67 protein-coding genes, 24 tRNA genes and 2 pseudogenes (1 of these 93 cut by a window edge) are annotated in these 88,308 nt (G+C 39.5%); 53 read left to right on the forward strand and 40 right to left on the reverse strand.

The window, feature by feature from the left end; translation table 11 throughout:
* The 3 genes from ACFI34_RS13530 to ACFI34_RS13540 all read left to right on the forward strand — a co-directional run.
* A protein-coding gene (locus ACFI34_RS13530; protein WP_006793402.1) for a zinc ribbon-containing protein crosses the window boundary here: on the forward strand, window positions 1–384 show its 3' portion. Its footprint begins 75 nt before the window's first position; only the last 384 of its 459 coding nucleotides appear in the window; its start codon lies beyond the left edge, outside the window; the stop codon is at window positions 382–384.
* A 77-nt stretch (window positions 385–461) separates the two neighbouring features.
* Window positions 462–2,900 (forward strand): Lon protease family protein, encoded by a 2,439-nt coding sequence (locus ACFI34_RS13535; RefSeq protein ID WP_462673869.1) that lies wholly within the window; start codon window positions 462–464, stop codon window positions 2,898–2,900.
* A gap of 2 nt (window positions 2,901–2,902) precedes the next feature.
* Window positions 2,903–3,379, forward strand: a complete 477-nt coding sequence (locus ACFI34_RS13540) for an FKBP-type peptidyl-prolyl cis-trans isomerase (RefSeq protein WP_203984181.1) — start codon at window positions 2,903–2,905, stop codon at window positions 3,377–3,379.
* A 49-nt stretch (window positions 3,380–3,428) separates the two neighbouring features.
* Here the strand turns inward: ACFI34_RS13540 and ACFI34_RS13545 are convergent, their stop codons facing one another.
* Entirely contained in the window at window positions 3,429–3,953 is a 525-nt protein-coding gene (locus ACFI34_RS13545) for a CIA30 family protein (protein WP_462673870.1), read from the reverse strand.
* Between the two features lie 326 nt (window positions 3,954–4,279).
* Between ACFI34_RS13545 and ACFI34_RS13550 the strand changes: the two genes are divergently transcribed.
* Both ACFI34_RS13550 and ACFI34_RS13555 read left to right on the forward strand, forming a co-directional pair.
* Window positions 4,280–5,290, forward strand: coding sequence for an RDD family protein (locus tag ACFI34_RS13550; protein WP_462673871.1), 1,011 nt, complete (start codon window positions 4,280–4,282; stop codon window positions 5,288–5,290).
* 44 nt (window positions 5,291–5,334) lie between these two features.
* On the forward strand, window positions 5,335–6,195 hold the full coding sequence (locus ACFI34_RS13555; RefSeq protein WP_462673915.1) for an alpha/beta hydrolase: 861 nt from the start codon (window positions 5,335–5,337) through the stop codon (window positions 6,193–6,195).
* A 62-nt stretch (window positions 6,196–6,257) separates the two neighbouring features.
* Here the strand turns inward: ACFI34_RS13555 and ACFI34_RS13560 are convergent, their stop codons facing one another.
* The 8 genes from ACFI34_RS13560 to miaB form a co-directional block, all read right to left on the reverse strand.
* Complete coding sequence (locus ACFI34_RS13560) at window positions 6,258–6,932, reverse strand: hypothetical protein (protein ID WP_006793408.1); 675 nt, start codon at window positions 6,930–6,932, stop codon at window positions 6,258–6,260.
* Entirely contained in the window at window positions 6,929–7,672 is a 744-nt protein-coding gene (locus ACFI34_RS13565) for a hypothetical protein (protein WP_462673872.1), read from the reverse strand. Before ACFI34_RS13565 ends, ACFI34_RS13560 begins: the two co-directional genes overlap by 4 nt.
* 15 nt (window positions 7,673–7,687) lie before the next feature.
* On the reverse strand, window positions 7,688–8,272 hold the full coding sequence (locus ACFI34_RS13570) for a MalM family protein (RefSeq protein WP_039036654.1): 585 nt from the start codon (window positions 8,270–8,272) through the stop codon (window positions 7,688–7,690).
* Between the two features lie 157 nt (window positions 8,273–8,429).
* Window positions 8,430–9,980 (reverse strand): apolipoprotein N-acyltransferase, encoded by a 1,551-nt coding sequence (lnt, locus tag ACFI34_RS13575; RefSeq protein ID WP_462673873.1) that lies wholly within the window; start codon window positions 9,978–9,980, stop codon window positions 8,430–8,432.
* Complete coding sequence (gene corC, locus ACFI34_RS13580) at window positions 9,961–10,845, reverse strand: CNNM family magnesium/cobalt transport protein CorC (RefSeq protein ID WP_006793412.1); 885 nt, start codon at window positions 10,843–10,845, stop codon at window positions 9,961–9,963. The genes lnt and corC overlap by 20 nt, the downstream gene beginning before the upstream one ends.
* Before the next feature lie 22 nt (window positions 10,846–10,867).
* Complete coding sequence (gene ybeY / locus ACFI34_RS13585; protein ID WP_006793413.1) at window positions 10,868–11,326, reverse strand: rRNA maturation RNase YbeY; 459 nt, start codon at window positions 11,324–11,326, stop codon at window positions 10,868–10,870.
* A 4-nt stretch (window positions 11,327–11,330) separates the two neighbouring features.
* Window positions 11,331–12,389, reverse strand: a complete 1,059-nt coding sequence (locus ACFI34_RS13590; protein ID WP_462673874.1) for a PhoH family protein — start codon at window positions 12,387–12,389, stop codon at window positions 11,331–11,333.
* 51 nt (window positions 12,390–12,440) lie between these two features.
* The gene (gene miaB / locus ACFI34_RS13595) at window positions 12,441–13,889 is read right to left on the reverse strand and encodes a tRNA (N6-isopentenyl adenosine(37)-C2)-methylthiotransferase MiaB (RefSeq protein WP_010556002.1); all 1,449 of its coding nucleotides are present in this window, start codon (window positions 13,887–13,889) and stop codon (window positions 12,441–12,443) included.
* A 244-nt stretch (window positions 13,890–14,133) separates the two neighbouring features.
* On the opposite strand from miaB, the gene ACFI34_RS13600 reads away from it, so the two are divergent.
* Both ACFI34_RS13600 and ACFI34_RS13605 read left to right on the forward strand, forming a co-directional pair.
* Window positions 14,134–15,315, forward strand: a complete 1,182-nt coding sequence (locus tag ACFI34_RS13600; protein ID WP_462673875.1) for an FAD-dependent oxidoreductase — start codon at window positions 14,134–14,136, stop codon at window positions 15,313–15,315.
* Between the two features lie 426 nt (window positions 15,316–15,741).
* The gene (locus ACFI34_RS13605) at window positions 15,742–17,076 is read left to right on the forward strand and encodes a putative bifunctional diguanylate cyclase/phosphodiesterase (protein ID WP_462673876.1); all 1,335 of its coding nucleotides are present in this window, start codon (window positions 15,742–15,744) and stop codon (window positions 17,074–17,076) included.
* Window positions 17,077–17,372: 296 nt separating this feature from the next.
* Here ACFI34_RS13605 and ACFI34_RS13610 read toward each other — a convergent pair.
* From ACFI34_RS13610 to lolB, 16 genes are all read right to left on the reverse strand, one after another.
* Window positions 17,373–17,447, reverse strand: a tRNA-Gln gene (locus ACFI34_RS13610).
* 39 nt (window positions 17,448–17,486) lie between these two features.
* Window positions 17,487–17,571 (reverse strand) — tRNA-Leu (locus ACFI34_RS13615).
* 38 nt (window positions 17,572–17,609) lie between these two features.
* Window positions 17,610–17,684: transfer RNA gene (locus tag ACFI34_RS13620), tRNA-Gln, on the reverse strand.
* 40 nt (window positions 17,685–17,724) lie between these two features.
* Window positions 17,725–17,809: transfer RNA gene (locus ACFI34_RS13625), tRNA-Leu, on the reverse strand.
* Between the two features lie 65 nt (window positions 17,810–17,874).
* Window positions 17,875–17,949 (reverse strand) — tRNA-Gln (locus tag ACFI34_RS13630).
* A gap of 40 nt (window positions 17,950–17,989) precedes the next feature.
* Window positions 17,990–18,074 (reverse strand) — tRNA-Leu (locus ACFI34_RS13635).
* Between the two features lie 94 nt (window positions 18,075–18,168).
* Window positions 18,169–18,245, reverse strand: a tRNA-Met gene (locus ACFI34_RS13640).
* A gap of 5 nt (window positions 18,246–18,250) precedes the next feature.
* Window positions 18,251–18,325: transfer RNA gene (locus ACFI34_RS13645), tRNA-Gln, on the reverse strand.
* A 40-nt stretch (window positions 18,326–18,365) separates the two neighbouring features.
* A tRNA-Leu gene (locus ACFI34_RS13650) sits at window positions 18,366–18,450 on the reverse strand.
* A 127-nt stretch (window positions 18,451–18,577) separates the two neighbouring features.
* Window positions 18,578–18,654: transfer RNA gene (locus ACFI34_RS13655), tRNA-Met, on the reverse strand.
* 318 nt (window positions 18,655–18,972) lie between these two features.
* A complete protein-coding gene (gene ychF / locus ACFI34_RS13660; protein WP_008133148.1) occupies window positions 18,973–20,064 on the reverse strand; it encodes a redox-regulated ATPase YchF in 1,092 nt (363 codons plus the stop codon).
* Window positions 20,065–20,118: 54 nt separating this feature from the next.
* Window positions 20,119–20,703 (reverse strand): aminoacyl-tRNA hydrolase, encoded by a 585-nt coding sequence (gene pth, locus ACFI34_RS13665; RefSeq protein WP_462673877.1) that lies wholly within the window; start codon window positions 20,701–20,703, stop codon window positions 20,119–20,121.
* A gap of 18 nt (window positions 20,704–20,721) precedes the next feature.
* Entirely contained in the window at window positions 20,722–21,339 is a 618-nt protein-coding gene (locus ACFI34_RS13670) for a 50S ribosomal protein L25/general stress protein Ctc (protein ID WP_008133144.1), read from the reverse strand.
* 150 nt (window positions 21,340–21,489) lie between these two features.
* Window positions 21,490–22,437, reverse strand: coding sequence for a ribose-phosphate pyrophosphokinase (locus tag ACFI34_RS13675; protein WP_008133143.1), 948 nt, complete (start codon window positions 22,435–22,437; stop codon window positions 21,490–21,492).
* An 88-nt stretch (window positions 22,438–22,525) separates the two neighbouring features.
* Complete coding sequence (gene ispE, locus ACFI34_RS13680; protein WP_008133142.1) at window positions 22,526–23,383, reverse strand: 4-(cytidine 5'-diphospho)-2-C-methyl-D-erythritol kinase; 858 nt, start codon at window positions 23,381–23,383, stop codon at window positions 22,526–22,528.
* 2 nt (window positions 23,384–23,385) lie between these two features.
* Window positions 23,386–23,973, reverse strand: coding sequence for a lipoprotein insertase outer membrane protein LolB (gene lolB / locus ACFI34_RS13685; RefSeq protein WP_462673878.1), 588 nt, complete (start codon window positions 23,971–23,973; stop codon window positions 23,386–23,388).
* An 83-nt stretch (window positions 23,974–24,056) separates the two neighbouring features.
* On the opposite strand from lolB, the gene hemA reads away from it, so the two are divergent.
* The 12 genes from hemA to rlmM all read left to right on the forward strand — a co-directional run bounded on the left by hemA (window position 24,057) and on the right by rlmM (window position 35,474).
* Window positions 24,057–25,313 (forward strand): glutamyl-tRNA reductase, encoded by a 1,257-nt coding sequence (gene hemA, locus ACFI34_RS13690; RefSeq protein WP_462673879.1) that lies wholly within the window; start codon window positions 24,057–24,059, stop codon window positions 25,311–25,313.
* A 7-nt stretch (window positions 25,314–25,320) separates the two neighbouring features.
* Window positions 25,321–26,406 carry a peptide chain release factor 1 gene (gene prfA / locus ACFI34_RS13695; RefSeq protein WP_008133139.1) on the forward strand — a complete coding sequence of 362 codons (1,086 nt, stop codon included), beginning with the start codon at window positions 25,321–25,323 and terminating at the stop codon, window positions 26,404–26,406.
* A 2-nt stretch (window positions 26,407–26,408) separates the two neighbouring features.
* Window positions 26,409–27,248: a peptide chain release factor N(5)-glutamine methyltransferase gene (gene prmC / locus ACFI34_RS13700; RefSeq protein ID WP_462673880.1), complete on the forward strand. Its 840-nt coding sequence runs from the start codon at window positions 26,409–26,411 to the stop codon at window positions 27,246–27,248.
* 56 nt (window positions 27,249–27,304) lie between these two features.
* A complete protein-coding gene (locus ACFI34_RS13705) occupies window positions 27,305–28,846 on the forward strand; it encodes a DUF3369 domain-containing protein (RefSeq protein WP_462673881.1) in 1,542 nt (513 codons plus the stop codon).
* A gap of 28 nt (window positions 28,847–28,874) precedes the next feature.
* Window positions 28,875–29,249 carry a SirB2 family protein gene (locus ACFI34_RS13710; protein ID WP_462673882.1) on the forward strand — a complete coding sequence of 125 codons (375 nt, stop codon included), beginning with the start codon at window positions 28,875–28,877 and terminating at the stop codon, window positions 29,247–29,249.
* Window positions 29,250–29,393: 144 nt separating this feature from the next.
* The gene (locus ACFI34_RS13715; RefSeq protein ID WP_462673883.1) at window positions 29,394–30,221 is read left to right on the forward strand and encodes a tetratricopeptide repeat protein; all 828 of its coding nucleotides are present in this window, start codon (window positions 29,394–29,396) and stop codon (window positions 30,219–30,221) included.
* 14 nt (window positions 30,222–30,235) lie between these two features.
* Entirely contained in the window at window positions 30,236–31,489 is a 1,254-nt protein-coding gene (locus ACFI34_RS13720) for a DUF819 family protein (RefSeq protein WP_138741042.1), read from the forward strand.
* A 9-nt stretch (window positions 31,490–31,498) separates the two neighbouring features.
* Window positions 31,499–32,353, forward strand: coding sequence for a 3-deoxy-8-phosphooctulonate synthase (kdsA, locus tag ACFI34_RS13725; protein WP_462673884.1), 855 nt, complete (start codon window positions 31,499–31,501; stop codon window positions 32,351–32,353).
* A 118-nt stretch (window positions 32,354–32,471) separates the two neighbouring features.
* Window positions 32,472–33,368: a transcriptional regulator GcvA gene (locus tag ACFI34_RS13730; RefSeq protein ID WP_006794510.1), complete on the forward strand. Its 897-nt coding sequence runs from the start codon at window positions 32,472–32,474 to the stop codon at window positions 33,366–33,368.
* A gap of 2 nt (window positions 33,369–33,370) precedes the next feature.
* Window positions 33,371–34,003, forward strand: a complete 633-nt coding sequence (locus ACFI34_RS13735; RefSeq protein ID WP_462673885.1) for an alpha/beta family hydrolase — start codon at window positions 33,371–33,373, stop codon at window positions 34,001–34,003.
* Complete coding sequence (locus ACFI34_RS13740) at window positions 34,003–34,371, forward strand: DUF423 domain-containing protein (RefSeq protein ID WP_462673886.1); 369 nt, start codon at window positions 34,003–34,005, stop codon at window positions 34,369–34,371. Before ACFI34_RS13735 ends, ACFI34_RS13740 begins: the two co-directional genes overlap by 1 nt.
* A 17-nt stretch (window positions 34,372–34,388) precedes the next feature.
* Complete coding sequence (rlmM, locus tag ACFI34_RS13745; protein ID WP_462673887.1) at window positions 34,389–35,474, forward strand: 23S rRNA (cytidine(2498)-2'-O)-methyltransferase RlmM; 1,086 nt, start codon at window positions 34,389–34,391, stop codon at window positions 35,472–35,474.
* A gap of 75 nt (window positions 35,475–35,549) precedes the next feature.
* On the opposite strand, the gene cysZ is transcribed toward rlmM, so the two are convergent.
* The gene (cysZ, locus tag ACFI34_RS13750) at window positions 35,550–36,260 is read right to left on the reverse strand and encodes a sulfate transporter CysZ (RefSeq protein WP_462673916.1); all 711 of its coding nucleotides are present in this window, start codon (window positions 36,258–36,260) and stop codon (window positions 35,550–35,552) included.
* 263 nt (window positions 36,261–36,523) lie between these two features.
* Between cysZ and ACFI34_RS13755 the strand changes: the two genes are divergently transcribed.
* The 5 genes from ACFI34_RS13755 (at window position 36,524) to speB (ending at window position 43,841) form a co-directional block, all read left to right on the forward strand.
* Complete coding sequence (locus tag ACFI34_RS13755; RefSeq protein ID WP_462673888.1) at window positions 36,524–36,985, forward strand: GNAT family N-acetyltransferase; 462 nt, start codon at window positions 36,524–36,526, stop codon at window positions 36,983–36,985.
* Between the two features lie 208 nt (window positions 36,986–37,193).
* Window positions 37,194–39,434, forward strand: coding sequence for a sensor domain-containing phosphodiesterase (locus tag ACFI34_RS13760; protein ID WP_462673889.1), 2,241 nt, complete (start codon window positions 37,194–37,196; stop codon window positions 39,432–39,434).
* Between the two features lie 200 nt (window positions 39,435–39,634).
* Window positions 39,635–40,504 carry an MYG1 family protein gene (locus tag ACFI34_RS13765; protein WP_462673890.1) on the forward strand — a complete coding sequence of 290 codons (870 nt, stop codon included), beginning with the start codon at window positions 39,635–39,637 and terminating at the stop codon, window positions 40,502–40,504.
* A gap of 490 nt (window positions 40,505–40,994) precedes the next feature.
* Complete coding sequence (gene speA / locus ACFI34_RS13770) at window positions 40,995–42,908, forward strand: biosynthetic arginine decarboxylase (protein WP_462673891.1); 1,914 nt, start codon at window positions 40,995–40,997, stop codon at window positions 42,906–42,908.
* Window positions 42,909–42,911: 3 nt separating this feature from the next.
* The gene (gene speB, locus ACFI34_RS13775) at window positions 42,912–43,841 is read left to right on the forward strand and encodes an agmatinase (protein ID WP_462673892.1); all 930 of its coding nucleotides are present in this window, start codon (window positions 42,912–42,914) and stop codon (window positions 43,839–43,841) included.
* Between the two features lie 43 nt (window positions 43,842–43,884).
* Here speB and ACFI34_RS13780 read toward each other — a convergent pair whose 3' ends face one another.
* Genes ACFI34_RS13780 through ACFI34_RS13790 form a run of 3 tightly spaced genes read right to left on the reverse strand, consistent with a single transcriptional unit; the run spans window position 43,885 to window position 46,411 of the window.
* Window positions 43,885–44,283 carry a DoxX-like family protein gene (locus ACFI34_RS13780; protein ID WP_243533129.1) on the reverse strand — a complete coding sequence of 133 codons (399 nt, stop codon included), beginning with the start codon at window positions 44,281–44,283 and terminating at the stop codon, window positions 43,885–43,887.
* Complete coding sequence (locus ACFI34_RS13785) at window positions 44,270–45,292, reverse strand: M48 family metallopeptidase (RefSeq protein ID WP_462673893.1); 1,023 nt, start codon at window positions 45,290–45,292, stop codon at window positions 44,270–44,272. The genes ACFI34_RS13780 and ACFI34_RS13785 overlap by 14 nt, the downstream gene beginning before the upstream one ends.
* A gap of 9 nt (window positions 45,293–45,301) precedes the next feature.
* Window positions 45,302–46,411 (reverse strand): YjgN family protein, encoded by a 1,110-nt coding sequence (locus tag ACFI34_RS13790; RefSeq protein WP_462673894.1) that lies wholly within the window; start codon window positions 46,409–46,411, stop codon window positions 45,302–45,304.
* Window positions 46,412–46,625: 214 nt separating this feature from the next.
* Here ACFI34_RS13790 and ACFI34_RS13795 point away from each other — a divergent pair, with 214 nt between their 5' ends.
* The 7 genes from ACFI34_RS13795 (at window position 46,626) to msrB (ending at window position 55,317) form a co-directional block, all read left to right on the forward strand.
* Complete coding sequence (locus ACFI34_RS13795) at window positions 46,626–47,357, forward strand: TrmH family RNA methyltransferase (protein WP_462673895.1); 732 nt, start codon at window positions 46,626–46,628, stop codon at window positions 47,355–47,357.
* Window positions 47,358–47,424: 67 nt separating this feature from the next.
* The gene (locus ACFI34_RS13800) at window positions 47,425–50,829 is read left to right on the forward strand and encodes a chromosome segregation SMC family protein (protein ID WP_462673896.1); all 3,405 of its coding nucleotides are present in this window, start codon (window positions 47,425–47,427) and stop codon (window positions 50,827–50,829) included.
* Window positions 50,830–50,903: 74 nt separating this feature from the next.
* On the forward strand, window positions 50,904–51,671 hold the full coding sequence (gene zipA, locus ACFI34_RS13805) for a cell division protein ZipA (protein WP_462673897.1): 768 nt from the start codon (window positions 50,904–50,906) through the stop codon (window positions 51,669–51,671).
* Between the two features lie 77 nt (window positions 51,672–51,748).
* On the forward strand, window positions 51,749–53,767 hold the full coding sequence (ligA, locus tag ACFI34_RS13810; protein WP_341219383.1) for an NAD-dependent DNA ligase LigA: 2,019 nt from the start codon (window positions 51,749–51,751) through the stop codon (window positions 53,765–53,767).
* Between the two features lie 10 nt (window positions 53,768–53,777).
* Window positions 53,778–54,299, forward strand: coding sequence for a DUF2919 domain-containing protein (locus ACFI34_RS13815; RefSeq protein ID WP_462673898.1), 522 nt, complete (start codon window positions 53,778–53,780; stop codon window positions 54,297–54,299).
* Window positions 54,299–54,745 carry a hypothetical protein gene (locus ACFI34_RS13820; RefSeq protein WP_138741030.1) on the forward strand — a complete coding sequence of 149 codons (447 nt, stop codon included), beginning with the start codon at window positions 54,299–54,301 and terminating at the stop codon, window positions 54,743–54,745. Before ACFI34_RS13815 ends, ACFI34_RS13820 begins: the two co-directional genes overlap by 1 nt.
* 131 nt (window positions 54,746–54,876) lie before the next feature.
* Window positions 54,877–55,317 (forward strand): peptide-methionine (R)-S-oxide reductase MsrB, encoded by a 441-nt coding sequence (gene msrB, locus ACFI34_RS13825; RefSeq protein WP_462673899.1) that lies wholly within the window; start codon window positions 54,877–54,879, stop codon window positions 55,315–55,317.
* On the opposite strand, the gene ACFI34_RS13830 is transcribed toward msrB, so the two are convergent.
* From ACFI34_RS13830 to ACFI34_RS13865, 8 genes are all read right to left on the reverse strand, one after another.
* Window positions 55,314–56,951, reverse strand: a complete 1,638-nt coding sequence (locus tag ACFI34_RS13830) for a response regulator (RefSeq protein WP_006794530.1) — start codon at window positions 56,949–56,951, stop codon at window positions 55,314–55,316. The genes msrB and ACFI34_RS13830 overlap by 4 nt on opposite strands.
* A 529-nt stretch (window positions 56,952–57,480) precedes the next feature.
* Window positions 57,481–57,556: transfer RNA gene (locus ACFI34_RS13835), tRNA-Val, on the reverse strand.
* A 54-nt stretch (window positions 57,557–57,610) separates the two neighbouring features.
* Window positions 57,611–57,686: transfer RNA gene (locus ACFI34_RS13840), tRNA-Val, on the reverse strand.
* Window positions 57,687–57,719: 33 nt separating this feature from the next.
* Window positions 57,720–57,795, reverse strand: a tRNA-Val gene (locus ACFI34_RS13845).
* Window positions 57,796–57,840: 45 nt separating this feature from the next.
* Window positions 57,841–57,916: transfer RNA gene (locus ACFI34_RS13850), tRNA-Val, on the reverse strand.
* A gap of 151 nt (window positions 57,917–58,067) precedes the next feature.
* Window positions 58,068–58,143: transfer RNA gene (locus ACFI34_RS13855), tRNA-Val, on the reverse strand.
* Window positions 58,144–58,186: 43 nt separating this feature from the next.
* Window positions 58,187–58,262: transfer RNA gene (locus ACFI34_RS13860), tRNA-Val, on the reverse strand.
* A gap of 148 nt (window positions 58,263–58,410) precedes the next feature.
* Window positions 58,411–58,486 (reverse strand) — tRNA-Val (locus ACFI34_RS13865).
* A 728-nt stretch (window positions 58,487–59,214) separates the two neighbouring features.
* Here ACFI34_RS13865 and ACFI34_RS13870 point away from each other — a divergent pair.
* The 9 genes from ACFI34_RS13870 to ACFI34_RS13910 all read left to right on the forward strand — a co-directional run bounded on the left by ACFI34_RS13870 (window position 59,215) and on the right by ACFI34_RS13910 (window position 63,724).
* A tRNA-Ala gene (locus ACFI34_RS13870) sits at window positions 59,215–59,290 on the forward strand.
* 36 nt (window positions 59,291–59,326) lie between these two features.
* Window positions 59,327–59,402: transfer RNA gene (locus ACFI34_RS13875), tRNA-Glu, on the forward strand.
* A 140-nt stretch (window positions 59,403–59,542) separates the two neighbouring features.
* Window positions 59,543–59,618: transfer RNA gene (locus ACFI34_RS13880), tRNA-Glu, on the forward strand.
* 85 nt (window positions 59,619–59,703) lie between these two features.
* Window positions 59,704–59,779, forward strand: a tRNA-Glu gene (locus tag ACFI34_RS13885).
* A gap of 85 nt (window positions 59,780–59,864) precedes the next feature.
* A tRNA-Glu gene (locus ACFI34_RS13890) sits at window positions 59,865–59,940 on the forward strand.
* A 90-nt stretch (window positions 59,941–60,030) separates the two neighbouring features.
* Window positions 60,031–60,106 (forward strand) — tRNA-Glu (locus ACFI34_RS13895).
* Between the two features lie 90 nt (window positions 60,107–60,196).
* Window positions 60,197–60,272: transfer RNA gene (locus ACFI34_RS13900), tRNA-Glu, on the forward strand.
* 188 nt (window positions 60,273–60,460) lie between these two features.
* Window positions 60,461–63,328, forward strand: a complete 2,868-nt coding sequence (locus ACFI34_RS13905; protein WP_462673900.1) for a M16 family metallopeptidase — start codon at window positions 60,461–60,463, stop codon at window positions 63,326–63,328.
* A 129-nt stretch (window positions 63,329–63,457) separates the two neighbouring features.
* Window positions 63,458–63,724: a DksA/TraR family C4-type zinc finger protein gene (locus ACFI34_RS13910; protein WP_203984114.1), complete on the forward strand. Its 267-nt coding sequence runs from the start codon at window positions 63,458–63,460 to the stop codon at window positions 63,722–63,724.
* Between the two features lie 49 nt (window positions 63,725–63,773).
* On the opposite strand, the gene gloA is transcribed toward ACFI34_RS13910, so the two are convergent.
* A complete protein-coding gene (gene gloA, locus ACFI34_RS13915) occupies window positions 63,774–64,160 on the reverse strand; it encodes a lactoylglutathione lyase (protein WP_462673901.1) in 387 nt (128 codons plus the stop codon).
* Between the two features lie 721 nt (window positions 64,161–64,881).
* On the opposite strand from gloA, the gene ACFI34_RS13920 reads away from it, so the two are divergent.
* The 13 genes from ACFI34_RS13920 (at window position 64,882) to ACFI34_RS13980 (ending at window position 87,565) form a co-directional block, all read left to right on the forward strand.
* Window positions 64,882–65,760 carry an NAD(P)-dependent oxidoreductase gene (locus ACFI34_RS13920; protein ID WP_462673902.1) on the forward strand — a complete coding sequence of 293 codons (879 nt, stop codon included), beginning with the start codon at window positions 64,882–64,884 and terminating at the stop codon, window positions 65,758–65,760.
* A gap of 140 nt (window positions 65,761–65,900) precedes the next feature.
* Window positions 65,901–68,162, forward strand: coding sequence for a polysaccharide lyase 6 family protein (locus ACFI34_RS13925; RefSeq protein ID WP_462673903.1), 2,262 nt, complete (start codon window positions 65,901–65,903; stop codon window positions 68,160–68,162).
* Window positions 68,163–68,164: 2 nt separating this feature from the next.
* Window positions 68,165–70,375, forward strand: coding sequence for a heparinase II/III domain-containing protein (locus ACFI34_RS13930; protein WP_462673904.1), 2,211 nt, complete (start codon window positions 68,165–68,167; stop codon window positions 70,373–70,375).
* An 11-nt stretch (window positions 70,376–70,386) separates the two neighbouring features.
* Window positions 70,387–70,731: a cupin domain-containing protein gene (locus ACFI34_RS13935; protein ID WP_006794594.1), complete on the forward strand. Its 345-nt coding sequence runs from the start codon at window positions 70,387–70,389 to the stop codon at window positions 70,729–70,731.
* 2 nt (window positions 70,732–70,733) lie between these two features.
* Entirely contained in the window at window positions 70,734–72,041 is a 1,308-nt protein-coding gene (locus tag ACFI34_RS13940) for an MFS transporter (protein WP_462673905.1), read from the forward strand.
* Between the two features lie 71 nt (window positions 72,042–72,112).
* Window positions 72,113–73,045, forward strand: coding sequence for a sugar kinase (locus ACFI34_RS13945; RefSeq protein ID WP_462673906.1), 933 nt, complete (start codon window positions 72,113–72,115; stop codon window positions 73,043–73,045).
* Between the two features lie 56 nt (window positions 73,046–73,101).
* A complete protein-coding gene (eda, locus tag ACFI34_RS13950; protein WP_462673907.1) occupies window positions 73,102–73,719 on the forward strand; it encodes a bifunctional 4-hydroxy-2-oxoglutarate aldolase/2-dehydro-3-deoxy-phosphogluconate aldolase in 618 nt (205 codons plus the stop codon).
* A gap of 14 nt (window positions 73,720–73,733) precedes the next feature.
* On the forward strand, window positions 73,734–74,816 hold the full coding sequence (gene fbaA, locus ACFI34_RS13955; protein WP_462673908.1) for a class II fructose-bisphosphate aldolase: 1,083 nt from the start codon (window positions 73,734–73,736) through the stop codon (window positions 74,814–74,816).
* On the forward strand, window positions 74,813–75,778 hold the full coding sequence (locus tag ACFI34_RS13960; protein ID WP_462673909.1) for a class 1 fructose-bisphosphatase: 966 nt from the start codon (window positions 74,813–74,815) through the stop codon (window positions 75,776–75,778). Before fbaA ends, ACFI34_RS13960 begins: the two co-directional genes overlap by 4 nt.
* A 433-nt stretch (window positions 75,779–76,211) precedes the next feature.
* On the forward strand, window positions 76,212–78,947 hold the full coding sequence (locus ACFI34_RS13965) for a poly(beta-D-mannuronate) lyase (protein ID WP_462673910.1): 2,736 nt from the start codon (window positions 76,212–76,214) through the stop codon (window positions 78,945–78,947).
* A 299-nt stretch (window positions 78,948–79,246) separates the two neighbouring features.
* The gene (locus ACFI34_RS13970; RefSeq protein WP_462673911.1) at window positions 79,247–82,279 is read left to right on the forward strand and encodes a TonB-dependent receptor; all 3,033 of its coding nucleotides are present in this window, start codon (window positions 79,247–79,249) and stop codon (window positions 82,277–82,279) included.
* Between the two features lie 625 nt (window positions 82,280–82,904).
* Complete coding sequence (locus tag ACFI34_RS13975) at window positions 82,905–85,862, forward strand: TonB-dependent receptor (protein WP_462673912.1); 2,958 nt, start codon at window positions 82,905–82,907, stop codon at window positions 85,860–85,862.
* 314 nt (window positions 85,863–86,176) lie between these two features.
* Window positions 86,177–87,565, forward strand: coding sequence for a sensor domain-containing diguanylate cyclase (locus ACFI34_RS13980; RefSeq protein ID WP_462673913.1), 1,389 nt, complete (start codon window positions 86,177–86,179; stop codon window positions 87,563–87,565).
* 107 nt (window positions 87,566–87,672) lie between these two features.
* Here the strand turns inward: ACFI34_RS13980 and ACFI34_RS13985 are convergent.
* Both ACFI34_RS13985 and ACFI34_RS13990 read right to left on the reverse strand, forming a co-directional pair.
* Window positions 87,673–87,792 (reverse strand): annotated as a pseudogene (locus ACFI34_RS13985) (helix-turn-helix domain-containing protein); the annotation flags it as partial.
* 8 nt (window positions 87,793–87,800) lie between these two features.
* Window positions 87,801–88,308: pseudogene (locus tag ACFI34_RS13990) on the reverse strand (IS3 family transposase); the annotation flags it as partial.

Here is an 88,308-nt window from a genome sequence, read left to right on the forward strand (position 1 = left end):
GCGGTAACTCGTTTTGTTGAATCAGAGCAAGCACTTAAAAATTTAGGTGAGGAAAAGTATCAGCTCTACCGCAACTACTTAAAACGTGACATAGCGCACCTTAGCGAGAACGATTCCCACTATAATTCGCTTGCATGGCAAGAGCTTAAAGAGTCTTTATGGTTTGAACTTTCACATATAGAAGACAAAACTCAGCTGGAATGGCAATCCTTAAACCAAGATTTTAAACATAATGGGGTGTATCACGCAGGTGAATGGATAGCCATGGGCACATTAGTATGTAAGAATTGCACTCATAGTTACGATGTTTATCACGCCACACAAATTTTACCGTGTATTGAGTGTGATGGAATCTATTTTAGTCGTAAGGCATTGCACCCTTAAGCATATGTATTAAGTGGCTGCTGGCCACTTAATACGCCCAAAAGCCAGCGATTATGCTGGTATATAAAGAAGTTAGAATGACGAAAAAACTGCTGCCACTACCTTTATCAACGCTTGCACCTAGTATTTCTGCTAATCACGTACTGACGTGCATGAATAATCCCTACCCAGAGCAACTCAATTTTATTGGGCAACAACGTGCACAAAGTGCGCTGGACTTTTCGCTGGGGATGGAATTACCTGGTTATAACGTTTACGTTATGGGCGAAGCCGCACATGGGCGTTACACACTCGTAAAGGACAAACTAAAACAGCATGCCAAAGGCCGAGTAACCCCAAACGAATGGTTGTATGTTAATAACTACGACGACCATCGCGAGCCAATAGCATTGTTTATGCAGGCAGGGCAAAGCAAACAATTGAGTGACGATATAGACTCTTTTTTAGACGAAGTGCTCGACACGTTTCCAGCCGCATTTGATAACCCTGCTTATCAGCGTAAGAAAAAATCAATTGATCGTGAATTCAATGATGCTTACGACAGCGCAATTACCGCCGTTGAAGTGGCTGCGCTTGAGCAAAGCGTTGCACTTGTTGAAGAAAAAAGCTCAGTGGGCTTTGCGCCGCTTATAGATGGCAAGCAATTGAGTGATAGCGAGTTTGCAGAACTTGAAGATGAACTTCGCGAAGCGTTTTTTGAGAAAATAGAAAAACTAGAAGATGCGTTAATTGAAGCTCTGATAGAGTTGCCGCGTTGGAAACGTGAATCTAAAGAAAAACTCCGCAACCTTAAAAAGTCGACCGCTGAGCAAGCAACTAAACCACTGTTAAAAGATTTAGAACATAAATACGCCACACATATTGGCGTGCTTCGCTATTTAAAAGACATACGTGTAGAAATTATAGATGCTGTACTTGAATGGCTAGACGATGAAGACGAAAACGAAGAAAATAAGGAAGACTTTGATCGTAAAGGCATGCTCACTGACTTTTTTGCCCCCAATATTTTAGTCGAGTTTAAAGAAGACGATGCAGCCCCAGTGGTGTACGAGCCTAACCCTACCTTTGGTAATTTATTTGGCAAAATAGAGTATGCCACTTCACAAGGTACACTAATCACCAGCTACCGCTCAATTCAGCCCGGTGCATTACACCGTGCAAATGGCGGTTATTTGATAATGGATGCTGAAAAAGTAATGGCTAACCCACAGGTGTGGGATGGGCTAAAGTTATCGCTGAAAATGCACCAAATTAAAAATGACTTACCATATCAAGATAGTACAGTAGGTACGAGCTTTACGCTTCGCCCGCAATTGATCCCACTTGATGTAAAAATTATTTTATTAGGCTCGCGCGATTTGTATTACACCATAGGTGAATACGATGAAGAATTCGCAGAGCTATTCAGAGTACTAGCTGATTTTGATTACTACTTACCAAGCAGTGATAAGTTACAGTATCAGTTTATTACTAAAGTGACAGAGTACTGCGAAAAAACGCTTAAGTGCACTACAACGCAAGCCGCTATGGTGAGATTGCTTAAATTTAGTTATCGCCAAGCTGAGCATCATAACAAGCTTTCAGCGCGTTTTGCTGATGTGTTAGAGCTGGTGGCTGAGGCAAGTTATTACGCAAAACAAGATAAGCTAACGGTTATTGATGCGCATCATATTGATGAAGCCATTGAGGGTAAGCAATACCGCACCGGTCAAATTAGTGAAAATATGCTTAGTGATATCAAAGAAGGTCATACGTTAATTGCTACAACCGGACAAGCCATTGGTAAAGTAAATGGCTTAACGGTACTGCACATTGGTGATACGTCGTTTGGCACACCGGCGCGAATTACTGCCACGGTATACGCCGGCGCTGATGGCGTAATAGACGTAGAGCGCGAAGCAGAACTGGGTAAAGCTATTCACTCTAAAGGCGTGATGTTACTTACTGGTTATTTAGGTAATAAATATGCTCAGCAATTTAGCCTTACGCTCAGCGCAAACATTGCAATAGAACAAAGCTATGGCTACATAGACGGCGATAGCGCCTCGTTGGCAGAGCTTTGCGCGTTAATTTCGGCTATTACAAGCTTACCAATAAGCCAATCAATTGCGCTTACGGGGTCTATAAACCAACATGGTGATGTACAAGCTATTGGTGGTGTAAACGAGAAGATAGAAGGCTTTTTTAAGTTGTGTAAAATGCGCGGCTTAACGGGTGAGCAAGGCGTCATTATTCCTAAGTCAAACCAAGTTAATTTGGTTTTAGATGACGAAATACTCAATGCAGTAGAGCAAGGCAAATTTAATATTTACGCAGTAGAGACGGTCGATCAGGCGCTAAACTTACTGATGGATATTGAAGCGGGCGAACTCATCGACGATGTATACCCTGAAAGTTCAGTAAACGGCATCGCACTTGCGCGTTTAAAAGAGATTGCTGATATTGTTAATGGCGATAACGAAGACGATGCGGATGACGAGCTAGAAAACGAAAAACTAGAAGACGAGAAAAACTAATTATGATCAATATTATTTTGGCGGTTGTGATCGCTATTTTGTGCGTTTTAATATTTAAAAATAGTAAAAAAGCCAAACAACAGGCGATTGCTAATGCGCAAATTGAAAGCGACTATTTAGTGGCAAACGCTAAAGTAGATGGTGTATTGGAAACTGCATCTGGCCTGCAATATAAAGTATTGCACAAAGGAGAAAACACCAATACACCTAGCCCAACAAGTATGGTCAATGTGCATTACCACGGTACACTCATCGACGGCACTGTGTTTGATAGCTCAGTAGAGCGCAAGTCACCTATTAGCTTTGGTTTACACCAAGTTATTAAAGGGTGGACCGAGGGGTTACAGTTAATGAGCCCGGGAGACAAATTTCAGTTTTATATACCGCACCAATTGGCTTATGGCGAAAAGCGGGTAGGGAGCATTCCACCAGCATCACTGCTTATTTTTGAAGTAGAATTGCTTGCAATAGAGTCGTAAAGTTACAGTGTTTGCTCACTTTTAACCGATTAAAAGTGAGCATGACGTACTAACCTGCAAATTCAATGTGTGCTATTTCAAGCTTAAATTTTCCCGCCTGTTTTCCTGCAATCATAAAACCAAGTTGTCTAATATCACTAAAATCAATCACTGGTTGCTGGGTTAGCGTACGACCACGAAAAGTAAGCGCAAAATCGCTTGGGGTAAAATTAATGTTAGTCCATTCATTTTCTATTGTTTTAAATGAGTGTGTATACGCAGGTCCATCAAGGTAGTTAGATGTACGCAGCCTTAATTGATACGTTTGACCGTCACCTTTAACACGTAAATTAATAGTATTTGCGTTTTGACCCTGTGTGTTGAGCTCAGTGCGGATAGAAGCAAACCCTCCGTTATTTTTAAGCGATACATTACCTTCAAATACCAATGCCTCTTTTGTATGGCTTACTTGGCTATTAGACACGCCCCCCATGACCGAATCGTTTACAACGTACCAACGCTGATTTGCGTTAACCTCTGCGCTTAGCAGCAAAGTATTAAATATAAAAAGAAAGGCTAGTTGTTTAGTGGTCATTGGGTTGCTCCTAAAGGCTTTGATTAACTAATACGATCACATATATAAATTGTTCACTTAACCTAAAACTAATTTATTAATAACGCGCAGGTCTTGCTGGCTTTTAAGGATAAAAAATTGTTAAATCGAGGGTTTTTAGTCACTGCGCAAAGTTTGTAACCTAGTGGACTAAATAAAAATCGAGTAAAGCTTCTGCGTCCCGCTCACCCTTTTACCTTCACCATGAAGGCAACTAATAGTAAATAGCGGTTGTTTGAATTAGCTTGAGCAAAAAATAAAAAGCGCGTAAGTTAAACGCGTTACCTATTTTAATAACAAGTATAATAATGAAAGCACAAGAATTAGAACAATTAGCGCTATCTAAAACCGAAACTCGAGAAGTCATTACCCCTTACGCGTTTAAAATTGATAACGCCCTACTAGGTTTACCCTTAGCAACGCCACTAAAGCGAGCTATAGCAATAGTAATAGATGTTGCCCTAATATTTGTAGCTGCAAAGCTTAGCGCCACCTTAATTGCCTTTGTTGCGGCTATGGCATTCTATAAAGGGACGGCACAACAATATCTTCCTAAAATGTCGAGGGTGTGGCGAAGAGTATTAAAAATAGTAGCCGCCGGTATTTTATTTGTAAGCGCTCTTGCGGTGCTTTCAATTGGCATAGACTATTTAGAAGACGATAACAGTGAAATCAGCTCAGCTATTCAAGGTGTACAAATAGAAGACGAAATACAGCTTACTGAGTCAGAAAAACATCGTGTAAATGCCTATTTAATTGAAGTAGAAGACGAGAGCTGTGACCAGTTTTGCCAACAAAATGCGCTTGATAATTTGATAGGACAAGTACCCAAGTTAGCAGAAATGGACGACCTTCAAAGCCCACAACTTGCTAGAGCACTTTTACAATTATTAGTGCTTAGTGAAAATAACGAAATAAACCCTCCACAGTTAATAGAAGAAAAACCGTCACAAACAACTACACACAGTATTTTGCAGTGGGGCAAAGGTATTATTCAAGACTTGGGTTTGGGTTTTGGTTGGGCTGCAGTTTACTTTACGCTATTTTCATTACTTTGGCGCGGCCAAACTCCCGGAAAAAAGGTGTGCAACATACGTGTTGTTGCCTTAAATGGCGAACCACTTGGTTTGCTTGATTGTTTTGGCCGCTACGGCGGTTACGGCGCAGGTTTTGCCACTGGATTGTTAGGCTTTTTACAAGTGTATTGGGACCCTAATAGGCAAGCTATTCAAGATAAAATATCAGCGACTGTGGTTATTCAAGGCAGTGTTAACCAAGTTGTAAATGTGAAAACGGTAGAAGAAACCGTAAAAAGCTAAATAATTAATAGTTATAGGTAATAGGTACGCTAGTGAAGTTTTTAATGTTGACGATCATCACCTTATTTTTTGCAATCAGTGCAAGTGCTTCCGAGTCGGTTTTATTAGCAAAAAATGATCATATAGAGTCTCGAATTTTAAAAGAAAGGCGATTTTACAGCGTTTACTTACCACCTAGTTATAGTCAAAACGCTAATGAAACATACCCTGTAATTTACTTACTAGATGGTGATAGCACGCATTTAAAAGCAGTTGCAGGGCTGGTGGAAGCGCTAAGTACAGAGCGATTAGAGCAGCAAATACAACAAGCAATTATAGTCGCTATTCCTAACAGCCAAAATGCAATAAGAGAGCGCGACTTTACTCCTACCAATGTTGATTGGACGTTTAAGGGTAAATTATTAGAAAAATTTGAAAATAGTGGTAATGCAGTAAATTACAGTGCATTTTTTGAAAAAGAACTTATTCCACATATTAATAAAAACTACCGAACATCAAATAAGCGGGTATTAATTGGTGAGTCTTTTGGTGGCTTATTTGCAAGTTACGTACTTTTGACTAATCACACATTATTTACAGATTACTTAATAATTGATGCTACATACATTTGGGATAATAATTATTTAAACCGTTACTTTAAAAATAACCAAATTGAAAACAAAGAGATGGCAGGGGATGTGTATTTTACCTTTGCGAATAATGCCACAGCATTTGGTGATATAGGTAAAACAAATTATCAGTGGGGATTAGCGTTTGCAGATAAATTAAGGAATCACCCAAGTAAAAAATTAACAGTAACACAGCGTTACTTTGAAAACGAAACACACGGTACCGTTGCTGCACTTAGCTGGTATTATGGATTGAGAAAATTACTTCAACAATCAGTTGTAATTGAGAATCAATAAAAACTATAAATTAAAGCCCAATAACTAGCTAAAGTTTTAGTTAATTATTGGGCGATCGAAGACTATTTTACTTTTGTATTTAACAAGACAATAGGAGTTAAAATATGCTTAAGTATTTGCTCATATTTATCGTTATCAGTTAAGTCAGGGGCATGTAGATCTAGGCCAACCTCATGAAAATTATTTTTTTCAACGTCATTATAATATTGTAAGGCGATACTAATTGCAGGCCTGAATTCGACTGAGTCTCTTGATCTTGTCAATACGTGCTGCTCAACACCATTCCAAGTTGCAGTGCCATCTACTATTTTAATTGAATTTTCTTTTGGGTGGATAACCAGCAAATTGCCAATATTTGGATACGTTTGCTTAATGCTGTTAAACGTAAATTGTATAGCTGCTTGCACTCGTTCTGATTCGAGTTTGCCTGTTTTTGTGTTAAAAGCACCGCCTTGTTCAATAATAAAGTTATCAAACATGGGTTGAACTTTAGGGTTTAGGTTAGTTAAGTTATATTTTTTTGAAAAGTTAATTACGTTATTATCAAATGCTTCTCTATAGAGTGCTTTGTTACCGGTATTGGCTGTTGGTAACCATATATAGGCTAGGTTACTATGTGTTGCCGGTTTAGCGATTGTAATTCCATTCGCTATCACTTTAGGGTCGCTATTGTATTGAAATAGTTTGCAACCGACTAAATTTAGTAAAACGATGATGACAACCATGTGTTTAATCATTTTTTCGTCTTCCAAGTGTCGATTGTTTTTAATGCGAACTGTAATGCACTATCCAATTTTGCAGGGTCTTTAAATAATTTATCGGCATCTTTCACAATAATTTCTTCATCACTGTTAAATTGTGCCACTAACTCAATACCTCCAGAGCCCATAGTTAAGAGTGTGTCTTTCTCATCTCTAATTCTGATATACACTCTGCTTCCTGGCACATAACCTTGTTCGTTTTGAAATAACGATACGAATATATCACCCCCATCGGCACCACCTTCAAGGTAAGACTCTTCTTGGCCATACCACTTGGCTACGTGGCCTAATAAAATACTGTTTGTAAAATGTGCGCGTACAGTATCAACACCTGCAAACACAAAAGCATTTACACCGAGGTTTGTTTTTGTAGTGGCAAGCGCTTCTTTCCAGAGTTCATTACGTAGGTTTTCATTTGCTTGTCCTGTAAGCGGGTCGTATAAGTTCTCAGCGTTATCTAATAATTGATTAAATACCGTATAAACTTCGCTGGCGTCTACTACTTTAAAACCACGCGCTTCAAGTGCTTTTTTTATTGGCGCTTTATAATGGTTTTTTAATTGTTTTTCAAAATAAGTGAGATCTTCTTTAACATAAAAACCGCCAAATCCAAGTACCTGATAATTTGCTTTTAGTTGTCCCGTATTCATGTAGTTTGGTGAGGATTTACATCCACTTAATATGACAAGGATAATAATGGTAAAAATATATCTCATAAAAACTCCTGAAAATTAAAGTAATTTGATACCAATTTTAGCGAACGATGTAAGGGTAAGTTGCCTATATTCACTTCCACCAACTTGTGAGCGCCAATTGATTGTTGTTTTTTTATTATTCAAACTGCTATCAGTATAAAAAATTAAGTATTTGGCTTCCTCTGGTAGAGTAAATTGAGTTTTGTAATATAGGTTACCAGCTAAATCTAATGTTGTTGGTAAACCATTTTCCCACGCCTCATAAGGTTTAAGGTGTTTTATAACCTGCTTTGATTTATCTAACAGTATTAACTCAGGGTAAACAAGCGTTGCTGTTTGAACAAATGCGCCATTGGCGTAACTAAAAACTTGAGCGAAGCGACTATTATTTGGTTTTTCAATTGCAATGAATGGGCTTTTGGCTTCATTAAAAATTCTAATAGGCTGGTTTTTCAAATCAAAAGAGGTCAGCTTGTTTATTTGCTGTGTTGCAAATGCAATATCGCTTAAGTTGGTACAGCAGGCGGGGTTACTTTTTAGTCTTGATAGGTCACTTTTAGCTGAATTAGCGCAGCCAAACAATAATATGACTAAGGTTGCTATGCTTATTACTTTTTTCATAAATATTTTAATTATTATTAGTATATTGATAGTAACTAATATGAAATAAGACTAAAACACATAAATTTATAATATGTAACTCAATGTAAATAAAATTAAATATGAATTGTTCACACAAGTTTATTCTCTAATTTGCCCCATAAATATTGAGTACCTTTTAGTTTTTAAATCGCATTAGAGTCCCACCAATCCCCAATAACGCCACAATTCCCCATACAAACACATTGCCATATTGGCTATACACGCTATTACCTTGTATAAGTTTTACATCGGCTTTTAATACTGCTGCTTCAAACTGTGGCATGGTTTGTTGTGTATTGCTTAGCGGGTCGTATACGGCGCTTACACCGTTGTTGGTAACACGTACCAGCGGGCGTTGTAACTCAAGGGCACGCATGCGGGCAATTTGCATGTGTTGCAATGGCCCAATTGATTGACCAAACCACGCGTCGTTACTGACAGTAAATAATATATCTGAGTTAGTTTTATAATTGCCGCGTACTAAATCGGCAAATACTATTTCGAAGCAAATAGCAGGGAGCAGATTAAAGCCATTGGCGCGCAAGTTGTTTTGTATTCTGTCGCCTCGTGAAAATGAGGACATAGGTAAATCAAACAAAGGCGCGATTGGGCGCAGAATATCTTGAAAGGGTACAAATTCACCAATCGGTAGTAACTGGTGTTTTTGATAGCGATTTTTACCGAGGTATTCATAATGGCCGTGCTCGTCGTCACGCTCTTTGTTACCCAGCACTATAAGCGTATTAAATATGGTTTTGGTATCGATTTGGTAGTCAACAATGCCCGTAATAAGGGCGGTTTCATTAAATGAGGCTGCGCTATCTAGCCCAGCTAAGTAGCTGTCGGCAAGGGCTTCTATTTCAGGAACTGCGGCTTCAGGCCAAACAATTAAATCAGCATCCCAATGTGGGCGAGTCATGTCTTGGTATTTGCTCATGGTGGTCCAAAACTCGCTAGGCTCAAAGCGAAGGTGCTGCTTTATATTGCCTTGTACTAGTAAAGTCGACATTGATTTACCTGAGTACTCAACAGTGTTTGTTGCACGCGAACCAATGCATAAAAAAGTAAATACAGTTAGCGTAACCAGCGGGGTCTTTATGTCTTTTTGTGTTAACCGGTACAGTGCAAAGCCAATGGCAATACACACTAAGGTCAGTCCAAATTCACCAATGTAAGGGGCAAGTATATTTAATGGTCCATCGGTTTGGGTATACCCAAAACTTAACCACGGAAACCCGGTAAGGACCACCCCCCGTAAATATTCACTAAGAGCAAAAAAGCTAATAAGCAGCAAACCAAAGCTATTTGGGCTGGTGGCAAAGCGAGTTGTTAAGTAAAACGCTAAAGCGGGATAAAGCGCTAAGTAGCCGCACAATAGTGCCATTAACGAAAAAGAGGCTACAAGCGGCATACCGCCAAAGGTAGCTATAGACACATGTACCCAACTAATACCTGCACCAAACCAGCCTAAACCAAATATAAAACCATATTTAGCGGCACTCTTCGCATGGTTTTTTCCGGTATTGTTTGGATTAATACAAAAAATGACAGCTGCAATACTAATAAATGCAATTGGCCAAATTTCAAAAGGGGAGTAGCTAAAAGTTAAAATAAGGCCCGCAATAAATGCGAGCCATGATTTTATATCTTTTGCTAATAGGGTCAGTCTAGTTAGCAGTTTCTTCACTGTCGGTGTCATCAGCCTTAGGAACGGTGACTTGCAGTTGCAAGATACGACGATTGTCGGCATTGGTTACTTTAAATTGGTAACCATCTATGTCTATTGTTTCACCACGGCTAGGCATATGGCCAAATGCATGTAAAACGGTGCCACCAATAGTGTCGGCTTCTTCTGTGCTATACCCTGTACTGAAGTGCTCGTTAAAGTCATCTACTGGCGTTAAGGCCTGAACAACATGAACGTGTTTTGCAAGTTGACGAATATCTTGTTGTTCTTCTTCTTCGTCGTGCTCGTCTTCTATTTCCCCAACAATGGTTTCAAGAATATCTTCAATTGTAACGAGTCCCGATACACCGCCGTATTCATCAATAACGACAGCCATATGGTAGCGTTGCTGACGAAATTCATTTAGCAGAGTGTCAACACGTTTGCTCTCAGGTACGACCATGGCAGGACGTAAGTAATCGCGTATTGAAGGTAAATGCTCGTCTTTATTTAAGATAAGCGGCAGCAAATCTTTAGCAAGTAAAAAACCTTCTACGTGATCTTTGTCTTCAATCACCACTGGGAAGCGTGAGTGAGTTGAGTCAACCATCATGGGTATTAGCTCTTCAAGCGGGCTGTCGATCTCAAGAGTGACCATTTGTGAGCGCGGGATCATTATGTCTCGCACTTTAAGCTCAGATACACTAAGCACACCTTCAATCATTTCTTTTGTTTCTGGATCGATTACGTCTCGTTCTTGCGCATCGGCAATCACTTCGACCAGCTCTTCTCTATTCTGGGGTTCCCCTTGCAGCATTTGGGTTATTCTACCCAACCACGTTTTGCCAGAAGAACCCTGGCTAGATTGCGAGTTACCGTCGCTCATTGCGTCTAATTGCTCCGTTAATTTAAATTTCGTCCCGGTATGGGTCTGCTATATTTAGCTCTGCAAGTAATTGCTTTTCTATGCTTTCCATTTGCAAAGCGTCTTCACTCTTTATATGGTCAAATCCAAGTAAATGCAAGCACCCATGAATCACCATGTGGGCAAAGTGGTCATGAAATGACTTCTCTTGCTCCACTGCTTCAGCCAATACAATGGCTGGGCAAATTACTAAGTCACCAACAAGGGGAAGCTCTATTCCTGGTGGCGCTTCAAATTCAAACGACAATACATTAGTGGGTTTGTTTTTACCCCGGTAGTCGTTATTAAGCTGTTGTGATTGCGCTTCGTCGCTAATTACTATGGTGAGTTCAGACTCATCACGATATTGGCTTAACGCTTTATCAGCCCATAATGCAAATTGGGCTTCACTAGGGAGGTTGTCAAACTCACAGGCTATTTGTAAATCAAGTTCGGTTGTCAAAGTATTACTCTTTAGTAGTAGAGTTAAGTTGAGCAGCTAGCTCGTCTTTTGCTTTTTGCTTTTCAATTCGCTTCAAGCGCTCGCTCTCATCGTTACGCTCGTAGGCTTCAACAATACGCGCAACAACAGGGTGGCGCACTACATCGTGTGCTTTGAAGTAGTTAAAACTAATTTCATCTACACTGTCGAGCACTTCAATGGCATGGCGCAGACCAGAGCGTGTGCCGCGCGGTAAATCAACTTGGGTTATATCACCAGTGATCACCGCTTTTGAATTAAACCCTATACGGGTTAAAAACATTTTCATTTGTTCTGCTGTGGTATTTTGACTTTCATCTAAAATAATAAACGCATCGTTTAATGTACGACCACGCATATAGGCAAGGGGTGCAACTTCAATGATGTTTTTTTCTATTAGCTTTTCGACTTTTTCAAAACCGAGCATTTCGAATAGCGCATCGTAAAGCGGGCGCAGGTATGGGTCAATTTTTTGGCTTAAATCACCAGGTAAAAAACCAAGCTTTTCACCAGCTTCCACTGCGGGGCGCGTTAACAAAATACGACGAATTTCTTGTCGCTCAAGGGCATCAACTGCGGCAGCTACTGCTAGATAGGTTTTACCTGTACCAGCAGGGCCTATACCAAAAGTAATGTCGTGATTTAATATATTGGCAACGTAAAGGCCTTGGTTGTCGTTTCGGGGCTTAATAACACCACGGCGCGTTTTTATAACCATTTCTTTGCCGTATGCACTGCTTGAAGCATCTTGCTCTAGGGCTTTAGATTCGGTAATTGCCAAGTGAACATTATCAGGTTCTATTTCACCAATAACACCGCGTACAGGTTGAGTATCAACATATAGATTTTTTAAGATTTCGACCGCAGAGGCACTATTGATTAGCTTTCCCGTTACTTTAAAAAAGTTGTCACGGTGAATAATTTCAACAGCTAGGCGGCGTTCAATTTGTTTGATGTTTTCGTCAAACGGGCCACATAAAGAAGAAAGGCGTTTGTTATCGGCAGGTTCTAAATAAATCTCTAATGTTTTTAACTGATTACTCAAAATTGCTTCCTATAGAACGGCGCCAGTATTTACTGGCGCTAGGTGTATTGACTAAGGAACGAAAGTAGCTACGCCAATCTCGTTAACTGTCTCTGGTTTTGGCTCACTGCTTGCTGCTTTGGTTAAAATAGCTGATGGAGCGATATCGCGTCGTAAGTTCATTTCTGATTCTGTACGAATTAAGTCACCACGTAAAGAGTTAGGCAGTGCTTCTGTGATACGTACGTCAACGAACTGGCCGATCACCGAATGTGGACCAACAAAGTTAACAACACGGTTATTTTCGGTACGACCGCGTAATTCCATCGGATTCTTTTTCGATGGACCTTCAACCAAAATACGCTGTTCTGTATCAAACATTTGGCGGCTAATGTGCTGTGCCATTTGTGTAATACGGTTCTGTAACAGGTATAAGCGTTCTTTTTTCTCTTGCTCAGTTACGTCGTCTGGTAAATCTGCCGCAGGCGTACCAGGGCGTGCGCTATAAATAAAGCTAAAACTCATATCAAAACCAATATCGTTGATAAGGTTCATAGTGGCTTCAAAATCAGCTTTACTCTCACCCGGAAAACCGATGATGAAATCTGACGACATGCTTAAGTTAGGGCGAATTTTACGCAGCTTTCTAATTGTTGATTTGTATTCAAGTGCAGTATGGCCGCGTTTCATTAGGTTTAGTATACGGTCAGAGCCACTTTGTACCGGTAAGTGTAAGTGATCTACAAGCTCTGGTACGTCAGCATATGCATCAATAATATCTGGTGTAAATTCTACTGGGTGCGATGTTGTATAACGAATACGGTCAATACCATCAATTGCAGCAATTAATCGAATTAAATCTGAGAAGTAGCAAATGTCGCCATCGTGAGTATCACCACGGTATGCGTTTACATTTTGTCCCAATAGATTTACTTCACGCACGCCTTGCTCTGCAAGTTGTGCCACTTCAAGGAGCACGTCATCAACTGGGCGGCTAACTTCTTCGCCACGAGTATAAGGTACAACACAAAAGGTACAATACTTGGAACACCCTTCCATTATTGATACAAACGCAGAAGGGCCCTCAGCTTTTGGCTCAGGTAGGCGGTCAAACTTTTCAATTTCTGGGAACGAAATATCAACAACAGACGAACCTTTATTACCTTGCACTTGTTTAATCATTTCAGGTAAACGGTGCAGTGTTTGTGGGCCAAAAATAACATCTACAAATGGAGCTCGCTGGCGAATGGAATCACCTTCTTGAGAGGCAACACAGCCACCTACACCAATAATTAGCTCTGGCTTGTCATCTTTTAACAACTTCCAACGGCCTAATTGGTGAAATACTTTTTCTTGCGCTTTTTCACGAATTGAACAGGTGTTAAGTAAGATTACGTCGGCATCTGTTGCATCTTCAGTTAGCTGGTAGCCATTGGTGGCATCTAAAAGTTCAGCCATTTTCTGAGAGTCGTATTCGTTCATCTGACAACCCCAGGTTTTGATATGCAGCTTTTTGCTCATTGAAATTTAGCCTCGTGTTCAATTCGATAATGGCACAAATATGTGCTTGAAACAGAATTAAGGAGCAAGCTTGCTCACTTAAAGGACGCGTATTTTAGCTGGATACCCGCCCAGATCCAAGTATAGTTTTCATGTTTGTGATCTCAAATCAAACTCAGACGAGTTTAATAGCTTGATAGTTATATACTCTCGCACTATAGCGGCGAGTTACGGTACAATTAAAATAGATTAACGTATTAACAAAATGATGATAAACATGACTCAAAATAATGTGATAGTGGTTGGCGGCGGCATGGTTGGTGCGGCAATGGCAATAAAGTTAGCACAACAGGGAAAGTCAGTGCGCGTTATCGAAAAACACCTAATCGATCCGTCTCATGTTTTGAGTAATGACAACGTTGATATAAGAGTATCAGCTATTAATCGTTTTTCTGAAAAGTTACTTGATAGTTTAGGGGCTATGCCCATTTTAAGAAAAGGCCGGATTGCGCCATACCAACAGTTAGAAGCTTTTGAACGCGGCGACGATAAATTGTTATTTGATTGCGCCGACATTAATACCACGCATTTGGGTCACTTAATCGAAAACAGTTTAATACAAGCCAGTTTATGGATGCAGTTTGAGCAATACGATATTGAAGTCATCGAGCAAAAAGAGGTTGTTAGTAAAATTGAACAAAATGCCGATTCGATTACCTTGGTATATGGCGAGCAACGTTATACCGCCAGCTTAGTGGTTGCAGCCGATGGCGGACAATCACAATTACGAACTAAAGCAAATATTGGTGTAACCGGTTGGCAGTACCAGCAGCAATGTATGGGCGTACTTATTAAATTGGACGCACCTCAACAAATAAAGACATGGCAGCAATTTACGCCATCAGGCCCGTTGGCTTTTTTACCTATGCAAGCACCTTACGCTAATTTAATTTGGTACGACGATGCCAACACATTAAACACATTTAAAGGATTAGATGGAGCACAATTAAAAAGTCATATTTTGGCTAAGTTCCCAGGCCTTGTAGGCGATTTTGAAGTGCAAAGTCATGCTGTGTTTCCAATTACTCGTCAACATGCTAATAATTATTCTTATGGTCGTTTGGTGTTAGTAGGCGATGCTGCGCACACTATTAATCCATTGGCTGGGCAGGGCGTTAACTTGGGTTTCCAGGACGTTGTCGCTTTAGCCACTATATTAAATGATGCAACCGACGTCGGATGCGCGTTAAAGCTGCAAGAGTACGAACGCACTCGCCGAAAAGCTAACTTATTAATGATGAGTATGATGGATGCCTGCTATTTTGGTTTTTCAAACCAAATAGCCCCACTAAAATGGGCGCGTAGCCAATTTCTAAAAATGGCTAACAATACTGGGGTGGTAAAAAACTGGGTATTAAAGTACGCAATTAGCGGTGAATTTAGCTAAGAATATGCGTTTACATTAAGATATGTATTTTACTCATTAAACCAATTTGTAATCATTTGACTATTCAGCCCTTAAAATGAGCGTTCACAAGTTATTTTAAAGCTCTTAATCCTAATTTTATTTCCCTTTTATGTATATTTGCCATACTCAAGTAATAAGAAGTCTTTAGTTTGAGGGCCTATGGAAAGTTTATTAATTGTAATCTTATTAGGTATTTTGCTTTTAGGTCTTAGCATTCAGCCAATAATAACAATATTCAAAAAGACTAAAAATATGGCATGGAGTTTACTTCTTGCTTTAGTTGTCTTATTTATTTTTGGGTATTGTTGGATATTACATTATTTTGCAAATAACACTTTAGATAACTTGGTCTTAATTAGTATCTCACTCATTTTATTAGGAGGGGGTATTTTTGTATTTCTAATAATGCGCCTTAGCTTTAAAAGTATTTTAGAAATAGAAAAGTCTGAAAATCATCAACGATTCCTAGCAGAGCATGACAGCTTAACAAGCCTCCCTAATCGCAAGTGTTTTTTTAATCTGTTGATTCAGCATATTAATAATGAGCAACCATTTAGTTTATTTTTATTTGATTTAAGTAATTTTAAACGTGTAAATGAGCTCTACGGTAATAGCTTAGGAGATGAATTGTTGTGCATATTCTCCAAAACGTTAAATCTAAATTTATTAAACATAGGTGAACTGCACCGAATTGGCGGTGATGAATTTGCGTTAATTTTAGATTCAGCAAATGAGCAAGATATTTATGATTGTATTGAAGTTATAAAGGGCTCTGTTGAAGAGCCTTTTTTCATTAGTGCGCAAAAAGTATGGTTAAAGCTAAAAGTCGGCGTTAGCTCATATCCTCAAGATGCGTTTTATGCCAATGAGTTATTTAAAAATGCAGATTTAGCTTTACTTGAAGCTAAAAGCACACAGCAATTATTTGTTAATTATTTTGAAGGATTGAGTGAAAGGGCTGATAACTTTCTTGATATGACTACAAAAATAAAAAATGCCCTTATAAACCATGAGTTTGAGCTTTATTTTCAGCCAATATTTTGCACTCGTTTTGACGAAATACATGGTGCAGAAGTATTAATTAGGTGGCCGCAGAAGGACGGTTCGTTTATTACTCCTGATCAATTTATCAAAGTGGCTGAGCGTACAGGGATGATTCTTAGTATCACTCAATGGGTTGTAATTGAAACAATAAAAAATTTACAGCGTCTAAAATCGTTAGGTTTTACTGGCACCATGCACGTAAATTTATCAACACGAGACCTTGAAAGTGAGAGTTTTGTGGAGTTTATAGAAGAGCTCCTTAAAGAGGACCCTACGTTAAGTAACTACATTGTTTTTGAAATTACAGAAGGTGCAATGATGACTGATTTGGAGGCTGCTCGAGCAATGATGTATAAACTTAACAGTCGTGGATTTGAATTTAGTGTAGATGACTTTGGTACCGGGTTTTCTTCCTTATCTTTACTGCGAGAGCTACCTATAAATCAAATTAAAATAGATCGGTCTTTCATTAATAATATGCTTACTAAAATAGCTGATTATGCAATTGTAGAATCGACGTTATTTTTAGCACATAGGCTCAATTGTAATGTGGTTGCAGAAGGTATAGAAACGAAAGAGTTACAAGAAGCACTTAAATCAATGAATTGTGAATTTCTTCAAGGCTATTATTTTAGCAAGCCACTACCTTTAGAGCGCTTTATAGAGAAATACTTAAACAAAGACGCTAAAGCGTAATGTAGTTATAGCAATGCGCCATAAAATTTATGAGACTAAACTTGATGTTAGTAGTATTGAGATTTTTAATAAAACGACTAAGTAACTCAATTTTCACTATGAATCAGCAGTGTTTTTATTTACAGAATTAAATTATTAAACGTATTATTTTTTCAATCAGCTTCAGTACATTTATATCACGAGATGTTTAGCGACTGGTCTTAAAATATTGAATTAGTTGTATAGATTTTATAGAAGATGATCTATTGGATAATAGAATTTATTTTAGATAGTACAAAGTAGAACTGTTAGAAAATTGGCTGGGATACCAGGATTTGAACCTGGGAATGCCAGGATCAAAACCTGGTGCCTTACCGCTTGGCGATATCCCAACTTTAAATTTGGATGAGTTTTAGTTCTAATTAAGAACGTGGTGCGGAAGGAGAGACTTGAACTCTCACATCCTAAGATACTGGAACCTAAATCCAGCGCGTCTACCAATTCCGCCACTCCCGCAGTTCTATTCTTTAGCAACATTCTTTGGTAGAAGAAGTTGGCTGGGATACCAGGATTTGAACCTGGGAATGCCAGGATCAAAACCTGGTGCCTTACCGCTTGGCGATATCCCAACAAAGAAATATTTGATTTTTTTAGTTCTAATCAAGAACGTGGTGCGGAAGGAGAGACTTGAACTCTCACATCCTAAGATACTGGAACCTAAATCCAGCGCGTCTACCAATTCCGCCACTCCCGCATATAGTTTTATGTTTATACTCATAACAGAGTTATTCTTTAACAACACTCTTTGGTAGAAGAAGTTGGCTGGGATACCAGGATTTGAACCTGGGAATGCCAGGATCAAAACCTGGTGCCTTACCGCTTGGCGATATCCCAACAAAGAATTAGCTGATAATTTTAGTTCTAATCAAGAACATGGTGCGGAAGGAGAGACTTGAACTCTCACATCCTAAGATACTGGAACCTAAATCCAGCGCGTCTACCAATTCCGCCACTCCCGCATTTTTAACTTTGAATAATCAAAGAAAGGTAGTTATTTTAAACTCTTCATTGAGTTGCAATTTAACTCTTGCAGAGCCAATTCTTAAAAAGAAATGGTGGCTAAGACGGGATTTGAACCTGTGACCCCATCATTATGAGTGATGTGCTCTAACCAGCTGAGCTACTTAGCCATTGTTGGCTGGGATACCAGGATTTGAACCTGGGAATGCCAGGATCAAAACCTGGTGCCTTACCGCTTGGCGATATCCCAACAATAAACAACTGATAGTTTTAATTCTTATCAAGAATAATGGTGCGGAAGGAGAGACTTGAACTCTCACATCCTAAGATACTGGAACCTAAATCCAGCGCGTCTACCAATTCCGCCACTCCCGCATCGAGCATACAGGTAATACTGTTTTGGAACCTAAATCCAGCGTCTAATTCAAGACAACTGCCAATTCCGCAACTACCGCACACAAGGTGGTTATTTTAAACTCTTCATTGAGCAACAAAAAATAAATGGTGGCTAAGACGGGATTTGAACCTGTGACCCCATCATTATGAGTGATGTGCTCTAACCAGCTGAGCTACTTAGCCATCTTTTTTGTTAGCACTTCATCGCTGAGTGCGGGGCGTATTATGCTGACATGACCCAAATTCGTCAACACCTTTTTTGCAAAAAAACGCTTAACTGTGTCTGTTTGCAGGAAAATTAAGCTAACAGGCTAAATTTTAATAAAAACGCCGTTTTTTTAACACCGATTAAAGAGGAAGTATAACAGGTTACGCTTTTTTAAAATTAACTTAGTGCTATTTATCCCCTAAAAGCTGACAGCGTATATACGTTTAAAAACAAAAAAGGCTCGTAAAAACGAGCCTTTAAAATTTATTTCCCTAAATAGAGGGAATAAATACTTATACGTTAAACAGGAAGTTCATTACATCGCCATCTTTAACAATGTACTCTTTACCTTCTTGGCGCATTTTACCCGCTTCTTTTGCACCACTTTCACCTTTACAGTTAATGTAGTCGTCATAAGCAATTGTTTGTGCACGGATAAATCCACGTTCAAAATCGGTATGAATTTTACCAGCAGCTTGTGGCGCTGTTGCACCTACAGGAATTGTCCAAGCTCGCACTTCTTTTACGCCTGCGGTAAAGTAAGTTTGTAGCTTGAGTAACTCGTAGCCGCCTCGAATTACAAGGTTAAGGCCTGGCTCTTCTAAGCCAAGGTCAGCCATAAATTCGAGTTTGTCTTCATCATCAAGTTCAGATAACTCAGATTCGATTGCTGCGCACACAGGGACCACCACAGCGCCTTCTGATTCAGCTATAGCGCGAACACGGTCAAGTAGTGGGTTATTCTCAAAACCATCCTCTGCTACGTTTGCAATATACATAGTTGGTTTGATAGTTAAGAAGTTGATAGAGCTGATAGCTGCTTTTTCTTCTTTAGTTAATTCTAACGATCGAAGTGTAAGGCCTTCATCAAGGTGTACTTTTACTTTTTCAAGCGCCGCATTTTGTTCTTTTGCGTCTTTATCGCCGCCTTTCGCTTTTTTAGCATTACGGAACATGGCTTTCTCAGCGCTGTCCATATCGGCAAGTACTAACTCAGTATTGATCACGTCAATATCGTCAGCAGGGTCAATTGTACCGGCTACGTGTATTACGTTTTCGTCTTCAAAACAACGAACTACATGGCCAATTGCATCCGTTTCACGAATATTTGCTAAGAACTGGTTACCAAGACCTTCACCTTTTGATGCGCCTTTTACAAGGCCAGCAATATCAACAAATTCCATACTAGTAGTAAGAATACGTTGTGGATTTACAATTTTAGCAAGCTCGTCTAAGCGAGGATCTGGCACAGGTACCACACCTGTATTAGGCTCAATGGTACAAAAAGGAAAGTTAGCGGCTTCAATACCCGCTTTAGTTAGTGCATTGAAAAGCGTTGATTTACCAACATTAGGCAAGCCAACGATGCCACATTTAAAACCCATAGTAAGATACCTTGTTTAGAATTCGTTTAAACTGTGCACTTGCACTCAAGTTTACTAGGGTTTAAACGAATGAAGTCTGTTTTGTGCTTTTAGCACGCCGTCTTTTGCAAGTATTTCCATACAACGAACTGCTTCATCTACAGCAGCATCCATTTTTTCTTGGTCAACTTTCGGCGCTTTCCCAAGCACCCAGCCGGTAACTATTTCACGATGTCCTGGATGACCTATGCCAACACGTAAACGCATAAAATCTTTTTGGTTTGCCATTTTTGCCATAATGTCTTTTAGGCCATTATGACCACCGTGTCCACCCCCTTTTTTTAACTTGGCGACACCGGGATCTAAATCCATCTCATCATGTGCGACTAAGATATTTTCAACAGGGATTTTGAAAAAATTGGCTAAACTACTGACCGCTTTACCACTTAAATTCATGTAAGTAGTGGGAATCAATAATTTGAATTCTTGGCCTTGGATTATCACTTTGCCAGTAAGGCCGTGATATTTAGGATCGTGTTTTAGCGTACAGTTGTAGCGTGCTGCGAGTTGCTCGATGAACCAAGCACCTGCATTGTGGCGTGTATTTGCGTATTCGGGGCCTGGATTAGCCAGGCCCACAAGCATTTGAATAGAATTCAAGGTGCGAGACCTTAAATATTATTCTGCAGCGTCTGAAGCTTCTTCGTCTTCAGCTGGAGCTGCTTTGTTTGCTTTGATTGTAACTACTGAAAGGTCATGGCCTTCGCCTTTACCTAATTCAACAGACGCAACGCCTGCAGGTAGTTGTAAATCAGAGATATGGATTGAATCACCAGCTACTAACTCAGAAACATTTACTTCAATGAATTCTGGTAATGCTTTTGGAAGACAAGAAATTTCAACATCAGTTAACTGGTGAACAACAGTTGCGCCAGCTTTAGTTACGATTTCTTCACCGATGAAGTGAAGAGGAACTTTAGTTGTTAATTTATGAGTTGCGTCTACACGTTGGAAATCAAGGTGAGTAAGCTTAGGCTTGAATGGGTGACGTTGAATATCTTTTAAGATAGCTTCAACTTTCTCGCCGCCTACATTAAGTGTAAGAATATGAGTGTAAAAACCTTCGTCTTCTTGTGCTTTGATCATATCTTTATGAGCAAAAGTAAGAGATAAAGCTTCTTTGTCAGCTCCGTAAAGGATTGCAGGAACTTTGTCTTCGCGACGTAGGCGGCGGCTCGCACCAGTACCAGTTTCTACGCGAAGTTCAGCGTCATATGTATAAGTTGTGTTAGACATGATGTCTCCAATTATTTAAAAGTTTAGGGCCTTTGCGACCAAGGTCCCTAGCCAAAAGGCGCGCTATCATACCACTGTGATTCAGTAAAATATACATAGCATACAAAAAAAGCGCCAAAAGGCGCTTTTGTTTTCAGCAAATACCTGAGATTAGTGCTCAAACATCGCTGAAATAGATTCTTCGTTGCTAATGCGACGAATAGTTTCTGCTAACATATCAGCAAGCGTTAGCACTTTTACTTTATCAAGCGCTTTAAGTTCATCAGATAATGGAATTGAGTCGGTTACAATAACTTCGTCAATAACAGAATCACGTAAATTTTCAGCTGCTTTACCTGATAAAATAGGGTGAGTTGCATAAGCAAATACGCGTTTAGCACCATGTTCTTTAAGTGCTTCAGCTGCTTTACATAAAGTACCACCAGTATCAATCATGTCATCAACAATGATACAGTCACGGCCTTCTACATCACCAATAATATGCATTACCTGAGAAACATTTGCTTGTGGGCGGCGTTTATCAATAATAGCCAAATCAGTATCGTCTAATAGTTTTGCAATTGCACGTGCGCGCACTACACCACCAATATCTGGAGAAACAATAACAACATCATCAAAATGACGCTCTTTCATATCTTCTAGTAATACAGGGCTACCAAATACATTATCTACTGGTACATCAAAGAAGCCTTGAATTTGCTCTGCGTGTAAATCAACCGTAAGTACACGGTCTACACCTACACTCGATAAGAAATCGGCAACAACTTTAGCAGTGATTGGTACGCGGGCAGAACGTACGCGACGGTCCTGGCGGGCATAACCAAAATAAGGAATGACGGCAGTAATACGACCCGCAGATGCGCGACGAAGAGCATCAACCATAACGATAAGTTCCATAAGGTTATCGTTTGTAGGGGCACAGGTTGATTGCAAGATAAAAACATCCGAGCCACGAACATTTTCATTAATTTGAACACTGATCTCACCGTCGCTAAAACGGCCAACAACAGCATCGCCTAATTCAATATATAAACGTTTTGCAACTTTTTGAGCTAACTCAGGTGTTGCGTTACCAGCGAAGAGCTTCATGTCAGGCACGGTAGGGTTCCTCAGGCACTGAAATTTTGGACTAACGAGCAATGATAAAAATCATTACGAGTTAACTTATGATTACTTTTACGTTACTTCATTGATCGAAAATGGCGGTTAACTCCGTATGAGCAGGGGAAATATTAGCATTTGACGCTACAAATCCCTGCCAAGTATGGGGGAGGTTAGCAAGTACATGGCTAGCTTGAGCTTGTGTATCAAACTCTACAAAACAACATGAACCTGTTCCGGTCATCTTCGACGGAGCGTATTTTAGCAACCACTGGAGGGTTTTTTCAACCTCGGGGCATAGCTTTTTAACTAAAGGCTCACAATCGTTGTGCAAAGTTTGCTGTTTCCAATCACCTGAGATTTTTGGTGTATCGCGTTTTAAGTCGGGGTGAGTGAATATTTTAGCGGTGCTTACATGCTGGTTTGGGTGCACAACACAGTACCATTTTTGCGCAAGTTCAACACGGTGTAGTTTTTCCCCAATGCCTTGCGCAATGGCGCTTTCACCACGTATAAATACAGGCACATCAGCCCCTAATTGTAACCCTAAATTAGCAAGTTTATTAATGTCATAATTAATATTCCACAATTTATTGAGCGCTAATAGTGTTGTTGCCGCATCAGACGACCCCCCTCCAACACCTCCTCCCATAGGCAGTCGTTTTATCAAATTTATTTTTACACCGTGCTTTGTTTTAGCATCAGTTTGTAACATTAAAGCAGCTTTATAGATGAGATTATCTTCAAGGGGTATGTCTTTAGTATCACCAGTGATTAAAATTGATGATTCATCTGTTAACTCAAAAGAGAGCTCATCGCCGAAGTTTAAGAAGGTAAATAAGGTTTCTAATTCGTGATAACCGTCATCTCGGCGCGCATTAATATGTAAAAATAAATTGAGTTTTGCAGGTGCAATAAGTGAAAAAAAGGTTTTGCTATTCATAGTTAATTAAATTGCCAGTCATATAGTTGAATCTTAATTTTAATTTTTTGGTGTTTGAGCGTCAGTTTTGTAGGCAACCAATAACCAGCTGTTTGTATATAATCTGCATAGTTTATTTGCCATTGTTTACTTTCATTATCTAACCAAAGTACTTGTTTCGAACGGCCAAGTTCATCAACTTGTAACGTTTGTGAATCAATAGTGCCTTTAAGCCAGTCATCAGCATTACTAACAGGTAAAGCAAAGCCAGTTAAGCGCTTAAGCAGCGCAGATGCATTGGTATCTACATAAACTTTATCGTCAAATTCAAGCTCAGCAACATTGCGCGACTGTTTTAGTTGTAGAATGCGTGTGCCAATAAATGAAGTCAGTACTAAATTATTGTTATTTTCTTGTTGCTGCCAATTTAAGTTTGCAGATTGGCGCTCATCGGGACTAATAAAAGCAAGTTTCCCCTCTACATGCCAAGTTTTTTGATTGGCGAGTTGACCTTTCCAGTTGTCGTAAATTGCTGTTTTATTTGGTAATTGTTGCGCGCAGCCACTTAAAAACATAAAAGTTATAGCTAATATTAAATAATGTCTAATCAAATGTTGTTCCTTACTTTCCATATTCCGCTGATTTTTGGTAAAATTGCCGCCTTTAAAGTAGGGCTCAGCAATATTTGGCAAACATGACCATAATAGCACTAGGTATAAATCACAAAACTGCTTCCGTAGAACTGCGTGAAAAAGTGGCTTTTTCGCCTGAGCAAATGTCAGAGGCGTTGCAGCAATTAAGTGGCCATGCCGACTTTAATGAAGCTGTGATCGTGTCTACCTGTAACCGAACAGAAATCTATTGTAGCCTTGCTCAGCAAAATTCCCAAACACTGTTAGCATGGCTTGCCAGTTTCCATGGTTTAGATGAACAGGAACTGAGTAATAACATTTATTGCCATGAGGGCAATCAAGCAATTAACCATTTAATGCGCGTTGCCTGCGGTTTAGATTCGCTCGTGTTAGGTGAACCGCAAATATTAGGGCAAATTAAACAAGCCTATAATAGTGCTAAAACGCATGATGCAGTGGGTGTTACATTCGATCGTTTGTTTCAAAAGACATTTTCTGTTGCGAAAGAGGTCCGAACTGAAACTAATATAGGTGCTAGTGCAGTTTCGGTGGCGTTTGCGGCTGTTAATTTAGCTAAGCATATTTATGGCAAGCTTGATAAAACCAATGTGTTATTAATAGGTGCAGGCGAAACAATAGAGCTTGTTGCTAAGCATTTGTATCAAAATGAGCCACAAAATATAACAGTAGCCAATAGAACTATTGAACGAGCACGAAACCTCGCTGATGAAGTGTCTGCAGATGTCATTGCATTAGCGCAGTTGCCAGAGCGTTTGCATAACGCAGATATTATAATAAGCTCAACGGCCAGTACACTGCCTATTATTGGTAAAGGTGTTGTGGAGCAAGCACTAAAGCAGCGTCGTAACAAACCGATGTTGTTTATTGATATTGCGGTACCGCGCGACATTGAAAGCCAAGTAGGTGAGCTAGATGCAGCTTATCTATACTCGGTTGACGACTTACAAACTATTGTAAGTGAAAATATGGCAGCGCGAGAACAAGCTGCGCAGCAGGCACAGATAATTATTGCTGAGCGCACTAAAGAGTTTTGTATGTGGATGCGTTCACTCGATTCTGTGGGGTTAATTCGTCACTATCGAAACGATGTTCAAACAATTAAGTCTGAATTAGTAGAAAAAGCAGTTAGCCAGCTTTCTAGTGGTAAAGACGCAGAAAAAGTAATTTTAGAATTGGCCAATAAGTTAACCAACCGCTTGATGCACGCGCCTACCCGTGCAATTCAAGATGCGGCTAAAAAAGGTGAAGTGGCTCAATTAAATCAGTTGAAAAAAATGTTAGGTATTGATCAGGAATAACTGTTAAATGAAAGAGTCTGTTTATAATAAATTAGAAACGCTAGTAGAGCGCTACGAAGAAGTACAAGCACTGTTGAGCGACCCATCGGTTATTAGCGATCAAAATCGCTTTCGTGGCCTTTCAAAAGAATACTCTGAGCTTGAAGAAATAGTTAAAACCTTTTTATCGTTTCAACAAACAAAAGAAGATTTAGCAAGCGCTGAAGAGATGCTCAAAGACTCAGACCCTGATATGCGTGAAATGGCACAGGAAGAGTATAAAGAAGCTAAAGCACAAATATTAAGCCTTGAAGATGAAATTCAGGTATTAATGCTTCCTAAAGATCCAAAAGATAATAACAATGTATTTTTAGAAGTCCGCGCAGGTACCGGGGGTGATGAAGCCGCTATTTTCGCTGGCGATTTATTCAGAATGTACAGCCGTTTTGCCGAAACACAAAAGTGGAAATTAGAAGTAGTAACTACCAATGAAGGTGAACACGGTGGTTACAAAGAAGTCATTGCTAACATTAGCGGTGAAGGCGTATACGGTAAGCTTAAATTTGAGTCGGGCGTACACCGTGTACAACGTGTACCAGAGACTGAATCGCAAGGTCGTGTTCATACATCGGCGTGCACCGTAGCGGTAATGGCAGAAATTCCAGAAGCTGAAGCAATTGAAATTAACACCGCCGACATAAAAGTAGATACTTTTAGAGCATCGGGGGCAGGTGGCCAGCACGTAAATAAAACTGACTCAGCAATTCGTATTACGCATTTACCTACTGGTGTGGTTGTTGAGTGTCAAGATGAGCGTTCGCAACATAAAAACCGTGCTAAAGCGATGTCAGTACTTGCAGCGCGTTTGCAGCAAGCTGAAGATGAGAAGCGTCATGCAGCAGAAGCCTCTGAGCGTCGCAACTTAGTCGGGAGTGGCGACCGCTCTGAACGTATTCGTACATATAACTATCCGCAGGGACGTATAACCGATCACCGTATTAACTTAACGCTGTACCGCTTAAATGAAGTCGTAGCGGGTGATTTAGGTGCCATTGTAGACCCATTAATGCAAGAGCATCAGGCTGACTTACTTGCCGCAATGGGCGATGAGTGATAGTGAATCAAACTCTCGAACAAGCTGTTGCTGCTGGCGCTAATTTATTAGCGCAAAGCAGCGAAAGTGCAAAATTAGACGCACAAGTATTACTTCTCCATGTTCTTGATAAACCACGTAGTTATCTTTTTACTTGGCCTGAAAGGCTGCTCACTGAACAGCAACAACACACTTTTGACATTCTTTGCGCTAGGCGATTGAACGGCGAGCCTGTAGCGCATATTACAGGGAAACGTGAGTTTTGGAGTTTAACCTTAGAAGTGAATGCAACAACGTTAATTCCGCGTCCAGACACTGAAACCTTAGTTGAAGTAGCGCTGGAACTAGGGATCCCAGAGCAGGCCAAAGTACTTGATTTAGGCACGGGTACGGGCGCCATTGCATTGGCATTGGGCAGTGAAATGCCTTGTTGGGACATTACAGCGGTAGATAGAGTAAGTGATGCTGTAACGCTTGCAACTCGTAATCAACAGCGTCTAGAAATTAGTAATGTGTGTATTAAACAAAGCAATTGGTTTAGCTCACTTAATAATGAATATTTTGATCTTATAGTTACCAACCCACCGTACATAGAAAGTAGTGACAAGCATTTGGCTCAAGGCGATGTGCGGTTTGAACCTTTATCTGCCTTAGTTGCTGAAGATTCAGGAATGTCTGATATTAAACAAATAATTACACAATCACGTGACTATTTGCTATCTAGTGGCTATCTTCTAATAGAGCACGGTTATGACCAAGGTTTTGCTGTTCGTGAATTTTTTAAAGCGATGGACTTTGTTAATATTAAAACGATAAAAGATCTTGGTGAAAATGACCGTGTAACGCTCGCACAGTGGCCATAATAAGCTTAATTATTACTGCACTCGTGTGTTAAATGTGTCATGTAGGAATTACAACTATGATGGGTGACTTTTTATTTTCAGATGAGCCAGAAGTACCGGTAGATAATACTGAGTTGGGCACCTGGAAAGTATTAATCGTTGATGACGAACCTGAAGTTCATGCAGTTACAAAATTAGCATTGAGTGATTTTGAGTTCCAAAATAAACGTCTAGAATTTATAAGCGCCTATTCAGGCGCAGAAGCTAAAAAACTAATCGATGAGCATAAGGATGCTGCAATCGTACTACTTGATGTTGTTATGGAGACAGACGATGCAGGCCTTCAAGTAGTTAAATACATTCGTGAAACCGTAAAAAATAACCATATCCGCATTATTTTACGTACCGGCCAACCTGGTCAGGCACCAGAGCGCCAAGTTATAGTTAATTTTGATGTTAACGACTACAAATCAAAAACAGAACTCACTGCACAAAAATTATTTACAGTTATCATGTCGAGCCTTCGTTCGTACCGCGATATTATTTCAATAGAACAATCTCGTGTTGGCCTTGAGAAAATAATAACTGCATCACGCAATATTTTTTCTGCACATTCAATAGAGCATTTTATAGAAGGAGTAATGCAGCAACTTACATCATTGCTTGGTATTTCAGATCAGGCTATGTACGCGACCACGCTTGTTGCACAAAACCCAGCATATCAGAACAAAAAAATGATTATTTGTTCAGGTACCGGTGAGTTTGAAAAAAGTGAAGGTAAAGACCTTGAAGAGGTGCTACACGCGGAGCAACTAAGCGCATGCCAAGAAGCGTTAAATAATCAGTCTATTATCTACAAAGATAATTACCTATTTGCTTATTGCAGCAGTGAATACAACCACAATTCAATGCTTTTTATCACAGGCATTCCAAATCCACTAACCGATACACAACGCAACCTTGTTGAAATTTTTGCTCAAAATGTACAATTAGCCTTTGAAAATGTTCAGTTACAATCAGAAATTGAGGCCACGCAACAAGAGCTTGTTTACAGATTAAGTGAAGCGGTTGAACAACGCTCTACTGAAACAGGTAATCATGTTAAACGTGTTGCACATATTTGCCATGCTTTGGCGCTTGGTTATGGTTTATCTAAACAGCAAGCTGATTTGATTAGATTAGCTGCGCCTTTGCATGATGTAGGCAAAGTAGGTATCCCCGATTCGGTATTAAATAAGCCCGCAAGGCTTGATCCACCAGAGTGGGAAGTAATGAAAACCCACACTGATAAAGGGTATGGCATTTTAAAAGGATCAGCTCATGAAATTGTCAGTGCAGGAGCCACTATAGCCAAGGAGCATCACGAAAAGTGGGACGGTTCTGGTTACCCTGAGGGTTTAGAAGGGGATAAAATTAATATATTCGGCCGTATTGTGGCATTAGCTGATGTATATGATGCGTTAAGGCATAAACGCTGCTATAAAGATTCATGGACGCTCGAGCGTGTTGTGGAAGAAATAAACGCACAAAAAGGTACGCATTTTGAACCAAAGTTAGTTGATGTTTTTAACGCAAACCTTGATGAACTTGAAACAATTATAAAACGTTACCCAGATTAATTTCATAAAAATAGAAGAACAGAGGCATATGGATTATTTAGCAGTAAAGCACTCACACATGGCAATAGCAGCATTGAGTGTATTTTTATTTTATATTCGATCTTTCTCACGGATGGGCAGTGGCAAAATTGCTCGCAATAAAGTTGTATTTATTGGTAGTCATAGCATTGATACATTACTTTTAATTTCTGCATTTATACTCATGTATATGGGGAAGATAAACCCGTTTGAGCAACACTGGTTATTAGAAAAAATTATATTAGTGGTTGCTTATATTACTATTGGAATTATAAGCGCTAAGCAAACTGATTTTTTGGCTAAAATATCATACCTTATTGTAAATACGTTTGTTATTTTAGCTATTGGTTATTTGGCAACAGCCAAGTCAGCAATACTACTTTAAGCCTTAAATAAATTTACCGAGCTTTAGCATCTCTAAAGCTCGAATATTCCCTCCATGCATTTGATCAAGTACATTTCGTTATTGGAATATATTGGCAAAATTAGGTAAACTACGCGTTCGTTTTCTAGAAATGTTGCAGTATTGATGACCACTTTTGGGTTTGATGAACACGATGACGCTTATATTGATGATGCTTACGATGACTTTACCCCTACGGCAATCTATCGTTGCATTAAGGCTGAATCGAAATGGGATCCACAACTAGACTTAACAGACGCTTTTGATGTTCTTGCTGATTTTGAAAAACAAATTAATGCATTATGTATTGTTGTACCCGACTCTCATGAACGCTTAGATAAGTTACTAGACACCTTTTACAGTACATGGCTTTTTAGCGCTTCGAGTTTAAAAGTACCTGAGCATAAATTAAATAGCCTAAGCTACACCCTAACTATGCGTAGCGGCTCGCCAACCACACTGGCAATTTTACTTTGTCATTTTTTACAACAGGCTAACCTCGATGCCAGTATGAGCCTAAATCAAGGCGATATAGGTGTTCATATTGCTATGAGCGATGAAGAAGGCTATTTGGTTGAGCCAAGTAGCGGTCAGCAAAGTTGGTATATTATTCCTGAAAATGCTGATGAAGCTGAAGGGCAAGAACAAGAGCCCTTAGAACTTATTTTTGACGATGAAGTTTATAAGCTTTTCTTAGCGCAGCAAAAGTGGTCTTTCATTAGTGAAAATAAATTTGGCCACGCATTAACATGCGTTGAAATGTTAATGGAACTAATTGGCGACGACCCCTACGAAAGGCGTGACAGAGGGTATTTATTAAATCAGCTCGATTGCCCTAAAATGGCCCGAGATGATCTACAATTTTTTGTAGATGAATGCCCAGATGATCCAGCAATAGAAATCATCCAGCACCAAATTGAAGAATTAGAAGATAATAATAAAACTCACCATTAATATTAGGGAATATCATGGTCGAAACACAAAGCGCATTAATCACCAATGATGCAGTTGTGCTTGGTTTACTTGCGGTTATTTTGGGGTTTATATTTAAAACCTCAAACAGCGAGCGCCCAGCATTAAAAACGTTCTATAAATATGTACCGGCTCTATTACTTTGCTACTTTTTACCTTCTTTGCTGAATACGTTTGGTATTGTCGATGGTAATAAATCGAATGTTTATTACGTTGCTTCACGCTATTTATTACCTGCCTGTTTAATACTTTTAACTATTAGCATTGATTTAAAAGCGATTTTAAACTTAGGCCCTAAAGCATTAATTATGTTTTTAGTCGGAACGCTCGGTATTGTTATCGGCGGACCTCTGGCTATTTTAGTTGTGAGCGCGGTAGACCCTACAATTGTAGGCGGGCATGGGCCAGATGCCGTATGGCGCGGCATGACCACCGTAGCTGGAAGCTGGATTGGAGGTGGTGCAAACCAAGCCTCAATGAAAGAAATGTTTGAGGTAGGCGGCGATATTTTTTCAGTGATGGTCACCGTTGATGTCATAGTGGCTAATATTTGGATGGCAGTTTTGTTACTAATGGCAGCTAACCATAAGAAAATTGATGCTGCTACAGGAGCAGACACCAGCGCCATTGAAGATTTAAAGCAGCGTGTTGAAAAATACCATGCAGAGCATGCGCGCATGCCAACGCTGAATGACTACATGACATTGCTTGCTATTGCATTTGGTATTACTGGTTTAGCCCATTTTTGCGCAGACTTTTTAGGGCCGTTTTTCGCTAATAATTATGCGTGGGCAAAAGAGTACAGCTTAACCAGTAAGTTTTTCTGGTTAATTGTCATTTCAACTACTATTGGTATTAGTTTGTCTTTTACTAAAGTAAGACAGATTGAAGCATTTGGTGCATCTAAAGTAGCCTCAAGCTTTTTATACATTTTAGTTGCCTCAATTGGCTTACATATGAATGTAACCGCTATTTTTGATAACCCGGGCTTGTTTTTAGTGGGCGCTGTTTGGATGCTAGTACATGCTGGTTTAATGTTGCTTGTTGCAAAATTAATTAAAGCACCACTTTTTTATATGGCAGTAGGCTCGCAAGCTAATGTCGGAGGTGCAGCGTCTGCGCCTGTTGTTGCGTCAGCATTTCATCCTTCGCTTGCCCCTGTCGGTGTTTTACTGGCTGTATTAGGTTATGGAGTGGGTACATACATGGCTTATATTTGTGGATTAATGTTACAAGCAGTTGCACCTTAAGGAATTAAAATGAAAGATCAAATTATCAAAATTAATGATATTGAATTAGCAAACAACAAACCGTTTGTTTTATTTGGTGGTATGAACGTTTTAGAGTCGCGCGACTTAGCCATGCGAATTGCTGAGCATTATGTAGAAGTGACAACTAAGCTAAACATACCATATGTGTTTAAAGCATCATTTGATAAAGCTAATCGTTCTTCAATCAACTCGTACCGTGGTCCGGGAATGGAAGAAGGGTTAAAAATATTTGAAGAAATTAAAAACACCTTCAACATTCCTCTTATCACTGATGTTCACGAACCGCATCAAGCCGCGCCGGTTGCTGAAGTGGTTGATGTTATTCAGTTGCCTGCTTTTTTAGCCCGTCAAACAGACTTAGTTATTGCTATGGCAAAAACAGGTGCGATTATAAATGTTAAAAAGCCGCAATTTTTAGCACCGCATGAAATGCGCCACATCATTACTAAATTTAATGAGGCTGGTAATAATAATATTGCACTTTGTGAGCGTGGTTCTAGCTTTGGTTATAATAACCTGGTTGTTGATATGTTAGGTATGGATGACATGAAAGCAATGGCACCAGTGATTTTTGATGCAACGCATGCGCTGCAACGCCCAGGTGGTCGTGCAGATTCAGCTGATGGGCGTCGAGCTCAAGCGGCAGAGTTAGCCAGAAGTGGAATGGCTTTGGGGATCGCTGGTTTATTTATAGAAGCACATCCAAACCCGAATGAAGCAAAGTGTGATGGACCATGTGCATTAGCCCTTAGTAAATTAGAAGGCTACCTATCGCAAATGAAAGCGGTAGATGATTTGGTTAAGAGTTTTGCGCCGTTAGATACCAGCGCTAGCGACTTATAAAAAGAGACCGCATAATAAAAAGCGACATTAGTCGCTTTTTTTACACCTTAAATATACTCTTTCTCGTCATGGGTATATAATTCATGCATAAGAAAAACTAATTCAAAGCTTGGTTATTATGTCAAGACGAGTCCCCCCATTAAACGCACTCAAAGCATTTGAAGCTGCAGCACGGCATTTAAGCTTTACAAAAGCCGCAGAAGAGCTTTATGTAACGCAAGCAGCTGTCAGTCATCAAATAAAAACACTCGAAGAACATTTAGGTTTAAAGCTATTTTTACGAAAAAATCGTTCGTTATTATTAACGGAAGAAGGCCAAGGCTATTTTTTAGATATTAAAGAAATTTTTACGCAATTGATTGATGCCACTGAAAAGTTACTTGCGCGAGGGGCTAAAGGCTCATTAACGGTAAGTTTAACCCCTAGCTTTGCTATTCAATGGTTAGTGCCTCGTTTAAGTTTATTTAATGAATTACACCCTGAAATTGACGTAAGAATAAAAGCACAAGACCAAGACGAAAATTCGTTAAGCGACGATGTTGATATTGCTATTTACTATGGGCGCGGCCACTGGAATGGGGTGCAAGCTTATAAGCTACATACAGAGTATTTAGTGCCATTGTGTAGCCCGATGTTATTGAGTGGTCCTAAACCACTTGATCAACCTAGTGATTTAGCACAGCACACCTTATTGCATGACACGACTCGTAAAAATTGGAAAACGTGGATGAAAACTGCAGGTGTACGTAATGTACAAGTAAATCAAGGGCCTATATTTAGCCACTCTTCTATGGTGCTGCAAGCTGCCGTTCATGGTCAAGGCGTTGCAATTGGGAATAGTGTGTTAGCTAAACCAGATATTGATGCAGGGCGATTAGTTATCCCATTTAGCCACAGTCTAGAAAGTAAAAACGCTTATTATTTGGTGCTTCGTGAATCACAAACTGAACTGGGGAAAATAGTGTCATTTAAAGAATGGATGCTAAGTTTGGTTGAACAAGAGCAAGAGTATTAATCATGATTGAATGGTTTAAAAGTCAAAGCCAACCCACAATTGCACAGTTTATTTTTGCTCATGGTGCTGGTGCTGGCAGTGATTCTGATTTTATGCAGCACGTGGCTGCACTGATCAGTGATCAGGGTGTTGATGTTGGTCTATTTGATTTTGAATATATGCAAGTTGCAAAGCAAACTGGCAAGCGACGCCCACCAGAGCGTGCTCCCAAGTTGCTTGCATACTACGAGCAAGTATTAACGCATGCTCAACCTAAATTACCATTGTTTATTGGCGGTAAATCAATGGGCGGGCGAATGGCGTCAATGCTTGCATGCACAACTAAGCAGCCGATTAAAGGCGTTATTGCATTTGGTTACCCATTTCATCCACCAGGTAAACCAGACAAGCTTCGTACAGAGCACTTTGCTGATATTCCTTGTCCTTTTTTAGTGTTGCAAGGTGAGCGAGATACATTTGGTACGCGTGAAGAAATAAAAACGCTGGCAATGCCAAAACAGCCCGACTATGTATGGCTGGCTGATGGTGACCACTCATTAAAACCACGTAAAAAAAGTGGCATTACTGAATTAGAAAACCGCCAAATAGCAGCTTCTAGTACAGTGCAATTTATAAACAAAATGTTGGATAAATAATGACAAAACTATTTTTAATAGCAGGCAGTTTATTTTGTATGCTTTCGGTTATGTTGGGGGCTTTTGCCGCTCACGGACTAAAAAGTCGTCTATCAGAATATTCAATAGGTGTGTTTAAAACAGCCGCAGAGTATCAAATGGTGCACGGTTTAGCATTAATTGCAGTAGCTTTACTCTTAAAATGGGGTATTAACCTAAATTGGGCTGGCCACTTTTTTATAATAGGTACACTGCTTTTTAGTGGTAGCCTATATTTATTAGCACTGACAGGAATGGAGTGGTTAGGGCCAATCACTCCTCTTGGTGGGGTGTGCTTTATTATTGGTTGGATTGTTATTTTAGTGCAAGTTGCACGATTTAAGTTTTAAAAAGTTTAAGGGTTATTATGTCTAGTGTTGTGATTTATTGTCGCAGTGGGTTTGAAAACGATGCAGCTGCTGAAATAACATTTCATGCTGCTGAGCAGGGTTTTGCAGGGTATGTAAAGGCAAAACCTAATACAGGTTACGTTATATATGAATGTTTTGAAGCGCAGCATAGCGACGAGATAATCAAAAAAATCGATTTCAAAAATATGGTGTTTGCTCGCCAGTGGTTTGCCGGCACATTATTAGAAGATATGCCTTTAGAAGACCGTGTAGGCGCAGTTGTGCAAGCAGCTAAAGATTTTCCTTTATGCGCTGAATTACGAGTAGAGACTCCTGATACAAACGAAGGTAAAGAACTGCTTACTTTTTGTAAAAAAATATCCACACCGCTTAAAAAAGCACTAGAGAAACAAAACACTGTGTTGCGTGAGCCAAAAGCAAATCGGCCTGTGATGCATGTGTTATTTTTGGAAAATAACACTGCATATGTTGGCTATTCATACAGCTATAACAATTCACCCAACTTTATGGGGATTTTACGTTTGCGTATGCCAAGCGATGGTCCTAGCCGTTCTACACTTAAACTTGATGAAGCGTTTAATGTGTTTATACCAGAGCAACAAAGAGAAACACGTGCTGCTGCCGGTATGCGATGTGTTGACCTAGGCGCATGCCCAGGTGGTTGGACATACCAGTTGGTGCGCAGAGGCATGTTTGTTAATGCAATAGACAATGGACCAATGAATGATAACCTAATGGAAACAGGCCAGGTTAAGCATTTTAGAGAGGATGGCTTTAAATATCGTCCAGAGAAAAGAAACATAACTTGGCTTGTATGTGACATGGTAGAAAAACCAACCAAAGTAACAAGCCTAATGATTGACTGGGCAGTTAATGCCTATGCAAAAGAGCTTATTTTTAATCTTAAGTTACCAATGAAAAAGCGCTTTGACAGTGTATATGAGTGCTTAGCAATGATAAAAGAAGAGCTCGCTAAGTACAGTATTAGCTACGAATTACAAGCTAAGCATTTATACCATGATAGAGAAGAGATCACGGTACATTTAAACGTGATTAAAGTCCCTCAAAGCTTATACAGCTGATTGAAGACAAAAAATGGGTCGCTAGGCCCATTTTTATATACATACTGTTGCTAAAGTAATAACTTCATTTAAGAGTTAGCTTCGGTATTTTGGTCGGTAATTATCTACCCACAAACGTGTAGCACCGCATACGGCAACAGGCATAACAATTAGGTTCACAAATGGGATGGCTGTTAATAACATAACAGCAAAACCAAACCCATAAGAAAGCCCCTGTTTAGACTTTAAGTCGTTTTTCATCTCTTTAAAATTAATTTTATGGTTATCAAACGCATAATCTTTATATTGCACCGCATACATCCAGCAAGTAAATAATACCCACAGAATTTGCCCTATTACCGGTAATACCCACAGTAATATAAAAAAGCCAATAGCACGTGGTAAGTAATAGCATAGCTTGGTCCACTCACGGGCAAGCATACGTGGTATATCTTTTATTAAGTCAGCAAAGCCATCATCGTTAATTTTTTGACCCGTTAGGTACAATTCTACTTTTTCGCTTAAAAGTGCATTAAATGGGGCTGCAATAAAGTTTGTAATCACGGTAAACACCATACTATAACTAAATAGCACGACTAATACCGCAATTGGCCACATTAACCATTCTAACCAGCTTAACCATTCGGGAAGCAGATTGTTGATATAATTAAAACTGTCACTCAGCCACCCAAATAAGAAAAATAATGAACTACCGAATAATAAAATATTAATCAAAAGCGGAATGAGCACAAAGCGCTTTAATCCTTTTTGGCTTATTAATTTAAACCCTGAAAAAAAATATTCCATACCTTGTATGATCTGCACAACAACCTCAATCAATGTTTACAACTTAAGTTAGTATAAATAGCTTAATAATTTTGAACAGCTATTTTGCGTAACAAAGTGTTTAAAGCAAGGTATACGCATTTTTTATCAGTTCCTTATTTGAAAGTACTGAGTCTAAATCATTTAAAGCTCTAATTGCGTTAAAACACCTTGCAGAGGTTGTTCATTTGTTACAATTCGGTATAGTTTCACAACATATAATTAATATAAATTTGAGATACTCAATGCAGTTAGTTGATTTAAAACCGAATGACCAGGATGTGATTAATGTTTTTGCTGATATCGACCGACTTATAAACTCTTTGTACCCAGTAGCGACCGCACAATCTCTCACGTTAGGTGAGCTTGATAAACCTAATGTTTATGCAATTGGTTTAAAAAACGACGACGGGATTGTTGCTTGTGGGGCAATTGTGATGCAATCAGGGGAACCATCTTACGCAGAAATAAGGCGCCTCTATGTAAACCCAAGTTACCGCGGGAAAGGGTTATCTCGTAGAATAATGCAAATTCTTTTGCACTACGCAGGTGAAGAAGAAATACCATTAATTAGATTGGAAACCGGCCCTAAACAAATTGAATCGATTAAATTGTATGAAAATTTAGGGTTTAAACGGTGTGGTTGTTTTGGCTCTTATCAAGATAACCCGCAAAGTGTGTTTATGGAGCTTGGCTTAAGCCAATAAAAATCAGATTTCTGAACGGCTATATTTTTTATAGGCTGACGCTGTGTTGTTTATTATTGTATAAAAAAAATTAATTAACAGTAAAAGTCGATTATTTACAACTATACTTTACGTTACTTAAGCGAATAATTTTATTCGGTACTTAATACTGTACTGTTTTTAAAAACATCTTTAAGCTAAAAACAATAATGAAAGTGTGTGGTGTCAAATGGAAACAGTTAGATTAAAAAAGTTGTTATCCCATCAGCAAGATATCTTATCTAAAATAGCGCTAGGGCTTCCCTTTGAAGACGTTTTAGATGAGATATGTTTGTCTATAGAGGAACTTATTGATGAAAAATCCGCTAAATGCTCTATTTTGTCACTAAACAAAGGACAACTACTTCATTGTGCTGCACCTAATATTGATGCTGGATATTGCCAAGCAATTAATGGCGTTCATATAGGTCCAAGTGTTGGCTCATGTGGCACTGCAGCTTATTTAGGTGAGCGCGTTATTGTTGAAAATATAGCTAAGTCACCTTTATGGGCAGACTTTAAAGAAGTCGCTTTACAGTTTGGATTACGATCGTGTTGGTCGACCCCTGTTGTTTCAACTAAATCTAGTATTTTAGGTACTTTTGCCATCTATCACGATAAACCTAAAAAGCCTTCAACTTTTGAACTTGAATTAATCGACTACTTTGTTCACTTTACCAGTATTGCGCTTGAAAAAAATTATGATTACATAAAAGCTAATCAACTAATCAATGACTTGGAAAAAAGTAATGAAAAATTTGAGGCATTTACAAAAGTGATGCCCGATTTAACCCTCATTATTAGTGAAGAAGGTGAGTATATAGATATATATGGCACCACCGACGCACTTTTATATAAATCACAATCAGACTTAATAAATAAAAAAATTAATGATGTGATGCCAGCAGAAGATGCCGCACCAATAATGGCGGTAATAGATAAAACGTTGCTTACAAATGATGTGCAAGTATTTGAATATGAGTTAGATATCGACGGTAAAATATTGGTTTTTGAAGGTCGTACATCGCCCATTAAAGATTACCAATCAGATAACCCATCTCAGCGTTACATTGTTTGGGTTGCCCGCGATATAACCACAAGGAAAAAAGCAGAAAAAGAAGTAGAAAGACTAGCCTTCTACGACCCATTAACCGGTTTACCAAATAGGCGAATGCTAAACGACAAATTATCAGCCTATGTTGAGAATATAAAGCAAAGCGATGTGACTGGTGCATTGTTATTTTTAGATTTGGATAACTTTAAGCGAATTAACGACTCAGTTGGCCACAGCGCGGCTGATGAAGTACTTGTAGAGCTTTCAAAACGATTTAATGGTGTTGTTGGTGAAAAAGATACATTAGCCCGAGTTGGCGGCGATGAATTTATTATATTGCTTGAATATGTTGGCGATAACACCGAAAGCGCGATTTTAGAATCAGAAAAAAAGGCTAAAATAATACAAAGTGTTTTTTATGATAAATTTGAAGTGGGTCGTTTAGCTTTTCAAGTTAGTTGTAGCATCGGTATTTGTTTAATAGATAAAAGTAATCATTTAACCGACAACATTCTTAAATTTGCTGACACGGCTATGTACCGTTCTAAAATGAAAAATGGCAATAGTTGCAGCTTTTATGATCCAGAGTTACAAGCTCTACTAGAAAATCAGGCAGAACTTGAAACCGATATTGTCAGAGCAATAGCACACGATGAGTTTAGTGCTTATTTTCAGCCGCAGGTAAACGCTAATGGAAAAATTACAGGTGCAGAAGCTTTAATTAGATGGCAGCACCCAAGTAAGGGACTGATTGCGCCTAATGACTTTATTCCAATCGCTGAGCAAAATGGGGTTATTCAAAAACTTCAAAACACCGTGCTGCGTGATATTTGTATTTTAATAAATGAGCTTAACAGCAAGCAGCTGATTGATGATTCATTTAAAGTGTCTATCAATATCAGCCAGGTCCAGTTCAATTCAACGACGTTAAAAACTGAATTATTAAATGTTGTTAACGACTATGGCGTTAACCCATCGAATATTAAGTTAGAGATCACAGAGTCTATGCTTAGCGGCGATATTGCCAGCGTGATATCGCAAATTGATGAATTAAAACAGCAAGGTTTTATTTTTTCGATAGATGATTTTGGCACGGGCTACTCGTGTTTGACGCATTTGAGCTCGTTTTCGGTGAATGAATTAAAAGTAGATAAAAGCTTTATAGATAAAATATTAGATAAAGGCACAGGGTTTAGTATTGTGCAAACTATTATTAATTTAGGTAAAAGCCTTAACTTAACAGTTGTTGCTGAAGGTGTTGAAACCGAAGAACAATTTACCGTACTTAAAACAATGAGCGTTGACATGATTCAAGGCTATTTAATTGCTAAGCCTATGAACTTCGACGATTATTTATGCTGGCATCAGTCTTATTAAAATGTAGGCACCTTCAATTTTAAATTAACATGCTTTGGTAATTTGGCTGGGGTCTGTCGTAGTATTAAAACGACTAACAAGAATCCTGTTCTTGTTAATCACATTCGTATAAAATTCACCACTTAACGTCCTATAGTTTTCACTATTAACGCAATACAGAGCGAGACTTCCTTATCCTTTCTAATAAAGACACCAGTTCAGTGACCGATTTAACAGTAGTTACTCATAACGGTAATTTTCATGCCGATGATGTATTTAGCATCGCGGTGCTTAAACATGTCTACCCTTCGTTTAATTTAGTACGTACACGTGATAAAGCGCTTATGGACAGTGCTGATATAGTGATTGATGTGGGTGGGCAATACGATCCCGATACCGGGCGTTTTGATCACCACCAGCGCGGAGGTGCGGGGGAGCGTGAAAATGGAATACCGTATTCTTCATTTGGTTTGGTGTGGCAAAAGTATGGTTTAGCACTATGTGATAATAACCAAGCAATTGCAGACAGAGTAGATGCCGGGTTGGTCTCAACCATTGATGCAATTGATTGTGGCCATGTTGAAGGGGTGCAGCAAGGCATAAGCTTAAGTCAAACAATTTCAATGTATAACCCAACATGGGAAGAGAGCCCTGAGTTTGATAAGTGCTTTGATGAGGCTGTTGAATTTGCTTCTCGTATGTTGACTCGATTCATAGCGTCAGCAAGTGGCAGTGTCAATGCAAAAGCAATTGTAACTAAAGCGATAGAAAGTGCAGAAGACCCACGCGTTATTGTGCTTGAAAAATACACCCCATGGAAAAAAACAGTGCATATCTTGTCAAGCGAAGCATTGTACATGGTTTATCCTTCACATTCAGGTCAATGGATACTTCAAACTGTCCCTGTCGAGCCAGGATCGTTTGAAGATAGAAAGTCACTCCCTAAAGCATGGGCTGGTTTATCTGATGAAGATTTCCAAGCACATACGGGATTAGACGACGCTGTGTTTTGCCATAATGGGTTATTTATAGCCGGTACTAAGTCGTTCGAAAGTACAATGAAGTTAGCCAAAGTGGCCTTAGCTGAATAATTGATTTTAGCTTCAGTAGCTAATTAGCCTGATTTTTGAATAGCAAACAGCTAAAGCAAATTTCAGGCTAAGTAATTAATTTGCTGCTATTTAGCTGTTAAAACCCATCCGCAATAATACTTAATCAATTTGAAGATTTAAATTTTCACGCTAACGGTTAAAAATTCGGCATAGCAAAATTAAATAATGAATACAAAACAAAAGTTTTTTATTAGCAGGCCCCTAACCACGCGTATAAGTTGAATAAATTTTTTATTAAAACCAGACCTATATTTCTCCTCATAATAAATAAACGTATGACTAACCTGATTATTATTTGCAACTAGGCCTCATTAATTAAGGGTTTGTGGGTCATGCTCTTTACTATTTACTGATAATATTAAAAATCACTCGTTACGAGTAAAAATACTTGTTGGACTTGAAACTCTATTTTTCTTTAAATGCGCGCAATTAGCCGAACCGGCATTCATCAAATAAAAGAGAAAGATAAATGAAAGAGACAACATCACTAGAACAAGCTCGCACGAGTTACAATGTTCGTCATTGGAGCCAAGGCTTTTTTGGTATTAATGATCAAGGTGATGTGTATGTTGCGCCAAAGGCTCACGCCCCAGAGCAAACTATTGCACTAACAGATATCGCAAAACAACTAGAAGAAAAAGGATTAAGCTTACCGGCTTTAGTGCGCTTTCCACAAATTTTACATCATCGTGTGCACAGTTTATGTGGTGCATTTAATACTGCGATTGAAAACTATGGCTACCCAAAAGACTACTTATTAGTTTACCCAATTAAAGTAAACCAACAACGCGAAGTAGTTGAAGAAATAGTAGCAAGCCAAGCCGAGTTAGAAAAAAAACAATTAGGCCTAGAAGCGGGCAGCAAACCAGAGCTTTTAACTGTTTTGGCAATGGCAGAAAAAACCAGTGCAGTGATTGTATGTAATGGCTACAAAGACAAAGAATATGTGCGCTTAGCACTTATTGGCGAAAAGCTAGGCCACAAAGTATACATAGTGCTTGAAAAGCTTTCTGAGCTCGACATGGTGCTTAGCCAAGCAAAAGCGCTAAATGTTAAACCACGCATTGGTATTCGTGTACGTTTAGCATCGCAAGGTAAAGGTAAGTGGCAAGCAAGTGGCGGCGAAAAATCTAAATTTGGTTTATCAGCGTCGCAAGTACTGCATGTAGTGAACCGTTTAAAAGAGGCCGGCCAACTTGATTTAATGCAACTTGTGCATTTTCACTTAGGCTCGCAAATGGCAAACATCCGCGATGTGCGTTTAGGGGTAAGCGAAGCCGCGCGCTTTTATTGTGAGTTACGCAAATTAGGCGCAAGCATTGAGTGCTTAGATGTTGGGGGCGGTTTAGCGATTGATTACGACGGTACACGCAGCCAATCTCATAACTCAATGAACTATAGCTTAGCTGAGTATGCAAATAACATTGTGTATACCATAGGGGATACGTGTAAGCAGTACGCGCAGCCTATGCCGACTATTATTTCTGAGTCGGGGCGTGCACTAACGGCGCACCATGCGGTGCTTATATCAAATGTTATAGGCACAGAAAGCTACGTACCAGAACAGCTAAAAGCGCCTGCTGGCGATGCACCGCTTTTATTAAATAATATGTGGGCCTCGTTTGTGCAGTTAACCGATTTAACTGATGACCGTGCACTGATTGAAATTTATCACGATAGCCAAGGGGATTTAGCAGAGGCGCATAACCAGTTTGCACTTGGGCTTTTAGATTTAACGCAGCGTGCGTGGGCAGAGCAAGTTAATTTACGTATTTGTTATGAGCTTAATAAACACATGGATAACAAAAACCGTTTTCATCGCCCGATTATCGACGAGTTAAATGCGCGTTTAGCTGATAAGTTTTTTGTAAACTTTTCGCTTTTTCAATCATTGCCTGATGCGTGGGGGATTGATCAAGTGTTTCCGGTATTGCCATTAAGTGGCTTAACCGAAGCACCAAAAAAACGTGCTGTATTACTTGATATAACCTGTGATTCAGACGGTGCACTTGAGCACTATGTTGATGGCCAAGGCATTGAAAGCACACTACCGGTGCCTGAGTACAGTGCAGATAAACCCTACCTAATGGGCTTTTTCTTAGTGGGTGCGTACCAAGAAATTTTAGGTGACATGCATAATTTATTTGGCGATACACACAGCGCCATTATCAATATGGATGAGCAAGGCGTTGCCAGTATTAGCGAAATAAATCTAGGTGATACTGTAGCCGATATGATGCGTTATGTGCATTTAGATGTTGAAAGCTTTCAGCAGTCGTATGCGCAGTTAGTGTCTGCAAAAATAGATAAAAATGAACAGCAAAGCGTTTTAGACGAGTTGCAAAGTGGCCTTAATGGCTACACTTATTTAGAAGAGTTATAAGCAATGTCTAGCTTGTTTGGTCATGTTGACCACTCATTGTATTCAAACGGGATGACGTTTTTACGTCGTCCTATGGTGCAAAATATTAATGCCATTGATGCAGATGTCGTTGTACTAGGCTTACCGTTTGACTTAGCAACATCGGGCCGTCCCGGTGCTCGCTTAGGACCCGATGCTATTCGTAGAGCCTCGGTACATTTAGCCTGGGAAGACACTAAATACCCGTGGACATTTCCTTTGTTTGAGCGTTTAACGGTTGCAGATGCAGGGGACTTTACCTACCCGGTAGGCGATCCAGAGTATTTTACTGCACAGCTAGAAATGGCCGCAGAGCAAATACTTCGCCAAGGGGCAACGCTGTTAGGCCTTGGGGGCGATCACTTTGTAACGCTTCCGCTATTACGCGCGCATGCAAAAATACATGGCAAAATGGCATTGGTTCATTTTGATGCGCACACTGATACATACAGCAATGGTTCGCGTTTTGATCACGGCACTATGTTTTATCATGCACCCATGGAAGGGCTGATTGATGTAGAGCACAGTATACAAATTGGTATTCGCACCGACTTTGACCAATCAAAGCATGAGTTTGCAGTGATTGATGCAATGCAAGCTAACGATTTGCATGCCAATGACATTGCAGCGCAAATACGTGAGCGAGTAGGTGACTTACCCGTTTACCTAACGTTTGATATAGACTGCCTCGACCCGGCATTTGCACCAGGCACCGGCACCCCAGTTTGTGGTGGTTTAACATCAGATAAAGTGCTTAAAATACTGCGCGCGCTTAAAGGTATAAATATGGTGGGAATGGATGTGGTAGAGGTATCACCGTCGTATGACCAAAGTGAGCTTACCGCTATTGCCGCAGCAACCATTGCGAGCGAGTTATTGCATTTGTGGACACATAAAAATAAGTACTCTCTCTAAAGTGCCCCAATAATAAAAGAGGATGTAAATCCTCTTTTATTATTTAGAGGTATCGATTACTTAAGAGTTTTATTTCTTTCAGCCATATAAAGCTCAAGGCAATAAGCGGTAAGTTGGTAGTAACTGGATTAAATGCTTCTATTAACAAATTAGGCTGCATGAGCGCAACGGCCCCTAACAGGCCGCATAATAAGAAAATATTTAACCAAACTAGCTGTTTATTTTTATAAAATATAATTAGTAACAGCCCAAAAATAACCTCAGCAATACCGGCACCACGCGTAATCAAATCAGACACTTGTGCAGAATAGCCAGCACTGCCAGTCATTAACTTTTCAAGAGGGGCAACGTGATAAATCTTTGGAAAAAAGCCATGATACATCCAACTCAACCCCACAATATAGCGTGCAATTTGTATATAACCGCGGTTATTTCCTAGCATTATCTATTCGCTCCTGTGAGCTGGGGTGGCTTGATAAGTATTCGAGTAAGTTATTTACCTTTTCAAGGTGTTCGTTTTCAGTGGTATGCGCACTTTGCAAAGCTTCAATTGCATCGGCAAAATCGTTGCTTGAATAGCCTAAGTTTTCTAGTTGAGTTAATGCATAACTGTCGGCTTCTCGTTCCATATCTCGCGAAAAGCCTTGTTGGGCAAACGAGGCACCAGTCCCCAAGGCAACCTCAGCTATTCCCTCTAAATCACCGAATATAACGGCAAGTACAATCGTACTTGCTGCCGATTGTGCTGTTATGCGAACACTATGCTGGTGGACGACATGGCCAATTTCGTGAAGTAATACGGCTTTTAGTGCATTGGGCTTATCGGCCAGTAAATTAGCTAATTCATCTGTGACCACAATTCGGCCATGAGGGAGTGCAAACGCATTAGCACCAAAGCTTTGGGATTTATAAAACGAAAGCCTATACACCGACTTTTCAAGTGCAAGCTCATCAAGTATGGTCTTAAAGTGTCGCTGAACTCTGGCTTGTTGTTCGTCAGGTAACTCTGTTGGGTCGAGTGCTAATTTTTTAATTACAGCAAAACTTTGCTCACCCATTTGTTCAACAACGCTATGAGGTAGAGTATCAACACTGTAAACAGCAATTGCGGGCACAACTTTGTATAGCATTAACCACATAAAAAGAGGTGTAACTACAATTGCTGTAATAATAGCCCACTTATTTTTTTCAAGCCGCTCTAATGAGTGATGATTTTTGGCGTTAAATGGCCACCTAAAATCTACATCAAGCGGAATAAACCGACCACCATCGTCAAAGCTTAGTTCGTCGGCAAGACCTGCAATCGCCGAACTTAAATTAAGTTCGTTAATTGCATAGCGGACAGGTTCGTCGTTACCGTGATTAATTTCAACGTGTGAGCCGCTAATTTTAGCGACACACAGCTGATAGTTACTCGAAGCGTTTGGAAAATAATGTCCCTGAACGTTCATAATAAACTCTTATGTTAACGACAAATCAATATCAAATACGTTAGCCGCTTCCTCAGCAAAGGATGACTGCTGCTCTTGCGTTGTATCTATTAAGTTTAATGCGCCAGGGTATATATCAACGGTTGTAGCCTCGGCAAGCATTTTTGATGTACGCACTTTGGTCCACGGGTAAGCAAGCCCCAATGAAAACACAATCGCTAGCATGTTCGTCAAAAGTAAAATGGCATAAGGAATAGGTTTAAGTTCAGATTTAAACGATGCAACATCTTCAAATTGGCTGTTATTAAAAATATGATTTCTAATTGCCGCTTTCCACACTGCGGTTACTATGGCAATCATCACAACATAGGCAATCATCAACCCACTAAACATAATGCCCATCTTGGCTGGATCTTGTGCAGCTTGTTGGTTTTCTACATTCATTAAGTCAAGCCCAAATAAGCCTAATACAGCCATAAAGATCACCATGGTGATAGAGCTCACCACAAAACAAATAAGGGCTGTTAGGTAGTAGGTTTCACCTTTGAGCTTTACGGCTAATGGCTTATTACCGTAACTAATATTACTGTGAATGTAAGTATCTATGCGTTTTAAAACATAAGGCATTAATAAATAAAGTGTAAATACACTGGCAATAGGTAAAAGAATAAAGTTAATGAAGGCTTCGCCGTAATCTCCTTTAAACGAAAAACGCACATTACGATGACGGGTCATACGCATATTAAAACGTAAGCCTTGGTTAATAATCCACGGCATTAAAAAAATAAAAGCGATGGCAAATAAAAAGCCTATGAGTGGAAGAAAGCTGACAGCAAAGGTGTAAATTAAAAATACAATAACGGCTAAAATACGGCCTTTTAAAATTTGCATTGGAGTAGCTAAGTAGTCAAAGCTGTGGCCATCTATACGAGTATGCCCATAAAAATAGCGCATTGTACGCACTTTTGCCCATGCAGAATAAATGCCCAATGTTAGTACGCTTAGTAAAATATTAACTATCCAAATACCAAAAAACTCACCGCCTTTGCCACTAAATTGCACTTTTGAGCTAGATAATGGGGTAAGCGGTTTAGCGCTCGATTCGTTTGATTGTGAAGGGGTTGGGTGTATTGATTCCATTAAAAGCCATTCCATGTTGTTTTTTTGTTAATTTACCGATTTTAAGTGCAAAACTCAACATTCATCACAGCAATAGCGCTTTTAATACATACAAAGTATGAAGTTTGTTTGACCAATTGAACTGTTTTTCTCACTATAAGGTGTGTTCAAACTAGGTGATACATTTTTTATAATGAACTCTGTTATACTGAGCGGATAATTTTATGGGGCTGCTATGATTTCAAAAAACCAACTCAAACTTATTCGCCAACTTGGCCAAAAAAAGTACCGAAAGCAATATAATCAATACCTTGTACAAGGCGAAAAAAACGTACTTGAGTTGTTAAATAGTTCTTTAAACGCAGTTGTTATATTTGCAACTTCGGCGTTTGTAAATGCTCATCAAAGCCGTTTTCCAAACACTCACATCATTGAAGCAGACGAAGACGCTTTGACTAAAGCGAGCACCCTTGTAAGTAATAATGCAGCTATTGCAATTGTTGATATGCCCAAAACCGACTTACCCAAAATAAAAGGGTTAATATTGGCCCTTGATGGCGTGTCTGATCCAGGCAATTTAGGCACTATTATCAGAGTTGCTGATTGGTATGGGATTAAACATATTGTAACTAGCACTGATAGCGCAGATGCCTATAACCCAAAAACAATTAGCGCAACAATGGGGTCGTTTGTAAGAGTATCTGTAAGCCAAGTTGAATTACCTGAATATTTACAGACTTTAAACTTGCCAATATATGGCGCGTTTTTAGATGGTCAAAGTGTGCATAAAACACAATTCAGTGGTGAGGGTGTTTTGCTAATGGGCAGTGAATCGCATGGGATACGCGAAGCCTGTGCGGGTTTAGTGACCGATAAAATAACAATTCCTGCATTTGGCGAGGCCGAATCGCTCAATGTTGCTATGGCAACAGGGATTATTTTAGATAATTTTAAGCGACAAGCTTAACAAACGCGTGTTTTTTAAGTTAAATTGCCCATGAATAACAACAATAATAAATTGGTAAAACAACAAGATGCGCTTAAGCACAATTAAATTAGCTGGCTTTAAATCGTTTGTAGAGCCCACTAAAATACCGTTTCCAGATCAAATGACCTGCGTTGTTGGGCCAAACGGCTGTGGCAAATCTAACGTTATTGATGCAGTGCGATGGGTGCTAGGCGAAAGCTCAGCTAAAAACTTGCGTGGCGATGCCATGACTGATGTTATTTTTAATGGCTCAACTAATCGTAAAGCCATTTCTCAAGCTTCTGTAGAGCTAATTTTTGATAACTCATTAGGCGAGCAAGAATTAAAAAATACCTTTGCCGATAGAAACCAAATAGCGATTAAGCGTTTAGTAACGCGTGATGGCCAATCGTTGTACTTTTTAAATGGCAGCAAATGCCGTAAACGAGACATAACCGATATATTTTTAGGCACTGGGCTTGGTCCTCGCAGTTATGCGATTATTGAGCAAGGGATGATATCGCGCTTAATTGAAAGTAAACCTCATGAACTTCGCGTGTTTTTAGAAGAAGCTGCGGGCGTATCTAAATACAAAGAGCGTCGCCGCGAAACGCAAACGCGAATTAAAAGTACCCGAGAAAATTTAGAACGTTTATTAGATGTTCGTAAAGAGTTGCAAAGCCAGCTCGATAAATTGGCTGTTCAGTCACTTGATGCTAAAAAATACCGTGAACTTAAAGCAACAGAGCGCACATTAAAAGGTCAAGTAGCTGTATTAAAATGGCAAAAGCTGCATCAACAACAAATAGACAAAAGCGCGCAAATAAAAAAGCTTGATGAGCAAATTAGCTTTTTTAAAACGGCCCACTCAGGGCACGATGATGTGCTTGCAACACTTGAAGGCGAAGTACAAGCTCTGCAAGATAAATTAAGTGATGCGCAGCACCAGCAACATATTACCCATACTGAGTTAACCCGTTCAGAACAGCAAAAAATCAGTATTAAACAACAAATACAGACACTTAAACAAAGCTTAATAAAATTACAACAACGGCAAACAGATAGCCTTGAGCAAAAAGCGCAACAGCAGCACATATGCGAAGAACTTGATGAAGCACTGCAAGAGGCAATAGAAAGCAGTTTAATGTGCGAAGAACAAGTGAGTGAATTGTCATTTGAGCTTGAGGGGTTGCAGGTTACTAAGCAGCAGAGTTATTCGAATTGGCAAACACTCAACGAACAACAGCAACACCTTACCACTCAGATGCAGTCGCAAAGTAGTGAAATAAAGCACACGCAACAGCAAATAAACCATGTGAATGAGCAACTTAGCCAATTAAATTTGCAGCTTGATGAACTAAAAAATAATAATGTAGAACAGCAGCTGGCCGAGCAAAAACAGCAGCGCCAAGCACTCACTGAGGCGCTTGCAAAAAATCAAAGTGCGCTTGCGCAATGTGAAGTTAAATTGACTCAGCAAAATAGGCAGGTTGATGAAACTCAAGACAATCATAAAGCACTGGCACAGAAAGAAAATGAACTAAACGCCCGTATTGCGGGACTCAAAAGTGCATTGGGGTTAGATGAAGAGTTCACTAACTCAACTGGGGTTTTAAGTCAGCTCATAGTGCAAGATGGTTTTGAGCCACTAATAGAGCAAGCACTTAAGTCGCTCACGCATTTAAGTGTAACAGAGCAGCAATCAACTAATAGTATATGGCCAAGCAGTCAGCCTTCACTTAAGGCAAGCTTGGCAGATTATATTACCACTGGCGTATATCCTGACTTACTCACGCGAATTGGCTATAGCGAACACGCCGATTTATCTATGCTAAATGATGACTATTACATTGCGATAATGGATAAAAAAGGCGCATTGCATGGTCGTAATTGGCACGTAAACGCAGACAGTAACACCGACAACTCATTGCTAATAAAGCATAAGCAACTTCACGCGCACACCGATGAGATCATGCAGGTTAAAAGTCAGCTTGAACAGGTCAAAAGTGAGCTTGAACAATACACTGTAATACAAGCAGAGCTTAATACCGAACAAAAAGCACTCAAAGACGTTATTCATCAGCTTGCTCAACAAATTGCTATTTCAAGTACCCGAAGCGATATGCTCACAGAGCAAGTTACTCAATATCAACATCAGCTATCAAAAATAAAAACACAAGAGCAAACAATAAGTGCGTCACTGGTGCAACTCAACAAGCAGCTTGATGAACAAACCGAGCAATATGAACTATTTGTTGAGCAGCAATTAAATTTAACAGATGAAACTGAGACTGCGAATGATGAGCGCATGCTCAGCGATAAAAATTATAGCCAAGCACTCAGCGCATTGGAGCAATACAAAACGCAGGCTCATCAGGCAAGCTTAAGTCAGCAAAAAGCACGTAGTGAATGGCAGTTAAGTCAAACAAAACTGAGCCATGCAGCGCAAGCCTATGAAGAGGCAAAACAAGGAGCTGAAGAATTAGTTTTGGAAATAGAGGCGTTACTTATTCCAGAAGAAACACTCAGTGAATCAATTTCAACCTTACTAGAAAAGCATCAGCAAGGCGAACAACGATTAGCGCAATTACAAAACGATTTATCACAAGCCAAGGACGCCTTACATACAAAGCAAGCTAGCCTTAAAAATTCGCAAGGTGAGCTGCAAGGGCTTCAAGAGCAACATCAAAAATTAACACTTGAAGAGCAGAGCTTGTTAATAAAGGCGCAAGCTGCACTTGAGCCATTAGAAGAGCTTAAACAAAGCTTAAAAGCCGTACTTGAAACATTACCTGACGACTTAACCCTAAATGCAGCGCAAAACCAATTAACAGGTATTACAAATCAGCTAGACAAGTTGGGTGCGGTTAACTTAGCAGCTATAGAAGAGTTTGATGTTGCAAAACAGCGCAGTGAGTATTTAGATAATCAGTTAGAGGATTTAACTAAAGCGTTAAATACCCTTGAAGGGGCTATTCGGAAAATAGATACCGAAACAAAAACGCGCTTTAAAGCCACGTTTGATCAAGTTAATGAAGACTTTGCACAGCTGTTTCCTAAAGTTTTTGGTGGAGGGAGTGCGTATTTGGAATTAACCAGTGACGATTTACTTGAAAGTGGTGTTAGTATAATGGCACGGCCGCCAGGTAAGAAAAATTCAACTATTCACTTGTTAAGTGGTGGAGAAAAAGCGCTGACGGCATTATCATTAGTGTTTTCTATATTCAGGCTAAATCCAGCCCCGTTTTGTATGCTGGATGAAGTTGACGCACCATTAGATGACGCAAACGTTGTTCGCTTTTGCCGTTTGGTGGAAGAAATGTCACAATCAGTGCAATTTATTTATATAAGCCATAACAAAATTGCAATGGAGATGGCGGGGCGTTTAACCGGTGTTACCATGGCAGAACCGGGTGTATCTCGAATGGTTGCAGTAGATATTGAACAAGCGGTGCAACTTGCACACGCATAAATTTTTATAACACGTGTATTAGTTTTTAATTACTATACAGGTTTTAGGCATAACAAATAATAAAAGGTGAGGGGATGGCCGAACAATTAAGATGGGTTTTAATCATTATCAGTGTGATTGTCATTGGTGGCTTATTAGTCCATGGTTTATGGTCTGTAAGAAAAAAAGAGAGCCCAGATACATCCGTTAATGAACGGGTTGAACCACTCCAAGAAAGCCAAGCAGCTTCCTCTCATTCTTATAGTCAAAAAGCTGAGCCAAAAGAGCCGGTAATTAGTGAGCGTGACGAACCACAGCTAGGGGAACTTAACTTTGATGCTAATGAGCCTCAAATTGAGCCCAGCGCGCCAGAGGTTCTTATTGAAGATGACCTGAGTGTTGTTGACGATTTAGAGTCGGTTGAGCAAACTAATGAACAACCAAAAGAGCCAGTACCCGATTTTGTTATTGTACATATACAAATGCCAGAAGGGTTAACTATGCAAGGCAGCAAGTTATTACCTGCTGTGAACACGCTCGGTTTTAAATATTCTGAAGAAGGCTTTTTTAACCGTCATTTAGATCCTGCTGGCCAAGGGCCTGTGTTGTTTAGATTAGTTAATATGTACAACCCAGGAACGTTCGATATAGATAATATGGAACAGTTTAGCACCGCAGGTGTTAGCTTATTTATGACCTTGCCGTGTGACGGTGACGGACTAGCAGCCTTTAATATGTTGCACAGTGCGGCTAAAAAAATAGCCGACGAATTTGGTGCGCACATATTAGACGCAGAACGCGAAGAAATGAGTGTTGAGCGTGTAAGGCAATATGTTGAGCAGGTTCGTGCTTTTTCAGCGTAACAATTTGTAATATATAATTTTTACAAGCCACTGGGCGATATCGTCAAAGTGGCTTTTTTATGTTTTTTGAGGTTTAAATGTCTAGCAGCATTAGTGAGCAAATTAATCATCTTCGTACCCTATTAGAGCAGCACAATTACAATTATTATGTGCTTGATACCCCAAGCATTCCCGATGCTGAATACGATAGGCTATTACGCGAACTCAGTGCGCTTGAAACACAAAACCCTGAATTTTTATCTGCTGACTCACCGACTCAAAAAGTAGGTGGCGCAGCGCTTAGTAAATTTGAGCAAGTTGCTCACCAAGTGCCAATGCTATCGCTTGATAATGCGTTTAGCGAAGATGAATTTACGGGTTTTAATCGCCGAATTAAAGAGCGCTTAATGAGCACCGATGAGCTCACTTTTTGCTGTGAGCCAAAACTTGATGGGTTAGCGGTATCTATTATTTATCGTGATGGAGTGTTGGTACAAGCTGCAACACGGGGTGATGGCTTTACAGGTGAGAATATTACTCAAAATGTAAAAACAATTCGTAACGTCCCCCTTAAGTTGCGTGGTGACTACCCCAAAGAGCTTGAAGTGCGTGGTGAAGTATTTATGGACAGCGCAGGGTTTGAAAAGCTGAACAATGAAGCGCAAAAGCGTGGCGAAAAAGTATTTGTAAATCCACGTAATGCGGCGGCAGGTAGCCTACGCCAGCTAGACTCTAAAATTACTGCAAAACGCCCACTGATGTTTTATGCATACAGTACTGGTTTGGTTGCTGATGGCTCAATCCCTGAGGATCACTTTCAGCAATTAGAAAAGCTAACTGATTGGGGCTTACCCCTTTGTCCAGAAACAAAGCTGGTGGAAGGGCCACAAGCTGCACTTGATTATTATGATGATATTTTAACGCGTCGCAGTGAGCTTAAATATGAAATTGACGGCGTAGTAATAAAAGTTAATAAAAAAGCCCTACAAGAGCGTTTAGGCTTTGTAGCGCGTGCACCTCGTTGGGCTATTGCTTATAAGTTTCCGGCGCAAGAGGAAGTCACTCAACTCCTTGATGTAGAGTTTCAAGTTGGTCGTACAGGTGCAATTACGCCTGTTGCTCGTTTAGAACCTGTGTTTGTAGGCGGTGTAACGGTGTCTAATGCAACGCTTCATAATGGTGATGAAATTGCTCGGTTAGGCGTTAAAGTCGGCGATACGGTGATTATACGCCGTGCTGGCGATGTGATTCCACAAATAACACAAGTTGTGCTTGAACGCAGACCCACCGATGCAAGAGACATTGTGTTTCCATTAGCTTGCCCTATTTGTGACTCCCATGTAGAAAAAGTAGAAGGTGAAGCTGTAGCCCGTTGTACTGGTGGCCTAGTATGCCCCGCGCAGCGCAAGCAAGCTATAAAGCACTTTGCCTCGCGTAAGGCACTAGATATAGATGGTCTTGGGGATAAAATTGTTGATCAATTAGTGGACCGTGAGCTTATAAAAACTCCGGCTGATTTATTTATATTAAAGCAAGGTCACTTTGAATCACTTGAGCGCATGGGGCCTAAGTCGGCTAAAAACTTAGTTACTGCTTTAAATGAAGCAAAAGCCACTACGCTTGCTAAATTTTTATATTCACTGGGTATTCGAGAAGCCGGTGAGGCTACGGCACAGAATTTAGCGAATCACTTTTTAACGCTAGAGAATATTATTAGTGCTAGTGTTGAAAGCCTCACACAAGTAAGCGATGTAGGCGATATTGTGGCATCGCATGTACGAGGTTTTTTTGATGAAGAGCATAATTTAGCGGTGGTCAATGCGCTTATTGAGCAAGGTGTTCATTGGCCTGCGCTAAGCGCACCGTCAGAGGATGAGCAACCGCTAGCGGGGCTTACTTATGTACTTACAGGTACGCTCAATACGCTTAACCGCAATGATGCTAAAGCGCGCTTACAACAGCTAGGTGCAAAGGTGTCAGGTAGTGTATCTGCTAAAACCGATGCTTTAGTAGCGGGTGAAAAAGCAGGCTCTAAACTCACAAAGGCTCAAGATTTGGGGATAGACGTGCTTACAGAAGATGATTTAATCGAGCTCCTTAAAAAGCATAACGGCTAGGAAAGTAGTAATGAGCCAATACGGACCTCAATACTGGGATAAATACGGGAGTTATCGTACGCCTGTTGCGTTTCACTTAAGTGTAGTGGTGTTGCTGCGTGCTTATTTTATTTGGGTTATTGCGGCACTGAGCCGACGCCCAGAGCTTGACTTAATGTCGTTATTTTTTAGTTCTAAAAGCGACTTTTTTATTGCTATTGCCATTGGCAGTATTGCGATATTACCTACGTTGTTATTTTGCTTGCGCCGCCCTCGCGATTCACATAGCGCCACTGACAGATTGGCGAGTATTTGGCGGCATATGCGTTGGCCATTAATTGTATGCGCGCTAATAGATTTAACGTGGCTAATAGTACAAGCGGCACATAGCCATTACCGGTTTTCACTTTTTTTAGCGGTGCAAATGGTTATTGTGTTTTGGGTGCTTTGGTATTTAGTTAAAAGTCGTTATTTAACCGTGTTTTTTAAAGATTGGCCTGAGCCAACAGAAAAAGCATCAGATGATAAAAAAGATCTTAAAAAGGATTCATAGTGGACTCAGTAAACAAAAAAATAGCATTAATCATTGCACTCATCGGTTTTGTGCTTATTGGTTTAATGTTTGCTTTTGAGTTATTTGAAGTTATGTGGTTTAAAGTGCTGATAGGAGTCTGGGTGTTTGTATTTTGTTCAAGCATGTATAGGCTTACCCCACTATTTAAAGCGCGAAACCGTTTAGAGCACTTTGTTCAACGCGATGCGCAGCACTTACTAGTGTTTAGCTTAATGGGCTTTTTTGATAAAAAACATGGTCCAAATTGGCTGGTTATACAAAGTATTGAGCGCGTAGTGAGTAAAGATGACGAGCTAATTATTTGTAGCAATAATGACCGGCAGCTAAGTGTTAGCTTACCCGTTAAAAAAGCGGAGTTAGAGGCGTTTATGCAGCGCATTTTTACTACTGCAGAAAAGCAAACGATTACCTTTGAACAAGCTTGATCGCGGCGTCATTCATCCACGTAACAATAAAAAGATTTAGCCATATAACCTGATCTTCGTTTTATATAAATTTATTATCCAGAGCTCAGATTATTTACCCTATTCGTAATACAGGTTTTCATGAGGTTACTATGTTGAAATGGAACGATGTGATTAATTTTGCCAAAAATGGCAATCCGACACCCAGAAAAAAAGTCACTAAAACAGATGAACAATGGCGTGAACAATTATCAGAAAACGAATACTACGTAACTCGTATGAAGGGGACAGAGCGTCCTGATATGTCTGGCAGTTGTACATTACTAGAACCCGGTAAATATGTGTGTGTTTGTTGTGATAATTTATTGTTTGATGCTGACGAAAAATTTGAAAGCGGAACAGGCTGGCCTTCATTTACTCAGCCAGCAACGATAGAAGCAATTGGCTATGTACGTGACGTCAGTCATGGCATGGAGCGTGTAGAGGTTGTATGCAACGTGTGTGATGCGCATTTAGGGCATATATTTCCAGATGGCCCACTACCAACGGGCCTTCGATACTGCGTTAATGGCGCAGCAATGAAAAAGCTTTAGTCTTTGAGGTTTAGCTTCATCTCTTTTGCTTGATTCATAATTTTATCTAAGCGCTGCGCTTGATCTGCTGGCAGATCAGATTTGTCCAATAAGGCGTAGCACTTTTTAGCAAGTCCTATATTCAATGAGCTGCCACTTTGCTTGGTCGAATCAAACAAGCACTGTAATAAATTAAGTGCAATGCTTTGATTGCGTGGCATAACTCTAAACGCATGCGTAAATGCTTCAAGTGCTGTGTTTAATTGCCCTTTGTTAAATTGGGTTACCGCATGGTTATTAAGTTCTTTTGGCCCCATTTTAATGTCACGTCGTTCGCTTTGTTGTTGCTGTATATAACGTAAGTAGGTGGGTTCGCTGGTATTTGGGTGTCTTTCACAATGATTAATTATTTGTGAAAATAACATTTGCGCCTTTTGATGAAACCCTAGCTCATGAAAGGCTTTTGCTTTATCAAGTGCGCCATCTACTGAGCGTATTATTGAGTCGTCATCTTCTAATTGTTCAATGAGCTTTTTAGCTTTTTGATGTTCATCTTTTAAATAATGAAGCCGAGCATTAAGCACATCAATTTGCGATTGATTCGTACTGTTAGGAAATTGGGTTTTTAAGTCGTTTATATATTTATTTGTTTGCCTTGAAATTCGTTGCACTTGATCAGTTTGATCTGTTGTTAACGCAAAATCGATTCCTGCTCGAGCCGCATTTAAGTAAATGTCGGGATGATCGTAAATAGAGTGCTTAGCAAAGTTTGCTATATCTTTTTGTGTAAGATAGTTTTTTTCGTAGTCGTGATTAATTAACGAGACCGTACTTAACGATTTTTGACGCGATATATTACGTGGTGCAATTGTGGCAGCTTGACTCAAAAAATCTTGTGCCAATTCAAATTGATTGAGTTTTATTTCTAACCGGCCTAGTAAGTCTAATGCAACAAGGCGGGTTTCTTGACGTTCTAGCATGGTTTTTAACATGCGCTGCGCCAAAATGTGCTCGTTGTTTGCTATAAGCGCTTCAACTAGCCCCACCTTTGCCCAGGCAAATTTTTGAATGTCGAGCACGGATTTAAAAAAATCTTTGGCCTCTTGAGCCCGCTTTAACCGAAGAAGAGCGTCACCTTTCAGGCGAAGTAAGATAGGGCTGTAATTATTGTCTTTTCTTTCAAGTGCGGCATCAATATATTTTACTGCTTTTGAATCATTGCCATCATCAATAAGCGTGTATACGGTTTGAAGATCGTGTTTGCGCTTTAAAATACGTTCAATTCGTGTCTTGAGTTCTTGCCCTGTAAAAGGTTTAACTAAAAAATCATCCGGTTGAAGCTCAAGTACACTGTGTACTAATGAGCCACTTGTTTCAGCTGAAATAAAGATAAAACCAGTGGAGTTTTTTATAAGTTTTTTTACTCTTAGCTCTTCGTACAATTGGTAACCGTCTTGGTGTTTGTTTAAATTAAACGAACACACAATTAAATCAAACGATTCACTTAAGCATTGCTCTTTGGCTGAATTTGCATGATCGGCAAAACTCAACTGCCGAAAGCCGAGCCTTTCTAACGATTGTTTCATATAGCTTTGAGCAAGCGGTTGCTCTTCGACTATTAGTATTTTGGCTTTTGAAAATATCTTAGTTGGCATTGGCTTAAGCGTTATCACTTTTAACACAGACTATAATCAACAGTTTAGCTGCTTACAAGAGAATTTAAATGCTAGCTGTATTTATTAGGTAATTAAGTTTAACTAATACGTTTATATGGTCATAAAGTGTCATTTTTATCCAGGGCTGCAATAACGGGTTATGTACGTATTTGAATAGGTATTGAATAAGAATAACTAAGAGTAGGGTATTAATGAACTATTTATATTTGGTGGGTGATACTGGACTTGACCAGTGACCCTCGCCATTATTTGTAAAGAAAGGCGATGCTCTTTTTATAGTAAATCTAAATATTCAAATAGGAATTTAATAAAAACAGGAAAGGAATTAAAAATAGATATCGAGGAAGTATTTATATGTGGTGGGTGATACTGGACTTGAGCCAGTGAACTTTGCCATTACTTGTAAAGAAAGGCGATGCTCTTTTTATAGTAAATCTAAATATTCAAACAGGAATTTAATAAAAACAGGAAAGGAATTAAAAATAGATATCGAGGAAGTATTTATATGTGGTGGGTGATACTGGACTTGAACCAGTGACCCTCGCCTTGTAAGGGCGATGCTCTCCCAACTGAGCTAATCACCCACATATAATAGGTATTACTTTTTTAAACTTATCAATTAATCGCTTGGTATAATTTGGTGGGTGATACTGGACTTGAACCAGTGACCCTCGCCTTGTAAGGGCGATGCTCTCCCAACTGAGCTAATCACCCAAATTATATATTTAATATGCACCATTCTAAGAATGGTGGGTCGTACTGGACTTGAACCAGTGACCCTCGCCTTGTAAGGGCGATGCTCTCCCAACTGAGCTAACGACCCATATTAAATTTTAAAACGCGACTATTAATATAATAGATTTATATGTGGTGGGTGATACTGGACTTGAACCAGTGACCCTCGCCTTGTAAGGGCGATGCTCTCCCAACTGAGCTAATCACCCACATATAAATTAAAACGCTACTATTAAAATAAATAGTACTGGACTTTAACCAGTGAACCTCGCCGTTACTTGGAAGTAGCGGTAATGCTCTCTTTTTTCTAAACTGAGTAATGACCCATTTAGATTTTTGTAATATGCACCATTCTGAGAATGGTGGGTCGTACTGGACTTGAACCAGTGACCCTCGCCTTGTAAGGGCGATGCTCTCCCAACTGAGCTAACGACCCATATTACAATTTAAACTACTATTTTTATAATAGGTTTTATATGTGGTGGGTGATACTGGACTTGAACCAGTGACCCTCGCCTTGTAAGGGCGATGCTCTCCCAACTGAGCTAATCACCCACATATAAATTAAAACGCTACTATTAAAATAAATAGTACTGGACTTTAACCAGTGAACTTCTCTGTTACATATGAGTAGCAGTGATGCCCTCTTTTTCTAAATGAACTTAGGGTCCGTATAGAAATTAGATGCGGACACTTTTAAAAGTGGTGGGTGATACTGGACTTGAACCAGTGACCCTCGCCTTGTAAGGGCGATGCTCTCCCAACTGAGCTAATCACCCGCATCTAAACAACATCACATTGCTGCGTTGTTGTGGGGCGCTATTATAGATAGAGTTGAAAATGTGTCAACACTTGAATGACAAAAATGTACTGAATGAAGGTTTTATAAACAACAAGATATGGCGGGCGTCTATTTTATAGGCAAAACATGTTCGGTAGCATAATTGTGTGGTGTTTTTGTGGTGTTTATAAATCACATTAGTGGCTAATCTAGTTTTTTGGGAGAATATACAAGCGATTACTTTTCATTGTTGAACATTTAAACTTTCTTTAATAAGAATATATATTTTGTTACCTCTCTAAAAAGTCATAACAAACAAAATAGAAAAAGTATTTCAAAGTGCAATTATAAAAAAGCATGTGTGTTTTACTGCATTTACCCAACTGGCCTGTTGATATGAAAGTGCGATGTTAGGTCGGTATTTTATAAATTATATTTGCAAAGTTTGAATTGCATATAAATGTATACCTTTTGAGGGGAGAGTAGCGAACTACAATTCACTGACTAACAACGCTACCTAAAATAAAAGTGTAGGGGAGTCGCATTAGGGTAATGATTTTAATCAAATTGTGTTTTTTAGCATGCTTGATAGCCAGTTTGTTGAAAATTAAACCATTTAAATAAAGCTGGATAAAAAACTGTTGACTTTATTTTGGGTGGTGCATAGAATGCGCCCCGCACTAAGCAATACACGACGTAGTTATTACGGCGAGTGTTGATTAAGTTGGGGCTATAGCTCAGCTGGGAGAGCGCTTCGCTGGCAGTGAAGAGGTCTGCGGTTCGATCCCGCATAGCTCCACCAATTATTAGTGTTTGTCCTAGGGTAGCAGTTTTCTGCGTCCCCATCGTCTAGAGGCCTAGGACACCGCCCTTTCACGGCGGTAACAGGGGTTCGAATCCCCTTGGGGACGCCATCTAGTTTATACTAGAGGTGGTTATACCAAGAGAGTAGCGTAACACTTAAAGCTCGAGTCTTTACTTGTAAAATACGCATTACCTTAGCAACTCATGATGTGAGTTTAACTTATCAAATGTCCTAGTGACACTTTTTAGTGTCCCCATCGTCTAGAGGCCTAGGACACCGCCCTTTCACGGCGGTAACAGGGGTTCGAATCCCCTTGGGGACGCCACTTACTATTATACAGTAAGGTAGTGTTATTAAAGCTCGTCTGAATCGAGTCTAAATTTTCAGTTGTCCTAGTGACACTTTTTAGTGTCCCCATCGTCTAGAGGCCTAGGACACCGCCCTTTCACGGCGGTAACAGGGGTTCGAATCCCCTTGGGGACGCCACTTACTATTATATAGTAAGGTAGTGTTATTAAAGCTCGTCTGAATCGAGCCTAAACTTTCAGTTGTCCTAGTGACACATTTATGTGTCCCCATCGTCTAGAGGCCTAGGACACCGCCCTTTCACGGCGGTAACAGGGGTTCGAATCCCCTTGGGGACGCCACTTACTAGTTTAATAGTTAGTGTAGTGTTATTAAGAAAGCTCGCCTGAAACGAGTCAAACCATTCAGTTGTCCTAGTGACACATTTATGTGTCCCCATCGTCTAGAGGCCTAGGACACCGCCCTTTCACGGCGGTAACAGGGGTTCGAATCCCCTTGGGGACGCCACTTACTATTTTAATAGTTAGTGTAGTGTTATTAAGAAAGCTCGCCTGAATCGAGAAAAACCATTCAGTTGTCCTAGTGACACATTTATGTGTCCCCATCGTCTAGAGGCCTAGGACACCGCCCTTTCACGGCGGTAACAGGGGTTCGAATCCCCTTGGGGACGCCACTTACTTATTCAATAGAGAAGTGAAGTGTTATTAAGATATCCATAAATTTCCTCCTAAACTTTATCTTCTCGTAAAGATCAAATGTTTACACTTAGTTACAAAACCATAGAAATCTCACTCCCATACGACTTGTTGTAAGTCTACTTAGTCCTTAAACTCATTGAGTTAATTAAAAATGGACTAAAAAATGAAACTCTCAAAAATAGCACTTGCAGTATTATTAGCATCAGGGTTAGCTGCTTGTAATAGCTTAACCCAAGCAATTGATAAAAATACAGTAGCAGAAGTATCAATTCCAGGCGTTACACTCATAGAATCTGTTCAAGCTAATCCTAACGATATCAACATACCTTATAAAAAATATAAACTTGATAATGGTCTAACAGTTATAGTGCATGAAGATCATTCAGATCCACTTGTGCACGTTGATGTTACTTACCATGTTGGATCTGCTCGTGAAGAACTTGGTAAGTCAGGTTTTGCTCATTTTTTTGAGCATATGATGTTTCAAGGATCTGAAAATGTTGCTGACGAAGAGCACTTTAAAATAATCTCAGAAGCAGGTGGTATTACAGGTGGTACAACTAATTCGGATCGCACTAATTACTTTGAAACAGTACCAGTAAATCAACTTGAAACAGTATTGTGGCTTGAAGCGGACAGGATGGGTTTTTTACTCGATTCTGTGACACAAGAAAAATTTGAAGTACAACGCGAGGCTGTTAAAAATGAAAGGGGGGAGCGCGTTGACAATAAACCTTATGGCCGATTAAGTGAACGTGTTTCACAAGCAATGTATCCCGATGGACATCCGTATTCGTGGCCTACATTGGGATTTATGGACGATTTAAACCGCGCAAATGTGAATGATTTAAAAGATTTTTTTATAAAGTGGTATGGGCCCAGTAATGCCACACTCACAATTGGTGGCGATATTAGTGCTAGTGAAATTTTGCCATTGGTAGCTAAATACTTTGAGTCAATACCTAAGGGACCTGATATTCCAGCGGTAAATAAGAAGCCTGTAAAACTTAATGTAGATAGATATATATCAATAGAAGATAAAATTTATTTACCTTTATTAGGTATGAGTATCCCTACAACATATGGGCGCACAGAAGATGAAGCCGCCTTAGATGTACTTGCAGAAATATTAGGCGGAAATAACAACTCTATACTCTTTAAAAACCTAGTAAAAACAAAAACTGCAGTTAAAGTTGGCGTAGAGCATATATGCCAAGAGTTAGCGTGTAAGTTTACATTGTACGCTGTGGTTGCTCCTAAAACAGTTCAAAGTCTAGCTGAAATAGAAAAAAACATCCGAAATTCACTAGCTGAATTTGAAAAGCGAGGCGTGTTGGAAAGTGATTTAAACAAAATCAAAGTAAAAACAGAGTCACAAGCAATTCGTGAGCTTCAAAGCGTATCGGGTAAAGTATCTCGGCTTGCCGAATCGGAGACATTTACGGGTAATCCAAATTCATTTAGAAATGAGATTACTCGCTATAGAAATGTCACGCAAGCAGATGTTATGCGTGTATTTAATCAATATATTAAGGATAAGCCCGCCGTCATAACGAGTGTAGTACCGCAAGGAAAAACTCAACTTATAGCAGCACCTGATAACTTCATTCCGAAACCACATGATTTTAGTGAGTTATCTTCTGCATCAACAGATGGCTTAGTAGTCAGAAAGGCAGTTGATAAGTTTGATAGAAGTATACAGCCAGAGGCTGGGGCAAGCCCTGCTGTTAAACTCCCCAGTTATTGGGAAACTAAGACTGATAATGGTATTAATATATTAGGCACTCAAAGCACAGAAACGCCAACGACTGATATTTTAATAAAAGTACCTGGTGGCCAGTATCATGAAAGTAGCGACAAAGCAGGTCTATCATTTCTAGTGGCATCTCTTATGGGAGAGTCTACAAAAAGCTACACGACAGAAAAAATTAGCAATGAACTTGAAAAGTTAGGTAGCCAAATAGATATTTCGGCTAATAATACTCATATCAATGTGAACATATTTAGTTTGACTAAGAATTTAGATGCCACTTTAAAATTGCTTCAAGAAAAGTTACTTAAGCCAGCATTCAACCAGAAGGAATTTGCTCGCCATAAAAAGAAAAACATTCAGAACATAAAAAATGCAATGAAAAGTGCAGGGTATTTAGCTCATATTGCATATTTAAAGTTATTGTATGGCAGCAGCAACGCTTCTATAGATAGCAGTGGCACTGTGCAAAGTATAGAAGCAATTACACTTGCTGATGTTAAAAGCTTTTATAAAGCCAACTTTAAACCACAAGGTGCTCAAGTCATTATAGTGTCAGATTTAAGTGAAGCTGATGTCGAACCAAAAGTTAAATCAGCACTTGCTAACTGGCAAGGGAAAGGCCAAAGTTTTGATGTAGACTTTACCGAGCCTAACGTTCAAACAAACGTAATTTATCTTGTGGATAAACCTGGTGCGCCGCAATCACAAATTCGTATCGGTAAACGCGATATGGTTGAAGATATTACAGGTGAATTTTTTAAAGCTAATTTAATGAACTTTGCGCTTGGTGGTACTTTTAACAGCCGTATCAATCTAAATTTACGAGAGGATAAAGGCTATACATATGGTGCTCGTTCACGTTTTTGGGGTGATAAAACATCAGGTGGTTTTACAGCCTCTGCAGCAGTAAGAGCTGATTCGACTGCTGCGTCTATTACAGAGTTTACTAATGAGCTTAATAACTACGCTCAAAACGGTGTATCAGACGAAGAGCTGATGTTTATGCGTAAGGCAATTAACCAAAAAGATGCGCTTAAATACGAAACCCCTAATGCAAAACTTGGCTTTTTGGCACAAATTTTAGAGTTTGATTTAGAACCTAACTTTGTAAAAGAAAGAAATAAGATTGTTAGCACTATTAGTAAAGAAGAAATTAATGCTTTAGCTAAAAAGCACTTAAATGCTAAAGATATGATTTACCTAGTGGTTGGAGATGCAAAGACATTGCGTCCAGAGCTTGAGAAATTAGGTATGAAGGTTGTTGATTATAGTCTTTAATATTTAATTGAATAATCGGTATGATAAAGCAGCTTTTTAGCTGCTTTAATTTTATCTCTTCTCTATTCAGGGCTTATAAATATTTTACTTGTTAACCTATATAAAACTTCCAGAAAAAGAGGAGGATTTATGGCAAGTGGATGGGCGCGAGATGGCGCAATTCAAGAGCAAATAGATGCAAGTGTTAACGATGCAGTGCAATACGCAAGAAGTAACCTAATTTCAGGAGCTAGTGCTGAGCTTTGTGATGAGTGTGACGAGAAAATACCACAAGCAAGAAGGTTAGCATTACCAGGTGTGCGCTACTGCATTTCATGCCAAGCGGAATTAGAAGGGCTACCAAGTAATTCTAAGGCGTTTAATCGCCGTGGTAGTAAAGATAGTCAATTACGATAAAGGTGCCCAAGGCACCTTTTTTTATGGGTAAAATACTACACATTATTATTTATGATTTTTTCTGAATAAGCTCAATTGCATACCCATCAGGGTCTTTAACGAATGCAATTTGGGTTGTCCCACCTTTAACTGGGCCGGGTTCTCGACTGATATTTCCACCTGCCGCTTTTATGTCATCGCACGCTTTATATATGTCTTCAAATTCAATGGCGATGTGCCCGTAGGCGTCTCCTAAGCTGTAACTACTTTGATCCCAGTTGTATGTGAGCTCAAGGACGGTTGTATCTTTTTCGTCGCCATAGCCTATAAAGGCCAATGTATATCGGTACTCTTCATTTTCAGAGCGTCTAAGCTCTTTCATGCCGAGAATATGGGTATAAAACGCGATAGATTTTTCTAAATCGGCAACGCGAAGCATAGTGTGTAATAAGCGCATTTAATGAACCTCAGGCTTTATTTTTATGTAATTCATCAGCTATATCGATTTCTAGAAACATATTTAGAGACAGCTGATTATTTTATGAGTTTTAAATTATATGAGGGCAGGAAATGTGTATTACAAGCAAAGATGTACTCTTTAATATTTAGGTATGCCTAACTGAATCATCATTTGTTGATAGATGGATCAACAGTTTAACTTAATTACCAATTATGGCATTCAATGAAGATGGTCAGCCAATCTTACGATTATTGGTCAACCTCTTAAAGTCTATTTGTTTAAATATTATTTAACAACGTTTCGACATGGAAGTTTAATTTGATGGTCATTAACGTGTTGTATTTATTGGATTATATTATTTATATTAACTTTTGGTTGTAACTTTCTAGCTTACAGAAATAACTTATTGGTTGACAATAAAGGCGTTTGGTAATAATGTTTTTACATACCAATTGGTAACCTCTTGAGTGTTGTTGCTAAATGGCTTAGTAAATAATCAGAGTTACACATGATTATATAAGTAAATAAGAGATAAAAACGGTGCGTTTAATGAGAGTTAGATAAGCCATTTTACTTACTTTAAGAAGTACAAACCTTATTTTATTTATCTAATAAAGTGGCTCTACTGAATTAAATAAAGACAGAGCGTACCTATTTTATGGGGTAAATCATTACTCATAATCATAAAAGTTTGCGCCATCATATCTAGGAGTTATTCATGTCAAAACCTGTAATCGGTTTCATCGGTCTAGGCCTTATGGGCGGCAATATGGCCGAAAATTTACAAAACAAAGGCTATGAGCTGATTGTTATGGATTTGAGTAAAGATGCAGTTGCTGCATGTGTTGCTCGAGGCGCTAAAACAGCAAGCACAGCAAAAGAACTAGCTTCAGGTGCAGATATTGTAATGCTTTGTCTAACAACGTCAGCGGTCGTTGAAAAAATAGTTTACGCTGATGACGGTATTTTAGCGGGCATTAAAGAAGGCGCAGTACTTGTTGATTTTGGGACATCAATTCCATCTTCAACTAAAAAAATTGGCGCTGATTTAGCTGCAAAAGGTGCTGGTATGATTGACGCACCGCTTGGTCGTACACCTGCACATGCAAAAGATGGTTTATTAAATATTATGGCTTCTGGCGACATGGCAACTTTTAACAAAGTGAAGTCAGTGTTAGAAGATCAAGGCGAGAACGTTTTTCACTTAGGTGATTTAGGCGCTGGGCACACAACAAAGCTGATCAATAACTTTATGGGAATGACAACCGTATGTGCTATGTCTCAAGCGTTTGCTGTAGCAGAGCTTGCTGGTGTTGACCGTCAACAGTTGTTTGACATCATGTCTACCGGCCCGTCAAATTCTCCATTCATGCATTTTTGTAAGAATTATGCAGTAGACAATGTAAGCGACCTTGGTTTTTCTATTGCGAATGCAAATAAAGACTTAGGTTACTTTCTACAAATGGTTGAAGACTTAGGTACTCAATCAAAAATTGCAGAGGGTTCGTCTACTAATTTACAAGCGGCATTTGACGCGGGTATGGGCCAAGGTAACGTGCCAGAAATTTTCGATTACTTCAAAAAACTAGAAAAGTAATTTTTAGTTCTAAAGCGCTTTAAGTTTTTAATTAAAGCGCTTCATCACACATGACACCAATCGACTTAAGTCTTTATGTATTGTCAGCACAGTAATCTCTGATAGCGCATTTACTTAGTCACAACGAAAAAGAGTTAACTATGCGTTTGATTAATATAATAAAGCTTAGTCTAGTTCTCATCGGTTGCCTATCTACACAAATAGCGGCCAAAGATTATTTTGTAGACAACAAACAGGCTTTTAACGATATTGCGGCAAACTTAGTTGCAGGCGATAACGTTGTTCTTAAAAATGGAACTTGGCTTAATTTCGAAATTTTATTACAAGGCCAAGGTACAAAAAATGCGCCTATTACGTTAACAGCCGAAACACACGGCAAGGTTATTTTATCTGGCCAATCTAATCTTCGTCTTGCGGGTCAATATCTTGAGGTTTCTGGCTTAGTGTTCAAAGAGGGTTATACGCCAAGTTCAGCAGTAATTGAGTTCCGCCGCAATAAAAAAGAGTTAGCTTACCATTCACGCGTTACTAACGTTGTAATCGATAATTATAATAATCCAGATAAACGAGAATCAGATTACTGGGTGGCATTGTATGGCCAGCACAACCAGTTTGACCACAGTCATTTAGTCGGTAAGCGTAATAAAGGGGTTACTGTTGCAGTTCGTTTAAATACAGAACAAAGCCAGCAAAATTACCACAAAATTGATGATAACTTTTTTGGTTACCGCCCTACATTTGGTTCAAACGGTGGCGAAACTCTTCGCATTGGTACCAGCCATTACTCATTAACTGATTCACACACATTAGTAGAGAACAATTATTTTGAGCGTACTAATGGTGAAGTAGAAATTATTTCGGTTAAGTCAGGCAAAAATATTATTCGTAATAACGTATTTTTTGAAGCGCGCGGTACGTTAACGCTTCGACATGGTAACGGTAACCTTATTGAAGAAAACATTTTCTTTGGTAATGGGGTAGATCACACCGGTGGTATTCGCGTTATTAATAAAAACCAAATTGTTAAAAATAACTACTTACAAGGTTTAACGGGCTACCGTTTTGGTAGTGGTTTTACTGTAATGAATGGTGTACCAAATTCATCGATAAACCGTTATCACCAAGTAGAAAACGCGACCATTGAAAATAATACATTTGTAAATGTTCAGCACATACAACTTGCTGCCGGCAGTGATGCTGAACGAAGTGCTGCGCCTAAAAATAGTATCATGAAAAACAACCTTATTATTAACCAAAATAAGCAGCAGCCATTTACTACATTTGATGATGTAAGTGGTATTGCTTTTAGTAATAACGTTGCTAATACTAAAGTACTTGATGAGTTAGCCTATGGTGTAAAAACACAAACTGTTGCGTTAACTAAAGCGAGTAATGGTTTGCTTTACCCTGAATCTACTAACATTAAAGCGGGAGCAAAACGAGGCTTAAAAGTTCTTAAAAAAGAAGATACCGGAGTTAGCTGGTATCCGAAAATCCCGGCATTAATAGAGTTTGGCTCGGGTAAAGTCATTAATGTTAAGGCTGGCGAAAATGCGTTGTTAAATGCGATTGCCGATGCTAAACCTGGCGACGTATTGGAGCTTGCAGCAGGGCAATACGATATATCTAAATTAGTCAAAATAGATAAAACACTCACTATTAAAGCTAAGTTACAAGGTCAGGCTAAGCTTACCTTCCAACGTTCAACTTTATTTGAAATTCATGACGGCGGTAGTTTAAAGCTAAATGGTTTATTAATATCAGGTGAAAATGCCCCCGATGCGATTGGCAACAGTGTGGTTCGAACTCAAAAATGGGGCATGATTGAAAACTACCGCTTTGAAATGCATAACTCTAATATCACTCATTTAGATATTAATCATTCGTTTCACTTTTTTGTTACTGGCAAAGGGGCGATGGCTGATGACGTAGTGTTAATGAGTAATAAATTCGATAACGTAACCGGCAATGTAATCAGCCTTAATACCGAAATTGAAGACTTAGGCATTTATAACGCTGAGTACGTTATTGTAAAAAATAATACATTTAACAACGTGGATGGTGCTTTGCTTAAGCTCTATCGAGGTGGTAGTGACGAAAGTACGTTTGGCCCTCACCTTCAAATGAGCAATAACACACTAAACAATGTAGGCCTTGGTAAGCGTAATAAAGAGCAAGCGAGCGTGTATGTTCACGGTGTTCAAGTTACTAATATTACTGATAATCAGTTTGTTGAATCGGCTCCAATAGTCGTAGAGCATACTGTGGGTGAACCTAAAACACAGATATTAAACAATACATTTAATGCTACAAAATCGCCAAGTGCTAAAGAACTCAGAGTAAAAGGCCCACACACAGCGATAATAAAAAACAATAAAACGACAAACAAGAAGGCGGGGTAATAATGATCAAAATACTTAAACGTCTAAAAAGTTTTAAAATCGCGTCTTTAGCAGCGACCTTACTTTTATCTTTAGGGGCACATGCTGCGCACCCTAATTTAGTTATTACAACTGACGATGTAAAGTTGATGCGCCAAGCTATCAGCTCACATGAAAATGGAAAATTTGCACACGCTTATAACACGTTAAAAGCGCAAGTTGATGAGCAAATGGCAAAGCCAATTACCGTACCAGTGCCAAAAGATGGCGGCGGTGGCTATACCCATGAGCGACACAAAAAAAATTACCAACTAATGTACAGCGCAGGTGTGATTTATCAATTAAGCCAAGATGATAAATACGCAAATTATGTGCGCGATATGTTGCTTGAATACGCTGAGCTTTACCCTACGCTAGGGTTACACCCAAAACGTAAAATGAATTCTCAAAACCCAGGTAAGTTTTTTTGGCAAAGCTTGAATGAAGCAATGTGGCTTGTATACACCATTCAAGCTTATGACTTAATTCATGACTCGCTAAATGATGAAAATAAAAAAGTGATAGAAGACGATTTATTACGTCCTGTTTCATTGTTTACGTCAGTAGGTCAGCCTTCAACATTTAATAAAGTGCATAACCATGGTACTTGGGCTACTGCGGGTGTGGGTATGGCAGGTTATGTGTTAGATGAACCTGAGTGGGTAGAAAAATCACTTTATGATCTAAACAAATCTGGCAAAGGGGGATTTGTTAAACAGCTAGAAATGCTGTTCTCACCTCAGGGTTACTATAATGAAGGGCCTTACTATCAGCGTTTTGCCTTACTGCCGTTTGTTACTTTTGCAAAAGCGATAGAAAATAACGAGCCGCAAAGAAAGATCTTCGATTACCGCGATGGCATCTTGCTAAAAGCAATTGATACCACTATTCAGCTTAGTTACAACGGTTTGTTCTTCCCAATTAACGACGCCATAAAAAGTAAAGGTATTGATACGATTGAATTAGTGCAAGGTGTTACCGCTGCTTACGGTTTAACTAACGATGCAGGTTACTTAGACATTGCTAAGTATCAAGATCAAGTAGTCCTTACGGGAGACGGTTTAAAGGTTGCTCAAGCGCTTGATAACGAAAAAGAAACGCCATACACATTCAAATCAGTTGCCTTTGGCGATGGTAACGATGGAAACCAGGGCGCTTTAGTTATTATGCGTACTGAGGTAGGTGGCGATCAAGCACTTTTGTTTAAACCTGCAGCACAAGGTTTAGGCCATGGCCACTTTGATAAGCTTACATGGCAGTTTTACGACCATGGTAACGAAATTGTATCTGATTACGGCGCAGCACGCTTTTTAAATGTAGAAGCTAAGTATGGGGGTCGTTATCTTCCAGAGAACAACACTTACGCTAAACATACCGTTGCGCATAATACCGTTGTTGTAGATGAAATATCTCACTTTAATGCCAATGTAGAAGTAGGAAACAATAACTATCCAAAGCTTAACTTTTTTGAAACTAATGAGTTTGGCACTGTAGCAAGCGGTGAAATAAGCACAGCTTATAAAGGGGTTCAATTAAAACGTACTTTAGCACTTATTAACCTACCAGAGCTTGAAAGCACTGTAGCACTTGATGTGTTCGATGTAGATGCAAATAAAGCGCATCAATTTGACTTGCCTTTACACTATAAAGGTCAACTTATTGATACTAACTTTGGCTTACGTGCTAATACAAAGCAGCTAAAGGCTCTGGGTGAAAGCAACGGTTATCAACACCTATGGTTAAAGGGACAAGCGACGCCTGAAAAGGGGTTAGCAAAGGTAACATGGTTAAATGATAATGGTCGCTTTTATACGCAAACAAGCCTAGTTAATGGTGATGAGTCATTTTTATTTACTCAAATAGGCGCAAATGACCCTAACTTTAATCTACGCAACGAAAGCGGCTTTATTCGCCGGGTTGAAGGACAAAAACAACATACATTTGTGTCTGTTCTAGAGCCTCACGGTGAATATAACCCAAGTAAAGAATACACCTTAGAGGCTGTTAGTCGTCTATCTGAGTTAACGTACAGCACACAGGGTGATTTGATACTTGTTGAACTAAACGTAAAAGATACGCCTTATCTAGTTGCAATTAATAAGTCACAAAGCGCAGCTAAAAACGATTTCACATTTAAAAATAAGTCATTCACCTTAAACGACCGTCTTGGCGTTTATGCGTTGAAGAATAATTAGGAGTAATTAGGATGCAAAAGCAAAGTGCACATTTTTCATTTGGTGACAAAACTGAAATTGAAGATTTAGGCAATGGTTTAAAGCGTCAAATGCTAGGTTTTAACGAGGAGCTAATGGCCGTTAAAATTTGGTTTGAAAAAGGCGCAATTGGTTATAACCATGCACATAGACATTCACAAGTAACCTATGTAGTAGAGGGTGAGTTTCATTTTAACATTGACGGTGTAACTGAAATTTTAAGACCAGGTGATAGCTGTTTTATTCCTCCATTTGCAGATCATGGTGCTACGTGCCCAACAGGTGGTATTTTAATCGATACATTTAGTCCAGCTCGTGAAGACTTTCTTGAGGAATAATTATGCAACTTAAAGGCTTACGCTGGTGGGTTATTGCGTTAATCGCGTTAGCAACCATCATAAACTACATTGATCGCCAAGCACTTAGTGTACTTTGGCCGGATATTGTAGAAGAAATGTTCCCTGATGAATCTGCTCTAGAACGTAAACAAATATACGCAAACATTTCTATTGTATTTGTATTTGCCTACGCATTTGGTCAAGCCATTTTTGGTAAAATATTTGACTGGGTAGGTACACGTTTTGGTTTTGTTTTATCAATTGGTGTGTGGTCCTTAGCAACAATTGCTCATGCATTTGCGCAAGGTGTTTTAAGTCTGAGTATTTTTCGTGCCATTTTAGGTGTAGCTGAAGCCGGTAACTGGCCAGGTGCAGCTAAAGGAAACGCTGAATGGTTCCCTACTAAAGAACGTGCACTTGCACAGGGTATTTTTAACTCAGGTGCTGCAATTGGTGGCATTATAGCAATACCGCTAATTGCGTATTTAACGGTTTATTTTAGCTGGCAAATGGTATTTATTTTTGTTGGTGCTTTAGGTTTTTTATGGTTAGTGCCATGGTTGATTTTAGTGAAAGCGCCACCGGGAACTCATCCGTGGATCAGTGAAGAAGAGCGTGAATATATTTTAACGGGCCAAAGACGCGTTGATGACAATGGCGACGTAACAGGTGAAGATGAAGAAGAGTACAACCCTTCTACTGGCGAGCTACTTTCTCGTAAACAAAGCTGGGGCGTCATTATTGCATCAGCAGCGATAGATCCTATTTGGTGGTTATTTGTTTTTTGGATACCAATTTACCTAAACGAAGTGTATGCCATGGACGTTAAATCTATTGGTATATATGGTTGGGTTCCTTATGTAGGTGCTATGTTTGGTGCATGGTTTGGTGGTCTATTGGCTCAAAACAGACTTAAATCGGGTTGGAATACTGATAAAACCCGTAAGCTGACAATTACGCTTGGCTGTTTAATTATGCTCCCTGCATTATTAGCTATGGCAAACCCAGGAGGCCCAACTACGGCTGTTCTTATAATGGCTGTTATTCTGTTCGGTTTTCAAACGGCTATTGGTAATGTCCAAACTTTACCAAGTGACTTACTAGGTAAAAAAGCGGTCGGTACCTTGTCTGGTTTTTCAGGCATGGCTGCAAAATTGGGTGCGGTAGGCCTTACTTCACTTGTACCAATTTTGACTGCTGATGGAAACTATACACCGGCATTTATTATTGGTGCTTCACTTGCCATTATTGCTATGGCGGCAGTATGGATTTTAATTCCTAAAATCGAACCCCTTAAAAAGCCTGACTAATCTGCTTTAACTGCTATGCCAATACGCCAGTGTTTGCGCATAGCAGTTAATTACAAAGGATACTTTCAAAAATGAATACTATTTATTTTATGGGTGAATGCATGGTGGAGCTCAGAGCTATGAGTGCTGCTACGCTACATCAATCGTTTGCAGGCGATGTATACAATTCAGCGGTATATTTAAAGCGCTGTTTTGCTAAAGTCAATACGTCAGTGATTACAGCTCTAGGCCAAGACAACCTAAGTAAAAAGATGCGTGAGCGCTTTAAAAGTGAACAGCTTGATACGCAGTACGTCTTTAGTCACGAAAGTAAAGTACCGGGTATGTATTACATTGAGACCGATGAACATGGTGAACGAAGCTTTATTTACTGGCGCAGTGATTCAGCAGCAAAGAAAACCGTTGAATTTTTAACCCCCGATTGTGTTAGTCAATTATGCCAAGGTGACATGTTCTTTTTTTCAGGAATATCTCTAGCGATTATAGATAAAACATCACGTGACCAATTTTGGGCTATTTTAAAGCAACTTAAAGATGCTGGTGTAAAAATTGTATTCGATCCTAATTACCGAGCCCGTTTGTGGGAGAGTGTTGAAGATACTAAAGCGCAGTATCATTTAGCGTTTAGTATTGCAGATGTAACCCTTCCAGGGGTTGAAGACTTAACAACACTCTATAATGCACATAGTGTTGAGGCGGTCATCGAATACTTAAAACCATATCAAATTAATGAGATCGTTGTTAAAAATGGTCCTAATTCTGTTATTACACAATTAGAAAATACACTTCAAAGACACACAATTATACCTGTAACTACGGTTGTAGATACAACATCAGCGGGCGATGCCTTTAACGGTGTTTATTTAGGTGCTCGACTTTCAGGTAAGTCAATTGCAGGTGCAGTTCAATTGGGCGCTAAAGCAGCCGGAGCTGTTATTCAACAACCGGGTGCCATTGCACCAAAAGATGTTTTTCAGCATGCAATGGTTGAAGCTGGCATTTAATAAAATTTAAGGCCTCCATACCTCGGCCAAATTACTTAAACTAAAGGAACAACGTTATGACTCGCTTTTCTGAACTTATGTCAGGGCAAACACTGCTACCTATAATTCAAGCTGATACACCAGAGCAGGGTGTACAGATTGCAAAAGCAATGGCTAAAGCAGGCCTTACTCTGGTTGAAGTTGTGCTAAGAACAGATGCCTCTATTGATGCTTTAAAAGCCATTAAAGAGCAAGTCCCTGAACTTAAAGTTGGCGCAGGTACAGTGACTAACGACGTTATTTTAAAGCAAGCAATTGATGCTGGCTCTGATTTTATTGTTACCCCTGCGGTATCTCCTAAATTACTAACCGCACTAACAAAGTGTGGCGTACCTGTTTTACCTGGCGTATCAAATACCGGTGATATTTTAATGGCGCTAGAATATGGTTTTGAGGAGCAGAAGCTTTTTCCTGCTTCACTTGCTGGTGGGGCGCCATTTGTATCGGCTGTATCGAGTGTGTTTAGAACAGTTAGCTTTTGCCCAACAGGTGGTGTAAGCGAAAACAATAAAATGGATTATCTTTCTTTAAATAACGTATTTGCAGTGGGTGGAACTTGGGTTGCTAAAAAGGAATGGGTTTCACAAGAAAACTGGCAAGCTATTACTGATTCATGCATTCAAGCAATAAAATAGCAGGGAGCGCTAAAATGAATGATTTATCTCCAACTATTTTACCTGGTGTAATAGTGGGTGACGAGGTAAGTGCAATATATAACCATGCGCGTGCTAATCAGTATGCACTGCCTGCAGTTAATGTGGTTAGCACAACTTCTATTAATGCAACTTTAGAAACGGCTAAAAAAATGAAGTCGCCAGTTATTATTCAACTTTCTAATGGCGGTGCACAGTTTTTTTGCGGTAAAGGCCTTTCATTACCTGAACAACAAGGTGCAATTCTTGGAGCTGTGAGCGCAGCTAGGTATGTACATAGTGTTGCGGCGCACTACGAAGTGCCTGTTATGCTTCATACCGATCACGCAGCTAAAAAACTATTGCCATGGATAGATGGTTTGTTAGATGAAGGCGAAAGGCACTTTGCACTAACAGGTAAACCGCTGTTTAGTTCACATATGATCGATTTATCTGAAGAGCCATTAGAAGAGAACATAGAAATATGTGAGCGCTACTTAGCGCGAATGGCCAAAATAGGTATGACACTTGAAATAGAACTTGGTTGTACAGGCGGAGAAGAAGACGGTGTAGATAACTCTCATCTTGATAGCTCTGCACTGTACACACAACCAGAAGATGTGGCGTATGCATTTGAGCGTTTAAGTGCTATTAGCTCTAACTTCATTATTGCTGCATCTTTTGGCAATGTTCACGGTGTATATAAACCAGGAAACGTTGTGCTTACGCCCACTATTTTAAAAGAATCACAAGCTTACGTATCTAAAAAGTTTAATTTACCGAGTAATTCAATTAACTTTGTATTTCATGGTGGCAGTGGCTCTGAAGAAGAAAAAATTGCGGAGTCATTAACTTATGGCGTAGTTAAAATGAATATAGACACCGATACGCAATGGGCGTGTTGGAACGGTATTTTAGATTACTACAATACCAACCAGGCCTATTTGCAAGGCCAAATTGGCAATCCTACCGGTGACGACAAACCAAATAAAAAGTACTACGACCCACGCGTTTGGCTTCGCCACTCTGAGCAGCATATGGTTTCTAGGCTAACCCAGTGCTTTAAAGATCTTAATTGTGTAAATCGGTATAGCTCATGAAAAGACTAAATACAGTATTAAAAGAAGACGGCGTAAGAACGGATTTAATTTTGCTGATCCGTACCATTTTAGCCACAAGTAAAGAGATTGCGTTTAGGGTTGGCCAAGGTGAGCTGGCAGGGGTGTTAGGCTCAACAATGAATGAGAATATTCAAGGTGAAGTTCAAAAAAAACTAGATATTATTGCCAATCAATTGCTTAAAGATATTCTTCTTGAGGATAGTTCGGTCAGAACAGTGGCCTCTGAGGAAGAAGATCACGCGGTAGGTGGCCACCCTGATGGTGCATTTATCGTTGCCTTTGATCCGCTCGATGGCTCCTCTAATATCGATGTAAATGGTCAAATAGGTACAATTTTTACCATTTATTTGGCAAGAGACGACGTACCTTTTGACAGTGATGAGCAGTTTAACCAACCAGGTGTAAGCCAAGTGTGTGCAGGGTATGTTTTATATGGGCCATCATCATTACTTGTAATGACTACTGGTGGGCCTACGCGCTGTTATACGCTCGACTCAACACATGGTGGGTATTTACTCACTAATCCACAACTACAGATTCCTTCTCAAAGCCGAGAGTTTGCCGTAAATATGGCAAATTATCGTTATTGGGATGAGCCTACGCAAGTATATTTTGACAAGTTGCTTTATACATCTGAAAGCTTTGAAAAAAGTTCAATCCGTTGGAATGCGGCAATGGTTGGTGATGTACACCGAATATTATGTCGCGGTGGCTTATTTTTATATCCGCAGGATAAACGCGTTGGCAATGACAATGGTAAAATTAGGCTTTTATATGAAGCTAATCCGCTTGCAATGCTTGTAGAAAATGCAGGTGGTAAAGCCACCTCGCGCGGCGTTCGAATTTTAGATATAGCCCCTGATGATTTACACCAACGAGTACCCGTTACTTTAGGTTCAACTGAGCCCGTTGATTATTTTAATGATTCAGCGCTAAGCTAATTTACTATCCCCAATTTAGGTTGTTCAGTAACAGAGAAAGCTTTTCTCTGTTACCTCCTTTTTCAACTAATTACTTATCCTCGCGTTCTAGCAGTTGTTTATTACACTCACTCGTTTAGTAGTCGTTTGTGTTTTAATATGGTTTTGTAAAACCAATTGGTAAATCACTTATTTCATTGCTACTTGTATCACCTTCATATTCTATAAGTTTTAGGTAGGCTAGTGGGTAATATGTATGTGCTTTATTCACGCAAAGTCGCATTAAATTCAGTAAATAAGCTGGAAATATTATTCTTATTGTGGTTATATGACCAAGTTGGTTAACAATTTATTTTCAATTTAAGTGAATTTGGTAACAACGTATGCATTTATTTGGTAACACACACAATAGCTGGCCAAATATTTAACCTATAAAATGGAGAATAGAGGCATCATGAATTTAAAACACTTTGCACTATGTGCTATTGCAGCGGCAATAGTAGGTTGTGACTCTGACGCAAACAATAATGACAACGAATTGGGCGCCATTGCTCTGTCAGGTACAGCCACAAGTGGTCAAACATTAACAACAAGCGTATCAGATCCTGATGGTATATCAGGGGCAATTTCTTATTTTTGGTATGCAGATAATGAAGTCATAGATGGCGCTAACAGCCCATCTTTCACACTAACGGACGATCAAATTGGCTTAGCCATTACAGCTCAAGCTAAATACACCGATGATGGTGGTGTTAATGAATCGCATATTTCAGATCCTACTTCTAATGTTGCCGCCATAGCATTTCCTGCAAGCGTAACAATAGCGGGTGACGCACTTATCGGCTCTGAACTAACAGCAAATGTTGAAGACGAAAACGGCTTTGATAGCTTAACTGTTGTGTACGAGTGGTTAGCTGATGGCGTGGTTATTGAGGGAGAAGTGCTTTCTACACTAATGATTACTGAAGCACAGTTTAACCGTGTGATCACAGTTACAGCATCGTTTGAAGACGACCGCGGGTTTGCTGAGTCAGTGACATCAGCTGCTACGGCGCCTGTTGCGCGAGTGAATTCGCAAGGTGATGTAGCAATAAGTGGCACACCGACAGTCGGAAATACACTTAGCGCTGATATTACAGATATGGATGGCGTATCCGGAGAAATTACTTATCAGTGGTTCGCTGATGATGAAGAAATAGTTGGTGCAACTCAAAGTGAATATATTGTAGAGGCTGCATTAATTGGGCAAGCTGTCTCGGTACAAGTGACTTATACAGATGACAATGGTTTTGTAGAAGAAAATACATCAGAAAAAACAATTCCCGTATCTGCCGTTGCGGTTGATGAAGTGGGTAGTATTGCAATCATGGGCACATCGCCCTATTTGGTTGGCGGTGAGTTAACAGCACAACTAACAGACAATAATGGCTTTGAAGAAACAAATGTAACATACAGATGGTTTGCCGATGGCGTTGAATTAGCCGATACAAATAGTAAAACATTTTCTCCAGCGGCATACGCTGGTGCAATTATTTCAGTGAGTGCTTCTTACACTGACAACGACGGATTTGATGGCTCCGTAACTGGCTCACTAGAGACAGTAATTTACTCTCAATTGGTGAGCTCCCCAACAGAGCTGCTAAGTGCGGTAAGTGGCGGGCTTGCTGATGGTGATGTAGTTGGCCTCAACACCGGTGTTTACGCTGATATGGATGAAGTTTTACTTACCAGTGGTGTAACGATTCGCGCTGTTGAAGAGCAAACGCCAGTCATTAGTGGCGAAGTATGTATTCATGTTGCCGCAGGCGTAGAAGGTGCAGCTTTAACAGGCCTTACGTTTAAAAATATAGATACTAAATCAGGCTCATTTTGTGAAACGCAAGAAAGTGCGATTATTTATGCTGAAGGGAATAACTTTGAGTTTACTCAAAATACAATGGATGGTGATGAAGCGGATTTAAACAATTCGACTTACCACTGGTTAATGATCAAAGGGACTGGCGCGCTAATAGAGCGTAATACATTTAGTAACCGCGATAATGCCGAGAATGGCTCTGTCATTAAAATTTCTTCATCAGGCAGCGACCATGTTGTTCAATACAATTTATTTAGTGGCACGAGCGCTAACCCTAACTTTGGTAATTCAAGCCTTCACCTGATTAACTTGGGAAGCACAACTGGGGCTGATGCAGCAGACAATGCTAACTTTAAGATTCAATATAACCGAGTAGAAAACTTTGTAACGGGTCGTCGCTTAATGCGTGTGCAAACATCGGGTGCAACTATCAAAGGTAACACTGTGGTTAACCCTAATGGCGGGATTTCACTCGAAGACGGTGGTTTTAATAGCGTGACAGACAACGTTATTATTCGTACTACTGATATTGCAAGTTCGAGCGATCGCCCTGCTGGCGTATTAGTTACGCCTCTTGGCCACACTATTAGTAACAACTACATTGCAGGTATTCGTTCTGGTAATAAAGAGGCTGGTGGTATTGTATTTACTGCAAATCCATTCTCTCAAGCTGATGGTGGTGTACCAAACTCAGGCAACCAAGCTGTATTAGACGCAGCGGGTGACTTTACATTGACGGTAACAAACAACACGGTTTTGAACTCTCAGCAACCGATCGTGTTTAGTACTGAAATAGGTTCTCGTGCCCCAGTAGGTGATTGTGATGAACTGACAGCAGATAATGCACCTGTTCTTTATGGTTTAACTAAAAATGCATTTGTTATCAACTTTGATGGAAACCTTATTGCTAATGGCTTAGGTGATCAAACTGATGCAGATACCATTGAAAGTAGCGCCTTAACACAAGGATTATTTTATCCAAATACGCTTGATAGCGACCATGCATTTGAATACGACTGTGATTTAATCAAGCATGATACATCAGTATTAAGCAACAACTTTGGTTACATGGACAGCCGGGTATCGGGTGATACAAGTGGCGATTGGGTTGCAATCAGAAACCTAAATGGTAACGGTTCGTTTGATACAGATGGTGCGATTGACCAAGATCCAGCAGCAAATGGGAAAGAGGTGCTTGAATATGTAACGGCTACAAGCACTTTACTCGAAACAGATCCTGCTGGCTTACAAGCTGTGGCAGGTGCTAAATCGCTTTACTACATTCAAGCAAGTGATGTAGGTGTTGGCTCAACATGGGTTGTTAATAACGACTAACCTAAGTAAACACTCTTAATTAAAAAGCCCCTTTTTTGGGGTTTTTTTATGCCTGTGAGTAAAATATGACCGAAAAATGAGTTTGCTTTTCTAATTATTTTTCATTATAACGCCGCCTGACCCCTTGGTAATACTGGTTTGTGTAAATTGGTATGTTAATTGGTAATGCTTTAGTTGTTAAATTGGTTGATCATCCGTGGTTACTTGAGTATATTAACAACAGTTGTCACATAACTTATACAAATGAATTACAAGTCAACACACAACACTCACACAACAATAACCAACGGAGCATAAAAATGTCGTTGAAGTCTTCAAAAAATAATAAAATGCGTTCAGGTCAATTCGCACTGAGCCCAATAGCTAAATGGGTACGAACAGCCGCTATTGCGGGTGTGGCAAGCTCATGTGTTTTTTCTGCACACGCACAACAAGAACAAGCAAAAGCGACTGAGGTCGAGCCTGATGTAGAAATCATCAGTGTTACAGGTACACGCAGAACAATTCAAGATCAAATAGCCATAAAGCGCGAAGCCACAACCGTTGTTGATGGTCTTTCATCTGAAGATATTGGTGATTTACCCGCTTTATCAATTGGTGAAGCATTAGAGTCTATTACAGGCGCTGCATCACATCGTGAAAATGGCGGGGCAACAGAAATTACTATCCGTGGTTTAGGTCCATTTTTAAGTGCAACACACATAAACGGCCGTGAAGCGACTAATGGTAGTGGTGACCGCTCAGTAAACTTTTCACAGTTTCCATCTGAACTTGTAAAAAAAGTAGCTATTTATAAAACCCAAGATGCTTCGATGATTGAAGGTGGTGTTGCTGGTGTTATTGCTCTTGAGACTGTAACCCCATTAGATTTCGGTAAACAGCGTTTACAAGGTGAAGTTAAACTTAACTACAACCCTGACGAGAGTAATGTAGACAACTCCCTGCAAAGCGATTTAGGTTACCGTGGCACATTTAGCTATGTTGACCAGTTTGAATTTGATAATGGCCAAGCGGTGGGTGTTTCATTTGGTGTTCAACGACAGGATATAAGCCAGCCAGAGGCGGAATACCGAAGTTCTAGCCCTTCAGGCTCGTCTCTTTGGGCATGTTTAAATGATCCTACTAATACCAATGAAGGCTTTTACAGAAGTAGCGCTGGGGATTGTGAGGATCAGGTAAATGGCAGTAATAACCAAGGTTATGACACCGAGATCGATCCAGATACAGGAAAAGCGGTTAGTGATGGTACTCCATACGCATGGACTGGCAGCAGTCGAAGCTTTCGCCAAAACGAAACATCTGACGAGCGTGATGCGGTATTTTTTGCATTTCAGTATCAACCGTCTGCAGAATGGGATATTAATTTTGATAGCCAAATTTCTGATAGAACGCAACGAGAAGCACGCCATGATTTAATTTTCTTACAAAAGCGCGCAACGCCAGGCGTAACAGGACCATCACTTGTTACTAACGATGTTGGAGGCATTCTGCATTGGGAAGGTGAGGAGCGTATTGAGTCAGCCGGTGAGCAATTTTCTCGTGAAGAAAACTACCGAGGCTACGGTTTAAATATTGAGCACACGGTCAATGATAAACTTACTATTGATCTAGATTTAGCGTATTCAAAAACGTCGCGTGAAGAACTGCAAATTTCTAACCGAGGCCGCACCGCTGGCCGTAATTACTTTTCGTGGGATATGGGCGATAACATCCCACATTTTACGCTTACTGATTTTGACGTAACAGATATATCTAACTTTACTGACAGCTTAAGAACACGCATAGACCGCGAAAATGTTCGTGATAATAAGGTTGTGTCTGCCCGTTTAGATTTTGATTATTTACTAGATAGCGGCATGTTCACCACAATTCAAGGTGGCGTTCGTACCTCAGAGCTTAGCTTTACACAATTTGGTGGGAGTAACGGTAACGGTTCTCGTAATCAGTTTACATTAGGCTCAGGAGCTGAAGCACTCGATGTACTTCAAGGTTGTCAAATTGATTTTCCTGAATCAGGCTTTTTGTCTAGCGTGTCAGATGGAAATATCATCACGCATGTAGATAACGACGGTAATGTTGTAGACTCAGGCACAGGTTCATCATGGGCGACTTACGACAACGAGTGTTTTTCTCGTGCGGTGGTAGCCTCTAACGAAGGGGGCGTATTTGAATACCCTGAGGTTGAATACCAAAACGCAGGTACAATAGACGTTACAGAAAAAACAACAGCTGCTTATTTGATGGCTAATTACGATACAGAAATGTTTGGTAAGTTTATTCGTGGTAATTTTGGTTTGCGTATTGTAGATACTGAAGTAACATCAATTGGTTTTAGAAATAGTTTTGATGTTGTTACCAGTGATACAGGTGTACTTGATCTTGTTGAATCAGACACTGGCGCACTTGATAAAATAAAAGGTGGCGGTGATTACACCAAGTTTTTACCTAGTTTTAACTTAGTAGTCGATTACAGCGAAGATATTTTATTACGTGCGGGTATATACCGTGGTATGTCACGTGCAGATCCATCTGATTTGGGATATAGCCGCTCTTTCCAACAAGACACATCTGATACGGCCACTACAATTAGTGACCTGTTAGTGGGTGTTAACGGTTCTGGTAACCCAGATACACAGCCTCTAATGTCGTGGAACTACGATGCAGCATTTGAGTGGTACCCTAATGAAGATTCAATTTTTGCATTAAGCCTATACTACAAACAGTTCCAAGGCGGCTTTCAACAGCGCACAGTTATTGAAGACTTTGTTGTAGGGGGGGAAACCGTTTCATTGCCTATTACAAATTCAGTAACAAACGACGAAGAGAGTGAGATTTTAGGCCTAGAAACATCATTCTCATACCGTTGGGACAATGGTATAGGTGTTAAGTTTGGTTATAACTATGCCGACACTGATTTTGAATTTGAAGACAGCCTATACGGTGATACATTTGTAACAGACGTTGATGGCAATACAACTCAGCTTAAAGAAGGCATTGTTGAGCCAGGTTCTGTACCAGGGTTTTCTAAGCATGTATTTAGCAGCCAACTTTATTACCAAATAGGTGGCTTTGATACTGCGGTTATTTACAAATACCGTAGTGAGTATTTCCAACCTTATACAAGCAATGGCACACGCTTACGTTATGTTGATTCGGTAGGCGTATGGGAAATGCGTGCATCGTACAAAATTAACAAGCACTTTAGAGTTAAAGCAGAGGCAATTAATCTATTCAGTGCTCCTAAATCTCAAGACTTTTTTGTTGAAGATAACTTAGGTGAAGTAAACGATTACGGCCCACGTTTATTCTTAGGTTTAAGTTATAAACTGTAAAAGTTAGTAACTTATAAAACCCCCCAATTGGTTTAACTAATTGGGGGGTTTTTTGTATCTACGTGGATGTGCACACCTTTATCACTGACTTTTCTAAACTAAGCCATCTAAACTGATCGCAGGTTAAATTCCATTCAACTTTTACAGCCTTTGTTGTAAGCCAAAAAACTCCTTTGCATCTTTATAAGCGTAAATGCGATTAGTCTGTTTTATTTTTGTACCTTTTTATTCTAGCCAAAAGTCTAATAGATTTTTAATTGGTTAACCAATTTAAGGGTTTTTATACTTTTATAATTAAAAGTTTTCATTTTATAGCTAAATAATATAACGGAATAATGAACTTAAAAATACAATTTAACTACTGCTATAGTGTTACATACCTGATTTGAAAACTATATGTATTACAGGTGGTTGTATTTTTTTCCTACATTTTTGTAGTTGTCAGGTATAGGGTATTTATTTTTGGTAATAACAAATTTGAATTATTCCATATTATATGACTTACATTTTGGTTGACCTTTTTTGTTTTGAGTGTAAATATTCAGTTAACATTTTGTAATACACTAATTCACTTTTTGTATAAGAAGTAACAAGTAGCATAGCGTTTCACACACAGGAAAAAACTATGAATTATAATTTATCAAAAATCACACTGGCGGTTATATCTGCGACAGCTATGAATATGTCTCTCTCTGTTCATGCGCAAGAAGAGACCAAAAAGGTTAAGGATGATCTGGAGGTAATTGAAGTTTCTGGTATACGTCAGTCTTTAACTAATGCACTTGCTGAAAAACGTTCAGCAGATAGCCTTGTAGAAATTATTCAGTCAGAGGATATTGGTAAGTTACCTGACCAAAACTTAGCTGAAGTACTTGAGAACGTGACGGGGATTCAAATTACACGTCAAGCAGGTGTTGGTACGGGTGTACAAATTCGTGGTACCGATGCAAACCGTACTGAAATAAACGGTGTATCAACAGTCGGTTCAGGTTCTGGACGCAGCGGCATTAGCTTTGAAGATGTGTCAGCGTCGATCATATCTAGTTTAGAGGTCATCAAATCTCCTGAAGCTAAAACAATCGAAGGTTCAGTAGGTGGAACAATAAACCTTAAAACAATTCGCCCACTTCAACTAGGTGAACAATTAGCCACTATTAGAGTGCAAGGCGAGAACAGCAGCCTAAGCACTGATAGCGGTTTACAACCTCGTTTTTCAGGTACCTTTGCAGACAATTGGGAAGGTGACTTTGGTAAATTTGGTGTTTTAGTCAGTGGCAGTTATGCCGAGCAAGATGTGACTGCATTTCGCCCGCGTGCAGATAGAGATAACATAATTACCGCTGATAGCGGGGTCGCGAGTGCACAGTCTTTCGACTTTTTACCAATCCAGTTCTTTGTGCAAGATTACGATAACTACGAATACGAAACTAAAAACTTTGTAGGGACATTAGAGTGGGCACCAAACGACAATACGAAGTTTTATTTTGATGCGGTAGTTAACGACCAAGAACGTCGCCAAGAAAGCTCTCGTGTTCAGGCGTCGGGTGTCAGTGCACTCAATGATATCTCTGTACCAGATGCTTTTGAAACAGTTAACTTAGGTTCGCTAGGTGGCACTAACCTAGGGTCAATTCAAGCGGCTTTACGCGGTGTAATCCCGGTAAACTTAGCGAATGACGACGACGATCCAAATCTACGTTTTTCTAGTGATACAAATTCTCGTGTAACCGACAGCAACATTTTTAGATTAGGCGGTGAGTGGCAAGGTGATAAATGGTTTGTAAGCGCTGAGGTTGCATCGTCATCTTCTGATACAACAACACCAAGCTTTAATACTACGCTTAATTTTATTAACCCTAATGCCCCTTTAGACGCTGGTGGCGGTAACGATAACAGCGTGCCATTTGAATACGATTTGTCTGGTGGTGCATTAGCTTTTGGTATTGCAGAGGGGGCTGATTATGCACCGACTGTTGAGCAATTACTTGACCCTGCAAATGTGGTACTACGTGACGTAAATATTGGGCAAGATACCGTTGAGAACTCTGAAGATGCGTTCCGTATAGATTCAACATATTACACAGATTCAATTGTTACTTCTGTTGATTTTGGTTATCGCTACAGCAAATCCGCGAGTAAGCAGAATGAGATCACATCAAGTGTGGGTTTGCGTTCAATGGCAGATAGCCCAAGAGGTGATTTATTCGCTGACCTTTTAGTAGCTGGCCCGGATAACTTCAATGAGGCTGATGGCCGCTCGTTATATATTGGCGACTTTTTACTTATTGACCCAGAACTCGTGGCTTCAGACCCAGATGCAGTACTTGCAACACTTCAGCAAGCATTACAAACTCATGGTTCTAGCCGCACGCTAAATGCACCAACTTCAAGTTCTTCTGGCTTTTTTGACATAGAAGAAATTACCCACGCTTTTTACGCGCAAGCTAACTTTGAATACGACATGTTCCGCGGTAACTTTGGTTTACGTTATATTCAAACCGATGTTGAATCGACAGGTAACTCAGTAACACAAGATGGCAGTGGTAACGAGCTTGTAACGCGTATTACCAATGAATCAGATTATAGCTTTGTATTACCACGTTTAAATTTAGTTGCCGATGTGTCAGAAGATGTAGTGGTTCGTTTTGGTGTAGGTAAAGATATTCGTCGTCCAGATTATAACGATTTATCTACTTCTATTACTTATAGCACGAGCCCAAATGATGAAGTTGAATTTGGTAACCCCGCGTTAAAACCTGAAGAAGTATTATCTTACGATTTATCAGCAGATTGGTACTTTACTGAAGCGAGCGTATTTAGCGTAGGTATATTCCATAAAACACGTAAAGAACTTCATGTTAATCAGCTAACTTCGCCGGTAGAAGACCCAGTAACAGGATACAGAGATTTAACAGACCCATGTGAAGGTGGGGGCATTTTCAACCCAATTGCCGACATTAACGTATTTGGCCCTGAAAATGGTCGTGGTGTATGTGTAGGTACTGAGACAAAAGTAAACGACACTGGCGAAACAACCCAAAAAGGGATTGAGTTTGCGTTCCAGTATGACCTATCTAGCTTTGAAAAAGATTTAGGATGGGCGTCGGGCTTTGGTGTATTAGCTAACTATACCATTCAAGAGTTCTCTGGTGGTGAAACTGTTAATAAGGCCACTTCAAGAGCAAGCAATGTATTTGCTGCAAGTACCGGTACACCGGGTATTGAAGTAAGCGAAATACAAGGGCTACTTAACTTATCAGAAAATGCCTATAACTTTACTCTGTACTATGAAAAATTTGGTTTATCAGCACGTATGCGTTACACATGGCGTGAAGGTTACCGTTCTAATGATTTTGGTAGTACATCTAGCTTCCCATGGGGCTTTCCAGTGGTGCAAGAAGACCGTGGTCAGCTTAATGCAAGTATTAGTTATGATGTAAACGAGCAGCTTAATATTGGTTTAGAAGCCGTAAATATCACAGAGTCTGAAATCAGTCAGTCATGTGTTAACGAAGGCTCGCTACTATGTTTCCAAGGTCTTACTGACCGTCGTATTACGTTTGGTGCTAGTTACCGTTTTTAAAATTTATGTTGAAAGTGTGTAGCCTTTGAACGGGCGTTAAAAGCAAGCCATTACGGCTTGCTTTTTTTTACAAATAAATTTGATGTTAACAGTGCTAAAAATATATTGAAGAGGGCAGCCGCATAGCAAAGCGTTTGCCTGGTTACTGATCAGGTTTAGGTGTCTTAATAATAACTGTTTAATTGAGGAGGGTATTAAAAGTTTAACTTGCGAAGTAACGCATAATTTATTTAGTACGAATAGTTTTTAATTACTTTTATTTTTCTAGTTTTAACCTATCTTTTTATTATGAACTTAATTTTTATGAAAAAATTATGAAAGATATTAGTGATTTAAATTTTAAAAACCTACTTGAATACGCTCAGGTAGGTGTGGTTATTCATAATTGGGATACATCGATTGTTTACATAAATCCGACGGGGTTAGCGTTATTGAAATTAGACTACGAGCAAGCAATTGGAAGAGATATTTACGATCCTCATTGGACACTCATCGACGAGCAAGGCAACCTCATGGCCGTTGAGGACTATCCCGTTAATGTTGTTAAATCAACAAGAAAGAATGTGGTCAATAAAGTTTTAGGTGTTGTTGGCGGGTCAAGTAAGGAAATAAGCTGGTTTATGGCCAATGCTTATTTTGAAGGACATGACGATGATAAAAATTTTATAGTAGTGACTCTTACTGATATTTCTGATGCTAAGCAGCAAATTTCGTTTCACGATGTAGTAGAAAATACGCAAGACATGGTGGTTATTACCGATGCAAAAAATATTAAACACCCTGAAGGACCTAAAATAATTTATGTAAATAAGGCTTTTGAAACTCTTACAGGCTACAGTTCGTCAGAGATAATTGGTGAAACACCCAGAATTTTACAAGGCAACTTAACCGACCCCCAAGCTAAGCAAAGAATTTATTCTGCATTAGAGCGTCACGAAGAAGTAACGGAAACACTGCTAAATTATGATGTGAGAGGAAGGCCTTACTGGGTTGAAATGAATATTATCCCGTTAAAAAATAAGTTTGATGAGGTTACTCATTTTGCAGCGATTAAACGGGACGTTTCAAAAAGTAAATTTCAAACAGAACAGTTAGAAAAAAGAAATAAAGATTTAAAAGAATTAAAAGTTAACCTAGAAAACTTAGTACAAGAAAGAACATTTGAACTTCAACAAGCTAAATCGCAGCTTGAAAAAATAGCGTTTTTTGATCCGTTAACTGGAATTCCTAATCGTCGCTTTTTTTCTGACCAGGTTAATAAATTGGTTAGGTCTAGTATTCGACACGGGGGGCCTGTTGCATTTGGAATATTTGATGTTGATAACTTTAAACTAGTGAATGATACCTATGGCCATAATGTGGGTGACCGCTTACTGGTTGAACTAGCGAATTTACTAACGCACATTCTGAGAATTGATGATGTATTTTGCCGCTTTGGTGGTGAAGAGTTTGCTTTTGCTGTTATTTTAAAAGAAGTCGACGATGCTGAACGCGTTGCCGAAAAAATTATTAGTGCAATTAGAAATCTTAAAGTGCCTGTTGAAGGAGAAAACACAATAAATGTAACCGTAAGTATGGGGTTAAACGTGGTATCACCAAGCAACAGCACTGATATAGATGATCACATAAAAATATCTGATTCAGCTATGTACCAAGTTAAAAAGTCTGGCAAAGATCGTTATAAAATTATTTATGAACCATAAGATAAGTTGGGTTATGCAGTGTTACTAAGCTAATAAGTATAACTTTTCACAAGTTAGGTACTCACTCTTTTACATGTATAAACCGTTAAAATATCGCCTTTATTGTGCTAATTTTGTTGGCTCCATTGCTTGAGCGATAAGCCGTACATTCTTTTAAATTCTCTGCTGAACTGAGAGCTGCTTGCATACCCCATTTCCATTGCCGCAACGTTGACGTTGGTACCTTGTGTAGTGGTCAACTAATTTTGGCCACAGTTTTAGAATCTTGATATCTAATCTCAGATTCATTCGGCGCTAAACCAGCATTATAATGATGTGGTCTAACATTACTGTAATATCCGTTGATATAATCACTCACACTATATTTAGCTTCTTTAAAGTTCTCATATCCAATCTTTGGCATCCACTCCGATTTAAAGCTTCTAAAAAATCGTTCCATTGGCGCATTATCCTAACAATTTCCACGCCGACTCATGCTTTGTATAATTTTATAGCGCCATAAACGTTGGCGGTACTTCAAGCTTGTATAGTGGCTTCCTTGGTCTGAGTGAAACATGAGTCCTGTCGGCTTTCCTCTGCTTTCATACGAGAGTTCAAGCGCTTTTAGCGTTAAATTAGTATCTGGCGACAACGACATGGCCCAGCCGACTACTTTACGTGCAAATAAATCAATAACAACGGCTAAATAAGCCCAGCGATTGCCTGTCCAAATGTACGTTACATCACCGCACCATAAGGTATCA

The organism is Pseudoalteromonas sp. PSi26 (assembly GCF_054960575.1).

What these genes read in the sequence shown, in the direction of transcription:
- prfA (WP_008133139.1), top strand. Translation starts at nt 25,321, where the DNA reads ATGAAAGAGTCTGTTTATAATAAATTAGAAACGCTAGTAGAGCGCTAC.
- ACFI34_RS13755 (WP_462673888.1), top strand. Translation starts at nt 36,524, where the DNA reads ATGCAGTTAGTTGATTTAAAACCGAATGACCAGGATGTGATTAATGTT.
- ispE (WP_008133142.1), bottom strand. Translation starts at nt 23,383, where the DNA reads ATGAATAGCAAAACCTTTTTTTCACTTATTGCACCTGCAAAACTCAAT.
- ACFI34_RS13605 (WP_462673876.1), top strand. Translation starts at nt 15,742, where the DNA reads ATGCGCCTTAGCTTTAAAAGTATTTTAGAAATAGAAAAGTCTGAAAAT.
- ACFI34_RS13970 (WP_462673911.1), top strand. Translation starts at nt 79,247, where the DNA reads ATGTCGTTGAAGTCTTCAAAAAATAATAAAATGCGTTCAGGTCAATTC.
- ACFI34_RS13550 (WP_462673871.1), top strand. Translation starts at nt 4,280, where the DNA reads ATGAAAGCACAAGAATTAGAACAATTAGCGCTATCTAAAACCGAAACT.
- ACFI34_RS13565 (WP_462673872.1), bottom strand. Translation starts at nt 7,672, where the DNA reads ATGAGATATATTTTTACCATTATTATCCTTGTCATATTAAGTGGATGT.
- ACFI34_RS13720 (WP_138741042.1), top strand. Translation starts at nt 30,236, where the DNA reads ATGGTCGAAACACAAAGCGCATTAATCACCAATGATGCAGTTGTGCTT.
- ACFI34_RS13715 (WP_462673883.1), top strand. Translation starts at nt 29,394, where the DNA reads ATGACCACTTTTGGGTTTGATGAACACGATGACGCTTATATTGATGAT.
- ACFI34_RS13815 (WP_462673898.1), top strand. Translation starts at nt 53,778, where the DNA reads ATGAGCCAATACGGACCTCAATACTGGGATAAATACGGGAGTTATCGT.
- ACFI34_RS13555 (WP_462673915.1), top strand. Translation starts at nt 5,335, where the DNA reads ATGTTGACGATCATCACCTTATTTTTTGCAATCAGTGCAAGTGCTTCC.
- ychF (WP_008133148.1), bottom strand. Translation starts at nt 20,064, where the DNA reads ATGGGTTTTAAATGTGGCATCGTTGGCTTGCCTAATGTTGGTAAATCA.
- ACFI34_RS13570 (WP_039036654.1), bottom strand. Translation starts at nt 8,272, where the DNA reads ATGAAAAAAGTAATAAGCATAGCAACCTTAGTCATATTATTGTTTGGC.
- ACFI34_RS13670 (WP_008133144.1), bottom strand. Translation starts at nt 21,339, where the DNA reads ATGTCTAACACAACTTATACATATGACGCTGAACTTCGCGTAGAAACT.
- ACFI34_RS13830 (WP_006794530.1), bottom strand. Translation starts at nt 56,951, where the DNA reads ATGCCAACTAAGATATTTTCAAAAGCCAAAATACTAATAGTCGAAGAG.
- ACFI34_RS13930 (WP_462673904.1), top strand. Translation starts at nt 68,165, where the DNA reads ATGATCAAAATACTTAAACGTCTAAAAAGTTTTAAAATCGCGTCTTTA.
- ACFI34_RS13535 (WP_462673869.1), top strand. Translation starts at nt 462, where the DNA reads ATGACGAAAAAACTGCTGCCACTACCTTTATCAACGCTTGCACCTAGT.
- ACFI34_RS13980 (WP_462673913.1), top strand. Translation starts at nt 86,177, where the DNA reads ATGAAAGATATTAGTGATTTAAATTTTAAAAACCTACTTGAATACGCT.
- cysZ (WP_462673916.1), bottom strand. Translation starts at nt 36,260, where the DNA reads ATGGAATATTTTTTTTCAGGGTTTAAATTAATAAGCCAAAAAGGATTA.
- corC (WP_006793412.1), bottom strand. Translation starts at nt 10,845, where the DNA reads ATGAGCGACGGTAACTCGCAATCTAGCCAGGGTTCTTCTGGCAAAACG.
- ACFI34_RS13800 (WP_462673896.1), top strand. Translation starts at nt 47,425, where the DNA reads ATGCGCTTAAGCACAATTAAATTAGCTGGCTTTAAATCGTTTGTAGAG.
- ACFI34_RS13735 (WP_462673885.1), top strand. Translation starts at nt 33,371, where the DNA reads ATGATTGAATGGTTTAAAAGTCAAAGCCAACCCACAATTGCACAGTTT.
- ACFI34_RS13965 (WP_462673910.1), top strand. Translation starts at nt 76,212, where the DNA reads ATGAATTTAAAACACTTTGCACTATGTGCTATTGCAGCGGCAATAGTA.
- ACFI34_RS13925 (WP_462673903.1), top strand. Translation starts at nt 65,901, where the DNA reads ATGCGTTTGATTAATATAATAAAGCTTAGTCTAGTTCTCATCGGTTGC.
- speA (WP_462673891.1), top strand. Translation starts at nt 40,995, where the DNA reads ATGAAAGAGACAACATCACTAGAACAAGCTCGCACGAGTTACAATGTT.
- ACFI34_RS13940 (WP_462673905.1), top strand. Translation starts at nt 70,734, where the DNA reads ATGCAACTTAAAGGCTTACGCTGGTGGGTTATTGCGTTAATCGCGTTA.
- ACFI34_RS13540 (WP_203984181.1), top strand. Translation starts at nt 2,903, where the DNA reads ATGATCAATATTATTTTGGCGGTTGTGATCGCTATTTTGTGCGTTTTA.
- ACFI34_RS13920 (WP_462673902.1), top strand. Translation starts at nt 64,882, where the DNA reads ATGTCAAAACCTGTAATCGGTTTCATCGGTCTAGGCCTTATGGGCGGC.
- ACFI34_RS13790 (WP_462673894.1), bottom strand. Translation starts at nt 46,411, where the DNA reads ATGGAATCAATACACCCAACCCCTTCACAATCAAACGAATCGAGCGCT.
- ACFI34_RS13945 (WP_462673906.1), top strand. Translation starts at nt 72,113, where the DNA reads ATGAATACTATTTATTTTATGGGTGAATGCATGGTGGAGCTCAGAGCT.
- speB (WP_462673892.1), top strand. Translation starts at nt 42,912, where the DNA reads ATGTCTAGCTTGTTTGGTCATGTTGACCACTCATTGTATTCAAACGGG.
- ACFI34_RS13730 (WP_006794510.1), top strand. Translation starts at nt 32,472, where the DNA reads ATGTCAAGACGAGTCCCCCCATTAAACGCACTCAAAGCATTTGAAGCT.
- ACFI34_RS13710 (WP_462673882.1), top strand. Translation starts at nt 28,875, where the DNA reads ATGGATTATTTAGCAGTAAAGCACTCACACATGGCAATAGCAGCATTG.
- ACFI34_RS13910 (WP_203984114.1), top strand. Translation starts at nt 63,458, where the DNA reads ATGGCAAGTGGATGGGCGCGAGATGGCGCAATTCAAGAGCAAATAGAT.
- ligA (WP_341219383.1), top strand. Translation starts at nt 51,749, where the DNA reads ATGTCTAGCAGCATTAGTGAGCAAATTAATCATCTTCGTACCCTATTA.
- fbaA (WP_462673908.1), top strand. Translation starts at nt 73,734, where the DNA reads ATGAATGATTTATCTCCAACTATTTTACCTGGTGTAATAGTGGGTGAC.
- ACFI34_RS13935 (WP_006794594.1), top strand. Translation starts at nt 70,387, where the DNA reads ATGCAAAAGCAAAGTGCACATTTTTCATTTGGTGACAAAACTGAAATT.
- gloA (WP_462673901.1), bottom strand. Translation starts at nt 64,160, where the DNA reads ATGCGCTTATTACACACTATGCTTCGCGTTGCCGATTTAGAAAAATCT.
- ACFI34_RS13960 (WP_462673909.1), top strand. Translation starts at nt 74,813, where the DNA reads ATGAAAAGACTAAATACAGTATTAAAAGAAGACGGCGTAAGAACGGAT.
- ACFI34_RS13905 (WP_462673900.1), top strand. Translation starts at nt 60,461, where the DNA reads ATGAAACTCTCAAAAATAGCACTTGCAGTATTATTAGCATCAGGGTTA.
- kdsA (WP_462673884.1), top strand. Translation starts at nt 31,499, where the DNA reads ATGAAAGATCAAATTATCAAAATTAATGATATTGAATTAGCAAACAAC.
- eda (WP_462673907.1), top strand. Translation starts at nt 73,102, where the DNA reads ATGACTCGCTTTTCTGAACTTATGTCAGGGCAAACACTGCTACCTATA.
- msrB (WP_462673899.1), top strand. Translation starts at nt 54,877, where the DNA reads ATGTTGAAATGGAACGATGTGATTAATTTTGCCAAAAATGGCAATCCG.
- ACFI34_RS13785 (WP_462673893.1), bottom strand. Translation starts at nt 45,292, where the DNA reads ATGAACGTTCAGGGACATTATTTTCCAAACGCTTCGAGTAACTATCAG.
- ACFI34_RS13760 (WP_462673889.1), top strand. Translation starts at nt 37,194, where the DNA reads ATGGAAACAGTTAGATTAAAAAAGTTGTTATCCCATCAGCAAGATATC.
- rlmM (WP_462673887.1), top strand. Translation starts at nt 34,389, where the DNA reads ATGTCTAGTGTTGTGATTTATTGTCGCAGTGGGTTTGAAAACGATGCA.
- ACFI34_RS13545 (WP_462673870.1), bottom strand. Translation starts at nt 3,953, where the DNA reads ATGACCACTAAACAACTAGCCTTTCTTTTTATATTTAATACTTTGCTG.
- ACFI34_RS13975 (WP_462673912.1), top strand. Translation starts at nt 82,905, where the DNA reads ATGAATTATAATTTATCAAAAATCACACTGGCGGTTATATCTGCGACA.
- hemA (WP_462673879.1), top strand. Translation starts at nt 24,057, where the DNA reads ATGACCATAATAGCACTAGGTATAAATCACAAAACTGCTTCCGTAGAA.
- miaB (WP_010556002.1), bottom strand. Translation starts at nt 13,889, where the DNA reads ATGAGCAAAAAGCTGCATATCAAAACCTGGGGTTGTCAGATGAACGAA.
- ACFI34_RS13560 (WP_006793408.1), bottom strand. Translation starts at nt 6,932, where the DNA reads ATGATTAAACACATGGTTGTCATCATCGTTTTACTAAATTTAGTCGGT.
- ACFI34_RS13600 (WP_462673875.1), top strand. Translation starts at nt 14,134, where the DNA reads ATGATGATAAACATGACTCAAAATAATGTGATAGTGGTTGGCGGCGGC.
- ACFI34_RS13740 (WP_462673886.1), top strand. Translation starts at nt 34,003, where the DNA reads ATGACAAAACTATTTTTAATAGCAGGCAGTTTATTTTGTATGCTTTCG.
- ACFI34_RS13705 (WP_462673881.1), top strand. Translation starts at nt 27,305, where the DNA reads ATGATGGGTGACTTTTTATTTTCAGATGAGCCAGAAGTACCGGTAGAT.
- zipA (WP_462673897.1), top strand. Translation starts at nt 50,904, where the DNA reads ATGGCCGAACAATTAAGATGGGTTTTAATCATTATCAGTGTGATTGTC.
- ACFI34_RS13780 (WP_243533129.1), bottom strand. Translation starts at nt 44,283, where the DNA reads ATGCTAGGAAATAACCGCGGTTATATACAAATTGCACGCTATATTGTG.
- ACFI34_RS13795 (WP_462673895.1), top strand. Translation starts at nt 46,626, where the DNA reads ATGATTTCAAAAAACCAACTCAAACTTATTCGCCAACTTGGCCAAAAA.